Annotated in this window: 102 protein-coding genes, 4 tRNA genes, 1 other RNA gene, 1 pseudogene and 1 other annotated feature (1 of these 109 only partly in view); of the genes and pseudogenes, 36 read left to right on the top strand and 72 right to left on the bottom strand. The window is 60.6% G+C overall.

The genetic code is table 11. The features are described 5' to 3' along the window. Window positions 1–78: 78 nt before the first annotated feature. From raiA to pheA, 3 genes are all read left to right on the top strand, one after another. On the top strand, window positions 79–420 hold the full coding sequence (gene raiA, locus D7I37_RS11335) for a ribosome-associated translation inhibitor RaiA (protein ID WP_061795067.1): 342 nt from the start codon (window positions 79–81) through the stop codon (window positions 418–420). 120 nt (window positions 421–540) lie between these two features. Continuing rightward, window positions 541–667 (top strand) — a sequence feature (Phe leader region). After that, window positions 542–589 (top strand): pheA operon leader peptide PheL, encoded by a 48-nt coding sequence (gene pheL / locus D7I37_RS11330; protein ID WP_103946649.1) that lies wholly within the window; start codon window positions 542–544, stop codon window positions 587–589. It overlaps the preceding feature by 48 nt. Before the next feature lie 42 nt (window positions 668–709). Beyond that, a complete protein-coding gene (gene pheA / locus D7I37_RS11325) occupies window positions 710–1,867 on the top strand; it encodes a bifunctional chorismate mutase/prephenate dehydratase (protein ID WP_061795066.1) in 1,158 nt (385 codons plus the stop codon). 40 nt (window positions 1,868–1,907) lie between these two features. On the opposite strand, the gene tyrA is transcribed toward pheA, so the two are convergent. Beyond that, window positions 1,908–3,029, bottom strand: a complete 1,122-nt coding sequence (tyrA, locus tag D7I37_RS11320; RefSeq protein WP_095095824.1) for a bifunctional chorismate mutase/prephenate dehydrogenase — start codon at window positions 3,027–3,029, stop codon at window positions 1,908–1,910. Between the two features lie 6 nt (window positions 3,030–3,035). Then, a complete protein-coding gene (locus D7I37_RS11315; protein ID WP_061795064.1) occupies window positions 3,036–4,109 on the bottom strand; it encodes a 3-deoxy-7-phosphoheptulonate synthase in 1,074 nt (357 codons plus the stop codon). A gap of 520 nt (window positions 4,110–4,629) precedes the next feature. On the opposite strand from D7I37_RS11315, the gene D7I37_RS11310 reads away from it, so the two are divergent. The 4 genes from D7I37_RS11310 to D7I37_RS11295 all read left to right on the top strand — a co-directional run bounded on the left by D7I37_RS11310 (window position 4,630) and on the right by D7I37_RS11295 (window position 6,665). Next, entirely contained in the window at window positions 4,630–5,394 is a 765-nt protein-coding gene (locus D7I37_RS11310; protein WP_165283093.1) for a YdiY family protein, read from the top strand. Between the two features lie 261 nt (window positions 5,395–5,655). Next, window positions 5,656–5,877: an HP1 family phage holin gene (locus D7I37_RS11305; RefSeq protein ID WP_061795062.1), complete on the top strand. Its 222-nt coding sequence runs from the start codon at window positions 5,656–5,658 to the stop codon at window positions 5,875–5,877. Further along, entirely contained in the window at window positions 5,861–6,376 is a 516-nt protein-coding gene (locus D7I37_RS11300) for a lysozyme (RefSeq protein WP_129543687.1), read from the top strand. Before D7I37_RS11305 ends, D7I37_RS11300 begins: the two co-directional genes overlap by 17 nt. Before the next feature lie 70 nt (window positions 6,377–6,446). Next, the gene (locus D7I37_RS11295; RefSeq protein ID WP_061795060.1) at window positions 6,447–6,665 is read left to right on the top strand and encodes a DNA-binding transcriptional regulator; all 219 of its coding nucleotides are present in this window, start codon (window positions 6,447–6,449) and stop codon (window positions 6,663–6,665) included. A 128-nt stretch (window positions 6,666–6,793) separates the two neighbouring features. Here the strand turns inward: D7I37_RS11295 and rplS are convergent, their stop codons facing one another. The 5 genes from rplS to ffh all read right to left on the bottom strand — a co-directional run bounded on the left by rplS (window position 6,794) and on the right by ffh (window position 10,411). Further along, window positions 6,794–7,150, bottom strand: coding sequence for a 50S ribosomal protein L19 (gene rplS / locus D7I37_RS11290; protein ID WP_061795059.1), 357 nt, complete (start codon window positions 7,148–7,150; stop codon window positions 6,794–6,796). Between the two features lie 49 nt (window positions 7,151–7,199). Next, entirely contained in the window at window positions 7,200–7,967 is a 768-nt protein-coding gene (trmD, locus tag D7I37_RS11285; protein WP_061795058.1) for a tRNA (guanosine(37)-N1)-methyltransferase TrmD, read from the bottom strand. A 52-nt stretch (window positions 7,968–8,019) separates the two neighbouring features. Further along, window positions 8,020–8,568, bottom strand: a complete 549-nt coding sequence (gene rimM, locus D7I37_RS11280) for a ribosome maturation factor RimM (protein WP_061795057.1) — start codon at window positions 8,566–8,568, stop codon at window positions 8,020–8,022. A gap of 18 nt (window positions 8,569–8,586) precedes the next feature. After that, window positions 8,587–8,835, bottom strand: a complete 249-nt coding sequence (rpsP, locus tag D7I37_RS11275) for a 30S ribosomal protein S16 (RefSeq protein WP_004932501.1) — start codon at window positions 8,833–8,835, stop codon at window positions 8,587–8,589. A 214-nt stretch (window positions 8,836–9,049) separates the two neighbouring features. Continuing rightward, complete coding sequence (ffh, locus tag D7I37_RS11270) at window positions 9,050–10,411, bottom strand: signal recognition particle protein (RefSeq protein WP_061795055.1); 1,362 nt, start codon at window positions 10,409–10,411, stop codon at window positions 9,050–9,052. A gap of 169 nt (window positions 10,412–10,580) precedes the next feature. Between ffh and D7I37_RS11265 the strand changes: the two genes are divergently transcribed. Further along, a complete protein-coding gene (locus D7I37_RS11265) occupies window positions 10,581–11,372 on the top strand; it encodes an inner membrane protein YpjD (protein WP_061795054.1) in 792 nt (263 codons plus the stop codon). Between the two features lie 42 nt (window positions 11,373–11,414). Then, a complete protein-coding gene (locus D7I37_RS11260) occupies window positions 11,415–12,704 on the top strand; it encodes an HlyC/CorC family transporter (RefSeq protein ID WP_061795053.1) in 1,290 nt (429 codons plus the stop codon). A gap of 67 nt (window positions 12,705–12,771) precedes the next feature. On the opposite strand, the gene luxS is transcribed toward D7I37_RS11260, so the two are convergent. The 14 genes from luxS to pncC all read right to left on the bottom strand — a co-directional run bounded on the left by luxS (window position 12,772) and on the right by pncC (window position 22,719). After that, a complete protein-coding gene (luxS, locus tag D7I37_RS11255) occupies window positions 12,772–13,287 on the bottom strand; it encodes an S-ribosylhomocysteine lyase (RefSeq protein WP_037424812.1) in 516 nt (171 codons plus the stop codon). Between the two features lie 166 nt (window positions 13,288–13,453). Continuing rightward, window positions 13,454–15,016, bottom strand: coding sequence for a glutamate--cysteine ligase (gshA, locus tag D7I37_RS11250; protein WP_061795052.1), 1,563 nt, complete (start codon window positions 15,014–15,016; stop codon window positions 13,454–13,456). Window positions 15,017–15,098: 82 nt separating this feature from the next. After that, the gene (locus tag D7I37_RS11245) at window positions 15,099–15,527 is read right to left on the bottom strand and encodes a YqaA family protein (protein ID WP_061795051.1); all 429 of its coding nucleotides are present in this window, start codon (window positions 15,525–15,527) and stop codon (window positions 15,099–15,101) included. Further along, window positions 15,524–16,090 carry a fructose-1-phosphate/6-phosphogluconate phosphatase gene (gene yqaB, locus D7I37_RS11240; RefSeq protein ID WP_061795050.1) on the bottom strand — a complete coding sequence of 189 codons (567 nt, stop codon included), beginning with the start codon at window positions 16,088–16,090 and terminating at the stop codon, window positions 15,524–15,526. The genes D7I37_RS11245 and yqaB overlap by 4 nt, the downstream gene beginning before the upstream one ends. A gap of 160 nt (window positions 16,091–16,250) precedes the next feature. After that, window positions 16,251–16,370: non-coding RNA, RtT sRNA (locus D7I37_RS11235), on the bottom strand. 28 nt (window positions 16,371–16,398) lie between these two features. Continuing rightward, window positions 16,399–16,475 (bottom strand) — tRNA-Arg (locus tag D7I37_RS11230). 192 nt (window positions 16,476–16,667) lie between these two features. Beyond that, window positions 16,668–16,744 (bottom strand) — tRNA-Arg (locus D7I37_RS11225). A 61-nt stretch (window positions 16,745–16,805) separates the two neighbouring features. Then, a tRNA-Arg gene (locus tag D7I37_RS11220) sits at window positions 16,806–16,882 on the bottom strand. Between the two features lie 3 nt (window positions 16,883–16,885). Further along, window positions 16,886–16,978 (bottom strand) — tRNA-Ser (locus tag D7I37_RS11215). Window positions 16,979–17,288: 310 nt separating this feature from the next. Continuing rightward, complete coding sequence (gene csrA / locus D7I37_RS11210; protein ID WP_004091602.1) at window positions 17,289–17,474, bottom strand: carbon storage regulator CsrA; 186 nt, start codon at window positions 17,472–17,474, stop codon at window positions 17,289–17,291. Between the two features lie 252 nt (window positions 17,475–17,726). Next, window positions 17,727–20,354: an alanine--tRNA ligase gene (gene alaS / locus D7I37_RS11205; protein WP_129543686.1), complete on the bottom strand. Its 2,628-nt coding sequence runs from the start codon at window positions 20,352–20,354 to the stop codon at window positions 17,727–17,729. Window positions 20,355–20,487: 133 nt separating this feature from the next. Then, window positions 20,488–20,994 (bottom strand): recombination regulator RecX, encoded by a 507-nt coding sequence (gene recX / locus D7I37_RS11200; RefSeq protein ID WP_061795079.1) that lies wholly within the window; start codon window positions 20,992–20,994, stop codon window positions 20,488–20,490. 59 nt (window positions 20,995–21,053) lie between these two features. Then, window positions 21,054–22,118: a recombinase RecA gene (gene recA, locus D7I37_RS11195; protein WP_061795048.1), complete on the bottom strand. Its 1,065-nt coding sequence runs from the start codon at window positions 22,116–22,118 to the stop codon at window positions 21,054–21,056. Window positions 22,119–22,230: 112 nt separating this feature from the next. Further along, window positions 22,231–22,719, bottom strand: a complete 489-nt coding sequence (gene pncC, locus D7I37_RS11190; protein ID WP_095095814.1) for a nicotinamide-nucleotide amidase — start codon at window positions 22,717–22,719, stop codon at window positions 22,231–22,233. A 245-nt stretch (window positions 22,720–22,964) separates the two neighbouring features. Here pncC and D7I37_RS11185 point away from each other — a divergent pair, with 245 nt between their 5' ends. Then, window positions 22,965–24,350: an MFS transporter gene (locus tag D7I37_RS11185; RefSeq protein ID WP_061795046.1), complete on the top strand. Its 1,386-nt coding sequence runs from the start codon at window positions 22,965–22,967 to the stop codon at window positions 24,348–24,350. Between the two features lie 6 nt (window positions 24,351–24,356). On the opposite strand, the gene chbG is transcribed toward D7I37_RS11185, so the two are convergent. The 12 genes from chbG to D7I37_RS11125 all read right to left on the bottom strand — a co-directional run bounded on the left by chbG (window position 24,357) and on the right by D7I37_RS11125 (window position 37,994). Then, window positions 24,357–25,118 carry a chitin disaccharide deacetylase gene (gene chbG, locus D7I37_RS11180; RefSeq protein ID WP_129543685.1) on the bottom strand — a complete coding sequence of 254 codons (762 nt, stop codon included), beginning with the start codon at window positions 25,116–25,118 and terminating at the stop codon, window positions 24,357–24,359. 151 nt (window positions 25,119–25,269) lie between these two features. Beyond that, window positions 25,270–26,118 (bottom strand): transcriptional regulator ChbR, encoded by an 849-nt coding sequence (gene chbR / locus D7I37_RS11175; RefSeq protein WP_061795044.1) that lies wholly within the window; start codon window positions 26,116–26,118, stop codon window positions 25,270–25,272. Between the two features lie 15 nt (window positions 26,119–26,133). Further along, window positions 26,134–27,519: a glycoside hydrolase family 1 protein gene (locus D7I37_RS11170; protein ID WP_061795043.1), complete on the bottom strand. Its 1,386-nt coding sequence runs from the start codon at window positions 27,517–27,519 to the stop codon at window positions 26,134–26,136. A 45-nt stretch (window positions 27,520–27,564) separates the two neighbouring features. Beyond that, entirely contained in the window at window positions 27,565–28,926 is a 1,362-nt protein-coding gene (chbC, locus tag D7I37_RS11165; protein ID WP_129543684.1) for a PTS N,N'-diacetylchitobiose transporter subunit IIC, read from the bottom strand. Between the two features lie 10 nt (window positions 28,927–28,936). Then, window positions 28,937–29,254, bottom strand: coding sequence for a PTS sugar transporter subunit IIB (locus D7I37_RS11160; protein ID WP_004932561.1), 318 nt, complete (start codon window positions 29,252–29,254; stop codon window positions 28,937–28,939). 601 nt (window positions 29,255–29,855) lie between these two features. Next, a complete protein-coding gene (locus tag D7I37_RS11155) occupies window positions 29,856–30,179 on the bottom strand; it encodes a hypothetical protein (RefSeq protein WP_061795041.1) in 324 nt (107 codons plus the stop codon). A gap of 11 nt (window positions 30,180–30,190) precedes the next feature. Then, window positions 30,191–32,500: a type VI secretion system Vgr family protein gene (locus D7I37_RS11150; protein WP_061795040.1), complete on the bottom strand. Its 2,310-nt coding sequence runs from the start codon at window positions 32,498–32,500 to the stop codon at window positions 30,191–30,193. A gap of 42 nt (window positions 32,501–32,542) precedes the next feature. Beyond that, window positions 32,543–32,935 (bottom strand): DUF4150 domain-containing protein, encoded by a 393-nt coding sequence (locus D7I37_RS11145; RefSeq protein ID WP_061795039.1) that lies wholly within the window; start codon window positions 32,933–32,935, stop codon window positions 32,543–32,545. Window positions 32,936–32,945: 10 nt separating this feature from the next. Then, on the bottom strand, window positions 32,946–33,551 hold the full coding sequence (locus D7I37_RS11140; RefSeq protein WP_129543683.1) for a DUF3540 domain-containing protein: 606 nt from the start codon (window positions 33,549–33,551) through the stop codon (window positions 32,946–32,948). Window positions 33,552–33,562: 11 nt separating this feature from the next. Further along, window positions 33,563–34,633, bottom strand: a complete 1,071-nt coding sequence (locus D7I37_RS11135) for a pentapeptide repeat-containing protein (protein WP_061795037.1) — start codon at window positions 34,631–34,633, stop codon at window positions 33,563–33,565. Further along, the gene (locus D7I37_RS11130; protein ID WP_061795036.1) at window positions 34,630–37,164 is read right to left on the bottom strand and encodes a DUF2169 domain-containing protein; all 2,535 of its coding nucleotides are present in this window, start codon (window positions 37,162–37,164) and stop codon (window positions 34,630–34,632) included. The genes D7I37_RS11135 and D7I37_RS11130 overlap by 4 nt, the downstream gene beginning before the upstream one ends. A 548-nt stretch (window positions 37,165–37,712) precedes the next feature. Continuing rightward, the gene (locus D7I37_RS11125) at window positions 37,713–37,994 is read right to left on the bottom strand and encodes a hypothetical protein (RefSeq protein WP_129543682.1); all 282 of its coding nucleotides are present in this window, start codon (window positions 37,992–37,994) and stop codon (window positions 37,713–37,715) included. Window positions 37,995–38,091: 97 nt separating this feature from the next. Between D7I37_RS11125 and mutS the strand changes: the two genes are divergently transcribed. After that, on the top strand, window positions 38,092–40,653 hold the full coding sequence (gene mutS, locus D7I37_RS11120; RefSeq protein ID WP_129543681.1) for a DNA mismatch repair protein MutS: 2,562 nt from the start codon (window positions 38,092–38,094) through the stop codon (window positions 40,651–40,653). Between the two features lie 77 nt (window positions 40,654–40,730). Here the strand turns inward: mutS and rpoS are convergent, their stop codons facing one another. The 8 genes from rpoS to ftsB form a co-directional block, all read right to left on the bottom strand. Beyond that, window positions 40,731–41,729 (bottom strand): RNA polymerase sigma factor RpoS, encoded by a 999-nt coding sequence (gene rpoS / locus D7I37_RS11115; RefSeq protein WP_061795034.1) that lies wholly within the window; start codon window positions 41,727–41,729, stop codon window positions 40,731–40,733. A gap of 53 nt (window positions 41,730–41,782) precedes the next feature. Further along, window positions 41,783–42,775, bottom strand: coding sequence for a murein hydrolase activator NlpD (nlpD, locus tag D7I37_RS11110; RefSeq protein WP_061795033.1), 993 nt, complete (start codon window positions 42,773–42,775; stop codon window positions 41,783–41,785). Window positions 42,776–43,101: 326 nt separating this feature from the next. Beyond that, window positions 43,102–43,728: a protein-L-isoaspartate(D-aspartate) O-methyltransferase gene (locus D7I37_RS11105; protein WP_061795032.1), complete on the bottom strand. Its 627-nt coding sequence runs from the start codon at window positions 43,726–43,728 to the stop codon at window positions 43,102–43,104. Beyond that, a complete protein-coding gene (gene surE, locus D7I37_RS11100) occupies window positions 43,722–44,483 on the bottom strand; it encodes a 5'/3'-nucleotidase SurE (RefSeq protein WP_061795031.1) in 762 nt (253 codons plus the stop codon). Before surE ends, D7I37_RS11105 begins: the two co-directional genes overlap by 7 nt. After that, window positions 44,464–45,510 (bottom strand): tRNA pseudouridine(13) synthase TruD, encoded by a 1,047-nt coding sequence (truD, locus tag D7I37_RS11095; RefSeq protein ID WP_095095795.1) that lies wholly within the window; start codon window positions 45,508–45,510, stop codon window positions 44,464–44,466. Before truD ends, surE begins: the two co-directional genes overlap by 20 nt. Window positions 45,511–45,514: 4 nt before the next feature. After that, window positions 45,515–45,988: a 2-C-methyl-D-erythritol 2,4-cyclodiphosphate synthase gene (gene ispF, locus D7I37_RS11090; RefSeq protein ID WP_061795029.1), complete on the bottom strand. Its 474-nt coding sequence runs from the start codon at window positions 45,986–45,988 to the stop codon at window positions 45,515–45,517. Between the two features lie 10 nt (window positions 45,989–45,998). Next, on the bottom strand, window positions 45,999–46,706 hold the full coding sequence (gene ispD / locus D7I37_RS11085) for a 2-C-methyl-D-erythritol 4-phosphate cytidylyltransferase (protein WP_061795028.1): 708 nt from the start codon (window positions 46,704–46,706) through the stop codon (window positions 45,999–46,001). Between the two features lie 3 nt (window positions 46,707–46,709). Beyond that, a complete protein-coding gene (gene ftsB, locus D7I37_RS11080) occupies window positions 46,710–47,030 on the bottom strand; it encodes a cell division protein FtsB (RefSeq protein ID WP_061795078.1) in 321 nt (106 codons plus the stop codon). A 402-nt stretch (window positions 47,031–47,432) separates the two neighbouring features. Between ftsB and D7I37_RS11075 the strand changes: the two genes are divergently transcribed. The 3 genes from D7I37_RS11075 to D7I37_RS11065 all read left to right on the top strand — a co-directional run bounded on the left by D7I37_RS11075 (window position 47,433) and on the right by D7I37_RS11065 (window position 49,730). After that, window positions 47,433–48,203 carry a basic amino acid ABC transporter substrate-binding protein gene (locus tag D7I37_RS11075; RefSeq protein WP_061795027.1) on the top strand — a complete coding sequence of 257 codons (771 nt, stop codon included), beginning with the start codon at window positions 47,433–47,435 and terminating at the stop codon, window positions 48,201–48,203. A gap of 101 nt (window positions 48,204–48,304) precedes the next feature. Further along, entirely contained in the window at window positions 48,305–49,024 is a 720-nt protein-coding gene (locus D7I37_RS11070; protein ID WP_061795077.1) for an amino acid ABC transporter permease, read from the top strand. Then, window positions 49,008–49,730, top strand: a complete 723-nt coding sequence (locus tag D7I37_RS11065; RefSeq protein ID WP_061795026.1) for an amino acid ABC transporter ATP-binding protein — start codon at window positions 49,008–49,010, stop codon at window positions 49,728–49,730. The genes D7I37_RS11070 and D7I37_RS11065 overlap by 17 nt, the downstream gene beginning before the upstream one ends. A gap of 52 nt (window positions 49,731–49,782) precedes the next feature. Here D7I37_RS11065 and D7I37_RS11060 read toward each other — a convergent pair whose 3' ends face one another. From D7I37_RS11060 to cysG, 5 genes are all read right to left on the bottom strand, one after another. Continuing rightward, window positions 49,783–50,100 (bottom strand): DUF3561 family protein, encoded by a 318-nt coding sequence (locus tag D7I37_RS11060; RefSeq protein WP_061795025.1) that lies wholly within the window; start codon window positions 50,098–50,100, stop codon window positions 49,783–49,785. 84 nt (window positions 50,101–50,184) lie between these two features. Next, window positions 50,185–50,814, bottom strand: a complete 630-nt coding sequence (gene cysC / locus D7I37_RS11055) for an adenylyl-sulfate kinase (protein ID WP_061795024.1) — start codon at window positions 50,812–50,814, stop codon at window positions 50,185–50,187. 1 nt (window position 50,815) lies between these two features. Next, window positions 50,816–52,243, bottom strand: a complete 1,428-nt coding sequence (gene cysN, locus D7I37_RS11050) for a sulfate adenylyltransferase subunit CysN (RefSeq protein ID WP_129543679.1) — start codon at window positions 52,241–52,243, stop codon at window positions 50,816–50,818. Between the two features lie 11 nt (window positions 52,244–52,254). Further along, window positions 52,255–53,163: a sulfate adenylyltransferase subunit CysD gene (cysD, locus tag D7I37_RS11045; protein ID WP_061795022.1), complete on the bottom strand. Its 909-nt coding sequence runs from the start codon at window positions 53,161–53,163 to the stop codon at window positions 52,255–52,257. Window positions 53,164–53,185: 22 nt separating this feature from the next. Next, window positions 53,186–54,616 carry a siroheme synthase CysG gene (gene cysG / locus D7I37_RS11040; RefSeq protein WP_061795021.1) on the bottom strand — a complete coding sequence of 477 codons (1,431 nt, stop codon included), beginning with the start codon at window positions 54,614–54,616 and terminating at the stop codon, window positions 53,186–53,188. A gap of 261 nt (window positions 54,617–54,877) precedes the next feature. On the opposite strand from cysG, the gene D7I37_RS11035 reads away from it, so the two are divergent. Beyond that, complete coding sequence (locus D7I37_RS11035) at window positions 54,878–55,951, top strand: aminopeptidase (RefSeq protein WP_061795020.1); 1,074 nt, start codon at window positions 54,878–54,880, stop codon at window positions 55,949–55,951. Between the two features lie 150 nt (window positions 55,952–56,101). Here D7I37_RS11035 and cysH read toward each other — a convergent pair whose 3' ends face one another. From cysH to cysJ, 3 genes are all read right to left on the bottom strand, one after another. Further along, window positions 56,102–56,836: a phosphoadenosine phosphosulfate reductase gene (gene cysH, locus D7I37_RS11030; protein ID WP_061795019.1), complete on the bottom strand. Its 735-nt coding sequence runs from the start codon at window positions 56,834–56,836 to the stop codon at window positions 56,102–56,104. Window positions 56,837–56,901: 65 nt separating this feature from the next. Continuing rightward, complete coding sequence (cysI, locus tag D7I37_RS11025) at window positions 56,902–58,617, bottom strand: assimilatory sulfite reductase (NADPH) hemoprotein subunit (RefSeq protein ID WP_061795018.1); 1,716 nt, start codon at window positions 58,615–58,617, stop codon at window positions 56,902–56,904. Beyond that, window positions 58,617–60,419, bottom strand: coding sequence for an NADPH-dependent assimilatory sulfite reductase flavoprotein subunit (cysJ, locus tag D7I37_RS11020; protein ID WP_129543678.1), 1,803 nt, complete (start codon window positions 60,417–60,419; stop codon window positions 58,617–58,619). Before cysJ ends, cysI begins: the two co-directional genes overlap by 1 nt. A gap of 436 nt (window positions 60,420–60,855) precedes the next feature. Here cysJ and queD point away from each other — a divergent pair, with 436 nt between their 5' ends. Continuing rightward, the gene (gene queD, locus D7I37_RS11015; RefSeq protein ID WP_129543677.1) at window positions 60,856–61,215 is read left to right on the top strand and encodes a 6-carboxytetrahydropterin synthase QueD; all 360 of its coding nucleotides are present in this window, start codon (window positions 60,856–60,858) and stop codon (window positions 61,213–61,215) included. 63 nt (window positions 61,216–61,278) lie between these two features. Here queD and queE read toward each other — a convergent pair whose 3' ends face one another. Beyond that, a complete protein-coding gene (gene queE, locus D7I37_RS11010; RefSeq protein ID WP_061795016.1) occupies window positions 61,279–61,950 on the bottom strand; it encodes a 7-carboxy-7-deazaguanine synthase QueE in 672 nt (223 codons plus the stop codon). A gap of 324 nt (window positions 61,951–62,274) precedes the next feature. Here queE and D7I37_RS11005 point away from each other — a divergent pair. The 8 genes and pseudogenes from D7I37_RS11005 (at window position 62,275) to hutH (D7I37_RS10970) (ending at window position 73,047) form a co-directional block, all read left to right on the top strand. Continuing rightward, window positions 62,275–63,610: pseudogene (locus D7I37_RS11005) on the top strand (MFS transporter). Between the two features lie 386 nt (window positions 63,611–63,996). Next, window positions 63,997–65,688, top strand: a complete 1,692-nt coding sequence (hutU, locus tag D7I37_RS11000; protein WP_129543676.1) for a urocanate hydratase — start codon at window positions 63,997–63,999, stop codon at window positions 65,686–65,688. Next, window positions 65,685–67,220, top strand: coding sequence for a histidine ammonia-lyase (gene hutH / locus D7I37_RS10995; RefSeq protein ID WP_061795013.1), 1,536 nt, complete (start codon window positions 65,685–65,687; stop codon window positions 67,218–67,220). The genes hutU and hutH (D7I37_RS10995) overlap by 4 nt, the downstream gene beginning before the upstream one ends. A gap of 102 nt (window positions 67,221–67,322) precedes the next feature. Continuing rightward, window positions 67,323–68,717, top strand: a complete 1,395-nt coding sequence (locus D7I37_RS10990; RefSeq protein ID WP_129543675.1) for an amino acid permease — start codon at window positions 67,323–67,325, stop codon at window positions 68,715–68,717. Window positions 68,718–68,770: 53 nt separating this feature from the next. After that, entirely contained in the window at window positions 68,771–69,736 is a 966-nt protein-coding gene (locus tag D7I37_RS10985; RefSeq protein ID WP_061795011.1) for an ABC transporter substrate-binding protein, read from the top strand. A 68-nt stretch (window positions 69,737–69,804) separates the two neighbouring features. After that, complete coding sequence (locus tag D7I37_RS10980; RefSeq protein ID WP_129543674.1) at window positions 69,805–70,650, top strand: proline/glycine betaine ABC transporter permease; 846 nt, start codon at window positions 69,805–69,807, stop codon at window positions 70,648–70,650. Window positions 70,651–70,655: 5 nt separating this feature from the next. Continuing rightward, window positions 70,656–71,513, top strand: coding sequence for a glycine betaine/L-proline ABC transporter ATP-binding protein (locus tag D7I37_RS10975; protein WP_129543673.1), 858 nt, complete (start codon window positions 70,656–70,658; stop codon window positions 71,511–71,513). Between the two features lie 10 nt (window positions 71,514–71,523). Beyond that, a complete protein-coding gene (gene hutH / locus D7I37_RS10970; protein WP_061795008.1) occupies window positions 71,524–73,047 on the top strand; it encodes a histidine ammonia-lyase in 1,524 nt (507 codons plus the stop codon). 34 nt (window positions 73,048–73,081) lie between these two features. Here the strand turns inward: hutH (D7I37_RS10970) and D7I37_RS10965 are convergent, their stop codons facing one another. The 8 genes from D7I37_RS10965 to rlmD form a co-directional block, all read right to left on the bottom strand. Then, entirely contained in the window at window positions 73,082–74,275 is a 1,194-nt protein-coding gene (locus tag D7I37_RS10965; RefSeq protein ID WP_061795007.1) for a methionine gamma-lyase, read from the bottom strand. Window positions 74,276–74,311: 36 nt separating this feature from the next. Next, window positions 74,312–74,695, bottom strand: a complete 384-nt coding sequence (locus D7I37_RS10960; RefSeq protein ID WP_061795006.1) for a hypothetical protein — start codon at window positions 74,693–74,695, stop codon at window positions 74,312–74,314. Further along, complete coding sequence (locus D7I37_RS10955) at window positions 74,692–75,882, bottom strand: FAD/NAD(P)-binding oxidoreductase (RefSeq protein ID WP_061795005.1); 1,191 nt, start codon at window positions 75,880–75,882, stop codon at window positions 74,692–74,694. Before D7I37_RS10955 ends, D7I37_RS10960 begins: the two co-directional genes overlap by 4 nt. A gap of 311 nt (window positions 75,883–76,193) precedes the next feature. Next, window positions 76,194–77,489: a phosphopyruvate hydratase gene (gene eno, locus D7I37_RS10950; protein WP_061795004.1), complete on the bottom strand. Its 1,296-nt coding sequence runs from the start codon at window positions 77,487–77,489 to the stop codon at window positions 76,194–76,196. Between the two features lie 81 nt (window positions 77,490–77,570). After that, the gene (gene pyrG, locus D7I37_RS10945) at window positions 77,571–79,208 is read right to left on the bottom strand and encodes a glutamine hydrolyzing CTP synthase (RefSeq protein ID WP_061795003.1); all 1,638 of its coding nucleotides are present in this window, start codon (window positions 79,206–79,208) and stop codon (window positions 77,571–77,573) included. A 367-nt stretch (window positions 79,209–79,575) separates the two neighbouring features. Beyond that, complete coding sequence (gene mazG / locus D7I37_RS10940) at window positions 79,576–80,370, bottom strand: nucleoside triphosphate pyrophosphohydrolase (RefSeq protein WP_095095779.1); 795 nt, start codon at window positions 80,368–80,370, stop codon at window positions 79,576–79,578. Between the two features lie 102 nt (window positions 80,371–80,472). Then, window positions 80,473–82,704: a GTP diphosphokinase gene (relA, locus tag D7I37_RS10935; RefSeq protein ID WP_061795001.1), complete on the bottom strand. Its 2,232-nt coding sequence runs from the start codon at window positions 82,702–82,704 to the stop codon at window positions 80,473–80,475. Window positions 82,705–82,716: 12 nt separating this feature from the next. After that, a complete protein-coding gene (rlmD, locus tag D7I37_RS10930; RefSeq protein ID WP_061795000.1) occupies window positions 82,717–84,063 on the bottom strand; it encodes a 23S rRNA (uracil(1939)-C(5))-methyltransferase RlmD in 1,347 nt (448 codons plus the stop codon). A 66-nt stretch (window positions 84,064–84,129) separates the two neighbouring features. On the opposite strand from rlmD, the gene barA reads away from it, so the two are divergent. Beyond that, window positions 84,130–86,895, top strand: coding sequence for a two-component sensor histidine kinase BarA (gene barA, locus D7I37_RS10925; RefSeq protein ID WP_129543672.1), 2,766 nt, complete (start codon window positions 84,130–84,132; stop codon window positions 86,893–86,895). Window positions 86,896–86,907: 12 nt separating this feature from the next. On the opposite strand, the gene D7I37_RS10920 is transcribed toward barA, so the two are convergent. The 6 genes from D7I37_RS10920 to D7I37_RS10895 form a co-directional block, all read right to left on the bottom strand. Beyond that, window positions 86,908–88,047 carry a glycerate kinase gene (locus tag D7I37_RS10920; RefSeq protein ID WP_061794998.1) on the bottom strand — a complete coding sequence of 380 codons (1,140 nt, stop codon included), beginning with the start codon at window positions 88,045–88,047 and terminating at the stop codon, window positions 86,908–86,910. A 64-nt stretch (window positions 88,048–88,111) separates the two neighbouring features. Beyond that, a complete protein-coding gene (gene garR / locus D7I37_RS10915) occupies window positions 88,112–89,002 on the bottom strand; it encodes a 2-hydroxy-3-oxopropionate reductase (RefSeq protein WP_061794997.1) in 891 nt (296 codons plus the stop codon). Window positions 89,003–89,032: 30 nt separating this feature from the next. Further along, window positions 89,033–89,803 (bottom strand): 2-dehydro-3-deoxyglucarate aldolase, encoded by a 771-nt coding sequence (garL, locus tag D7I37_RS10910; protein ID WP_129543671.1) that lies wholly within the window; start codon window positions 89,801–89,803, stop codon window positions 89,033–89,035. A gap of 42 nt (window positions 89,804–89,845) precedes the next feature. Beyond that, the gene (gene gudD / locus D7I37_RS10905) at window positions 89,846–91,186 is read right to left on the bottom strand and encodes a glucarate dehydratase (RefSeq protein ID WP_129543670.1); all 1,341 of its coding nucleotides are present in this window, start codon (window positions 91,184–91,186) and stop codon (window positions 89,846–89,848) included. Between the two features lie 20 nt (window positions 91,187–91,206). After that, entirely contained in the window at window positions 91,207–92,544 is a 1,338-nt protein-coding gene (locus D7I37_RS10900; protein WP_095095775.1) for an enolase C-terminal domain-like protein, read from the bottom strand. 10 nt (window positions 92,545–92,554) lie between these two features. Next, complete coding sequence (locus D7I37_RS10895; RefSeq protein ID WP_061794993.1) at window positions 92,555–93,901, bottom strand: MFS transporter; 1,347 nt, start codon at window positions 93,899–93,901, stop codon at window positions 92,555–92,557. A gap of 473 nt (window positions 93,902–94,374) precedes the next feature. On the opposite strand from D7I37_RS10895, the gene garD reads away from it, so the two are divergent. Beyond that, a complete protein-coding gene (gene garD / locus D7I37_RS10890; RefSeq protein ID WP_095095773.1) occupies window positions 94,375–95,940 on the top strand; it encodes a galactarate dehydratase in 1,566 nt (521 codons plus the stop codon). Window positions 95,941–95,945: 5 nt separating this feature from the next. Here garD and D7I37_RS10885 read toward each other — a convergent pair whose 3' ends face one another. The 3 genes from D7I37_RS10885 to dgt form a co-directional block, all read right to left on the bottom strand. Then, window positions 95,946–97,103 (bottom strand): CdaR family transcriptional regulator, encoded by a 1,158-nt coding sequence (locus D7I37_RS10885; RefSeq protein ID WP_061795076.1) that lies wholly within the window; start codon window positions 97,101–97,103, stop codon window positions 95,946–95,948. Window positions 97,104–97,284: 181 nt separating this feature from the next. Continuing rightward, window positions 97,285–98,721, bottom strand: a complete 1,437-nt coding sequence (gene degP, locus D7I37_RS10880) for a serine endoprotease DegP (RefSeq protein ID WP_129543669.1) — start codon at window positions 98,719–98,721, stop codon at window positions 97,285–97,287. 179 nt (window positions 98,722–98,900) lie between these two features. After that, window positions 98,901–100,418, bottom strand: a complete 1,518-nt coding sequence (dgt, locus tag D7I37_RS10875) for a dGTPase (protein WP_061794990.1) — start codon at window positions 100,416–100,418, stop codon at window positions 98,901–98,903. Window positions 100,419–100,547: 129 nt separating this feature from the next. On the opposite strand from dgt, the gene mtnN reads away from it, so the two are divergent. The 3 genes from mtnN to D7I37_RS10860 are packed head-to-tail and all read left to right on the top strand — an operon-like array spanning window position 100,548 to window position 102,671. Continuing rightward, window positions 100,548–101,249 carry a 5'-methylthioadenosine/S-adenosylhomocysteine nucleosidase gene (mtnN, locus tag D7I37_RS10870; RefSeq protein ID WP_061794989.1) on the top strand — a complete coding sequence of 234 codons (702 nt, stop codon included), beginning with the start codon at window positions 100,548–100,550 and terminating at the stop codon, window positions 101,247–101,249. Between the two features lie 46 nt (window positions 101,250–101,295). Next, the gene (btuF, locus tag D7I37_RS10865; RefSeq protein WP_231922146.1) at window positions 101,296–102,057 is read left to right on the top strand and encodes a vitamin B12 ABC transporter substrate-binding protein BtuF; all 762 of its coding nucleotides are present in this window, start codon (window positions 101,296–101,298) and stop codon (window positions 102,055–102,057) included. Further along, the gene (locus D7I37_RS10860) at window positions 102,057–102,671 is read left to right on the top strand and encodes a TRIC cation channel family protein (RefSeq protein ID WP_129543668.1); all 615 of its coding nucleotides are present in this window, start codon (window positions 102,057–102,059) and stop codon (window positions 102,669–102,671) included. Before btuF ends, D7I37_RS10860 begins: the two co-directional genes overlap by 1 nt. Window positions 102,672–102,730: 59 nt before the next feature. On the opposite strand, the gene erpA is transcribed toward D7I37_RS10860, so the two are convergent. Both erpA and clcA read right to left on the bottom strand, forming a co-directional pair. After that, window positions 102,731–103,075, bottom strand: coding sequence for an iron-sulfur cluster insertion protein ErpA (gene erpA / locus D7I37_RS10855; protein WP_095095769.1), 345 nt, complete (start codon window positions 103,073–103,075; stop codon window positions 102,731–102,733). Window positions 103,076–103,164: 89 nt separating this feature from the next. Beyond that, on the bottom strand, window positions 103,165–104,601 hold the full coding sequence (gene clcA / locus D7I37_RS10850) for a H(+)/Cl(-) exchange transporter ClcA (RefSeq protein ID WP_129543667.1): 1,437 nt from the start codon (window positions 104,599–104,601) through the stop codon (window positions 103,165–103,167). A 179-nt stretch (window positions 104,602–104,780) separates the two neighbouring features. Between clcA and hemL the strand changes: the two genes are divergently transcribed. After that, window positions 104,781–106,070, top strand: a complete 1,290-nt coding sequence (hemL, locus tag D7I37_RS10845) for a glutamate-1-semialdehyde 2,1-aminomutase (protein WP_061794984.1) — start codon at window positions 104,781–104,783, stop codon at window positions 106,068–106,070. Between the two features lie 58 nt (window positions 106,071–106,128). Here the strand turns inward: hemL and ampE are convergent, their stop codons facing one another. Both ampE and ampD read right to left on the bottom strand, forming a co-directional pair. Then, entirely contained in the window at window positions 106,129–106,983 is an 855-nt protein-coding gene (gene ampE / locus D7I37_RS10840; protein ID WP_061794983.1) for a beta-lactamase regulator AmpE, read from the bottom strand. Beyond that, complete coding sequence (gene ampD / locus D7I37_RS10835; protein ID WP_129543666.1) at window positions 106,983–107,579, bottom strand: 1,6-anhydro-N-acetylmuramyl-L-alanine amidase AmpD; 597 nt, start codon at window positions 107,577–107,579, stop codon at window positions 106,983–106,985. Before ampD ends, ampE begins: the two co-directional genes overlap by 1 nt. Before the next feature lie 84 nt (window positions 107,580–107,663). Here ampD and nadC point away from each other — a divergent pair, with 84 nt between their 5' ends. From nadC to hofC, 4 genes are all read left to right on the top strand, one after another. After that, window positions 107,664–108,554: a carboxylating nicotinate-nucleotide diphosphorylase gene (nadC, locus tag D7I37_RS10830; RefSeq protein WP_061794981.1), complete on the top strand. Its 891-nt coding sequence runs from the start codon at window positions 107,664–107,666 to the stop codon at window positions 108,552–108,554. 191 nt (window positions 108,555–108,745) lie between these two features. After that, complete coding sequence (ppdD, locus tag D7I37_RS10825; RefSeq protein WP_129543665.1) at window positions 108,746–109,183, top strand: prepilin peptidase-dependent pilin; 438 nt, start codon at window positions 108,746–108,748, stop codon at window positions 109,181–109,183. A 5-nt stretch (window positions 109,184–109,188) separates the two neighbouring features. Beyond that, complete coding sequence (gene gspE, locus D7I37_RS10820) at window positions 109,189–110,637, top strand: type II secretion system protein GspE (protein WP_095095763.1); 1,449 nt, start codon at window positions 109,189–109,191, stop codon at window positions 110,635–110,637. Continuing rightward, a complete protein-coding gene (gene hofC / locus D7I37_RS10815; RefSeq protein ID WP_061794978.1) occupies window positions 110,634–111,833 on the top strand; it encodes a protein transport protein HofC in 1,200 nt (399 codons plus the stop codon). Before gspE ends, hofC begins: the two co-directional genes overlap by 4 nt. Before the next feature lie 49 nt (window positions 111,834–111,882). Here the strand turns inward: hofC and D7I37_RS10810 are convergent, their stop codons facing one another. After that, entirely contained in the window at window positions 111,883–112,926 is a 1,044-nt protein-coding gene (locus D7I37_RS10810) for a GMP reductase (protein WP_129543664.1), read from the bottom strand. A 428-nt stretch (window positions 112,927–113,354) separates the two neighbouring features. Between D7I37_RS10810 and coaE the strand changes: the two genes are divergently transcribed. Beyond that, window positions 113,355–113,969, top strand: coding sequence for a dephospho-CoA kinase (gene coaE / locus D7I37_RS10805; RefSeq protein WP_061794976.1), 615 nt, complete (start codon window positions 113,355–113,357; stop codon window positions 113,967–113,969). Window positions 113,970–113,974: 5 nt separating this feature from the next. After that, window positions 113,975–114,640: the 5' portion of a cell division protein ZapD gene (zapD, locus tag D7I37_RS10800; RefSeq protein WP_061794975.1), read on the top strand. 87 nt of this gene lie beyond the right edge of the window; 666 of the gene's 753 nt are visible here — the first part of the coding sequence; the start codon lies at window positions 113,975–113,977; its stop codon lies off the right edge, out of view.

Genomic DNA, 114,640 nt, shown 5'->3' with positions numbered 1-114,640 from the left:
GTGATTTTCATCACGCATTTAAGCAAAAAGCGGGGTATGCTGGATTCACCAAGACGGAAAGACAGAGAGGTAAGTTATATGACATTGAACATTACCAGCAAACAAATGGATATCACTCCCGCAATCCGTAGTCACGTCGAAGACCGTCTCACCAAACTGGATAAATGGCAGGCTCAGCTAATCAACCCGCATATCGTTTTATCCAAAGAACCTAAAGGGTTTGTGGCCGACGCCACCATCACCACACCTAACGGCCCGCTGGTCGCCAGCGCCAAACATGACGACATGTATACCGCCGTTAACGAACTGATCGCCAAGCTGGAGCGTCAGTTGAACAAGGTGCAGCACAAGGGCGAAGCGCGCCGCGCCGCCGCCAGCGTGAAAGACATCGTTCCGGAAGTGGAGCCGGAAGAGGAATAACCGTTTAACGGCTGTTTCGCATCAAACGCGCCTGAGGGCGCGTTTTTTGTCTGGTTTTCTGTTGACGAGCCAAAGGCCAGCGGTTACTTTAAAACCTGTTCGCACCGACTCTGGATGAAACATGACACGCACACCGTTCTTCTTCGCATTCTTTTTTACCTTCCCCTGATTGGGAGGCGTTTCGTCGTGTGATAAAGAATGCGAAGACGAACAGCAAAGCCTCCTGGAAACAGGGGGCTTTTTTTATGGCTATTTTACAACGTATAAGAACAGAAGGCGGAAGCTGATTATGACTGACAACCCGTTACTGGTGCTGCGCGAGCGCATCAGCGCCCTGGACCTGAAGCTGCTGGCCCTGCTGGCGGAGCGCCGTGAGCTGGCGGTGGAAGTGGGCAAGACCAAGCTGCACTCTCACCGGCCGATCCGCGATAAAGAGCGCGAACGCGACCTGCTGGATGCGCTGATCGCCGCCGCCAAACCCTACGATCTCGACGGCTTCTACGTCACCCGCCTGTTCCAGCTGATCATCGAAGACTCGGTGCTGACCCAACAGGCGTTGTTGCAGCATCAGTTAAACCCCGTCAGCCAACACTCGGCCCGCATCGCCTTCCTCGGGCCAAAAGGCTCCTATTCGCACCTGGCGGCGCGCCAATACGCCGCTCGCCACTTCGATCAGCTGATTGAGTGCGGCTGCCAGAAGTTTCAGGATATCTTCGCCCAGGTGGAAACCGGCCAGGCGGATTACGCTATCCTGCCGATCGAAAACACCAGTTCGGGGTCGATTAACGACGTCTACGATTTGCTGCAGCACACCAGCCTGTCGATCGTCGGCGAACTGACCAACCCTATCGACCACTGCGTACTGGTGGCCGGCGACAGCACCCTGGAGCAGATCGAAACCGTTTACAGCCACCCGCAACCCTTCCAGCAATGCAGTCAGTTCATCAACCGTTTCCCGCATTGGAAAATCGTCTACACCGAAAGTACCGCCGACGCGATGGAGAAAATCGCCAAGCTGAATTCACCGAAGGTGGCGGCCCTGGGCAGCGAAGCCGGCGGCGCGCTGTACGGCCTGCAGGTGCTGGAGCATAACCTGGCCAATCAGCAACAGAACATCACCCGCTTTATCGTGCTGGCGCGCAAGGCGATTGAGGTTTCCGAACAGGTCCCGGCCAAAACCACGCTGATCATGGCCACCGGCCAGCAGTCTGGCGCATTGGTCGAAGCGCTGCTGGTGCTGCGCGACAACGGCATCATCATGACCAAGCTGGAGTCGCGCCCAATCAACGGCAATCCGTGGGAAGAGATGTTTTATATCGATGTGCAGGCCAACCTGCGTTCTGAGTCGATGCAAAAAGCGCTGCGGGACTTGGCGCCGATCACCCGTTCGCTGAAGGTGCTGGGCTGCTACCCGAGCGACACCGTGGTACCGGTCAACCCGTCCTGAATGCCATGAATAAGGGTTCGGCATGCCGAACCCTGTTGTCTTACTGCCGGCTGTCGTTGGCCTGCCGCAACAGCGTGCGGCTCTCCACCAGGAAGCGCTGGGCGTAGTCGCCGAACCAGTGCTCCACTTTCTGGAAGCTCTCGATAAACGCCTGTTTATCGCCGTGCTCCAGCAGCTGTATCGCTTCGCCGAAACGCTGGTAGTAGCGTTTGATCAGCGCGATATTTTCTTCGGAAGACATGATGATGTCGGCGTACAGCTGCGGATCCTGCGCAAACAGCCGGCCGACCATCGCCAGCTCCAGTCGATAGATAGGTGAAGACAGCGCCAGCAGCTGTTCCAGCTGAACGTTCTCCTCCGCCAGATGCAGGCCGTAGGCAAAGGTCGCGAAATGGCGCAGCGCCTGAATAAAGGCCATATTCTGGTCGTGCTCCACCGCGCTGATGCGGTGCAGGCGCGCGCCCCAAACCTGCAGCTGCTCCAGCAGCCACTGATAGGCTTCCGGCTGGCGCCCATCGCAATAGACCACCACCTGCTTGGCCACGCTGCCCACGTCCGGGCCGAACATCGGGTGCAAACCGACCACCGGGCCGCCGTGCGCCGCCAACATCGCATTCAGCGGGCGGTTTTTTACCGACGCCAGATCGACCAGGATACAGTCGTCCGGCAGCGGCGGCAGGCGGCTAATCACCTGCTCGGTCACGTGGATCGGCACGCTGACGATCACCATGCCGGCATCCGCCAGCAAGCGTTCCGCCTGCGGCCAGTCTTCCCGATCCAATACCCTGACCTGATAGCCCGACAGCGTCAGCAGGCGGTTGAACAACCGCCCCATTTGCCCGTCGCCGCCGATAATGACGATGGGGCGCAGTTCAGGATTCAGGGTTTTAAAGCCTTTGTCGTTCTCACTGACGTAAGACTCGCGCATCACGCGGCGCAACACGTCTTCGATCAGATCCGGCGGCACGCCAAGGTTTTCCGCCTCTTTACGGCGTGAGGCCAGCATCGCCGCCTCGCGTTCCGGCACATAAACCGGCAGTCCGTGGCGGCTTTTCACCTCACCCACTTCCGCCACCAGATGCAGGCGTTTCGCCAGCAGATCCAGCAGCGCCTTGTCTACCTCGTCGATTTGATCGCGCAACGCGGTCAGTTCAGCCACCATAACTCACTACTCTCCAGTGCGGGCCGTCAGCGCAGCGCCGAGTTCCTGATGCATATGGCGCAGCAGGGTCTCCGTGCTCTCCCAGTTGATGCAGGCGTCGGTAACGGAAACGCCGTAACGCATGTCCGCACGCGGCTGCTCGGAAGACTGGTTGCCTTCATGCAGGTGGCTTTCCAGCATGATGCCGGTGATCGAACGGTTGCCCGCTTTGATCTGCTCAACCACGGACTCGGCAACCGCCGGCTGACGGCGATAATCTTTATTCGAGTTGCCATGGCTGCAATCTATCATCAAGGACGGATGGAGTCCCGCATCCAGCATCTGTTTTTCGCAGGCCGCAACGTGTTCAGCGCTGTAGTTTGGCGTCTTGCCGCCGCGCAGGATCACGTGGCCGTCCGGGTTGCCCTGGGTCTGCAACAGGCACACCTGCCCCGCCTGGTTGATACCGACGAAACGGTGCGGCATGGCGGCGGCGCGCATGGCGTTGATGGCGGTGCCCAGACTGCCGTCGGTGCCGTTTTTGAAACCGACTGGCATCGACAGGCCCGAGGCCATCTCGCGGTGCGTCTGCGATTCAGTGGTGCGCGCGCCAATGGCCGACCAGCTGAACAGATCGCCGAGGTATTGCGGGCTGTTGGGATCCAGGGCTTCGGTCGCCAACGGCAGGCCCATGCCCACCAGGTCCAGCAGCAGGCGACGCGCGATGTGCAAACCGGCCTCAACGTCAAACGAACCATCCATGTAAGGATCGTTGATCAAGCCTTTCCAGCCGACAGTGGTTCTGGGTTTTTCAAAATAGACGCGCATAACGATATACAGCCGATCGCTCAATTCAGCCGCCAGGGTTTTCAAATGACGGGCGTAATCCAGCGCCGCATCCGGATCGTGGATGGAACAGGGCCCGCACACCACCAGCAGGCGGTGATCGCGCCCCTGCAGAATATCGGCGATGGTTTTGCGCGCGGAGGCGATTTCATTTTCATCGTCGGCGCTGAGCGGGAACTGGTTCTTCAGCTCTTCCGGCGTGATTAAAACCTGTTCGGCACTGATGTGTACGTTATTGAGCGCGTCTTTTTGCATGATGCTATTCCTGTCGTTTGCCGTTATGCGTTGAAATGGAACATTGAGCGTTTCAGGACTCTACCTTACCATGCGATGTAAAGTTTTCAATCCGATATGCGTAAATAAAAAATTACCCTCTTGATTGCGCAGGCTAAAACCTCGTTTCATGCAGAGGAGAAATTAAATCAATTTATTGATATTAAACAAAATAAACCCTTACCTCCGCCCAAGACACCCTCTCCTTGCCGTTTTGATCCTTGCGGGTAATCGCACTCAACTCCGTAAACTAAATTGTACAATAAATTTTACATCGCCGCCCTCCCCACAGAGAATGCCAGCCGGCCGCAATGTCCGGAATAACACTCAGGGCACTCAGCATGATATGCCGCGGGAAGCGATTAATTAAGTAGAAGAAAAGTGAATAAGTAAGGTGATGAAATTAAAAACTTAAGCTAATGGAGGCTATTTTTGTCCCAGAGGCGAATCGATATAATGTGACCGTCATCACCTATAACCACCCCTAACAACTGGATCCAAAATGCTCTCTTTACGCGCTCGTCGCGCTATTCCGCTGTATATTTGCTGCTTAACGACCATCACCAGTGTTTCAGCCTTTGCCGACAATACGCTTTTCACCGCGATGGACGATCCGGCCACCGCCAAGAAGCCGTTTGAAGGCAACGTTCAAGCGGGTTACAACGCCCAGTCCGGCAACTCGCAAAGCTCTACCTTGCTGGCCAACACCAACATGACCTGGTTCAACAGCGACGCGGCGTACAGCCTGTGGGGGGCGGCCAACAACACCACCTCCTCCAACGTGCGCTCATCCGAAAAATACCAGGCCGGCGGCCGTACCCGCTACAACCTGACCGACCGCAACTATCTGTTTGGCCAGGCCAGCTGGCTGAGCGATCGCTTCAACGGTTACGATTCACGCTCCACGCTGACCGGCGGTTACGGTCGCCAGATCCTCAACGGGCCGCTCAGCGATCTGCGGGTGGAATTGGGTCCCGGCGTGCGTCATGACGAATACCATGGCGGCGGCCGCGCCACCAAAGCGCTGGCCTACGGCGCGGCCAACTATTCCTATCAGCTGACCGACAACACCAAGTTTATCCAGGGCGTCTCCGCGCTGGCGAACGAAGAAACCACGCTGAACTCGGAAAGCGCCCTGAACGTGGCGATTAACGATAAATTCTCGCTGCGCGTGGCCTACACCGTGACCTACAACAGCAAACCGCCGGCCTCGGCGCCAAAGAACACCGATACCACCACCTCGGTAACGCTGGTCTACGACCTGTAGGCCCCCTTCCTCGCCTTTTCTGTAAGCCCATCATAGATGGGCTTTTTTTATGCCCCAGTCGACCAATTGTACAATTTGCTAAAAATATTCATCGCGCTATTGACGACTTTAGCAAATAGCTTAATACTGTATGTATATACAGTAATTATTGCACGGGATCGGAGCATGAAAAATTCAAATATCACAGGACCTGCAGCTCCGTACCTTATCGATGCCGCGCGCCAGGATCCGGCGCAGGGCAGAGAAGAGCGAGGATAAGCCATGGAGAAGATCACCTCATTTATCACCTATGCCATGGCGTTGTTTCTCGCCTGGCTGGGCAAGCTTTCACCCCAGGATATCGCCTTTCTGGTAGGCGCAGCGGTAGGTATCGGCACCTTCCTGGTGAACTGGTATTACCGGCGCAAAAGCCTGCAGGTATTGAAGGCCATCGAGCGCGACGCGGCATCACGGGGGAGGATCTACGATGAGTGCAATCGCTAAACGCTGCAGCATCGCCGCCGTGCTGGCGATAGCCATGCTGCTGCCGCAGGCCGCAGAGCTGAAAACCTCAGAGGCCGGCCTCAGGCTGATCGCCGATCTGGAAGGATGCCAGCTTTCGCCCTATCAGTGCAGCGCCGGCATATGGACTCAGGGCATAAGCCATACCGCCGGCGTGGTGCCGGGTGCCATCATCAATGAACATCGAGCCGCGGCGGACTTAGTGGCTGACGTTCGGCGCACCGAGCGCGGTATGGCCGCCTGCCTGCCGCCGGATCTCCCGCAGGAGACCTATGATGCGATTATCGCCTTTGCCTTCAACGTCGGCGTCAAAGCCGCCTGCGGCTCTACGCTGGTTTACTTTCTTCGGCAACATCAATGGCGGCAAGCCTGCGACCAGTTGCCACGCTGGGTTTATGTCAAGGGCAAGACCAACAAGGGACTGGAGCGACGACGTGCAACGGAACGCGCACTGTGCCTGAAAGGCATCGAGGCCACATGACGATGAACGCAGCGTTTCACTTCGGCCCATGCCAAGCCAACTTTCACTTACTTTGTTCAAGGGGGTTTTTATGATGCACTGTCCACTCTGCGGTAACGTGGCCCATACTCGCTCCAGCCGCTACCTGAGCGAATCGACCAAGGAACGCTATCATCAATGCCAGAACATTAACTGCAGCTGCACTTTCGCCACGCACGAGTCCGTCGCGCGGGTGATAGTCAAACCGGGGGACATCATTCCGGCGCAGCCGCACCCGGAGAAAAGCAAGCAGCGCGCCGCGGCGCTGTAAGCGAAAAGAGCCTGCGCCAGCGGGCTTTTTTATGCCCATCGCCAGATGGCCCTCTGGGTTTCAGTGCATAAAAAAAGGGGTTGGCGTAATGCCAACCCCTTCATAGCTATTAACTTTTGGATGCAGCGTTAGCCTACGCGGTTCAGGCGCTCTTTGATACGAGCAGCCTTACCAGTACGCTCACGCAGGTAGTACAGTTTGGCTTTACGAACGGCACCACGACGTTTAACAGTAATGCTGTCGATTACTGGGGAGTGAGTCTGGAATACGCGCTCAACACCTTCGCCGTTGGAAATCTTACGAACAGTGAATGCAGAGTGCAGACCGCGGTTACGGATAGCGATAACCACGCCCTCGAATGCCTGCAGACGTTTTTTGCTGCCTTCAACGACCCATACCTTAACTTCCAGGGAATCACCTGGACGGAATGCAGGTACGTCTTGCTTCATCTGCTCTTGTTCGAGTTGCTTAATAATGTTGCTCATAATATGTCTCTTACCCTAGGTAAACTGATTATATCGGTCTCGTCTGATGTCAGACGTTCCCTTCATAGTCCTGTTGCCTGGCCTGATGTTCCCGTTGGAACTCAGCCAGCAACACCGCTTGCTCGTCAGTCAGAGCTAGGCTTTCTAGAAGTTCAGGTCTTCTAAGCCAGGTACGGCCCAGCGACTGCTTTAAGCGCCAGCGACGTATCTCGGCATGGTTGCCCGACAGCAGAACCGGCGGAACCTCCATCCCTTCCAACACCTCGGGGCGGGTATAGTGCGGGCAGTCCAGCAATCCGTCGGCGAAAGAATCTTCTTCCGCTGAGGCCTGATGGCCCAGCACACCCGGTATGAATCGGGCGACTGAATCAATCAGGGTCATCGCCGGCAGTTCCCCGCCGCTGAGAACGTAATCGCCGATTGACCATTCTTCGTCAATTTCGGTTTGGATCACGCGCTCGTCTATCCCTTCGTAGCGACCGCACACCAGAATCATCTTCTGATGGGTCGCCAGTTCGCACACGCCGGTTTGATCCAGCTTGCGCCCCTGAGGTGACAGATAAATCACCTTTGCTCCCTCGCCTGCCGCTGCTTTCGCTGCATGAATGGCTTCCCGCAAGGGTTGCACCATCATCAGCATTCCCGGGCCGCCGCCGTATGGGCGATCGTCCACGGTACGATGCCGGTCGTAGGTGAAGTCACGCGGACTCCAACACTGCACGCTCAGCAGGCCATTTTTTACTGCCCGGCCCGTCACTCCGTAATCGGTGATTGCGCGGAACATCTCGGGAAACAGGCTTACAATACCAATGAACACAAGCCAATCCCCATACTGTTATTCCACTTGCTTCGACCGTCTGATCCGGAGATCAAAAACCAGGATCCCAATCTGCTTCGATAACTCGAGCAGCGAGATCGACTTTCTTGATAACCTGCCCATGAAGAAACGGAATCAACCGCTCCTTCATGCCGAACGCATCTTTCAGGTTCGCTTTCACAACCATCACATCGTTCGAACCGGTTTCCATCATATCGACGACTTTACCCAGTTCGTAGCCGGTGGTGGTGACTACCTGGCAGCCCATCAGGTCTTTCCAGTAGTAATCATCACCCTCCAGCGGAGGAAGTTGCTCAGAATCCACCATAATCTCGCGATTAGTCAGCAGATTCGCCGCGTCCCGATCGTCAATGCCTTTGACCTTGATGATCAGATCCTGACTGTGGCGCTTCCAGTCTTCCAACTCGACAAGCTGCCACTGACCCGCCTGCTGGATAAACCAGGGCTGATAGTCAAAAATGCTTTCGGCGTTCTCGGTGGATGAAAACACTCTGAGCCAACCACGAATGCCGTAAGTAGACCCCATTTTACCGAGTACGATCGGCTGCTTAGGTGCTACCGGTTTGAGTTGCTTGCTCATTGCCACCACCGCGACAGATTAAGCTGCTTTCTTGGCGTCTTTGATCAGCGCGTGAACGCGATCAGAAACGGTTGCACCCAGACCGACCCAATGTTCGATGCGGTCCAGGTCCAGACGCAGTGCTTCAGCCTGACCAGATGCGATCGGGTTGAAGAAGCCTACGCGCTCGATGAAACGACCATCACGAGCGTTGCGGCTGTCGGTCACTACTACTTGATAGAACGGACGCTTTTTAGCGCCGCCACGTGCCAAACGAATTGTTACCATAACATCCTCTTTAGTTAATAAAACAGCCGGGCCCCATTGAGGGACGGGGCCCGGTTGCAATATAAAAAGCCCGAAAATTTTACTCATTTTGGCGCAAAAAGCAATCTAAAGCGTAGATCGCGACGGACAACTTTTGCAGCCAGTCAAATTTCGGGCGGTTTTCACCGCGAACGGCAAATGCTGAACGCGCTCGCACTCAGGGTGCGTGCGCCTGTCAGCGGCCCGGGAAGCCCGGCGGCATCATACCCTTCATGCCGCGCATCATCTTCGCCATACCGCCTTTTTTCATCTTCTTCATCATGCGTTGCATTTCGTCAAACTGCTTCAGCAAGCGGTTGACGTCCTGCACCTGCATGCCGGAACCCATCGCGATGCGGCGCTTGCGCGACCCCTTGATGATTTCCGGCTTGGCGCGCTCTTTCAGCGTCATCGAGTTGATGATGGCCTCCATGCGCACCAGTACCTTATCGTCCATCTGCGACTTCACGTTGTCAGGCAGTTGGCCCGCGCCGGGCAGCTTGCTCAACATGCTGGCCATGCCGCCCATGTTGCGCATCTGCTTCAGCTGCTCGAGGAAGTCGGTCAGGTCGAAACCGTCGCCCTTCTTCAGCTTGTTGGCCAGTTTCTCCGCCTGCTCGCGGTCGACTTTGCTTTCGATATCTTCAATCAGCGACAGCACGTCGCCCATGCCCAGGATGCGCGATGCCACGCGGTCCGGGTGGAACGGCTCCAGCGCGTCGGTCTTCTCGCCCACGCCGAGGAACTTGATCGGCTTGCCGGTGATGTGGCGGATGGACAGCGCGGCGCCGCCGCGCGCGTCGCCGTCGACCTTGGTCAGCACCACGCCGGTCAGCGGCAGCGCTTCGTTAAAGGCTTTTGCGGTATTGGCGGCGTCCTGGCCGGTCATGGCGTCGACCACAAACAGGGTTTCCACCGGCTTGATCGCCGCGTGCACCTGCTTGATCTCGTCCATCATCGCTTCGTCAACGTGCAGGCGGCCGGCGGTATCGACGATCAGCACGTCGTAGAACTTCAGCCTGGCCTGCTGCAGCGCGCGGTTGACGATGTCGATCGGCTTTTCTTTGACGTCAGACGGGAAGAAATCGATGCCGACGCCTTCCGCCAGCGTCTCCAGCTGGCGGATCGCCGCCGGGCGGTAAACGTCCGCCGACACCACCAACACTTTTTTCTTCTGTTTTTCTTTCAGGAACTTGCCGAGCTTCGCCACGCTGGTGGTTTTACCGGCGCCCTGCAGGCCCGCCATCAGCACCACCGCCGGCGGCTGGGCCGCCAGGTTCAGCTCGGTGTTCACTTCGCCCATCGCGGCAATCAGCTCGCTCTTGACGATTTTGACGAATTCCTGCCCCGGCGTCAGGCTCTTGTTGACTTCATGGCCAACCGCGCTTTCTTTGACGCGGTTGATGAAGTCGCGAACCACCGGCAGCGCAACGTCCGCTTCCAGCAACGCCATGCGCACTTCACGCAGGGTTTCCTTGATATTCTCTTCGGTCAGCCGCCCACGGCCGCTGATATTGCGCAGGGTGCGCGACAATCGATCGGTTAAATTTTCAAACATCGTCTCATGCTCAACGTGTAATGACAGGCCGCACTGGCGACACAATTGCGGCGATTATAACACGAAGCGGCGCGGATCTCTGCCTCAGCGTTGGAGATCGGTTGGAGTGGGGCGCGCACAACGCTATACTGACCATCCAATTAACCACGCCGAAGCAAAATTAAACGCTATGCCAGTTTTCTCCATTGTCGCTTTGATGGCCTACCTGCTCAGCCTTGGACTGATCATTCCCAGCTTGTTGCGGAAGAACAGCGCATACCGTCGGCTTGCCCTCGTCTCGGCGGTGGTGGCGCTGATCTGCCACGCCATCGCGCTGCAGCAGCGCATCTTTGACGTCAGCGCCGGGCAGAACCTCAGCCTGCTGAATATCGGCTCGATCGTCAGCCTGATTATCTGCTCGGTAATGACCTTCGTCGCTTCCCGCGATCGCGGCTGGTTCCTGCTGCCGATCGTCTACAGCTTCGCGATGATCAACCTGGCGTTCGCCAGCTTCATGCCCGGTGAGTTCATCACCCACCTGGAGGCCAGCCCGGAGCTGATGGTGCATATCGGCCTGGCGCTGTTCTCCTACGCCACGCTGATTATCGCCGCGCTGTATGCGCTGCAGCTGGCCTGGCTGGATTACCTGTTGAAAAACAAAAGGCTCACCTTCAGCGCCGATATGCCGCCGCTGATGAGCATCGAGCGCAAAATGTTTCACATCACCCAGATCGGCGTGGTGCTGCTGACGCTCACCCTGTGCACCGGTCTGCTGTATATGGATAACCTGTTCAGCAAAGAGAACGTGCACAAAGCCGTGCTGTCGATCATGGCGTGGTTCGTGTATATCGTGTTGCTGTGGGGCCATTATCATGAAGGCTGGCGCGGTCGCCGCGTTGTCTGGTTCAGCTTGGTGGGTGCCTTCCTGCTGACGCTCGCCTACTTCGGCAGCCGTCTGATTCAGCAGGTGATGGTGCGCTAAGCCGCCTCAGGCTATCTTTTCCCTCATATAAGGAATACCGCGTTGGAGCACGTGTCGACAGGGACCCTGATCGTTATCCTGGTGGTGATGATTGTGGTTTCCGCATACTTCTCTGCCTCCGAAACCGGCATGATGACGCTCAACCGTTATCGGCTGCGCCACTTGTCCAAGCAGGGCAACCGCTCTGCCCGCCGGGTGGAAAAGCTGCTGCAGAAGCCGGACCGCCTGATCGGCCTGGTGCTGATCGGCAACAACCTGGTGAATATTCTCGCTTCCGCGCTGGCGACCATCGTCGGCATGCGGCTATATGGCGATCTCGGCGTGGCGATCGCCACCGGCGTGCTGACCTTCGCCGTGCTGCTGTTCGCCGAGGTGCTGCCTAAAACCTTCGCCGCGCTGTACCCCGAACGCATCGCCTTCCCGAGCAGTATGCTGCTGGCGCCGCTGCAAAAGGTGATGTTCCCGCTGGTCTGGCTGCTGAACGGCATCACCAGCCTGGTGCTGCGGCTGTTTGGCATCCGCACCAACGTGCGCATCAGCGACGCCGTCAGCAAGGATGAGCTGCGCACCATCGTGAAGGAATCGCAGTCGCAGATTTCACGCCGCAATCAGGACATGCTGATTTCGGTGCTGGATCTGGAGAAGGTGACGGTCGACGACATCATGGTGCCGCGCAACGAGATCGTCGGCATCGACGTCAACGACGACTGGAAATCGATCATGCGCCAGCTCACCCACTCGCCGCATGGCCGCATCGTGCTGTACCGCAGCTCGCTGGACGACGCCATCGGCATGCTGCGGGTGCGCGAGGCCTACCGCCTGATGACCGAGAAAAAAGAGTTCAACAAAGAGAACCTGCTGCGCGCCGCCGACGAAATCTATTTCGTGCCGGAAGGTACGCCGCTCAACGTGCAGCTGGTGAAGTTCCAGCGCAACAAGGAGAAGGTCGGCATCGTGGTCGACGAGTACGGCGATATTCAGGGGCTGGTGACGGTGGAAGACATCCTCGAAGAGATCGTCGGCGACTTCACCACCTCGATGTCACCGACGCTGGCGGAAGAGGTCAACCCGCAGAGCGACGGTTCGGTGTTGATCGACGGCACCGCCAACGTGCGCGAACTGAACAAGGCGTTCAACTGGACCCTGCCGGCCATCGAGGCGCGCACCATCAACGGCATGTTGCTGGAGGAGCTGGAGGAGATCCCGCAGGTCGGCACCCGGGTGCGCGTCGGCCATTACGAGGTGGAGATCCTCGACGTGCAGGACAATATGATCAAACAGGTGCGGGTGACGCCGATCAAGTCGCTGCAGTCCAGCGTAGAAAGCCACTGACCGGCAGCCGGAAAGAAAAAAGACGCGATGTTCGCGTCTTTTTTTATCGCTGCGTTACGGCGCCGGACTAGATGTGCAGTTCCTGCAGTTTTTCTTTCGGCAGCGCCAGCTCTTCGTTGTGGTTCACCACCACGTCGTGATCGAGGATGTGCTTGGCGATTTCCTGCGCCTCTTCCAGCGAGTGCATATGGTAAGTGCCGCACTGGAATTCATTCAGCTCAGGAATTTTGCGCTGGTCGGTCACCTTCAATACGTCGCCCATCGCCGCTTTCCAGGCATCGGCCACGCGCTGCTCTTCCGGCACGCCGATCAGGCTCATATAGAAGCCGGTGCGGCAGCCCATCGGGGAGATATCGATAATCTCAACGCCCTGACCATTCAGGTGGTCACGCATAAAGCCGGCAAACAGGTGTTCCAGCGTATGAATGCCGCGCTCAGGCATCACTTCCAGGTTCGGCCGGCAGAAGCGCAGATCGAACACGGTGATGGTATCGCCATGAGGAGTTTTCATGGTTTTCGCGACGCGGACAGCCGGGGCTGCCATGCGGGTATGGTCTACGGTAAAGCTATCCAGCAGTGGCATTTCGTTACCTCCTCGTAAAAGGGTATTTATTTCGAAACTTTTTTATCTAACCAGGAAACCTTTTCCAACCCAGCGAGTCTGAGTATGTGAAAGACGCGCATTTGTTATCATCATCCCTGTCATCAGAGATGCATATTTGGCCACATTGATGTGGCCTTTTCTTTATTCAGCTCCCGCCGTTTTGTTTCAGGAACTCTTCAAAGCTTAGCGTATCCGCCGCTTCTATGTTGCGCTGGCGCTGCCATGAGGCTTCCTGCTCCTTGGCCAACGCGGCTTCATCCAGAATTTCCAGCGGCTCTTCGATCAGCATCTTGCGATACTGCTCCGCCAACGCCAGGCCGACTCTGCCGGTGCCCTCTTCCTTCATTGCCCGCAGAATGCGCGCCGAGAAGGTCAGCTCCGGATCGTCAAACGCGGCGACCAGCTCATCGCAAACCTGCTGGTATTGACGGTTGCCCGCCTCGCCATCCAACACTTCCGCCACGCGGCGCAGGTCGTCAAACAGCGCCTTGCCCACTTTCTCCAGCGGCTCGCGGCTGTCGTCGCAGCCGATGCCGATGGTCTGGCCCGGTTTGCGTCCTTCCAGGATCACCCGATTCCAGTTTTTCCGCGTGCACAGCAGTTCATCGCTGTTCATCTCCGGCGCATCCGCCAACACGCACCACACCAGGAACAGGTCCAGGAAGCGCGCCTGCACCGCATCCACGCCGATTGGCGAGAATGGGTTGATGTCCAGCGAGCGAACTTCGATATACTCGATGCCGCCGCGCAGCAGCGCATCTGACGGCGTCTCGCCGCTTTCGGTCACGCGCTTCGGCCGGATCGGCGCATACAGCTCGTTTTCAATCTGCAGCACGTTGCTGTTCAGCTGCAGGTAACGATCGCCATCCTTCACGCCCAGCCTGGCGAACTCTTCGGAAGGCGTCACTATCGCCCGCTTCAGACCCGCCACATAGCTGTGCAGATCGTTGAAGGTGATGCCCAGGTTGCTCTGCGACTTGTTGGTATAGCCGAGATCGCTCAGGCGCAGCGAGGTGGCGTACGGCAGGTAACACATGCCCTGCTCGGTGCGTTCGAACGGCAAATCGGTCTCGCGCCCTTTCAGGAACGAAGAACAGATCGCCGGCGAAGCGCCGAACAGATAGGGGATCACCCAGCCAAAGCGGTAATAGTTGCGGATCAGGCGGAAATAGCCCGCGGAGATCTGTTCTTTGCCGCTCTCAGCGTCTTTCACGCCCGCCCACGCCTGCCAGAATTCCAGCGGCAGCGAGAAGTTGTAATGCACGCCGGAAATGGTCTGCATCAGCGCGCCATAGCGGTTCTTCAAGCCTTCGCGATACAGCGTTTTCATGCGGCCGATATTCGACGCGCCGAACTGTGCCAGCTCGATGTCCTGCTCGGCCTCGATAAAACACGGCATGCTGAGCGGCCACATGCGCTCATCACCCAAATTGCGCGCCACATAACGGTGGATATCGCGCAGGAACGTCAGCAGGTGATCGAGGTTGTCGTCAACCGGCGTAATGAACTCTAACAGCGCTTCGGCAAAGTCTGTGGTGATCCAATGGTGCGTTAATGCCGCCCCCAATTTTTCCGGATGTCCGGTTGTCGCCAGCGTGCCGTCTGGGGTCACTCGCAGCGTTTCGCGCTCGATGCCGCGACGGATGCCTTTTAATGCCTGGGGGTGGGCTTCCAACCAAGAAAGCGCCTGTGATACGTCCGGGATCAAATTGACCTCCCGCTTCTAAAAACAATAACTCGTAAGCATACTGAATCCGCACCCGAGAGAATATTGAGTTATATTCACTTGGTTAATGCCACCAGGCGATACCCTGTACCGTTATCATAGCCAAAACGATGTAACGCAGCGCCTTTCCGATACACAGAAACAGCGCGACAGAGCCCCATGGCATGCGCAACCAACCTGCCAACACGCACAACAAATCGCCCACTACCGGTACCCAGCTGAGCAACAGCGCAGCCGGGCCAAAGCGTTGCAGCCACCCGAGCGCCGTTTCCAGCCCCCGCTGCGGTTTCAACGCCGGTAACAGGCGCCCGATAATGACATTGGTCAATCCGCCGAGAGTGTTGCCCAACGTCGCGGCCAGCACCAACACTTCCGGTGAGACGCGGCTGTTGGCCAGCAAAGCGACCAAAACAACTTCTGAATTTCCCGGCAGCAGCGTCGCACTGAGGAAGCTGCTGCCGAATAACGACAGTACGGCTAGCGTACTACTCACAGCGTACGAACGTCTACCACGGCCATATTGGCGCTTTTCGCCGCCTGAATGCCGAAGTCGGCGTCTTCAAACACCACGCATTTTTCCGGCGGCACGCCGATCAATTCAGCGCAGCGCAGGAAGGTGTCAGGTTCAGGCTTATGGCGCTGAACGTCGTCGGCGCCGACGATCGCATCGAAACAGTGAAGCAGGCCCAGATGGCGCAGCAGCGTTTCCGCCATGCGGTGCTCGCTGCCGGTGCCGACCGCCATTGGGCGGCGGCCGTGATAGGCTTTGACCACCTCGATCAACGGCAATGGACGCACGCTGTCCAGCAGCATCGCCTCCACCGCGCGCGTTTTTTCTGCGGCCAGGTGATGGGGATCGAGATCGGCCTCATGGCTGGCGATAATCGCCTGAGCGATGCGCCAGGTTGGGGAGCCGCTCAGCGCCACCATCGCCGCCTCATCAAACGTCATACCGTAACGAGACAGCACCTCATGCCACGCTTTGCGGTGCGTGGGTTCGGTGTCCAGGATGGTGCCGTCCATGTCGAAAATAAGACCCTGATAGCGGTCGTACATCGTTACTCCATGATCGTGAGGAAAGAAAACTACTTTAGCGTAAAGCCGCAGGGTTGTCGCTGACTGCGTAATGGCGGAATGTGCTGCGCTTCGCGGGGGAAGAATAGGCGGTGGCGGGAACCGAAAAGCGAAAAACCCGCCGAAGCGGGTTTTTCTTAGATGGTGCATCCAGGAGGATGATTCGGCTGCGCCTCTCCCTGCGGGCCGTTGCTGACGCAACGTTGTCTCGCTACGCTCGGCTCGAACCTCCTACCGCTCTCCTCGCGGTCGGAAAAGCGAAAAACCCGCCGAAGCGGGTTTTTCTTAGATGGTGCATCCAGGAGGATTCGAACCTCCGACCGCTCGGTTCGTAGCCGAGTACTCTATCCAGCTGAGCTATGGATGCAGTCTATTTGTTACAGCGAACAGTTTCATTCCATGAAACATCACTTGAAAGAATGGTGCATCCAGGAGGATTACTCAGCGTAACCGCTTCGCCCTTCGGGCCGTTGCCGAAGCAACGTTGTCCTCCTTTGAGCTATCTTTCAGCTCGCATTTATCTGTAAGCCGAAACTTGCTGATAAACGCGTTTTAAGAATGGTGCATCCAGGAGGATTCGAACCTCCGACCGCTCGGTTCGTAGCCGAGTACTCTATCCAGCTGAGCTATGGATGCACAGGAATTCTTTTTTGATACCGTATGGTACGTTGTTGCTACCCCACCATACTGCAAAATATGGTGCATCCAGGAGGATTCGAACCTCCGACCGCTCGGTTCGTAGCCGAGTACTCTATCCAGCTGAGCTATGGATGCAAATGGCGGTGAGGCGGGGATTCGAACCCCGGATGCAGCTTTTGACCGCATACTCCCTTAGCAGGGGAGCGCCTTCAGCCTCTCGGCCACCTCACCATACGCTTCTTTCGAATTGTGCCTAACTCGCTTTAGATAAGCTCATCGGCACTGCGTGGCGCACATATTACTTTCTCCGACTTGTAAGTCAAACAATTTTTCCCAACTCATGCGTGTTTGCACAATTCACACCCAACATGAGCGATTTCACGGCAAAAAGGGTGTTTTATCAACAGGCAACCGCAGGGGTACCGCAAGCAAAGCGCAAAACAAAGGGGAAAAAATAATGGGAAGAAAAGCGGGAAAGCGGCGGGATGGGCGCAAAAAAGCGCAGTAGCGTCTCGCCAAGCAACGAGACGCTGCTTCGAAATCAGTAAGTCGTCTGTTGAGACTTCTCTGCCTGAATGCGTTGATAGATTTCTTCGCGGTGCACCGACACCTCTTTGGGGGCATTCACACCAATACGCACCTGGTTGCCTTTCACCCCTAGCACTGTGACCGTGACCTCATCGCCAATCATGAGGGTTTCACCAACTCGACGAGTCAGAATTAACATTCTTTGCTCCTTGAAAGATTAAAAGAGTCGGGTCTCTCAGTTTCCCCGTCATTATCCATCATATGTTGTGAAAACGTAAGCCGTGTAAGCCACAATAAGTGTAAGCAGACTTGGTCTCACCTCAGATAATGATAAGTTTAGCCGACCTGAAAAACTTTGTTCCCGCAATTGTAACTACATTGTGTTAGCACAGTATGAAAACGCCATAATCAACAAAGAGTTATGGCGTTTACGCGTGCTATTTATTTATATTCACAGCTTCGAGGCCACCCAGGCTTCTACGCTGTTCAACGCCGCTGGCAGGGCGCTGACATCCGTTCCCCCCGCCTGCGCCATATCAGGGCGCCCACCGCCCTTGCCGCCCACCTGCTGCGCTACGCTGCCGATCAGCTCACCGGCTTTCACCCGGTCAGTCAGATCCTTGGTCACGCCGGCAATCAGGCTAACCTTATCATCAGCGGTGGTCGCCAGCACGATAATGGCCGAACCCAGCTGATTTTTCAGGTCATCTACCATGGTGCGCAGCATTTTCGCCTCAACGTTATCCAGCTGGCTGACCAACAGCTTCACGCCGTTAACCACTTTAGCCTGGCTGGACAAGGACGCGCTTTCCTGCGCCGCCTGTTGATCTTTCAGCTGCTGCAGCTCTTTCTCCAGCACGCGGGTGCGATCCAGCACCGCGCGCACTTTGTCGGTCAGGTTGCTGCTGTCGCCTTTTACCAGCTGCGCAACGTCCTGTAACAGATCGTTTTGCTGATGCAGCGTGGCGATGGCGCCTTCACCGGTCACCGCTTCGATACGGCGAATGCCCGCCGCCGTACCGGATTCGGTCAAGATGCGGAACAGGCCGATATCCCCGGTGCGGCCGGCATGGGTGCCGCCGCACAGCTCGGTGGAAAAATCGCCCATGGTCAGCACGCGCACGTTGTCGTCGTACTTCTCGCCGAACAACGCCATTGCGCCTTTCTCTTTGGCGTCATCCAGCGCCATTACCTCGGTTTGCACCGGCAGGTTGCGACGCACCTGCCGGTTCACCAGGTCTTCTACCGCGCGAATTTGTTCCGGCTTCATCGCCTCGAAGTGCGAGAAATCGAAACGCAGATACTTGTCGTTAACCAGCGAGCCTTTTTGCGCCACGTGGTCGCCCAGCGTCTGGCGCAGCGCGGCGTGCAGCAAGTGGGTCGCCGAGTGGTTCAGGCGAATGCGGTTGCGGCGCGCGGTATCGATCTGCGCATCGACGCGATCTTTCACCTTCAGCGAGCCCTGCGACAGCTTGCCCTGGTGGCCGATAGCCTGGCCGTATTTCTGGGTGTCGCTCACCACAAAGTCAGCGCCGGCGGCTTTCAGCACGCCCTTATCGCCCACCTGGCCGCCGGATTCGCCATAGAATGGCGTCTCGTCCAGCACCACCACCGCCTCTTCGCCGGCGTTGATCTGCTCCACCGGCTGGCCGTCGCGGAACAGCGCGATCACCGTCGCCTGCTGCTCTTCATGATCGTAGCCGCTAAACTGGCTGCTGCCGTCCACGCGGATCATGCTGTTGTAGTCTGCGCCAAAGCCGCTGGACTCACGCGCACGGCGGCGCTGCGCTTCCATCGCCTGCTCGAAGCCGGCTTCGTCGACCTTCAGGCCGCGCTCGCGGCACACGTCGGCGGTCAGATCGACCGGGAAGCCGAAGGTGTCGTACAGGCGGAAGGCGGTTTCGCCGTCCAGGGTATCCCCCTGCAGCTTGGTCAGCTCTTCGTCCAGCAGCGCCAGACCGCGTTCCAGCGTACGGGCAAACTGCTCTTCTTCGGTTTTCAGCACCTGCTCCACCAGCGACTGCTGGCGCTTCAGTTCGTCGGCCGCCGGGCCCATCACTTCGATCAACGGCGCCACCAGCTTGTAGAAGAAGGTGTCTTTCGCGCCCAGCATGTTGCCGTGGCGGATAGCGCGCCGAATGATGCGGCGCAGCACATAGCCGCGGTTTTCGTTCGACGGGATCACGCCGTCCGACACCAGGAAGGCGCAGGAGCGGATATGGTCGGCGATAACGCGCAGGGATTTGTTGTCCAGATCGGTAGCGCCGGTCACTTTCGCCACGGCGGCGATCAGCGTGCGGAACAGGTCGATTTCATAGTTGGAGTTCACGTGTTGCAGCACCGCGGCGATACGCTCCAGGCCCATGCCGGTATCTACCGAAGGCTTCGGCAGCGGCAACATGGTGCCGTCGGACTGACGGTTGAACTGCATGAAGACAATGTTCCAGATCTCAATGTAACGATCGCCGTCTTCTTCCGCGCTGCCCGGAGGGCCGCCCCAGATGTGGTCGCCGTGATCGTAGAAAATCTCGGTGCACGGGCCGCATGGGCCGGTGTCGCCCATCTGCCAGAAGTTGTCGGAGGCAAAGGCCGCGCCTTTGTTGTCGCCGATGCGGATAATGCGCTCGGCCGGCACGCCAATCTGCTTCTGCCAGATGTCGAAGGCTTCGTCATCGGTTTCATAGACGGTGACCCACAGCTTCTCTTTCGGCAGGTTGAACCAGTTTTCCCCGGTCAGCAGCTCCCACGCATAGCTGATGGCGTCGTGTTTGAAATAGTCGCCGAAGCTGAAGTTGCCCAGCATTTCGAAGAAGGTGTGGTGACGTGCGGTATAACCGACGTTCTCCAGATCGTTATGCTTGCCGCCGGCGCGCACGCAGCGCTGCGAGGTAGTGGCTCGGGAATAGGCTCGCTTGTCCAGCCCCAGGAAAACATCTTTAAATTGGTTCATGCCGGCATTGGTAAACAGCAATGTCGGATCATTGTTAGGCACCAGGGAGCTGCTTGCTACAACCTGGTGGCCCTTACTATGAAAGAAATCGAGAAACGCTTGACGGATCTCAGCGGTGCTCTTGCTCATAATTTTCCCGGAAAGGCTAGAATAACGACACATGAACCAGCGGCGCGACATCCTGACGATGGCGGCTAGCTCACGAACAAAAAGTGGGGATAAGATAAATTTTCTTCAGAGGGAAGTAAAACCCCGTGTGCGCTCATTGCGCAAAATCACGGTAAATTGACTGAATTTCTTCCTGGAAGAAGCCGCGATAGAGCAGATAGCGCTGCACTTTGGCTTTCTCTTTCCAGTCGGTCGGCAGCGCGTCGCCAAATTTTCGCTGCGCCACCTGTTTCGCCTGTTCGCACCAGTCGATATCGCATTCCGCCAACGCCGCCTGCACCCGTTCTTTGTCCACGCCTTTCTGCATCAGTTCGGAGCGGATGCGCTGTGCGCCGTATCCTTTACGGCTGCGGCTGCCAATATAGCTGCGGGCAAAGCGCGGGTCATCCAGCCAGTTATGCTGGTAGCAGTAAGCGATAACCTGTTCGATAACGGCGGGGTCGACAGGTTCTTCCGCTACGGGGATGGAGGCATTCGGCGTTTTTCCGCCAAATCTGGCTTTCGCCATAAACGGCTGCGCCGCAAGCTTGCGGCGCAGTTCAGCTTCACTATGATCGCGTTGCGACAGCAGGCGCATGGCGCGGCTTAGCAAGTCATTCATCATTCGAACCTGATTATAGGATGCGTGCGCCCACGCAGGGGGCGCACCATCGTCAGCGATTAAAACTGCTCGCTGGTTTCCGCTTCGTCATCACCGAAGTCTTCATCGGCGGCGGCAACCAGTTCGCCGGTGTTATGCAGCAGCAGATCGCGCAGCTTTTTGTCCAGCTCGGCGGCGATGGCCGGGTTTTCTTTCAGGAAGTTGCAGGCGTTCGCCTTGCCCTGCCCGATTTTCTCGCCGTTGTAGCTGTACCAGGCGCCGGCTTTTTCGATCATCTTGTGCTTCACGCCCAGGTCGACCAGTTCACCGCGGCTGTTGATGCCTTCGCCATACATGATTTGGAATTCGGCCTGTTTGAACGGCGCGGCGATTTTGTTTTTCACCACTTTAACGCGGGTTTCGCTGCCCACCACTTCGTCGCCTTCCTTGATAGCGCCGATACGGCGGATATCCAGGCGAACGGAAGCATAGAATTTCAGGGCGTTACCGCCGGTGGTGGTTTCCGGGTTACCGAACATCACGCCGATCTTCATGCGGATCTGGTTGATGAAAATCAGCAGGGTATTGGCGTTTTTCAGGTTGCCGGCCAGCTTGCGCATCGCCTGACTCATCATACGCGCCGCCAGGCCCATGTGGGAGTCGCCGATTTCACCTTCGATTTCCGCCTTCGGCGTCAGCGCCGCTACGGAGTCGACGATGATGACGTCGACCGCGCCGGAGCGGGTCAGCGCATCGCAAATTTCCAGCGCCTGCTCGCCGGTGTCCGGCTGGGAACACAGCAGGTTGTCGATGTCGACGCCCAGCTTTTTCGCGTAGATAGGATCCAGCGCGTGCTCGGCGTCGATGAACGCACAGGTTTTGCCTTCGCGCTGAGCGGCGGCGATAACCTGCAGGGTCAGGGTCGTTTTACCGGAGGATTCCGGGCCATAGATCTCGACGATGCGGCCCATCGGCAGGCCGCCGGCGCCCAGTGCGATATCGAGTGACAGTGAGCCGGTGGAGATCGTTTCCACGTCCATGGAACGGTCTTCACCCAGACGCATGATGGAGCCTTTGCCGAACTGTTTCTCAATTTGGCCCAGTGCCGCAGCTAACGCCTTTTGCTTGTTCTCATCAATAGCCATTTTTGCTCCTTCGTTTCGCAATGCCGGTGTTACCCCACACTGCCACTGAATGTATGTTGTGCAGGAAATGTCACTAATTATACTGTATGGTCATACAGTATCAAGACTAATTTTACAAAAATTCCTCAATGGCGGTCTGCAGCGCGAAAATCGTCGCCTGAAGCCGCACCGCATCGCGATCGCCGGCAAACTGCATCTTGCGCGCCAGCACCCGGCCGGCACCGTCGGCGAAGCCGAACCACACCGTGCCCACCGGCTTTTCCGCGCTGCCGCCTTCCGGGCCGGCAATGCCGCTCACCGAAAGCGCCAGATCGGCCTTCGCCGCATGCAGCGCCCCCACCGCCATCTCGCGCACCACGGCTTCGCTGACCGCGCCGTGGGCCGTCAACGTCGCTTCCGCCACCCCCAGCAAATCGTGCTTGGCCGCATTGCTGTAGGTGACGAAACCGCGATCGAAATAAGCGGAGCTGCCGGCGATGTCGGTGATGGCCTTGGCGATGCCGCCGCCGGTGCAGGATTCCGCGCAGGTGATCCAGCGGCCGTCGGCCTTCAATTTTTCCCCCGCCAGCACGCTGAGTTGACGCAGTTGGCTTTCACTCATGACCCCTCCTTCGCGAATCAGGTATATGCGCCCGATAGTAGCATTTATCAAGCCGGCCTGAAGAACCGCCGTCAGAAATGCGCGGCGCCTCGCGGGCGATGCGGTTTTAAGCGCCTGACCAAACTGCTAGTATCAGGGAAAGCGTTCCGCAAGGGAGGGGGCGCGTCAACACAGGGAATATCACGGAGGCTGCGCGCCGGCGGCGGCGGCCTCGAGGCGCATCAGACCGAGATTAGGATGATAGAGTGAAAAAAACGTTAGGCGTATTCTTTCCGTTGTACACCACCACCCTGCTGTTGCTGCTGGGTTCCGGCTTGCTCACCACCTACGTTTCGCTGCGCCTGACCTCTATCCACGTCAGCGGCGCTCTGATCGGCGCCATCATCGCCGCCAACTACATCGGTTTGGTGATCGGCGGCAAGGTCGGCCATTTCCTGATCGCCCGCGTCGGGCATATCCGCGCTTACGTCGCCTGCGCCGGCATCATTACCGCCGCCGTGCTGGGCCACGGCCTGACGGACTATATTCCTGTCTGGGTGGTGCTGCGCCTGATTATCGGCCTGTGCATGATGTGCCAGTTTATGGTGCTGGAAAGCTGGCTGAACGACCAGTCGGAGTCCGACCAGCGCGGCCTGGTGTTCGGCTTCTACATGGCGGCCACCTACCTCGGCATGTCGCTGGGCCAGGTAGTCCTGATGCTGCAGAGCAACCTGGGCATCACCACCCTGCTGGTGATCGCGCTGTGCTTCGCCCTGTGCCTGGTGCCCATCGCCCTCACCACCCGCACCAACGCCCGCCACATGTCGCCGGCGCCGATGGAGCTGCGCTACTTTGTCGGCGCCATTCCCAAGGTGCTGGCCACCACGCTGGTGATCGGCATGGTGGTGGGGTCGTTTTACGGTCTGGCGCCGGTTTACGCCAGCCTGCAAACGCTGACCACCCAGCAGACCGGCCTGTTTATGGCGATTTCGATTTTTGCCGGGCTGGTGGCGCAGTTCCCGCTCAGCTGGCTGTCGGACCGCTATAACCGCACCTTGCTGATGCGCATCAACGCCATTTTGCTGATCGTGGCGGCGCTGCCGCTGGCGCTGGTGCCGCATATCGATTTCCCGGTGTTGCTGGCGGTGGGCTTTGTCGTCAGCATGCTGCAATTCACGCTCTATCCGCTGGTGGTGGCGCTGGCCAACGACCTGATCGAACCGGAGCGCCGCGTCTCGCTGGCCGCCTGTTTGCTGATGGCGTTCGGCGTCGGCGCCAGCATCGGGCCGCTGGCGGTGGGCGCGCTGATCCAGCCGCTGGGCGGCAATATTCTGTATGCGTTCTTCGCGTTGTGCGGGGTGCTGCTGGTGACCTTCAGCCGCACGGTCAAGGAAGACGAATCGCAGTTTGTGCAGGATGCGCCGGTGCCGCATATTCCGCTGCCGGACAGCCTGACCAGTTCGCCGCTGTCGCCGGCGCTTAACCCGACCTTCGATGAGCAGATCATCCACGACACCATGCCGCCGCCGGAGGCCGCGCCCGATCCGGAAGAACCCCCGGCGCCTGAAGAAGCGGAAAGCGCCGAATTGCCGCCTCAGGGCGCCGATCCCGATGACGATACCGGTCTGAAAAAGGCGCACGCCATGCTGTAAGCCGCGTCACAGATCCCGGAAAGAACCCAGGCGATAACCGCGTTCGGCGATCGCCTGTTTCAGCGTCGGCGAGGTCAGTACGTCCACCTCGGCGAGCCGCGGATAACAATACTTGCTCGCCAGTATCGTGCGGTCGAGAAATGCCGGATGGCACATCATTTCTACCGAATCCGCGCCCTGTTGATCGGCGCGCGCCAGCGCCTGCAGGAACAGCGCCTCGGAGATGGCTTCGCCATAGAAACCGGAATCGAAGGCGGCGGTGCTGCGCGGATAACGCAGCGGAATGCCGCGCTGCCGCGCCTCCTCGCGCCCGATGCGCAAAGGAAGCGCCCTGGCCTCGGCAAACGCCTCCACCAGCGGATAAATTTGCGGCAGCATGTGCGCATGGTGGTGGCTGTCGATATGCGTCGGCGGTTTGCCGAACAGCGCGATAAACCGCTCGAACTGGCACTGCAGCTCCAGCCGAATTTCCTCCAACGCCAGCGGGCCCGCTTCGGCTTTGGCCCACAGCCATTTGCCCAGTTCGCCCCGCTCGTTGACCAGCGAGGCCATGGCGCTCAGCGGGCGGCCGTGGGTCAACACGAAATGCAGGCCGATCGGCAACGCCGGATATTGCCGGCTGAGCGCCGCCGCATGCTCCGCGCCCTCCCCATTCACCATCGCGGTGGTCGAAGAAACAACCCCGTAGTGAAACGCCTCGATAACGCCATAGTTTTGGCCCTTGCTCAGACCAAAATCATCGGCATTCACTATCAGCAATTTTTCCATTTAGCTACCCGTTTAACCCATTTTCGGCATGGGAATGCCGTCCGTCAGACGCGGCATTCCCCTTGGTTTAGGCACAGCGACTTATTGCATCAGGCGAAGGGCGGCCTGAAGCTGTGCGGCGTGTCGGCGTTAATGCTGATCGGGAGCGGCCCTAAATAGGGCCGTAGAACTTTTTTCGGTAATTGCCCGGGGTCACGTCGGTGAGCCGTTTAAAGTTTTTAATGAACAGGCTCACGTCGCCGTAGCCGGAGTCGAAAGCGATGTCGGACACCGAAGCGTTGGTGACCTCAAGCTGCGTTTTGGCGAAGTTGATGCGGATTTCATTAATCACCTGCATCGGCGTCTTATGGTAATAACGGCGCATCGCGCGAGTCAGATATTCCTGCGTTTTCCCCGACAGTTCGACCATATTCAGCAACGCCTTTTCGCCAAACATCGTTTTATCGTGCATGCCCGTCAGGGTGTTTTTCAGCCACTGGGGGATCGCCTCCCCTTCGTCGGACTCTTCCTTGTAGTGACGGATGCGGCTGATGACATAAAAGGTCAGGGTTTCCAGAAATTCGGCGAAGTCATCCTCGCGAAACTGCGGCGAGCCGACCACCGACTCGATGTAGGCCAAAAACTCGCTCCTCAGGCTATAGGCCTGCGACGCGACGAAGCAACGCGGCAGCTGCTGCAGATAATGCTCTTCGAAGAAGGCCTTGCTGACCGCCACGTTGAAGATTTTCGCCGCGCCGAACTCATAAAAGCTCTGATGATGCGAACCTATCGGAATGAAGACGAAGTCCCCGCGCTCCAGCAGCACCCGCTTGCCGTTGATCTCCTGGTAGCATTTGCCGCTCAGGACGATGGTGAACTCGTAGTAATCATGCTGGTGCAGCCCAGTGGCGCTCTCCACCTTGTTATAGATAAACAGATGAAAGTCTTTGCAGTTGAAAAAATCCTGCTCGCGAATCAGCTTCACGTCGTTCGCATTCAGCGAAACCAGGTTATCAGACACAGCGTGCGCTCCCCGTTAATCAAAACCGTTTTGCCTGGCCGTCTCGGCGAACCAGTAACCGCTCTTTTTGATGGTGCGCCGCTGGCTCGCCAGCTCCAGCCGCACCAGCCCATAGCGATTCTTGTAGGCGTTCAGCCAGGACCAGCAATCGATAAAGGTCCATAAATGGTAGCCTTTGCAGTTCGAACCTTCTTGCAACGCCCGGTGCAGCCATTGCAAATGATCGCGGATGAAATCGATGCGATAATCGTCCGCCACCCGGCCATCGGCGCCGATGAAGGCCTCTTCCCCCTCGACCCCCATGCCGTTCTCCGAAATATAACAGGGCACATTGCCGTAGTTCTCTTTCAAATCCATCAGAATGTCGTACAGCCCCTTTTCATAAATTTCCCAGCCGCGGTGCGGGTTGATTTTGCGGCCCGGCATCTCGTAGTAACTGAACAGATCTTCCGGCAGCGCGACCGGATCCTCAGGCCGATAGCCCTCTTTCGCCATGACCCTGCGCGGCTGATAGTAATTGACGCCCAGCAGATCCACCGTGCCGGCGGCGATCAGCTGCGCGTCCTGCGGTTGGCAGTGCGGCAGCAGCCCGTGCCGTTCCAGCAGTGCCAGCAGCGCCGCCGGATAGCGCCCTTTGGTAACCGGATCGAGGAAGCTTTTGTTGAGCAGCAGATCGGCATGGTGCGCGGCCTGCCGATCTTCCTTCGAGTCCGAGCGCGGGTAGGTCGGGCTCAGGTTCAGAATAATCCCGATCGTCCCCGGCAGCCCCAGCGCCCGGTAATGGCTGACCGCCAGCGCGTGCGCCAGCAGGCTGTGGTAAGCCACCGTCACCGCCCGTTTGAAATCCACCACGCAGGGATAGTGCAGGTCGTTGAGGTAACCGGCTTCAACCGGCACGATCGGTTCGTTGAAGGTAAACCAGTGAGTCACCCGATCGCCGAACAGGCGGAAACAGATCCCGGCATAGCGGCCATAGGCCTCGACCACCTCCCGGCTTTCCCAACCGCCTCGTTGCTGCATGCACCAGGGCATATCGAAATGATAGAGGTTGATAAAGGGAGCAATGCCCTGCGCCAGCAGGCCGTCGATCAGCTGATTGTAAAAAGCCACCGCCTGCGGATTTACCTCGCCGTCGCCGTCCGGGATCAGTCGGGACCAGGAGAGGGAGGTTCTGAAGCTGTTGTGGCCCAGGGTTTTCAACAAACCGATGTCGTCGCGGAAACGATCATAAAAAGTCGAGGTTTCGGCGGGCCCCACCCGGCGATGAAATCGCTCGGGAGCTGTCTCGTACCAGTAGTCGAAGACGTTGCGGCTCTTGCCGCCCCGTGCGGCCGCGCCTTCAGACTGCGGCGCGGAAGTGGCGCTTCCCCACCAAAAATCATCGGCAAATTGATAATTCATCCACGCATCCTCAAGCGGGGCGGCAGCGTCGCCCCGCGCTGACAGTTAGAATTTCAGCGCCCTGGCGATGTCTTCTTCGCTTTCGGTCGCCTCATCGATCTGGCTCTGCGCCTTGTTGGAGATCATCACGAACGGCAGGTAAATCACGGTGGCCACCGCCAGGTTGAAGAAGCTCAGCAACATGGCGACGATGCTGCCGTTGGTGTTGAAGAACGCGCCAAGCCCGACCGGCATGGTCCAGGGAGCGATATTGGTGATCGGCGGGATCAGCCCGGTGTAGTACGCCAGCGTGGTGATGATGGTCAATACCGGCTGCACCAGAATGAACGGGATAAACATCACCGGGTTCATGATCACCGGCAGGCCGAACAGAATGGGTTCGTTGATCTGGAAGATGCCCGACGGCGTAGCCAGCTTGGCCACCTGGCGATAGTCTTCCCGGCGCGAGGCGATGAAGATGGCGATGATCAGCCCCAGCGTCGAACCGATGCCGCCCAGATAAATATAGGAATCGACGAACGGCTTGGCCCACATGTGGAACTCTTTGCCGGCGGCCACCGCGGCCTCGACCGAACCGTACTTGTTGTACAGCTCGACGTTTTCCAGCGCGAACGGCGTCATGATGCCGCTGTCCAGCGCCGCCAGCGCCATCGAGCCGTGCACCCCGAAGAACCACAGCAGCGAGGAGAACATCACGTACACCCAGCCCACCACGCTGCCCATCTTCGCCAGCGGCGCCGAGATGCTGTCCATGATGATCTGGTGGAAGTTGGTGCCCCACAGCTGCAGGCAGTAGGCGATCACCCCCATAATGGAGAGGATGACAAAGCCGGGGATCAGCGCCGAGAACGAGCGCGAGACCGAGGCCGGCACGCTGTCCGGCAAGCTGATCACCCAGTTGCGCCGCACGATAAAGGTGAACATCTCGGCGACCGCCAGGCCGATCACCATACCGGAGATAATGTTGGCGCCGCCCAGCCAGTTGGCGCCGACCGCATAGGCTTCACCCACGCTGAACGGCGTCACGGTCATGAAAGCCGCCACCGCCAGCAGCGCGGCCGCCAGCGGATCGACCTTGCGCTCTTCCGCCAGCGCCATGCCGATAAAGAACGGCGTCATCAGCGACATAATGCCCAGCGTACCGTTGTAGACGCTGCCGCCGATGCTCTTCAGCCCGTTCAGCGTTTCAATGGTGGAAGCGTCGAGGCGCACCCCCAACGAAAAGAAGAAGGAGCCTTCGCCAAAACTCAGAAACACGTTGTTGATCAACACGAACATCGCGCCGGTCAGCGTCAGCGGCATCAAGCGGATAAAGCCGTTTTTGATGGCGTTGACGTGGGGCTGCTTGCCGATTTTGACGGCAAAAGGCAGTATCACCTTCTCAAGCGAGGCAATTAAGGTATTCACGGCGGCCCCCTTACTGGTTGGCTTTCTTGATGGCGGCAACCGCCGCCTTCAGCACGCCCAGGCCATCGACCTTGCCGTACAGAAGAGGATCAATCACTTCAACGGGCTTGTTCGGCAACTGTTTTTGCACTTCCGGCAACGTATAGGCTATCTGCGGCCCCAGCAGGATTAAATCCGCCTCAACCCCTTTTTCCGCGGCCAGCGCCTCCGGATAGGCGGCGATGATCACCGGCACTTCGTATTTCTCGGCCTGCGCTTTCATTTTTGAAACCAGCAGGGAAGTGGACATACCGGCAGAACAAAACAGATAGATTTTTTTCTTTTCCATACCAAGCACCTCAAGATAATCAAAAAAACCCCATGTCATTTGTATGCCAGATGCAATCACGATTGCCTCACGCACATTCCTTATGAAATTTCCGTTACGTTGCCCTGGTTACCGCCAGTATACGGAGGCGCGGCAGCGGACCGGTAAGCCATCGGCCACTGGAATCGTCTATCCTTGACCTGCCGGATTGACCCTCTTCACAATTCACATAAAAAAATAGTGTGACCCAGCTCTCAAATGCCCTATTAAAATCAAAAACAATCAACAGAAATAGAGAAATTACAATTATAAACAACACGTTAAAAACACATAGTATATTTATGGGTTAAATGCGCTTGATACGCGGCCATCAGCCAAGGAATGTTTAACAATAGTGCGCCCTTGATTAGGCGATGTCATCGCGAGCGGCGAATGCGCCCAGAAGGAAAGAGGCCGATGCGGGGGACGATTTCAAGCGGATCGCCTGCGGGGTGGCGGCGCGCGGCGCCGATATGAAAACGGCTCTCCGCCGATCGCCGGGCTGACCGGGAACCTGCAAAGAGCCGTTATGGCGGGGCAAAATGCGGCGTTATCCCGTTACCCGGGGAGCCTCGCCTTATTCTTATTTATCAAACACAAACTGGATATGATCATCGTCCAGGTACTTGATATCCACCTCGCAGCCTTTCTGCACCTTCGAGGAGTAAAAGGCGGGGATGGTCTCTTTGCCTTCAACCTGCTTGGTGACGCCGTTTTCATGCCATGACAGCCGGTATTTTATGTTGGTGGTGCCGTTATCATTGGCGCTGAGGTAGCGAACCTCCTCCACCCGCGCCTGCACGTCCCGCCCCTGCGACTGGATCTTATGGTCGCGTTGGAAAAGATAGGCAATATAGGCGATGGCGCCGGCAAAAAGAATAATGGAAATAATGATCGCAAACTTCATCGATGCGTCCCTCACATAAACATTGTCATACCATAGACCGATGCCATCATTTGTCCATACTGCGCCAGAGCGCTGGCAAATGACGCCCGCCCTTCGCTGGTTGCAAGATCAAAGGCCGTTTTATCGAACTTCATATTGGTCAAGCCTATTTTCCCTCCAGCCGTTACGCTCATCGAAAATCCTTCCGTAACGACTTTCGCCGCGGTGAAATCAAAAGAAAACATCGAAGCGGTCTCTTTGTGATCTTTGTATTCAAAAGCATGCGGCGTCTTGATGCTCACCTTTTCCGCACTGTCGATGGTGATCATTTTCGGCGAGGTGATAGATACGCCACCTTTGACCTTCTGGGTCCAGGTGCCCTGAATATCAGTATCCACGTTCTTGGTCACGGTTTGAGTCAGGTTTCCCTGAAGTTCGTCTTTGACGTCCTGGGTGACGACATTATGACGATTCCCGTCCACTTTGTCATAGCGATCCCCGGTGAGGAAAGCATCCATCCCGGCGCCATATTTGCGGGTCACCTTTTCCGAAACGTGGTGTTCCTCTTCTCCGATCGTCTCGGCGTAGCGTTTTCCCTTCACCTTCACCGTTTCCCCGCCGCTGGTAATATCCGATGTTCGCCCGTTGGTGATGGTGACCTTCTCGCCGTCTTTAAAGGTCTTGGTTTCCGGCTTGTCGACCGTGGTGGTGCGCGTGCCGTGGAACAGGAAGGTGGCGTTGCCGAACACCTCATCCTTCTGCTCTTTTTGGATCGTAGTGGTGCGGTTGCCGTCCACCGCCACCGTTTTATCGTTCTCCACCGAGATATTCATGTCTTTTTCGGCGTGCAGCTGCACCATCTCCGAGCCGGCTTTATCTTCAAAGAACAGATGGCTGGAATTGTCGCTGTGGCCGTCTTTGGAGCGCGTCATAAAGCCCATCATGGTCGCGCCGGCCGGCAGCGTCCACGGCGGCATGCTGGCTTCGTTGTACACCCGGCCGGTGACCATCGGGCGATCCGGGTCGCCGTTGATGAAGTCGATCACCACCTCATCCCCGACGCGCGGGATCTGCACGCCGCCAAAGCCCTGCCCGGCCCAGGCGCTGGAAACGCGCACCCAGCTGGAGCTGGTTTCATCGCCTTTCGCCAAGCGATCCCAATGGAACTTCACCTTCACCCGGCCGTATTTATCGGTCCAGATGGATTCCCCCTGCGGCCCCACCACCCGCGCGGTCTGCGGGCCGTGGGTGCGCGGCCATGGCGTGCGCTGCGCGGAACGGAACGGCGTGCTGGCCGGGATCACCACGAAATCGATGCGGTGCACGGCATCTTCTCCGCCGCTGGCGTAGCTGTTCTCCTGCAGCGCGTAGCGCGCGCTCAGGACCAGGTATTCCCCGCCGTCGCTGACAAACGGCGGATTGAGCAGCGTAAAGGTGCAGCCCGGCACGATGCCCAGCGCGGTGGCGGTGGCGTCGATGCGTTGATGCTCCGCCTGCCACTCCTCCTGGCGCACCCGAGCGTAAAATTCGCCGTGGCTGTGCTCCACAAAGTGCCCGGGCCAGTCGTAGTAATCAATCTGGCCCGGCGAGGGGGAGGTCGGATTCTGCCGCGCCTGGAACAGCCAGGCGTTAGGCTTGCGGAAATCATAGTCGTCGATGCTGTAGATCCCCGGCGTCACCCGCTCGGATATCGCCCACTGGCCGATCCCCTCTTCACCGGTGCTGCCGCCGGAAGGGGTGGCGTGGTAAGGGATGCCTTCATAACCGCTGAACGGCTGATGCTGCTGGGGCCCGTCATACAGCACCAGCGTATGTTGATCCGCCTGGTGGCGGAAGAAGAAGTAGATCCCCTCCAGCTCCATCAGGCGCGAAATAAAGTCGTAGCTGCTCTCCTGGTATTGCACGCAATATTCCCAGCTGCGATAGCTGCCGGTGAGCTTGCTCTCCAGCTGCACGCCGTACTCGCCAAGCACCGTTTTCAAGATGTCCGGCACGCTCTGGTTCTGGAAAATGCGCTGGTTGCGGTCCCGCTTCAGCGGCCACAGATCCGACTCCATGGTCAGCGTATAAACCGCGTAGCGCTCGCCGTTAATGTCGGCGCTGTGCACGTTGACCGAGGTGATTTTACCGTTGAGATGGCGCGGGGCGGCCAACAATCCCTGGGTGGGGATCGTCAGGGTAATCGGCTGCCCCAGCATGGCCCGCCGATCGAGACGGGCGTCGGTGCTGAGCAGCGTCACGCTCAGCTCGAACGAGCGCGATACCGCCTCCGTTCCCTCCAGCTTCCAGAATTTCAGTGTTCCCTCGCCCGCCGGCGTGGTTACCGTGATACGGTTTAACATGGCTTCTCCCCCGAACTAAGATTGCATTATGTCGTGCGCCGCTCAGGGAGCCAGCATCAGGACTTTGAACTGGCTGGGCACCGCGCGCATCCCCAGGGTATTGGTTGAATTCTGCAGGCTGACGCTGGTCAGGCGCGTCGCCGGCGTGCCCTTCACCAGCACGGTAAAGGCGCCGGTGAGATGGCGTGACGGCCCCATCACCGTGCCCGAGGCCACCCCCGTGGCGACGCCCGGGTTATCCCCGTTGGTCAGCGGCGTCACCGTGGCCATGTTATGCGCGGGCATGCCCATAAACAGAATATTCAGCGCATTCGGCACCGCCGTTGGCCCAAGCGCGATATCCGGATAGGGTATCGGGGTTGGCGTCGGCATCGGCGTCAGGCAAACATCGGGAAACGCCAAATCCATGCCCATCAGTTGACAGTTGGCAAACATCGCGGCCTCCTCAGCCCATATGGATCTGTTCGGCGTCCACTTTCGTAATCGCCTTCGACGTGATAACGGTATTTTGCGCATGCAGGCGGGCATAGTCTTCCGCCTTCATATCCAGCTGGCCGGCGCGGACCTGTTCAGTCTGGCGCGTGGTGCGCAACAGGTTGTGGCTCACCTGAGTGATGGTCTGCCACACCGACTCCGCCTGTTTGCCCACAATGCGCGACAGGCTCACCCAGGCGGAAAGCTTGTCGCCGCTGTACTGCATTTCGCCGATGTGGCAATCGCCCTGGCCGGCGCTGACGCGCAGGGCTGCACTGCTGAGGCTGAGTTCGCCGTCGCTGCGAATGTGCAGGTCCCCCGGCACGCTCAACTCCGCCGCTTCCGGGTTGGCGCGCTCCAGCACCGCCAGCAGCCATACCTGATGATCGACGCCGGCGATCAACACGCGATCGCCCGGCTGCGGCGCGATAACGCAGCTGGCGGCGCGTTGACAATGCCAGCCGCGCCCTTCGCTCTCCACGCTCAGGCTGCCGTTGGCAAAGCAGTGAGTGACAATCCCTGCGCTCTGTAACGGCGGCGCCGCGCTCTGCGTCAACTGGTGATGGATATTGTTCATCTTCTCTCTCCTTAACGGCGACTCTGATGCTGAATGCTCCAGGCCTCGGCGGCCAGCAGCTCTTCATCGTATTCAAGGATGCCCCGACGGTCGGAAAACTGGGCGCCCTCCTGCTGCGCCCGGTGGAACCGGGTGCGGGAAAATGTAGCGCTGCGGAAATCGGCCCGGCGCAGGTCGGCGCCGGAAAAGTCGCTGTAGGTCAGGTCGCTCATGGCAAAGCTGCCGCCCGCCGCCCTCACCTGCTGCAAAATGCTCTGGAACAGGCGGCTGCGGCTAAAATCAGCCTGCTCTAACGTGGCGCCGATAAACAATGCCTGATCGAACAGGCTGCCCTGGCAGCTGGCGCCGGTGAGGTCCGCGCTCATAAACAGCGCCTGGCTGGCGTTGACCTTGCGCAGCTGGGCTTTTTTCAGCGAAGCGCCCTTGAAATTGCACTGCGTCAGCTGCGCCCCGTTGAAGTTCACCTCATCAAGCTGGTTGTCGGTGAACTGACAGCCGCTGAAGCGCTGCTGGGCATAGTTCTTGCCGCGCTGATCGCAGTTAAAAAACACCGCCCGGTCGAATTGGCTGCGCTCCAACCGGGTGGCGCGCAGATCGATATTGAAAAAGGTGGTCAGCAGGCAGCTGCACTGATCCAGCAGCGCCGCATCCAACGGGCACTCAAAGAAGGTGGTGCGTTCCAGCGTGGACTGGCTGAAGCGGCTGCCCTGCAGCGGGCTGCGCATGAATTGCGTGGCGTCGAGCTTGCTGCGGGAAAAATCGCCGTCGCCAAGCTCGCACCGATTAAAGATGCACTGCGCCATCAGGCTGTCGCCGGCGCCGATCGCCGACATGTCGCAGTCGTTGAACACGCTCTGCTGCAGCTGCGCGCCGCTCAGGGTCGCGCCCTGCAGTTGGCACTCATTGAACACCGTTTCATGCAGATTGGCCGCCCGCAGGTTCGCGCCGTTCAACGACACCTCCTGAAAGATGCCGCCGGAGAGGTCGCACCCTTGCAGATCGAGGCCGTCGAGATCGCACCCGGCGATCATCTCGCCGCTTTTGATTTTCTGCTGCAGCTGCGCCGCGCGCGGGGCCGTCATACCAGATCTCCATCGCGTTTCGGCAGCGTTTTCACCCGCTGGGTGAAGGCGTTATCCAGCCGCGTCTGCGTATTGGTGAAGGATTGCGACAGATCGGCGCGGAACAGGTTGGCGTGGCTAAAATCGGCGCCGCCAAGCAGGGACTTCTGCATCAGCGCGCCCATCAGGTTGGCGCCGGTCAAATTGGCCTGCCGAAAATCGGTGCGCACAAACAGGCTGCCGACCAGATTGGCGCGGGTGAAGTTCGCCCGCTGGCAGTCGGCTTCGCTGAGGTCGCTGTTTTCCAGCTTCGCCAAGGTAAAATTCGCGCCGCTCAATAACGCCTGCCGCAGGTTGCTCTCTTTTAACGTCGCCTCGCTAAAATCCGCACCGCTCAGGTCGCTGCCCATCACGGCGGCGCAGGTCAGCAGCGTGGCGCCGTTAAACCGAGCCTGCGGCAGCCGGCTTTCCACCCAATTGCAGCTCTCCAGCCGCGCGCCGTTGAAGATTGCGGCGGGCAATTCACACTGATTGAATACCGTTTTATGCAGCCGGGCCGCGCTGAAGTCGAGCCGCGGCAACGTCAACTCCATGAAGATGCAGCCTTCCAGCTCCGCGCCCTGGAACCGGCAGTGGCTAATGCCCACCTGCCGCAACAACAGCGTTTTCAACGTGGCGCTGCTGAAATCGCACGCGTCGAACAGCGCGTCTTCCAGCTGGGTTTCGGTCAGGTTGGCGCCGCTGAAATCGCTCTGCCGGCACTGCGCCAGCGCCAGGCTGGCTTTGGTCAGGTTGCACTCGCGCAGCGAAGCGTCGCGCAAATCGGCGCGCGCCAGCACCGCCTCGCTGAAGTCGGCGCCGTCCAGCCGGCAGCCGCGGAGATCGGCGTTTTCCAACAACGTTTTACGGAAGTTGGCGCCGCTAAAATCCATGCCGGAGAGATCCGCGCCGGTGAAATCCAGCTCGCTGAAATCGCCCCCCTTCGCCATCGCGCTCGCGGCGCGCTGGCGAATGATCTGCGCGATATCGCCGGTCATGCGTATCGCCGGCGGCTGGTGCTGAACCGCCATCAGATACAGGTTATGCAGCGACTCGCGGCTTTGCGCCAGCTTCTTGGCCGTCATGCCGTCCGCGTGCCGATGCAACATCTCCTGCATGCGATGCATCGACTCCGGCCCGCGCGGGCGAGAGTCTGCCATGGCGCCCTGTCGGGCTTCCACTTCGGCCCGACGCGCTTCGGCCTGCGCCTGCATCTCTTCGGCCTGACGCTCCATTCGCTCGATAAACTCCGGCAGCTCGTCCAGGCTCGGCATGCTCTGCGGGAGCGTGCCCGCCAGCAGGTCATCAACGTCCGTGCCGTTTTCTTCAAGCCGCGCGCGATGCTGCTCGCGCAGTTGATCGACCCGATTTTGCATATTGTTGCGCATCGGGCTTTCGTTATGCTGAATGTCGCTGTCAATCCAGGGGCCGATAGCCTCTTCCGGCACCAGATCCTTTTCCCGGAAGGCGAACAGCGCCCCTTTCTCTTTATCCAGGCGCTGCGCCAGCACTTTCCGATAATGGTTAACCGAGCGCCCGGCGCCGTTTTTTTCCAACGCCGGCATCAGCTGCAGCACGTCCGCCGCATCATCTTCATTGATGCGGCAATGGCCCTGCCAAATCAGCATCATCTGTTCCAGATGCGGGAAAAACCAGACGGTGGTGGCGCGCAGCGCTATCTCCTCAAACAGCGTCTCGTCGCCGCGTTGACGATTGATAAAGCAGCGCGCCCGCCACGGCGGCAGCTTGCCCGTCTGCAGCGGTTTCTCCGGGTGCATGTTCCAGATGCGCCACTCGGCTTCGGGCGGCAGCGAATCCTGTTCGGGCCACCATTGATCCGGGCTGGCGGCATTGAATACGCGCCAGTCGGCGTCGCGGGCAAGGCCGGGAAAGTCGTTCTTCAGCCAGTCGGCATCGTAGGCTTTGCCCATGCGTTTAAAGCGGCGCGGCCAGGCGATGTCCAGCGGTCCGAAGCTCGCCGGATCCGGCTGTTGGCGCGGGGAGGCGATGCGCGCCTGCGGCGCTTCTATATTCGGCAGGCGGCGATATGCCACGCCGTCATGCTGTTCTTCAAGGGTGCCGATGCCGTGCGGGTTCTCTTCGTGGCCCGGGCCGCCAAAAGCGCGGCTCCAGTCAAGGCGCATCGCCTCGAAATTACGTGGGGGGGTAGGATGAGAACCGGACCAGAAGCGATCGCCGAAGGCCAACAGGGTTTTGCCGAGCTGCTCCACCTCGATGCGCACCGCGCAGGCGTTTTTTTCGCTCTGGTGGCGCGTATATGCATTGCCCGTCGCCAGGAACTCCGCCCGCGCTTTGGGCACCGCCAGATCAATCACGCCGCCGCTGGTTTGCAGCTCCGCCGCGGCCAGCTGCCACAGCTCAACTTCCGGGCGCAGCTGCGGAGAGGCGCCCATATCCAGCAGCGCTATCACCGAAACGCCAAGATGGTTCTTACCCTGCAAGCGTAAAGGTCGATTCAATACGCTCAGACGCAGGGGCTTGATAAGCTTCATGTAATGCGTCCTTTGGCAAACCGTTGATAAGTACATGACTGTGTGCATAAACATACTTTCTGCTGTGTGTTTTTCAGCAATATGCCTATAAAAAAATCAATCAGTTACAACAGTATCGCCGGCGCGCACCGCGCATCCATTTAGCCTGTTTAATCACAACCAACCGAATGAATTGACACAATCCTCTATGTATTCAACCAAGTATGCATGCGCTTAATGAAGCTTTGATGATTCGCCCAATCCGCTGCGCCTGGCCTAAAAACGGGATTTTGATGTGTAGCCATGGTTGGTATTCTATCCGCCCCGTTACGTTTCTCTGCTCCGCGCTACCGAACAAGATCTGCCCGTCGGATCGCCCTGAGCCGGTGAAACATATCAATTGCCCTAACCTTTCCTTGTATAAAAATCATTCGTCAGTGAGACTACAAGAGAAATAAAATGGTTACCAGCAGAAATTAAAGCGGCGCCGCCCCGAGCTTTCTCCCCAATTCGTCTCTGTGATCCGCATCACCTTCAGCGCTGGCCGATGGGCTTTCCGCCGGGTTGTATTACGCTTCCTTCTGGTTGCCCCCCGGGCAGAATTGCGGCGCGCATCGCGTGCCTGGCGAATACTGAAAAAATCGGACGCATCGCTCGCCGCCGATCTGATAACCTCGGCAGAACGTTTTCCTGATGATGACGCTTGCGGACTCGGCATCACTGAACGCCGCCACCGCAACCGACGGATGAATCGCTGCGGTTGTCGGTGATAAGATACGGTTTTCTGTCTGAATTGAATCGGTGGAGCGCCTGTTGAGGGCCATCGGCCGATTGAGCGCATTTTCATGCATTCGCCCACAGGCGGGCCACCCTAAGCGGATCCCTTTTGCAGGGGGCCGGCGGGGCCGCCTGAGTACACAAAAGACTTATAGAACGAGTAAAATCAATATGAAAGAGTCTATTGACAAGGATTTCACCAGCCACACGCCGATGATGCAGCAGTACCTGCGCCTCAAGGCGCAGCACCCCGAAATCCTGCTGTTTTACCGCATGGGCGACTTCTACGAGCTGTTTTATGACGACGCCAAACGCGCGTCCCAACTGCTGGATATCTCGTTGACCAAGCGCGGCGCCTCGGCGGGTGAACCGATACCGATGGCCGGCGTGCCCCATCATGCGGTGGAAAACTACCTGGCCAAGCTGGTGCAGCTCGGCGAATCCGTCGCCCTCTGCGAACAGATCGGCGATCCGGCCACCAGCAAGGGGCCGGTCGAACGCAAGGTGGTGCGCATCGTCACCCCCGGCACCATTACCGATGAAGCGCTGCTGCAGGAGCGCCAGGACAATCTGCTGGCGGCGATCTGGCAGGATGCGCGCGGCTTCGGCTACGCCACGCTGGACGTCAGCTCCGGCCGCTTCCGCGTCGCCGAGCCGCAGGATGTTGAAACCATGGCCGCCGAGCTGCAGCGCACCAACCCGGCCGAACTGCTCTATCCGGAAACCTTCGAACAGATGGCGCTGATCGAACAGCGCCACGGCCTGCGCCGCCGGCCGCTGTGGGAGTTTGAGCTCGAGACCGCGCGCCAGCAGCTCAACCTGCAGTTCGGCACCCGCGATCTGACCGGGTTCGGCGTAGAGCAATCGCATCAGGCGCTGCGCGCCGCCGGCTGCCTGCTGCAGTACGTCAAGGATACCCAACGCACCTCGCTGCCGCATATTCGCGGCATCACCATGGAACGGCAGCAGGACGGCATCATCATGGACGCCGCCACCCGCCGCAACCTGGAACTCACCCAAAGCCTGTCCGGCGGCAGTGAAAATACCCTGGCGGCGATCCTCGACCGCACCGTAACGCCGATGGGCAGCCGCATGCTGAAACGCTGGCTGCACATGCCGACCCGCGATATCAAGGTGCTGAACGATCGCCAGCAGGCGATAGGCGCGCTGCAGGATCTGTATGGCGACCTGCAGCCTTCGCTGCGCCAGGTGGGCGATCAGGAACGCATTCTGGCGCGCCTGGCGTTGCGCACCGCTCGCCCGCGCGATCTGGCGCGCATGCGCCACGCCTTCCAGCAGTTGCCGGACATAAGGCAGCTGCTGCAAAACGTGCAAACGCCGCACGTGCAGCATTTGCTGTCTCAGGTCGGCCAATTTGACGAGCTGCTGGATCTGCTGGAGCGCGCGGTGGTCGAAGCCCCGCCGGTGCTGGTACGTGACGGCGGCGTCATCGCCCCAGGCTACAACAGCGAGCTGGACGAATGGCGCGCGCTGGCGGACGGCGCCAGCGACTATCTGGATCGGCTGGAAATCCGCGAACGCGAAAAGCTGGGGCTGGATACCCTGAAGGTCGGCTTCAACGGCGTGCACGGCTACTATATTCAGGTCAGCCGCGGCCAGAGCCATCTGGTGCCGATTCACTACGTTCGCCGCCAAACGCTGAAAAACGCCGAGCGTTATATTATTCCCGAGCTGAAAGAGTATGAAGACAAGGTTCTGACCTCCAAAGGCAAAGCGCTGGCGATCGAAAAAGGCCTGTACGACGAGCTGTTTGATCTGCTGCTGCCGCACCTGGCGGAGCTGCAGCAAAGCGCCGCCGCCCTGGCCGAACTGGACGTGCTGGCCAACCTGGCCGAGCGCGCCGACACCCTGAATTACGCCTGTCCGACCATGAGCGAGCAGCCGGGCATCCGCATCGCCGAAGGCCGCCACCCGGTGGTGGAACAGGTGCTGAGCGAACCCTTCATCTCCAACCCGCTGTCGCTGTCGCCGCAGCGCCGCATGCTGATCATCACCGGCCCAAACATGGGCGGCAAGAGCACCTATATGCGCCAAACGGCCTTGATTGTGCTGATGGCGCACATCGGCAGCTACGTGCCGGCCGCCAAGGCCAGCATCGGCCCGGTAGACCGCATCTTTACCCGCGTCGGCGCGGCGGACGACCTGGCCTCCGGCCGCTCCACCTTTATGGTGGAAATGACCGAGACCGCCAATATCCTGCACAACGCCACCGAGCACAGCCTGGTGTTGATGGACGAAATCGGCCGCGGCACCTCCACCTACGACGGTTTGTCGCTGGCCTGGGCCTGCGCTGAAAACCTGGCCAGCCGCATCAAGGCCATGACGCTGTTCGCCACCCACTACTTCGAGCTGACCACCCTGCCGGAGAAAATGGAAGGCGTGGTCAACGTGCATCTGGATGCGTTGGAGCACGGCGACACCATCGCCTTTATGCACAGCGTCCAGGACGGCGCGGCGAGCAAAAGCTATGGCCTGGCGGTCGCCGCGCTGGCCGGCGTGCCGCGCGACGTGATCAAACGCGCGCGCCAAAAGCTGCGGGAATTGGAGTCGCTCTCCAATCACACCGCCGCCGGCACCGTCGACGCGACCCAGATGACGCTGCTGAATGAGGAAACTTCACCGGCGGTAGAAGCGCTGGAGACGCTGGATCCGGACTCCCTGTCGCCGCGTCAGGCGCTGGAATGGATCTATCGGCTGAAGAACATGCTGTAGCGGGCCGTGAATGTCAGGCATAAAAAAACGGTGAGCAATGCTCACCGTTTTTATTTGATGCGGTCAAATCGCCGACGTTACTCGCGGAACAGCGCCTCGATGCTCAGGCCCTGCATCTGCAGAATTTCGCGCAGGCGGCGCAAACCTTCTACCTGAATCTGACGGACGCGTTCACGCGTCAGGCCTATCTCCCGGCCCACGTCTTCCAACGTCGCCGCTTCGTAGCCCAACAGGCCGAAACGGCGCGCCAACACTTCACGCTGCTTGGCGTTCAGTTCAAACAGCCACTTGACGATGCTTTGTTTCATATCATCGTCTTGCGTGGTGTCTTCAGGCCCGTTGTCTTTCTCGTCGGCCAGAATATCCAGCAGCGCTTTCTCAGAATCGCCGCCCAGCGGGGTGTCGACCGAGGTAATGCGCTCATTCAGGCGCAACATGCGGCTGACGTCATCAACCGGCTTGTCGAGTTGCTCGGCAATCTCTTCAGCGCTCGGTTCATGATCCAGTTTGTGAGAAAGCTCGCGCGCGGTGCGCAGATAGACATTCAGTTCTTTGACGATATGGATCGGCAATCGAATGGTACGGGTTTGATTCATAATCGCCCGTTCAATCGTCTGGCGGATCCACCAGGTTGCGTAGGTGGAGAAACGGAAACCGCGTTCCGGGTCAAACTTTTCCACTGCGCGGATCAGGCCGAGGTTGCCCTCTTCAATCAGATCCAGCAGCGCCAGGCCGCGGTTGCTGTAGCGGCGGGCGATTTTCACCACCAGCCGCAGGTTGCTTTCGATCATGCGGCGGCGGGACGGCACGTCACCGCGCAGAGCACGCCGCGCAAAATAGACTTCTTCTTCTGCGGTAAGCAGGGGCGAATAACCGATCTCACCCAGATAGAGCTGCGTCGCATCCAATACGCGTTGGGTAACGCCTTGAGACAACAGCTCTTCTTCCGCTAAATCATTCTCGCTGGTCTCTTCTTCTACCAGCGCTTTTTCGTCGAACGACTCAGCTTCAGTTCCATTCTCGTCGAAGTCCGCATCATCATGTAACTCGTTAACTTTCAGCGTATTTTGGCTCATAAGCTGCTCCTACCCGTGATACCGCGAGCAGAATACAGCGTATTCTGCCCAATCTATCGCTGCGGAAGATAACGCAGCGGGTTTACGGATTTCCCCTTGTAACGAATTTCAAAATGCAAACGTACTGAACTGGTTCCGGTGCTACCCATGGTGGCTATTTTTTGACCCGCCTTCACTTCTTGTTGTTCCCGGACCAGCATTGTGTCGTTGTGAGCGTAGGCGCTCAGGTAATCATCATTGTGTTTGATGATGATTAGATTACCGTAACCCCGTAAGGCGTTGCCTGCATACACTACGCGGCCATCGGCGGTAGCGAAGATAGACTGCCCACGGGAACCGGCGATATCGACCCCCTTGTTCCCACCTTCTGATGAGGAAAAGTTATCGATAATCTTGCCGTCAGTCGGCCATCTCCAGGCACTTACCGGAGCGCTGTTGCTGACGGTGCTGCTCACTGGCGGAGCCGCTGCCGGGGCGGTAACAGGCGCTGCCGCGGTCCCAACCGCTGCGGTTCCTGCTGCAGGTAACATCTTACCTACATTCTGTTTACCCGAATTATCAGAATACGCGTTAGTTGATGGAGAATCAACCGTTGCCGTTTGTATCTGGGTGCTGGACGGCGGCTGAGGAACGCCCCCTTTGGTGGCGTCGGTTGCCGCCAGCATGCCGCCGTTTCCATTGGCAGACCCATTACCAAGTTGAATGCTTTGGCCAACATTCAGGCTGTAAGGCTCGGGAATATTGTTGCGCTGCGCCAGATCGCGGAAATCATTGCCGGTGATCCAGGCGATGTAAAACAGCGTGTCGCCGCGTTTTACCGTATAGGTGTTGCCGTTATAGCTCCCTTTGGGGATCGACTCGTAACTGCGGTTGTAGACGATGCGGCCCTCAGGGCTGCCCTGCTGCGCGCCGGCATTGCCGGATGCAGCGGCCCCACCGCCACCGCCCACGCTACTGATAGGGGCTGATGTCGACGCATCATTCGTACAACCCGCCAACCACAAACTTACCATCGTACACACCGCAACCCGGCGTAAAGTAATCATTGGGCTTCCCGTGCTCATGCTTCCCCCATGACAGCAATATCAGCGATATATCCAAAATTCCCTTTACATCGTAGCTGAGCTTTTACCGCTCTCTCAGTTTCCGCGATGAAAAGGCGCCCCCGGCCGATCCCTGAACGCCAGGTAATCTCCCGCCGGAGCATCAAAACAGCGCGCCAATGCTAACCACATTAGCGCTGCCGCACCATAAGACAACTACGCAGAAAGGCAATTGTATTGAAAATTAGTCTTATTGAAACAATAAAACCTTATCCAGACGTTATGAAAGTGCAACAGATTTCACGGCCGGCTGAAAAATCAGACAATCGCTAGGCCAGTTCGCCTTTCACCAGCGGCACAAAACGCACCGCCTCGACGGCGTCGATGGCGAACTCATGGCCATGGCGCTGGATGCGTTTGAGAGTTTGGGCCTGTTCGCCCACCGGCAACACCAGTATGCCGCCGTCGTCCAACTGCTCCATCAGCGCCTGCGGAATTTCCGGCGGCGCGGCGGTGACGATAATCGCATCGAACGGACCGCGCGACGCCCAACCCTGCCAGCCATCGCCGTGACGAGTGGAAACGTTATGCAGATCGAGCTGTTTCAGCCGGCGTTTGGCCTGCCATTGCAGGCCCTTGATGCGTTCGACGGAGCAAACGTGCTGAACCAGGTGCGCCAGAATGGCGGTTTGATAGCCGGAGCCGGTGCCGATCTCCAACACCCTTGAGGTAGGCGTCAGGTTCAACAGCTCGGTCATGCGCGCCACCATATAAGGCTGGGAAATGGTTTGGCCCGAGCCAATTGGCAGCGCGGTGTTTTCATAGGCCTTGTGATCGAGCGCCTCGTCAACAAAGCGCTCGCGCGGCACCGCCTCGATCGCCTGCAGCAATCGCTCGTCCCGGATCCCCTGCTGACGCAGCTGCGTCAGCAATGTTTGCATGCGCTTGTTCACCATTCCCCGCTAACCTCTGCTTTGGTTAACCACGTTTGTACCACTTCCTGGGCGGCGTAGGCGGTCAAATCCACCTGCAGCGGCGTGATCGCCACATAGCCCTGCTCCACCGCCGCAAAGTCAGTATCCGGCCCGGCATCAAACTTATCACCCGGCGGCCCGATCCAATAGAGATTTTGCCCGCGCGGATCCTGCTGACAAAAAACCTTGTCGGCCGGATGCCGGCTGCCGCAGCGGGTCACCCGCAGGCCCTTGATCTGATCCAGCGGTAAATCCGGCACGTTGATATTCAGGATTTTTCCGGTGCGCAGCGGTTCGCGCTGCAACGCTCGCAGTATGCGGCAGGTAACCACGGCCGCGGTCGCGTAGTGCTGGTGGCCGTTCAGCGACACCGCCAGCGCGGGCAGGCCAAGGTGGCGGCCCTCCATGGCGGCCGCCACGGTGCCGGAATAGATCACGTCATCGCCAAGGTTCGGCCCGGCGTTGATGCCGGCCACCACGATATCCGGCGCCGGGCGCATCAGCGCGTTGACGCCCAGATATACGCAGTCGGTCGGCGTTCCCTGCTGCACCGCAATGTCGCCGTTGGCCAGCGTCAGGGTGCGCAGCGGCGACTCCAGCGTCAGCGCATTGGAGGAGCCGCTGCGATTGCGATCCGGCGCCACCACTTGCACCTCGGCAAACTCCCGCAGCGCCGCCGCCAGCACCTGAATGCCCGGGGCGGTAACGCCGTCATCGTTACTCAGCAATATCCGCATCACTGTTATCCTGCTGCATGATTTCGCGAACGACGCTGGTGGCGAAGCTGCCTGCCGGCAACCAGAAGCGCAGTTCAACGGTGACATCATCCCACCAGTTCCACAGCATATTTTGCGGCTGCAACAGCAGGGCCCGACGAGCGGGTTCAACGCGCTCGCGCTTTAAAAGCGTAAGCAATTCCGGCTGCTCCGCCAAGCATTGTTGTTCAAATTTCAACGCTTCCCCGGCGGTGCCCGGTTCGCCGTCCCCCGGCAACGGGGCGGTGACGTTCAGCTCGCCGGCATCCAGGCGCAGCTGCAACCCGTCCAGTTCTTCCGCCTTGGCGACGAACCAGCTGCCGCGGCCGCTGAGCTGCAGGGCATCGCCCTCCAGCACGGTGCGCTGCAGGCCGTCGGCCAAACGCCGGCTGGCCGTCTGATTGAACAACGCGCTGCGGCTGGCGGAGAGGTAGAAGCTGCGCTTGCTGCGCTCCTTGACGCGGATCTCGTCATTCGCCCAGCGGCGAGCCATCACCAGGTTATTGCCGCCGCGGCCGAAACGCTGGCTGCCGAAGTAGTTAGGCACGCCGTTGGCGGCGATCGCCTGCAAGCGCCGCTCAACGTCATCGCGGTCGGAGATCTGGCGCAGCACCAGGGTAAAGGCATTGCCCTTCAGCGTGCCGATGCGCATTTTGCGCAGGTGGCGGGCACAGGACAGTACCTCGCAGCCTTCCAGCGCAAACTGTGAGAAATCAGGCGTTTCCTTGCCCGGCAGGTGCAGGCAGAACCACTGTTCGGTCACCGCGTGGCGATCTTTCAGCCCCGCATAGCTGACGGAACGGGCATGGATGCCGGCGAAGCGCGCCAGATAATCGGCCACGAACTGGGTGTTGCAGCCGTTTTTGCGGATGTTCACCAGCACGTGTTCGCCTTCGCCGTCCGGCGCAAAGCCCAGGTCTTCCACCACCACGAAGTCTTCCGGATCCGCTTTCAGCACCCCGGTACTCTGCGGCCGGCCGTGCAGCCAGGTCAGGTTAGCCATATCCATGCGCTTATTCCTTGATCAGCAAGGCAACCGCTTCGCAGGCAATGCCCTCGCCGCGCCCGGTGAAACCGAGCTGTTCGGTGGTGGTGGCCTTGACGTTAACGTCGTCCATATGGCACTGCAGGTCTTCCGCCAGGAAAATGCGCATCTGCGGAATGTGCGGCGCCATCTTCGGCGCCTGCGCGATAAGGGTGATGTCCAGGTTACCCAGGCGGTAGCCCTTGGCGCGGATGCGTTTCCAGGCTTCACGCAGCAGTTCGCGGCTGTCGGCGCCCTTGAATGCGGGATCGGTATCCGGGAACAGCTTGCCGATGTCCCCCAGCGCCGCGGCGCCCAGCAGGGCATCGGTCGCCGCATGCAAAGCGACGTCGCCGTCGGAGTGGGCCAGCAAACCTTTTTCATAAGGGATGCGAACGCCACCGATCACCAGCGGCCCTTCGCCGCCGAATTTATGTACGTCAAAACCGTGACCGATACGCATGATGCGCTCCTTAATTGTCCAACTGAGTCAAATAGAACGCCGCCAGCGCCAGATCTTCCGGCCGCGTCACTTTAATATTGTCTGCACGCCCATTCACCAACAGCGGATGATAACCGCAGTGTTCCAGCGCCGAGGCCTCGTCGGTGACGCTCGCGCCTTCGTCCAGCGCGCGCTGCAGGCATTGCTTGAGCAACGCCAGCGGGAACAGCTGCGGCGTCAGCGCATGCCACAGATCCTGGCGCTCGACGGTGTGGGAAATGGCGTTTTGGCCGGGTTCGGCGCGCTTCATGGTATCGCGCACCGGCGCGGCGAGAATGCCGCCGACCTTGCTGTGTTCAGTGATCGCCAGCAGGCGCTCGAGATCGTCGGCATGCAGGCAGGGGCGCGCGGCGTCATGCACCAGCACCCACTCCGCGTCGCCGGCCAGCCGCAGCCCGGCCATCACCGAGTCGGCGCGCTGCCGGCCGCCGATAGCCACGCTCACCCGGGGATCCTGAGCGATAGGCAGTTGGGCGAACTGGTCGTCGTCGGGGCCAATGGCCACAATCACCCGCTGAATGCGCGGATGGCGCAGCAACGCATGGATAGCGTGTTCAAGAATGCTGTGCCGGCCGATGGTGAGATACTGCTTCGGACAATCGGCCTGCATGCGGCTGCCGACACCGGCAGCGGGCAGGACGGCAATCACCGATGGAAAGGTTCCTGCGGAGTGATTCATGCGTTACTTTTGTACGTTATTTTGCGAGGAGGACGCCGCGTTGCGTCTGGATTGGTCGGGAACCAGACGATAGAAAGTCTCACCGGGCTTGATCATGCCCAGTTCATTACGCGCACGTTCTTCGATCGCTTCCTGACCACCGTTCAAATCATCGATTTCGGCAAACAGCTGATCGTTACGCGCTTTCAATTTGGCATTGTTGCCCTGTTGGACCGCAACGTCTTCATTGACCCGCACGTAATCGTGAATACCATTTTTGCCCAGCCACAGTGAATACTGTAACCAACCGAGCAATGCCAGCAATAGCAGCGTAAGTTTTCCCATCTCCGCCCCCTGAAAAACCGACCAATCATCCCACAACTTTTCGTTGGACTCCACACCGAGAGCGGCTTTTCAGCGCCAAATTCAGAATACGGATGAGTATTTCCTGAGTTTATAACCTAAATCCGCCGCGAAAGCGGCAAAAAAAGCCACTTTAGCCGCAGAAAATCCACCGGCCGCCGATAAAGCCTCTCGCTGCCCAAACCGGGTTATGCAGTAATAAAAACTGGGCCTGCGCCATTTCGTCGGCGCTTGCGCCGCCCTTGCAACAAAACTGCATATTTAACACTTTTAAAAAGTAAATCATCATGCAGTGGTTGTATTTTCATGCATTGAAGCTTATTTTTATGCATTCATAGTGCATAAATAAATCCAATATATAACCTTTCATTATCGGGGATCGCGATGTTAAAACCTTTAGTTCTGATTGGCGCCTGCCTGGCCGCCACCCTGTCCGCGTCGGTTCTGGCGGCTGAACCCACCTACGTTGTCGGCTCCGGCGGCACCTATCGCCCGTTCGAATTTGAAAACAGCCAAAAACAGCTGGAAGGTTTCGATATCGACATCATCAAAGCGGTGGCCAAGGCCGAAAACTTCCAGGTCAAGCTGGTCAATACCCCCTGGGAAGGCATCTTCGCCACCTTGAACTCCGGCGATCGCGACATCATTATTTCCGGCATCACCATCACCGACAAACGCAAGCAAATGGTCGATTTCTCCGCGCCTTACTTCCCGGCGGAACAGGCGATCGTGGTGCCGAAGGATTCCAGGGTGGATTCCATCGCCGCGCTGAAAGCGCTGAAGGTCGGCGTGGTGAATTCCAGCACCGGCGACATCGTGGTTTCCGACACGCTGGGCAAAAACAGCACCGCCATCAAACGCTTCGACAATACGCCGCTGATGCTGCAAGAGCTGTATGAAGACGGCATCGGCGCCGCGGTCGGCGACGTCGGCGTAGCCAAGTTCTACATCAAGACCCACCCGGAAAAAGAATTCAAACTGGTGTCCGACGCCAAGTTCGAACGCCAGTATTTCGGCATCGCCGTCGCCAAAGGCAACGACGAACTGCGCGGCAAAATCAACGCCGGCCTGAAGAAAATCGTCGCCGACGGCACCTACGCCAAAATCTACCAAACCTGGTTCGACAGCAACGTACCGACGCTGCCGGCTGAATAATCGATCGGCGCTCGTCTGCGCAGCAGGCCCCAACACTCTTAAATAAGGATCAGACCTTGAATTTCCGCTGGGAGATCATCCAGGAATACGCCCCGCTGTTTATGGAAGGCGCCTGGATGACCATCAAATGCACCATTATCTGCGTGCTGCTGGGCACCACCTGGGGGTTGATCCTCGGGCTGGGCCGCCTGGCGCAGGCGCCGCACGGCATCTGGAAACCCATCCTGCACTACGGCGTTCAGTGGCCGGTGCGCATCTACATCAGCGCCTTTCGCGGTACGCCGCTGTTCGTGCAAATCATGGTGGTGCACTTCGCGCTGGTGCCGCTGTTTATCAACCCGCGTGACGGCCTGCTGGTGACCGGCGGCCTGATGAGCACCGATTTCGCCCGCGCGCTGCGTTCCGACTACGGCGCGTTCCTGTCCTGCGTGGTGGCGATTACGCTCAACGCCGGGGCTTACGTTTCGGAGATCTTCCGCGCCGGCATACAGTCGATCGATCGCGGCCAGATGGAGGCCTCCCGCTCGCTGGGCATGAGCTACGGCAAAACCATGCGTCAGGTGATCCTGCCGCAGGCTTTCCGCCGCATGCTGCCGCCGCTGGGCAATAACGCCATCGCCATCGTCAAGGATTCGTCACTGGCTTCCGCCATCGGCCTGGCCGACCTGGCCTACGCCGCCCGCACCGTTTCCGGGGCCTACGCCACCTATTGGGAGCCCTACCTGACCATTTCGCTGGTCTACTGGGTCATCACCTTCCTGCTCTCGCTGATGGTGCAACACATGGAAAAGAGGTTCGGCAAAAGTGATTCGCGTACATAACCTGCAAAAGCAATTCGGTGAAAGCCACGTGCTGCGCGGCATCTCCTGCGAGATAGCCCCGAATGAAGTGGTCTGCATCATCGGCCCATCCGGCTCGGGAAAGAGCACCTTCCTGCGCTGCATCAACGCGCTGGAGACGCTGTCCGGCGGCGAGATCGACGTGAACGGCTTCGCCATTCACCAGCAGAAAACCGATCTGAACAAAATGCGCGAAAGCGTCGGCATGGTGTTTCAGCGCTTTAACCTGTTCCCGCATATGACGGTGCTGGAAAACATCATCATGGCGCCGATGGGCGTGAAAAAGCTGCCGCGCGCGGCGGCCATCGAGCGGGCCGAACGGCTGTTGCGCAAGGTCGGGCTGCTGGACAAGATCGACGCCTATCCCAACAGCCTGTCCGGCGGGCAGCAACAGCGGGTGGCCATCGCCCGCGCGCTGGCGATGGAGCCGAAGATCATGCTGTTCGATGAACCGACCTCGGCGCTCGATCCAGAACTGGTGGGGGAAGTGCTGGCGGTGATGAAATCGCTGGCCCACGAGGGCATGACCATGGTGGTGGTAACGCACGAGATGGCTTTCGCCCGTGAAGTGGCGGATCGGGTGCTGTTTATCGATCAGGGGATCATTCAGGAAGAAGGCACGCCGCAGCAGATTTTCGGCCATCCGGCCAACCCGCGCACCCAGGCGTTTCTAAGCAAAGTTTTGTAACTTTCAGCACCGCTTTGCAATCCCTCGGGCGCCGCCAACGGCGCCCGCTCTCTCACCAGCCGGTCAGGAAACTGAACACCAGCCAGAACAGGCACAGCACGACGGCGCCGGTCAGCAACAGCGTCAGGATCAGCCGGCCGCGCAGCAGCATGCTGAGCGTGATGCCGATCAGCACCGAAACCGGCATCAGCGCCAGGAAGAACGGCCAGGTATAAAGCAGGAAAAACAGGGTATTGGAGCCGTAGACCAGAAACGGCACGGCGAACGCCAGCCAGTAGAAAACAAAGCCGCAGACGCCGCCCAGGAAAGAATAAGAGGGTTCCTCTTTCTCCCGGTTTGAGTCAATCAAGATAGGCGTGACATTTTGCATAGTAATCCCTGGTTATTCGGCGCGCTCTGCGGCGGGCTTAGCGTAAAAAGCGTATGGCGCAGAACGCCACACGCTTTTTTGAATTCAGGGTTTGATAATAGCCTGACCACGCAACACGTCTAACAATTGCGCAATCAAATTTGTTACCAATTGTTGGCCATCCAGGTGAATATCAGGCCGCTGCGGCGCCTCGTAAACCGCGTCAATGCCGGTGAAGTTTCGCAGCTCGCCGGCGCGCGCTTTTTTGTACAATCCCTTCGGATCGCGCGCCTCACAGATCGCCAGCGGCGTGTCGACATACACCTCGATAAAGCGATCGGCATCGAGCATTTCACGCACCATCTGCCGTTCGGCGCGGTGCGGCGAAATGAATGCGGTCAGCACCACCAGCCCGGCGTCGACCATCAGCTTGGCCACTTCCCCGACCCGGCGGATATTCTCGCGGCGATCGTCGTCGGAGAAGCCCAGATCGCGGCACAGGCCGTGGCGCACGTTATCGCCGTCCAGCAGATAGGTGCTGACCCCCAGCCCGTGCAGCGCCTGTTCCAATGCGCCGGCGACGGTGGATTTGCCCGAGCCGGACAGCCCGGTAAACCACAGCACCACCCCTTTATGGCCGTTGCGCGCCTCGCGATCCGCCCGCGCTACCGCGTGCGGATGCCAAACCACGTTTTCGTCCTCCGGCCCGGTCGGCCGCAGTTCGACAGCGGCCACCTTATTTGCCCCCGAGCAGATCACGCGCGCCCCAATGCGGGAAGTGCTTGCGCACCAGCGCGTTCAGTTCCAGCTCGAAGGCGCTGAATTCGCCGGCCTGCGCCTGCGCATCCTGCAGCGTTTCGCGGATCAAACCGGCGCCGACCGTTACGTTGCTCAGGCGATCGATAAATATCAGCCCGCCGGTGTCGTGGTTGCTCTGATAGCTGTCCAGCACCAGCGGCTCGTCGAAGGTCAGCTCCACCAGGCCAATGCCGTTCAGCGGCAGCGTATCCGCCTGATGCTGCGCCAGCGAGTTGATCTCCACCTGGTGGCGAATGCCTTCCACCCGCGCGCGGGTTTTCTTGCCGGCCACCTTGATGTCGTAACTCTGGCCCGGCAGCAGCGGCTGCTCGGCCATCCACACTACGTCCACCAGCGCGCTTTGCGCCGCCTTCAGGGTTTCGCCGGCGTCGACCAGCAGATCGCCGCGGCTGATGTCCACTTCATCCTGCAGCACCAGCGTGATGGCTTCGCCCGGCACCGCCTGTTGCAGATCGCCGTCGAAGGTAACGATGCGCGCCACGGTAGATTCCACGCCGGAAGGCAGCACCTTCACGCGCTGCCCCACCCGCACCTCGCCGGCGGACAGCGTACCGGCATAGCCGCGGAAATCCAGATTGGGGCGATTGACGTACTGCACCGGGAAGCGCAGCGGCTGGGTTTCCCGCTCGCTGATCACGTCCACGCTCTCCAGCACTTCCAGCAGCGTCGGGCCGCTGTACCACGGCATGTGCGCGCTTTCGCTCGCCACGTTGTCGCCGTCCAGCGCCGACAGCGGCACGAACTTGATGTCCAGATCGGTCGGCAGCTGCTGTGCGAAGCTCAGGTAGTCCTGCTTGAACTGCTCGAACACCGATTCCCGATAGTCCGCCAGGTCCATTTTGTTCACCGCCACCACCAGATGACGAATGCCCAACAGGGTGGCGATAAAACTGTGGCGGCGGGTCTGATCCAGCACGCCTTTGCGCGCGTCGATCAACAGGATCGCCAGATCGCAGGTGGAGGCGCCGGTGGCCATGTTGCGGGTGTACTGCTCATGCCCCGGGGTATCGGCGATGATAAATTTGCGTTTTTCGGTCGAGAAATAGCGATAGGCCACGTCGATGGTGATGCCCTGCTCGCGCTCGGCCTGCAGGCCGTCCACCAGCAGCGCCAGATCGAGCTTTTCGCCCTGGGTGCCGATGCGCTTGCTGTCGCTGTGCAGCGTAGACAGCTGATCTTCGTAGATCTGGCGGGTATCGTGCAACAGACGCCCGATCAGGGTGCTCTTGCCGTCGTCGACGCTGCCGCAGGTCAGGAAGCGCAGCAGGCTTTTATGTTGCTGCGCATGCAGGTAAGACTCGACGCCGCCCTGTGCAGCGATTTGTTGTGCGATTGCGTTGTTCATCCGGCGGCTCCTTAGAAATACCCTTGACGCTTCTTCAGCTCCATCGAGCCGGACTGATCGCGGTCGATCATCCGTCCCTGGCGCTCACTGGTGGTGGACACCAGCATCTCTTCGATGATCTCCGGCAGCGTTTGCGCCGCCGAATCCACCGCGCCGGTCAGCGGCCAGCAGCCCAGGGTGCGGAAACGCACCATGCGCTGGCTGACAACCTCGCCCGGCTGCAGATCGATGCGATCGTCGTCCACCATCAGCAGCATGCCGTCGCGCTCCACCACCGGGCGCGGTTTCGCCAGGTACAGCGGCACGATGTCGATCTTCTCCAGGAAGATGTACTGCCAGATATCCAGCTCGGTCCAGTTCGACAGCGGGAAGACGCGGATGCTCTCGCCCTTGTTGATCTGGCCGTTGTAGTTGTGCCACAGCTCCGGGCGCTGGTTTTTCGGATCCCAGCGGTGGAAGCGATCGCGGAAGGAATAGATGCGCTCCTTGGCGCGCGACTTCTCTTCGTCGCGGCGAGCGCCGCCGAACGCGGCATCGAAGCCGTATTTGTTCAGCGCCTGTTTCAGGCCTTCGGTTTTCATGATGTCGGTATGCTTGGCGCTGCCGTGCACGAACGGGTTGATGCCCATCGCCACCCCTTCCGGGTTTTTGTGCACCAACAGCTCAAAGCCGTATTCTTTCGCGGTACGGTCGCGGAACTCGTACATTTCGCGGAATTTCCAGCCGGTGTCCACGTGCAGCAGCGGAAACGGCAGCGTGCCGGGGAAGAACGCCTTGCGCGCCAGGTGCAGCATCACCGAGGAATCCTTGCCGATGGAATACAGCATCACCGGGTTGCCGAATTCAGCGGCGACTTCACGGATGATATGGATACTCTCCGCCTCCAATTGCCGCAAATGAGTGAGTCGTTTTTCGTCCATAACAGATCCTTAAAAGCCTTGCCTAAGCCAAATTCACGACGGCCGGGCGCGTTGCCCCTTCCGCCTGCGGTTGATGCCCGAACCAGGCGATTTGATGGTGCAGTTCCACCACTTCGCCGATCACCAGCAGCGCCGGCAGCGGCGCGCCCTGGGCCAATTCTTCGAGTTGCTGCAGCGTGCCGGTCTGCACGAGCTGATCGGCGCGGGTACCGCGGCTGATCACCGCCACCGGCGTAGAGGCCGCGCGGCCGTGGGCAATCAGCCGCTGGCTGATGTCCGCCGCCTTCATGGTGCCCATGTAAATGGCCAGCGTTTGCCGCGCCCGGGCCAAATCGGCCCAGTCCAGGCCATCGCCGTCGGGGCGGCAGTGGCCGGTGATGAAGGTCACGCTCTGCGCATGGTCGCGGTGCGTCAGCGGGATGCCGGCGTAGGCGGTCGCCCCGGCGGCGGCGGTAACGCCCGGCACCACCTGGAAAGGAATGCCCGCCGCGGCCGCCACCTGCAGCTCTTCGCCGCCGCGGCCGAAGATGAACGGGTCACCGCCCTTGAGGCGCACGACCCGCTTGCCCTGCTGCGCCAGTTCCACCAGCAGCCGGTTGGTCTCTTCCTGAATAACCGAGTGCGCGCCGGCGCGTTTGCCCACGCAGATGCGTTCGGCGTCGCGGCGCACCAGATCGAGGATCTCGTCGCTGACCAAATGGTCATACAGCACCACGTCCGCCTGCTGCATCACCTGCAGCCCGCGCAGGGTCAGCAGGCCCACGTCGCCCGGCCCGGCGCCCACCAGCGCTATCTCGCCCTGCAGGCCTTCGCCGCCTTGAGCGAAGCGCCGTAAATCCTGTTCCAGCTGTTGTTCCGCCTGCGCCGGCTGGCCATTCGCCACCAGCGTAGAAAAGCGGCCGCCAAAGGTTTTTTCCCAGAAGCGGCGGCGCTCGCCGATCGACGTCAGCCGCCGTTTGACCTGGCCGCGCCAGCGGCCGGCGAGCTGCGCCATCTGGCCCAGGCTGGCGGGCAGCAGCGCCTCCAGCTTTTCGCGCAGCATGCGCGCCAGCACCGGCGCCTGGCCGCCGGAAGAGACGGCGACCACCAGCGGTGAACGATCGATAATCGACGGGAAGATAAACGAGCAGCGCGGCTGATCGTCCACCACGTTGGCCAACACCCGCCGTTGGTCCGCTTCGGCGAACACCTTGGCGTTCAGGGCGCTGTCATCGGTCGCGGCGATCACCAGGAACACTTCGTCCAGCTGGCCGGGCTCAAAAGCCGTCCCCAGCCAGAGCACCCGGCCCTGCTGACGTTGTTGTTCAAGTTCCGGTGAGAGCGACTGCGCAACTATCCGTATTTCAGCCCCGGCGCGCTGCAGCAGATCGACTTTGCGCGCAGCCACTTCACCGCCGCCAACGACCAGCACCGGGCGTTGTTTCAGGTCGGCAAATATTGGTAGATAGTCCACAACAGCCTTTTCATATAACAGAAAGATAGTGTGACTATACGGGCTGAGATTTAGCCTCTGAAATGACGAAAAGGAATGACTAGTTACTTTATGGAATATAGGCCGCAGCACAGGGGTTAAGCGGTGATTACCCGGGCGAAAGATTGCGCGTTCGCGCCAAAATTAGGAGCCGGAGAAATTGTGTAATCCCGCGCGGCGTCTCATACTGGACACCGCAGAAAAATAATCGGCACCGCCGATATCAGAGAAGGATTTTCCGGTATGTTTTCCCGTTCTTACCTGAAGACCAGCCTGCTGGCCCTCGCCCTTAGCGGCGTCTTCAGCGTTTCAGCCGCCGCACAGCCTGTAAAAGACGCCCCAATCGGCAAATTCGCCGCCGACCAGATTCGCCATATCGCCACCTACTTCCCCGGCCGCATGGCGGGCAGCCCGGCCGAGTTGCTCACCGCCGACTACCTGAAGCAGCAGTTCAGCAAAATGGGCTATCAGAGCGATATCCGCAGCTTCAACACCCGCTATCTCTACAGCAGCAAAGACGGCAAGAAGAACTGGAACAACGTCACCGCCAGTTCGGTGATCGCCGCCAGAAACGGCGACCGCCCCAAACAGATTGTGATCGTCGCCCATTTCGACACCTATACCCCGCAGAGCGACGCCGATCTGGACAATAACCTCGGCGGCCTGACGCTGCAGGGGGTCGATGACAACGCCTCCGGCATCGGCGTGATGCTGGAGCTGGCGGAACGCCTGAAAAACATCCCCACCGCTTACGGCCTGCGCTTTGTCGCCACCAGCGCCGAAGAGCTCGGTTCGCAGGGCGCGCTGAATTACCTGCAGCGCATGAGCGTGGAAGAGAAACAGAATACCCTGCTGGTGATTAACCTCGACAGCCTGATTACCGGCGATCGCCTGTACTTCAACGCCGGCCGCAACACGCCGCCGCAGATGGCGAAGCAGAGCCGCGATCGCGCGCTGGACATCGCCCACCGTTACGGCATTGCCGCCGCCGTCAATCCGGGCAGCAAACGGCACCCGAAAGGCACCGGCTGCTGTTCCGATCAGGAGGTGTTCGATACCGCCGGCATTCCGGTGCTGTCGGTGGAAGCCACCAACTGGTCGCTGGGCGACAAGGACGGCTACCAGCAGCGCGCCGTCAGCCCGCATTTCCCGCAGGGCGTAACCTGGCACCGGCCGCAGTACGACAACCTGCAGTATCTCGAACGCTACCTGCCGGGGCGCATCGATAAACGCAGCCGCGAGAGCGTGCAGATCCTGCTGCCGCTGATCAAGGAACTGGCGCAGGCCCATCCGCCGAAAGCGCCAAAGAAAAAGTGATCCTCAGGGGATAAAATTCAGTACGAATCGTTCTCCGCCGCCGGGGCGAGCCGCCATCCCCGCCAGGGTATCGGTGCCGCGCCGTGGCGGCATATGCGGTTAAATTGCCCAAGGCCCAGCGTCTGCCGGGCCTGAAATAATTTACCGCATTCAGCCTTCGTGCAGGCCGCACTCGCGCTTCAGGCCGAAGAAGCGGGTCTCTTCCTCACTCATGCCCGGTTCCCATTTCTGGGTGGTGTGGGTATCGCCGACCGACAGGTAGCCCTGCTCCCACAGCGGGTGATAGCTCAGGCCGTGCTCGGTCAGGTACTGGTAAATCTTGCGGTTGTCCCAGTCGATGATCGGCAGGATCTTGAATACCCCGCGCTGCACCGCCAGCACCGGCAGGTTAGCGCGGCTGCCGGACTGCTCGCGCCGCAGGCCGGCGAACCAGGTCTGCGCGCCCAGCGTTTCCAGCGCGCGGTTCATCGGCTCAACCTTGTTGATCTGATTGTATTTTTCTATGCCCTCAACGCCCTGCTCCCACAGCTTGCCGTAGCGCGCTTCCTGCCAGGCCGGCGAGTGCTCGGCGCGGAACACCTGCAGATTCAGCTTCAGCTTGTCGGCCAACTGGTCGATAAACTGATAGGTTTCCGGGAACAGATAGCCGGTATCGGTGAGGATCACCGGAATATCCGGCCGGATGCGGGTGACCAAGTGCAGGCACACCGCCGCTTGAATGCCAAAGCTGGAAGAGAGCACAAACTCGCCCGGAAGGTGTTCCAGCGCCCACGCTACCCGCTGCTCGGCGGAAAGGGTTTCCAGCTGACCGTTGACGACCGCCAATGCCAGCGCCTGCCCGGATTTAGGCAGCGCATTCAGCGCCGCCAGATCGAATTCAGCCATGTTGCCTGCCTCCTGATGCTTGTACGCTATAGGGTATGCGGCCCCCTGCCGGGGGCCGCATACCCTCAGTCCCAGAAATCCTGCGCCGAATCCACCACCGGCCGTACGATGCCGGCGCGGATGGTGAAGTCGCCAAAGCCTTCGCCGGCGTGGCGCTCTTGCGCCCAACGGCCCACCAGCTGGTCGATCTCCCGCAGGATTTCTTCTTCGTTGATATTTTCGCGATACATGCGCGGAATGCGCGTGCCTTCGCGGTTGCCGCCCAGATGCAGGTTATAGCGGCCGACCGCCTTGCCTACCAGCCCAAGCTCCGCCAACAGCGCGCGGCCGCAGCCGTTCGGGCAGCCGGTAATGCGCAGTACGATATGCTCGTCACCCACCCCATGCTGATGCAGGATCCCTTCCACCCTGGTGACGAACTCCGGCAGGAAGCGTTCGGCTTCGGCCATCGCCAGCGGGCAGGTCGGGAACGATACGCAGGCCATAGAATTCTTGCGTTGATCGCTGACGCCGTCGTCGATCAGCCCGTGATCGCGCGCCAGCGCTTCGATCTTTGCCTTCTCGCTTTCCGGCACGCCGGCGATAATCAGGTTCTGGTTGGCGGTCAGCCGGAAATCGCCCCGGTGGATCTTGGCTATCTCAGCCACGCCGGTTTTCAGCGGGCGGCCCGGATAATCCAGCAACCGGCCGTTCTCGATAAACAGCGTCAGGTGCCAGTGGTTGTCGATGCCCTTGACCCAGCCGATGCGATCGCCGCGGCCGGTGAATTCGTACGGGCGGATCGGTTCAAAGGTAATGCCGGCCCGTTTTTCCACTTCGGCGCGGAAAACATCCACCCCGACCCGTTCCAGGGTGTATTTGGTCTTGGCGTTTTTACGGTCGGTGCGGTTGCCCCAGTCGCGCTGGGTGGTCACCACCGCCTCCGCCACCGCCAGCGTATGCTCCAGCGGAATGTAGCCAAACTCGCTGGCCTTGCGCGCATAGGTCTTCTTGTTGCCGTGTTCGATCGACAGCCCGCCGCCCACCAGCAGGTTGAAGCCCACCAGCTTGCCGTTTTTGGCGATCGCCACGAAGTTCATGTCGTTGGCGTGCAGATCCACGTCGTTCTGCGGCGGGATCACCACCGTGGTCTTGAACTTGCGCGGCAGATAGGTGGCGCCGAGGATCGGCTCCTCATCGGTCGTCGCCACCTTTTCCTGATCCAGCCACACCTCGGCATAGGCGCGGGTGCGCGGCAACAGGTGCTCGGAGATCTTCTTGGCCCATTCGTAGGCTTCCTGATGCAGCTCGGACTCCACCGGGTTGGAAGTGCACAGCACGTTGCGGTTGACGTCGTTGGCGGTCGCCAGCGCGTCGAGCCCCAGCCGGTTCAGCAATTGATGCACCGGCTTGACGTTGCCCTTCAGAATGCCGTGAAACTGGAAGGTCTGACGGTTGGTGATGCGAATGCTGCCGTACAGCGTGCTTTCCTGCGCGAATTTGTCGATGCCCAGCCACTGCTGCGGGCTGATGATGCCGCCCGGCAAACGGCAGCGCAGCATCATCGCATGGCGCGGCTCCAGCTTCTGCTCGGCGCGTTCGGCGCGAATGTCGCGATCGTCCTGCTGATACATGCCGTGAAAGCGGATCAGCAGGAAATTGTCGCCGTTGAAGCCGCCGGTCAGGCCGTCATTCAAGTCTTCGGCGATGGTGCCGCGCAGGAAGTTGCTTTCCTTCTTCATGCGTTCGGCGTCGGCCAGTTTGCCTTCGACCACCAGAGGCCCCGGGTGTTTATCACTCATCAGTAAACATCTCGCTGATAACGGCGCTCGAGGCGCAGCTCACTTAAAAATTCGTCCGCCAGCTCGGTATCCATGCCACCGTGCTCGGCCACCAGTTCCAGTAATGTGTTTTCCACGTCTTTCGCCATGCGGTTGGCATCGCCGCAGACGTAAATGTGCGCGCCTTCCTGGATCCAGCGCCACACTTCCGCGCCCTGTTCGCGCAGTTTGTCTTGTACGTAGACTTTATGTTGCTGATCGCGTGACCAGGCCAGATCGATGCGGGTCAGCAGGCCGTCTTTCACATAGCGCTGCCATTCGACCTGATACAGGAAATCTTCGGTAAAGTGCGGATTGCCGAAGAACAGCCAGTTTTTGCCGCCCGCGCCTTCGGCGTCGCGCTGCTGCATAAAGGCGCGAAACGGCGCAATGCCGGTGCCCGGGCCTATCATGATCACCGGCGCATCCGGGTTGGCCGGCAAACGGAAGTTGTCGTTATGCTCGATAAACACCCGCACGTCGCCGTCCTCTTCCAGGCGATCCGCCAGGAAGCTCGAGGCGCCGCCGGCGCGGGCGCGGCCGTCGATGTCGTAGCGCACCACGCCAACGGTGATATGCACTTCGTTTTCGGTCTCGGCCTGCGAAGAGGCGATGGAATACAGGCGCGGCGTCAGCGGGCGCAGCAGGCCAATCAGCTGCTCGGCGTTGAGATCGGCCGGCGCCTGGCGCACCATGTCGACGATCGGCGTATTGTGCGCGTAACGCTGCAGCGCGGCTTTGTCCGCCAGCAGGCCGATAAGCTGCTCGTCGCGCGACAACGCGGCGTATTTATCGACGATCGGCGTGGTGTTCTGCGTCAGCTCGAAGTGGCTGCGCAGCGCTTCCGCCAGCGGCAGGGTCTTGCCCTCCACCTCAACCGGTTCGTCGCCTTTCAGCCACAGCAGCTGCACCAGTTCATCCACCAGCGCCGGATCGTTGTCGAACCACACCCCCAGCGCGTCGCCCGGCCGGTAGCGCAGGCCGGAGTCGCCGAGGTCGATTTCGATATGGCGCACGTCCTTATCCGAGCCGCGGCCGGTGATTTTTTGCTTCACCGCCAGTTGGGCGGTCAGCGGCTGTTCCTTGCTGTACGGGCTGCTGTCGAGCAGATCGACCGCCCCGCTGGCAAGCTGGCCCGGGGCGGCGTTTTCCGCCGGCGCGCGCACCTTCAGCACCTCCACCACCTGCTTGCGCCAGGCGGCGGCCAGTTCTTGATACTCCACATCGGCGTCGACCCGCTCCACCAGGCGTTCGGCGCCCAGCTCGGCCAGCTTGCCGTCAAAGTCTTTGCCCGACTGGCAAAAGTTCTCATAAGAGGTGTCGCCCAGCCCGAATACCGCGAAGGCGGTGTCGTTGAGCTTCGGCGCTTTTTTCGAGAACAGGAATTTATGCAGCGCGACCGCTTCTTCCGCCGGCTCGCCTTCCCCCTGGGTGGAGGCGACGATCACCAGCAGGCGCTCTTGCGCGATCTGCTTGAATTTGTAGTCGCCGGCGTTGACCAGCGTGGCGCTCAGCTTGGCGGCCAGCAGGTCGTCACGCAGCTGTTCCGCCAGGCGGCGCGCATTGCCGGTCTGCGAAGCGGAAATGATGGTGATGCCGGCGGCGGCAGCGGGGGCGGCAGGCGCACTGGCTACGGCTCCAGGCTGTTGATTAACCATTCCCCAAAAATAGCCTGACAGCCACGCCAGCTGCGTCGGGGAATATTCACCGATCGCCGCCTGCAGGCGCGCCAGCTGTTCGGGCGTCAGCGGGAGCAAAGATGTTGGAGGAGCCTGAGTCGTCATTGCAGTACTTGTTTCCTATACTTGGCGCCTATCCGGAGTGGCGCTCGCCAGTGTCAGTCGCTGTCTCTTCGTTCAGTCGGAGGTCCTGAAAAGATCAGGAGAGTTTGTAAGGTTACCGAGCAGAATAGCAACGAATAAATAAGGGATAGCAATAATTAATAACCAAAATGACTAAGCTGTTTTTCTGGTAAGGCATAACGCTTAAAGCGTTAAACAATGTTTTTCATCCCGCTGAAATATAACCTGTTTTTTTTGCCGTTTTTGAATGAATCGCATTTACAGCTCATTACCCCAGCCGATAGGTCCCTGTGCGACCAAACAAAAAAAGTGTTAACCGGGCAGGTTGCCGCCGGCGGTAGACCAAAGCGGTATAAATGGCAAGCAGGCGCGCTTTCCGGTACTATGCGGCGGTTTTTGAGTCAATGAGGCCGTAATAATGGCAACCACGCTGTTTAAAGATTTTCAGTTTGAAGCCGCACACCGTTTGCCGCACGTGCCGGAGGGCCATAAATGCGGCCGTCTGCATGGGCATTCGTTTATGGTGCGTCTGGAAGTAACCGGTGAAGTGGACGCCCACACCGGTTGGGTGATGGATTTCGCCGAGCTTAAGGCCGTGTTCTCGCCAATTTGGGAGCGCCTGGATCACCATTATCTGAACGATATTCCAGGATTGGAAAATCCCACCAGCGAAGTGCTCGCCGCCTGGATCTGGCAGCGGCTCAAACCTCAGTTGCCGGAACTGACTGCGGTGATGGTGAAAGAGACCTGTACCGCCGGATGCGTATATAAAGGTTGATCCCCTTCATCTTTCAAGCTGCAGCGTTGTTGGCTGCAGTTTGAAAGCTTTTGACTCAGGCAACTAAGCAATATTCAAATATTTGTGGGTTTGCATCGACAGGCGCCAGTTGCGCGCGATGCAGGTCTCGATGCACAGGCGGGTCGCCTCTTCCTTCTGGCTGATCGGCTGCAGCGCGATAATGCGCGCCTTGTCATCCTGCAGCGTCGCCAACAGCGCGTCCAGCGCCTCGATATCCCGTTCACGCGCCACCGGATGCTTCACTTCGTCGGCGCGCTGCAGCGCCTGATCCAGCACCTTCATACCGCCGCGCATATTCACCTTGGGTGAAACCGTCACCCAGGTTTTGGCCGAACAGCGGATCTCGTGGGTGCCGCTGGTTTCGATCTGGCAACCGTAGCCCTGCTGCTCGAACAGCTCGGTCAGCGGCGTCAAATCGTAGATGCACGGCTCGCCGCCGGTGATTACCACGTGGCGCGCGGTATAGCCCTGTTGGCGCATCACCGCCAGCAGCTGCTCGGCGCTGGCGCTGCCCCAGGCGTCGCTCTCTGCGGTTTTGACCAGGATCCGCTGCATGTCGACTTCCCGATTGGCTTCCTTTTCCCAGGTATGCTTGGTGTCGCACCAGCTGCACCCTACCGGGCAGCCCTGCAGGCGGATAAAAATGGCCGGTACGCCGGTGAAAAAGCCTTCGCCCTGCAAGGTTTGGAACATCTCATTAATCGGGTACTGCATCGGTTTCTCAATCTGGAAAGGTAAAACGCGATTATCGCAGATTCCGGCCCGGCGACCAAATGGCCAAAATTGTATTAAATTTTATCCCAGCCCCCGGCGCCAGCATATCTCACCGGCTATAAGGCTCATTTAATTGGCTTTCTGAAGCTGCGCCGTTGATCCGCGATGCAACCTGCTCCGTCAAAAACAACACTCAGGTAACAAATAAGATAAATATATTTGACATAAAGCGGCGAGACGCAGATGTATATACAAGCAAACACAAGCCGGGCGACAGTTCCGGCAACGTCTCCATCACCACTACATCTGCGTTTAGAGGGTGCCATGACTCATTCCAGCGAGTTGAATATTCAACAGGCTATCGACGACAGCAAGTTTTCGCTGTTCCACTGGACCTTGATCATTCTCGGGTTCCTGATCCTCGCCATCGACGGTTTCGACACCGCCGCCATGGGGTATATCGCCCCCTCGGTCGCCAAAGACTGGGGATCGTCAAACAGGATCTGGGGCCGGTGCTGAGCGCCGCGCTGCTCGGCCTGTCGCTCGGCGCGCTGGTCGCCGGGCCAATCTCGGATCGCATCGGCCGCAAACGGGTGCTGGTATTCTCCTGCCTGTTCTTCGGCCTGTCGAGCCTGGCCACCGCCTACGCCGGATCGCTCAACAGCCTGACGCTGTGGCGCTTTCTCACCGGCCTGGGGCTGGGCGCGGCGATGCCTAACGCCATCACGCTGATCTCGGAATATGCGCCGCAGCGCTGCCGTTCGCTGGCGATCAACACCATGTACTGCGGCTTCCCGCTGGGCGCGGCCGGCGGCGGCGCCATTTCATCCTGGCTGATCCCGGCCTACGGCTGGCACAGCGTGCTGCTGCTGGGGCGATTGCGCCGCTGGTGCTGACCGTGCTGCTGATCCTGTTCCTGCCGGAGTCGGTCAAATACATGGTCAACCGCGGCCAGGACGCGATGAAAATCAAACGCATCGCCCAACGGTTCGTCAGCCGCAACCTCGACAGCGTGACCCGTTTCTCTCTGTATGAGGAAAAGCTGGCGCAGTCGAAGACCAGCGTCGGCCTGCTGTTTACCCGCCCCTACCTGCTCGGCACGCTGATGCTGTGGCTCACCTATTTTATGGGACTGGTGATCTACTACGTGCTGCTGAGCTGGATGCCGATCCTGATGCAGGGGTTGGGCTATCAGCTGGAACAATCGGCGATCCTCACTTCGCTGTTCACCTTCGGCGGCACGCTGGGCATTCTGGTGGCCGGCTGGCTGATGGACCGCTGGAATGCGCATAAGGTGGTATCGAGCGGCTTCGTCATCACCGCTCTGCTGATTGTGGCGATGGCCACCGAGGACAGCCATATCGTGCTGTTGGGCGCCTTCATCTTCCTGATGGGCATCACCATGAACGGCGCCCAGTCCGGCCTGCAAACCCTGGCGGCCACCTTCTATCCCACTCACAGCCGCGCCACCGGCATCGCCTGGATGCAGGGCATCGGCCGCTTCGGCGGCGTCGCCGGCACCATGATGGGCGCGCAGTTGCTGGCCATGCAGTGGGAGGTGCAAAGCATCCTGATGTTCCTGTGCGTTCCGGCGCTGATCGCCGCCATGGCGACGGTGTTCAAAATGACCCGCAGAGCGGTGCTGCAACCGGCCACCTGATCCCTCGCAACCCCGCAAAAGCCCGCCCCCGGCGGGCTTTTGGCTTTCCGGCGATAGGATTTATTTATCGCTGACGGCCAACTGTAACCAGCATGTAAAAATATTGTGATTTGACGCTCAAAAATGACTCAATTTTAATTCATTTTTGTTGAATAGCTCACTGTTCTCCCGCGTGCGGCTAATGACGCCGGCGACACAAACCAATTCAATTTATTGATAAATAAAACAAATAATTTTCTCTTATGCCATTTCCAATCGCAACTGGTCAGTGTTGCATATGCTTGTACATACAAGTATATGTTAATAAAACCCTACGCATTGTTATGCCGTGGTGATTACCCCACCGCGTCATGGGATCTGCACCGATACTGTTTGAGGAAAACGCTGTGACTACAAATAACAAAGTTCGCAATGTCGATGTACGCGCGCCACGCGGCACACAATTAAATGCAAAAAGCTGGCTGACCGAAGCGCCGTTACGCATGCTGATGAACAACCTCGATCCGGAAGTGGCGGAAAACCCGCATGAGCTGGTGGTGTACGGCGGCATCGGCCGCGCCGCGCGCGACTGGGACTGCTACGACAAAATCGTCGCAACCCTGAAAACGCTGGAAGACGACGAAACCCTGCTGGTGCAGTCCGGCAAGCCGGTCGGCGTGTTCAAAACCCACAGCAATGCGCCGCGCGTGCTGATCGCCAACTCCAACCTGGTGCCGCACTGGGCCACCTGGGAACACTTTAACGAGCTCGACGCCAAAGGTCTGGCGATGTATGGCCAGATGACCGCCGGCAGCTGGATCTACATCGGCAGCCAGGGCATCGTGCAGGGCACTTACGAAACCTTCGTCGAAGCGGGCCGCCAACATTACGACGGCAGCCTGCAGGGCCGCTGGGTGCTGACCGCCGGTCTGGGCGGCATGGGCGGCGCGCAGCCGCTGGCCGCGACCCTGGCCGGCGCCTGTTCGCTGAACATCGAATGCCAGCAAAGCCGCATCGATTTCCGTTTGAAAACCCGCTACGTCGATGAGCAGGCCACAGATCTGGACGACGCGCTGGCCCGCATCAAGCGTTACACCGCCGAAGGCAAAGCCATCTCTATCGCGCTGTGCGGCAACGCGGCGGAAATTCTGCCGGAGCTGGTGCGCCGCGGCGTGCGCCCGGACATGGTCACCGACCAGACCAGCGCCCACGACCCGTTGAACGGCTACCTGCCGAACGGCTGGAGCTGGGAAGAATACCGCCAGCGCGCCCAGACCGAGCCCGCCAAAGTGGTCACCGCCGCCAAGCAATCGATGGCCGAACACGTGAAAGCCATGCTGGCGTTCCAGCAGATGGGCGTGCCCACCTTCGACTACGGCAACAACATCCGCCAGATGGCGAAAGAAATGGGCGTCGACAACGCCTTCGATTTCCCGGGCTTCGTGCCGGCCTATATCCGTCCGCTGTTCTGCCGCGGCATCGGGCCGTTCCGCTGGGCCGCGCTGTCCGGCGACCCGCAGGACATCTACAAAACCGACGCCATGGTCAAAGAACTGATCCCGGACGACGAACACCTGCACCGCTGGCTGGACATGGCGCGCGAGCGCATCAGCTTCCAGGGCCTGCCGGCGCGCATCTGCTGGGTTGGCCTGGGCCAACGCGCCAAGCTGGGCCTGGCGTTCAACGAAATGGTACGCCGCGGCGAGCTGTCGGCGCCGATCGTCATCGGCCGCGACCACCTCGACTCCGGCTCGGTCTCCAGCCCTAACCGCGAAACCGAATCGATGAAAGACGGCTCCGACGCGGTATCCGACTGGCCGCTGCTCAACGCCCTGCTGAACACCGCCAGCGGCGCGACCTGGGTTTCTCTGCACCACGGCGGCGGCGTCGGCATGGGCTTCTCCCAGCACTCCGGCATGGTGATCGTCTGCGACGGCACCGATGAAGCCGCCGAGCGCATCGCCCGCGTACTGCATAACGACCCGGCCACCGGCGTAATGCGCCATGCCGATGCCGGCTACGACATCGCCATCGACTGCGCCCGCGAGCAAGGCCTGAACCTGCCGATGGTCGCCGCCACTCAAGGAGGCAAAGCATGAAAGCGCTGACTATCCGCCCTGGGCAATTGACGCTGGCGCAGCTGCGCGACGTGTATCGGCATCCGGTCACCCTGCAGCTGGACGACAACGCCTACGCCGCCATTCAGCAAAGCGTCGCCTGCGTGGAACGCATTGTGGAGGAAAACCGCACCACCTACGGCATCAACACCGGCTTTGGCCTGCTGGCCTCCACCCGCATTGCGCGGGAAGATCTGGAGAACCTGCAGCGTTCGATCGTGCTGTCTCACGCCGCCGGCGTGGGCGCACCGACCGACGACAGCCTGGTTCGCCTGATCATGGTGTTGAAGATCAACAGCCTGTCCCGCGGCTTCTCCGGCATTCGTCTGGAGGTGATCCAGGCGCTGATCGCACTGGTCAACGCCGAAGTGTACCCGCACATTCCGCTGAAGGGCTCGGTGGGCGCCTCCGGCGACCTGGCGCCGCTGGCGCACATGAGCCTGCTGCTGCTGGGCGAAGGCAAGGCGCGCCATCAGGGCGAATGGCTGCCGGCGACCGAAGCGCTGGCCAAGGCGGGCCTGAAACCGCTGACGCTGGCGGCGAAGGAAGGCCTGGCGTTGCTGAACGGCACCCAGGTTTCTACCGCCTTCGCCCTGCGCGGCCTGTTCGACGCGGAAGACCTGTACGCCGCCGCCACCGTGACGGGCAGCCTGACGGTGGAAGCGGCGCTGGGTTCGCGCAGCCCGTTCGATGCGCGTATCCACGAGGTGCGCGGCCAACGCGGCCAAATCGACGCCGCCGTCGCCTATCGCCATCTGCTCGGCGAGCGCAGCGAGGTGTCCGATTCGCACCGCAACTGTGAAAAAGTGCAGGACCCCTACTCCCTGCGCTGTCAGCCGCAGGTGATGGGCGCCTGCCTGACGCAAATTCGCCAGGCCGGCGAAGTGCTGGAGACCGAAGCCAACGCGGTATCCGATAACCCGCTGGTGTTCGCCGAACAGGGCGACGTGCTGTCCGGCGGCAACTTCCACGCCGAGCCGGTGGCGATGGCCGCCGACAACCTGGCGCTGGCGTTTGCCGAAATCGGCTCGCTGTCCGAACGCCGCATCTCGCTGATGATGGACAAACACATGTCGCAGCTGCCGCCGTTCCTGGTGGAAAACGGCGGGGTGAACTCCGGCTTTATGATAGCCCAGGTTACCGCCGCGGCGCTGGCCAGTGAAAACAAGGCCCTGTCGCACCCGTCCAGCGTTGACAGCATCCCGACCTCCGCCAACCAGGAAGACCACGTTTCCATGGCGCCGGCCGCCGGGCGCCGCCTGTGGGAAATGGCCGACAACGTGCGCGGCATTCTGGCGGTCGAATGGCTGGCCGCCTGTCAGGGCCTGGATTTCCGCACCGGCCTGAAAACCACCGCAGGGCTGGAGCAGGCGCGCCGTTTGTTGCGCGAGCATGTCAGTTTCTACGACAAGGATCGTTTCTTCGCCCCCGACATTGAAGTCGCCAGCCAGCTGCTGGCGGCCGGTCACCTGACATCGCTGCTGCCTGCGGCGCTGCTGCCTAGCCTGGCGTAACCACAAAATCTGACCACGCAGTTTGTTCTGTCCCCACCGGGTGCGTTCCACCCGGTGCGGGCAGCGCGTGCCTGTTCGGCAAAAAACTCAACGGGAAGCAACATGCGTAACGACACGACACAACTCAGACGCGGACTAAACGCGCGGCACATCCGCTTTATGGCCCTCGGCTCGGCGATCGGCACCGGCCTGTTTTACGGCTCCGCCGGCGCCATTCAGCTGGCCGGCCCGGCGGTGCTGCTGGCCTATCTGGTGGGCGGCGCGGCGGTGTTCATGGTGATGCGCGCGCTGGGTGAAATGGCGGTGCATCAACCGGTTTCCGGTTCGTTCGGCCACTACGCCAGCCACTATCTCGGCCCACTGGCCGGCTTCCTCACCGGCTGGACCTACACCTTCGAAATGGTGATCGTCGCACTGGCGGACGTCACCGCCTTCGGCATCTATATGGGGCTGTGGTTCCCGGACGTCGCCCAGTGGGTGTGGGTGCTCAGCATCATCATGTTTATCGGCGCGCTCAATCTGTGCAGCGTCAAGGTATTCGGCGAGATGGAGTTCTGGCTGTCGCTGATCAAGGTCGCCGCCATCGTCGCCATGATCGTCGGCGGCGCGGCGGTGATGCTGTTCGGCTTCGGCCAAACGCAGCACGCCACCGGCATCAGCAACCTGTGGCAACACGGCGGCTTTATGCCTAACGGCATCGGCGGCGTGATCGCCTCGCTGGCGGTGGTGATGTTCGCCTTCGGCGGCATTGAGATTATCGGCATTACCGCCAGCGAGGCGAAAGACCCGGCCAAGGTGCTGCCGAAGGCGATCAACGCCGTGCCGGTACGCATCCTGCTGTTTTACGTGCTGACGCTGCTGGTGCTGATGGCGATTTATCCGTGGAACAGCATCGGCCAGAACGGCAGCCCGTTCGTCGAGATCTTCAGCAACCTCGGCATCAGCTCCGCCGCCAACGTGCTGAACGTGGTGGTGATCACCGCCGCCATTTCGGCCATCAACAGCGATATCTTCGGCGCCGGCCGCATGATGTACGGCATGGCGCAGGATGGTCAGGCGCCGAGAAGCTTCTCCAGACTGACCGCCAACGGCGTGCCCTGGATGACGGTGCTGGTGATGTCGGTCGCCCTGCTGCTGGGGGTGATCCTCAATTACCTGATCCCGAAACAGGTATTTATGATCATCGCCTCTATCGCCACCTTCGCCACCGTCTGGGTATGGCTGATGATCCTGCTGTCGCAGATAGCCATGCGCCGCACCCTGTCGCCGCAGGAGGTCAGCCAGCTGAGCTTCCCGGTGCCCTGGTGGCCGGTAGCGCCCGCCTTGGCGACGGCGTTCATGCTGTTCGTCATCGGCCTGCTCGGCTACTTCGAGGAAAGCCGCATCGCCCTGTACGTCGGGCTGGTGTGGGTCGCCTTCCTCACCCTGGCTTACTGGCTGTGGGTGCGCAAAAAAGGCGGGGGTTCACCCGTCGCCGCCACGCCGCAAAGCTATTAAAAACCATGAGCCCGCCGTTCCCGGGCTCTTTGTCATTAACGCGGAGTATCACTATGCAAACACGACACAAAATATGGCTACCGTTAATCGCGCTGGGCCTGATGACCGGCAGCCTCTCGGCCCGCGCAGCAGGCTGGTGCGAATCCGGCAAGCCGGTAAAATTCGCCGGCCTGAACTGGGAAAGCGGCATGCTGCTGACCGACGTCATGCAGTACGTGCTGCAAAAAGGCTATGACTGTAAAACCGATTCGCTGCCCGGCAACTCCATCACCATGGAACAGGCGATCGGCACCAACGATATTCAGGTGTTCGCCGAAGAGTGGATCGGCCGCAGCGAAGTGTGGAACAAGGCCGAGAAAGCCGGCAAGGCGGTCAGCGTCGGCGCCCCGATCGTCGGCGCGGTGGAAGGCTGGTACGTGCCGCGCTACGTGATCGAAGGCGACGCCAAGCGCAAGCTGAAGCCGCTGGCGCCGGATCTGAAAAGCATCCCGGACCTGGCCAAATACGCGCAGGTGTTCCGCGATCAGGAAGAACCGGAAAAAGGCCGTTTCTACAACTGCCCGGCCGGCTGGACCTGCGAGCTGGACAACACCGCCATCCTGAAAAAATTCAAGCTGGACGACAAGTTCACCAACTTCCGCCCCGGCACCGGCCCGGCGCTGGATACCGCCATCCTCTCCAGCTACCGCCGCGGCGAGCCCATCCTGTTCTATTACTGGTCGCCGACCCCGATCATGGGCCAGCTCGATCTGGTGAAGCTGGAAGAGCCGGGCGTGGACAAAAACATTCACATCAAGGTCGGCCTTTCCAGCGTGTTTAACCAGCAGGCGCCGGAGTTGGTGCAGGTGTTGGCGAAAGTGAACCTGCCGCTCGATCTGGTTAACCAGAATCTGGCGCGCATGAGCAAGGAACGCATCAGCTCGCAGAAGCTGGCGCTGGAGTTCTTCAAACAGCACCCGGACATCTGGAAACAGTGGGTGAGCGAAGACGCGGCGAAAAAAATTCAGGCTTCCTTGTAGGCATTCTCAGCTTTCAGTAAACACGCTCCCGGCGCCTGCATGGCCCGGGCCGGACAGGGGAAAAATTTATGTTTCCAGAACGCTTTACCTTCTCCATCGCCGATTGGATCAACGGCTGGGTCGATGTGCTGGTCACCCACTATGGCGATATGTTCCGCAAGATCTCCGACACCCTGCTGTGGGCGGTGATCCATCTTGAAAGCCTGCTGCGCGCCACCCCCTGGTGGCTGATGCTGGCGGTGGTCGGGCTGCTGGCCTGGCACGCCACCCGCCGCTGGCTGCCGACGCTGGTGATTGTCGGCCTGCTGCTGCTGGTCGGTACCGCCGGCATGTGGGACAAGCTGATGCAAACCCTGGTGCTGGTGCTGGTGGCCACGCTGCTGGCAGTGATTATCGGCATTCCTCTGGGCGTGCTGGCGGCGCGCAACGACCGGGTGCGGGCGGTGATGATGCCGCTGATGGACGTGATGCAAACCATGCCGAGCTTCGTGTACCTGATCCCGGTGCTGATGCTGTTCGGCCTGGGCAAGGTGCCGGCGATCCTGGCGACGGTGATCTACGCCACGCCGCCGCTGATCCGCCTGACCGACCTGGGGATCCGCCAGGTCGACAAGGAAGTGATGGAGTCGGTCACCGCCTTCGGCGCCAATCGCTGGCAGAAACTGTTCGGCGTGCAGCTGCCGCTGGCGCTGCCGAGCATCATGGCCGGCATCAACCAAACCACCATGATGTCGCTGTCGATGGTGGTGGTGGCTTCGATGATCGGCGCGCGCGGCCTGGGCGAAGACGTGCTGGTGGGCATCCAGACGCTGAACGTCGGGCTGGGGCTGGAGGCCGGCCTGGCGATCGTCATTCTGGCCGTGGTTATTGACCGTATCACTCAGGCCTATGGCCGCTCCGCCGTTGCGAGGTAATCCCAATGAACAAAATCGAAATCCAAAACGTTTACAAGATTTTCGGCCACAAAACGGCGGCGGCGCTGGCGATGAGCCGGCAGGGCAAAACCAAGCAGGAAGTGCAGGCGGCCACCGATTGCGTGGTCGGGGTGCACGATCTGTCGATGTCGATCGCCGCCGGCGAGATCTTCGTGATCATGGGGCTGTCCGGATCCGGCAAGTCTACGCTGGTGCGCCACTTCAACCGATTGATCGACCCCACCAGCGGCCAGATCCTGGTGGACGGCGAAGATATCCTGCGCTACGACGAGAAGCAGCTTGAGCACTTCCGCCGCCACAAGATCAGCATGGTGTTCCAGAGCTTCGGCCTGCTGCCGCACAAAACGGTGCTGGACAACGTCGGCTACGGCCTGAAGGTGCGCGGCGAAGCCAAAGAGGTCTATCAGGAACGGGCGCGCCACTGGATCGACACCGTCGGGCTGAAAGGCTATGAGAAATCCTATCCGCATCAGCTGTCCGGCGGCATGCGCCAGCGCGTCGGCCTGGCGCGCGCGCTGGCGACCGACACCGACATCATTCTGCTGGACGAAGCCTTCAGCGCGCTCGATCCGCTGATCCGCGCCGAAATGCAGGATCAGCTGCTGGCGCTGCAAAAAGAGCTGCATAAAACGCTGGTGTTCATCACCCACGATCTGGACGAGGCGGTGCGCATCGGCAACCGGATCGCGATCCTGAAAGACGGCAAGCTGATCCAGGTCGGCACCCCGCAGGAGATCCTTAACAATCCGGCGGATGAATACGTTAACCGCTTCGTGCAGCGCCGTCTGGCGCTGGATGAAAACATGCAGAAGCCGCGCCCGACTATCATGGCCAGCGCCTGAGGAGAACCTGATGAATTACCCTTCTTCCGTTACCCTCGACAGCCAGCCGCTGTGCTGGCGGGACGTCGTGGCGGTAGCGCGTTATGGCGCGCCGCTCAGCCTGTCTGACGCCGCCTGGGCGCGCATCGACAACGCCCAGGCGATCGTGCAAAAGATCGTCGCCAGCGAGCGGCGCGCCTACGGCGTCAATACCGGCCTGGGCGCGCTGTGCAATCAGGCGCTGCACGGCGAGCAGCTGGCGCAGCTGTCGCGCAATACGCTGATGAGCCACGCCTGCGGCGTCGGCGCGCCGCTGAGCGACGAACAAACGCGCGCCATTATCTGCTGCGCCATCGTCAACTACAGCCACGGCAAATCCGGCATCCAGCGCCCGCTGGTGGCGATGCTGTTGGGGTTGCTCAACCGCGGCATCACGCCGCAGGTGCCGGCGCAGGGCTCGGTCGGCTATCTGACCCATATGGCGCACGTCGGCGTCGCCCTGCTCGGCCTGGGCGAGGTCAGTTACCGCGGCCGGCTGGTGAGCGCCGCGCAGGCGCTGGCGGCCGAGGGGCTGGAATTGCCGCCGCTGGGCGCCAAAGACGGGCTGTGCCTGGTCAACGGCACCCCCTGCATGACCGGGCTGAGCTGCCTGGCGCTGGCCGATGCGACCCGGCTGAGCCGCTGGGCCGACGTGCTGGGCGCCATGAGCTTTGAAGCGCTGCGCGGGCAGATCGCCGCCTTCGACGCGGAGATCCTGGCGCTGAAGCCGCACCCCGGCATGCAGGCGGTGGGCGAGAACCTGCGTGCGCTGCTGAACGGCAGCGAAGCGATCGCCGCCAGCGAGGGCATCCGCACCCAGGATGCGCTGAGCATTCGTTCGATCCCGCAGGTGCATGGCGCCTGCCGCGACCAAATCGCCCATGCCGAGCGGCAAATTGACACCGAGCTGAACGGCACCAGCGACAATCCGCTGTTGCTCGGCACGCCGGATGACTTCCGGGTGATGTCGCAGGCCAACCCGCACGGCGAGTCGGTGGCGATGGCCGCCGATCTGCTGGCGATCGCCATCGCCGAGCTGGGCGGCATCGCCGAACGGCGCATCGATCGGTTGATCAATCCGCTGGTCAGCGGCCTGCCGGCGTTTCTGGTCAGCGAGCCGGGGGTCAACTCCGGCATGATGATCGCCCAGTACGTTTCGGCCGCGCTGTGCGCCGAAAACCGTCAGCTGGCCCAGCCCTGCGTGGTGGATAACTACGTCACCTCGGCGCTGCAGGAAGACCATCTGAGCATGGGCACCGGCGCGGCGCTGCGGCTGCGGCGTGCGCTGGATAACTGCAACCAGATATTGGCGATCGAATATCTGCTGGCGGCGCAGGCTTTCGAATTTTTGCAGCCGCAACGTTTTGGCGAGGGCACCGGGCGCGCCTGGCGACAGCTGCGACAAAAGGTGGCGCCTTATCATCAGGATCGCTGGCTGGCGCCCGATATCGCCGCCGCCGCCGCGCTGCTGCGCGACGAGGCGGTTCTGGCGGATATCGCTCCCGCCCTGCGTTAACCCCCTCCCCGCCGTCGGCCGTCGGCGGGGTGGCTTACTCGGCGCGCTCCAGCGCCTGCTGGATATCCGCCTGCAGATCCTCAAACGCCTCCAGCCCGGCGGACAGCCGAATCAGCCCGTCGCTGATATGGTGGCGCCGCCGCTCTTCGGCGCTGTAGGCCGAGTGGGTCATGCTGGCCGGGTGCTGCGCCAGGCTTTCGCAATCCCCCAGGCTGACCGCCCGCAGTATCAGCCGCAGCGCGTTGAGGAAGCGGATGCCCGCCGCCATGCCGCCCTTAAGCTCGAACGCCAGCATGCCGCCGGGGCGCGCCATTTGCCGCTGCGCCAGGGCGTGCTGCGGGAAGGTGGCCAGGCCGGGATAGTCGACCCGCGCCACCGCCGGATGCCGCGCCAGCCTCTCCGCCAGCCGCTGGGCGTTGTCGCAGTGGCGCTCCATGCGCAGCGGCAGCGTCTTCAGGCCGCGCAGCAACAGCGCCGCATCCTGCGCCGACAGCACCGCGCCGTTCATGTCCTTCAGCCCCACCAGCCGGATATCCTGCGCCAGAGCCTGGGTGGTCACCGCCAAACCGGCCAGCAGATCGCCGTGGCCGCCGAGGTATTTGGTGGCCGAGTGCACCACGATGTCGGCGCCCAGCGTCAATGGCCGTTGCAAATACGGCGTGCAGTAGGTGTTATCCACCAGCAACAGCGCCTGTTGACGGTGGGTAATCTCCGCCACCGCGGCGATATCGATCAGCCGCATATTGGGGTTGGCCGGCGTCTCGCAGTACACCAGCCGGGTACGCGGCCCGATCGCCGCCGCCAGCCGCTCCGGCCGGGTCAGGTCGACATGGGTTATTTTCACGCCGTAGCGCGCCAGGCCCTGATGAAAATAGCTGAAGGTGCAGCCATAAATGGTTTCATCGACGATCAGCTCGTCGCCCGGGCTGAGCAAGGTCCAGCAGCAGGCGGTGATCGCCCCCATGCCGGAGGAAAACGCCACCGCCGCCTCCCCGTCTTCCAGATTGGCGATGCGCTGTTCCAGCAGGTTCAGCGTCGGGTTGGCGATGCGCGAATAGAAATAGCCCGGTTCGGTGCCGGCAAAGCAGGCGCCGCCGTATTCCGCCGTGGGGAAGGTGAAGGTGGAACTCATATACACCGGCGGGCACAGCGCGCCCTGATGCTGCTGGGGATCGTAGCCGTGGTGAATCGCACGGGTGGCGAAGGCGTGGCCAAAAGTGGCAGACATAACAACTCCTTACCTGAGTGAGTAAAGCCAATTCGATTACTCGTCGGCGGCATCCGGCGGCAGTGCGCCGTTGCGCGTGCGCTGGCCGATGATTTGCAGGGTGCGCAGCACCAGCATCAGGCCCAGCAGGGTATCCGGCTGCCGCAGCAGGGCGTACAGCGCGCGAAAGTTGGCGGCCTGCGGGTTCAGCTGCAGTTCGCCGTGCGCCATCTTCAACGCCGTGCCGCCCTCCCACCCCAGCGTCACCAGCCCTTCAAACACGCCGGCCAGCTTTTCCACCAGCGCGTTGTCGGCGATATCCACCAGGTCCGACAACAGCGACAGCAGATCGACCACGTTGTCCAACCTGCCGCCGGCCAGCAGCGGCTGCAGCTTGTCCAGCAGCGCCGCCAGCGGTTCGTGTTCCGCGTTATCGCTCATATCAGCCCCCTCACCGTGGCCCAATAAAGGCCGCGGTTAAAACCGTTGCGCAGCATGCCGCCCGCCTTGGTGGCCGGCGTCGGCAGCACGTCGTGACGATAGTCGTACACCAGCGGCATGCCGGCGTGCAGCCCCATCTGCGCAATCGCCTGCACTTTGCCGTCGTAATGACTGACGGTGCGCCCCAGCCGCATTTCCGCCACGATATTGTCGGCGATCACCGGCGCCTGATTGTGGCAGGAACCGCCGGCCTTGCTGACCGGCAGATCCACGGTATCGCCGATCACGTAAACCCCCTGCTGGCCGTACACCTGCAGCGTCTGGTGGTCGGTCGGCAGCCAGCCCTCGCCGTTTTGCAACTCGCTCAGCCCGGTATTGCGCACCGCTTCGACCGCGCGGATCGGCGGCGTCGCCATCAGGATGTCGAACGGCTGCTCCTCGCCTTCGGCGGAGTAAGCGATTTTCCGCTGTTCATCCACCCGGCTGAGGGTAAAGCCGCGCTGGTGGCGAATATCGCGCGCGGCGAAAATGGCCGGCAACGCTTCGCCGGTCGGGCGCTGCAGGAACAGGCAATTGCGCAGCAGTTGGGAGATGGTCGGGTAGGTGTAAACAATTTCCACCGCTTTGCGTACCCCGCGCCGCCGCAGGTAATCATCCAGCATCAGGGTGGTTTCGATCGGCGCGATGCCGCACTGATGCGGTACGTTGGGGGTTTCAGGGAAGGAGACGGTGATGAAGATGCGGCCTTTCTCGATGGTCGCCAGCCGCTGCGCCAACCGGCGCGCGGCCTGATATTGGTAAAAATGGTCGCCCGCTTGCGCCAGCCCCTCGATGCGTTCCGGCCAGGGCACGCAGCCGGTGGCGAACACCAGAAAATCATAGGAATAACTTTTTCCGCTGCGGGTGGTAATAAGGCGCTGTTGGAGATCGAAAGCCTCGGCCCTGTCGACAACGAATTTTATTTCCGGCCGCAGCAAACTTTGCTGGGAGCGCATTAATTCCTGTTTGAAAAACGCGTTGAACGCCACATACATAAACGCCGGCTTATAATAATGCACCGGCGAATCCGAAAGCATTAATAACTCGACTTTATTATTCAATATTTCCCGATGCAGCTTGGCGGCCAACAAATTGGCTAATATGGTGCCCCCGGTTCCGCCACCGACTATCACAATTCTTTTTCGCATCAAGCCCTCACCCAACCGGCCGCTGAACCGGCAGTTTCAAAGCACTACGCTTAAGGGAATGGTTCGGCAGGACGACGGGTAATAACGCTGCCTCATTGGCAGTCTAGTAACTAAAAGATATAAATCAAATAAAATCGGAATATAAAAACAAGAATATGATTATAACAATGAAATTATCGGGTTAAATCGGCAAAGATAAAACACGATGAAAATATAAATAACTTATTATTTATAACATAAGGTTTATTTTTTTTGTCGCATAAAAAAACCCGCCGCGGCGGGTTTTCATTCAGCAACCGCTCAGCGGTTATTTACTGACCTTTAACTTCTTTCAGGCCGTTGAACGGCGCACGGTCGCCCAGCGCTTCTTCGATGCGAATCAGCTGGTTGTATTTGGCAACGCGGTCAGAACGGCTCATGGAACCGGTTTTGATCTGGCCAGCCGCAGTACCTACCGCCAGGTCGGCGATGGTAGCGTCTTCGGTTTCACCTGAACGGTGAGAGATCACCGCGGTGTAGCCGGCGTCTTTCGCCATCTTGATAGCCGCCAGAGTTTCGGTCAGGGAACCGATCTGGTTGAACTTGATCAGGATGGAGTTGGCGATGCCTTTCTCGATGCCTTCTTTCAGGATCTTGGTGTTGGTCACGAACAGATCGTCGCCAACCAGCTGGATTTTGTCGCCCAGCACTTTGGTCTGGTAAGCGAAACCGTCCCAGTCAGATTCGTCCAGGCCGTCTTCGATGGATACGATTGGGTACTGTTTGGTCAGCTCTTCCAGGAAGTGGGTGAACTCTTCGGAAGTGAAGGCTTTGTTGCCTTCGCCGGCCAGCACGTATTTACCGTCTTTGTAGAATTCGGAAGCCGCACAGTCCATCGCCAGGGTCACGTCTTTGCCCAGCTCGTAGCCCGCCGCTTTTACCGCTTCGGCGATAACAGCCAGCGCTTCGGCGTTGGAGCCCAGGTTTGGCGCGTAGCCGCCTTCGTCGCCTACTGCGGTGTTCAAGCCTTTGGCTTTCAGCACTTTCGCCAGGTGATGGAACACTTCGGAACCGATGCGCACCGCTTCTTTCAGGGTTTTCGCGCCAACCGGCTGGATCATGAATTCCTGAATGTCGACGTTGTTGTCGGCGTGCTCGCCGCCGTTGATGATGTTCATCATCGGCAGTGGCATAGAGAATTTGCCCGGAGTGCCGTTCAGTTCAGCGATGTGCTCATACAGCGGCATGCCCTTGGAAGCGGCGGCAGCTTTAGCGGCAGCCAGGGAAACCGCCAGGATGGCGTTAGCGCCGAATTGGGATTTGTTCTCGGTGCCGTCCAGCTCGATCATGATCTTGTCGATGTTCGCCTGGTCTTTGGCATCTTTACCCAGTACTGCCTGTGCGATCGGACCGTTTACTGCGGCAACGGCTTTCAGTACGCCTTTACCCAGGAAACGAGACTTGTCACCGTCACGCAGTTCCAGTGCTTCACGGGAACCGGTGGAAGCACCTGACGGCGCAGCAGCCAGACCGACGAAACCGCCTTCCAGATGAACTTCGGCTTCTACAGTCGGGTTACCACGGGAGTCGATGATTTCACGACCGATGACTTTAACGATTTTGGACATTAGGTTTTCCTCAGTACAAGTTAAACTAAAACTCCAGACAAACAGCGCACCGTTCTCACCGTGCGCCGCCCACCAAATATTTTATTTCACCTGGCGCTTCTGATGCTCACCGGCGGCCTTCACAAAGCCGGCGAACAACGGATGCCCATCACGCGGCGTTGAAGTAAATTCCGGGTGGAACTGACAGGCCACAAACCACGGGTGATTCGGCAGTTCAATGATCTCAACCAGCTTGTTGTCGGCGGAACGGCCGGCTACGCGCAGCCCGGCGGCTTCGATCTGCTTCAACAGCATGTTGTTAACTTCGTAACGGTGACGATGGCGCTCAACAATGGTCGGTTCGCCGTACAGCTGGCGCACCAGGCTATTGTCGGTCAGATGGCATTGTTGGCCACCGACGCGCATCGTGCCACCCAAATCGCTTTCTTCGGTGCGCACTTCGACGTTGCCGTCTTCGTCGCGCCATTCGGTGATCAACGCCACCACCGGGTACTTACAGTCTGGCATAAACTCGGTCGAGTTGGCGTTTTCCATGCCGGCAACGTTGCGAGCGAACTCCATCAACGCCACCTGCATGCCCAGGCAGATGCCCAGGTAAGGGATGTTGTTCTCGCGCGCATAGCGTGCGGTCATCACCTTGCCTTCTACGCCGCGGTAGCCGAAGCCGCCAGGGATCAGGATCGCGTCCAGCCCTTTCAGCACTTCCACGCCGCGGGTTTCCACATCCTGCGAGTCGATCAGCTTGATGTTCACGGTCAGACGGTTTTTCAACCCGCCGTGCTTCAGCGCTTCGATCACCGACTTGTAGGCGTCCGGCAGTTCGACGTATTTGCCGACCATGCCGATAGTCACTTCGCCGCCCGGGTTGGCTTCTTCGTAAATCACCTGTTCCCATTCGGCCAGGTTGGCTTCTGGCGCGTTCAGGCTGAATCGTTTACAAATATAATCGTCCAGCCCCTGAGATTTCAATAGGCCTGGGATTTTATAAATGGAATCAACATCTTTCAGAGAGATAACCGCCTTTTCCGGCACGTTGCAGAAAAGTGCGATTTTCGCGCGTTCGTTAGCAGGAACTGCGCGATCGGAACGGCAGATCAGCACGTCCGGCTGAATACCAATCGAAAGCAGTTCTTTTACGGAATGCTGAGTCGGTTTGGTTTTCACTTCACCGGCAGCCGCCATGTAAGGCACCAGCGTCAGGTGCATGTACAGGGTGTGTTCGCGGCCCACTTCCACCGCCATCTGGCGAATGGCTTCGAGGAACGGCAGCGATTCGATATCGCCGACGGTGCCGCCGATTTCCACCAGCACCACATCGTGGCCTTCGCCGCCTTCCAGGATGCGCTCTTTGATAGCATTGGTGATGTGCGGGATAACCTGTACGGTAGCGCCCAGATAGTCGCCGCGGCGTTCTTTACGCAGAACGTCGGAGTAGATGCGACCGGTGGTGAAGTTGTTGCGACGCGACATTTTGGTGCGAATGAAGCGCTCGTAGTGACCCAAATCCAGATCGGTTTCTGCGCCGTCTTCGGTGACGAAAACTTCCCCATGCTGAATCGGGCTCATGGTGCCCGGATCCACGTTGATGTACGGGTCCAGTTTCATGATGGTAACGTTGAGGCCACGGGCTTCAAGAATAGCCGCCAGAGAGGCTGCGGCAATGCCTTTACCCAGAGAGGATACGACCCCGCCGGTCACAAAAATATAATTAGTTGTCATGCTGAACCTGAGAGTTTAGGTTTAAAGACGATGGAAGAACCAAGACGGGAAAGTAGTATACCCGAACCTCTCTTGACCTACAAACGATCGTTTTGCTGTCCATCATCTCTGCCACCATCGGGTGTTCATCAGGGTTTAATCCAGCGGCGCCTCCCCAACCCTCTTTTAAAAACAAAGGGTTAACAGAGAAAGTTTTAATTTACCGCCCCTCTTTGACGATAAAACGCCTTAGATTTCAGTTTGTTGGCATTTCCCTGCCGCCAAATCACACTTCAGCTTGGCATGACCTCAAGCTTAACCGTTTCAGCTTGATTGAACCTTGTCGCCGATCAACATTGCGACACTGATAGGACAACGCCCGCGCGGATTAGTTTTCCCGACGTTTCACCTGCTGCCAGGCCGCTTCCATTTGCTCCAGCGTAGCGTCCTCCATCCGCAGCCCGCCCCGCGTGACGATCTCTTCCACCTGGCGGAAGCGGCGCTCAAACTTGCGGTTGGCGGCCTGCAGCGCGTTTTCGGCCTTGTGGCCGAGGTGGCGCGACAGGTTCACCGTGGCGAACAGCAGATCGCCAATCTCTTCCTCCAGTTTCTGCTCGTCGACCACCGCCTGTTGCGCCTCGTGCATCACTTCGTCGATCTCTTCGTACACCTTGTCCAGCACCGGGCCCAGCGTATGCCAGTCGAAGCCCACCGCGGCGCAGCGCTTTTGTATTTTATGCGCCTTCATCAGCGCCGGCAGCGCCTGCGGGATATCGTCCAGCGCCGAATGCAGCGCTTTCTCGGCGCGTTCGCCGGCCTTCAGCCGCTCCCAGCGCGCCGCTACGGCCTCGCTGTCTGCGGCATCGGCGTCGCCGAAGATATGCGGGTGACGCCGCTCCAGCTTGTCGCTGATGGCGTTGCACACCTCATCGAAATCGAACAGCCCCTGCTCCTGCCCCATCTGGGCGTAAAACACCACCTGGAACAGCAGGTCGCCCAGCTCATCGCGCAGGTCGGCATAGTCCCGGCGCTCGATGGCGTCCAGCACTTCGTAGGTTTCTTCCAGCGTGTAGGGCGCGATGGTGGCGAAGGTCTGCTTGCGATCCCACGGGCAACCGTTCTGCGGGTCGCGCAGCGTTTTCATGATGTTCAGCAGGCGCTGCAGCGGAGTGGATTGGGTCATAAAAAATCTCTGAGAAAAAGGGGGGCGCACTAGCCCGTTCGCCGGAACTCATGGATTTCGAGCCGCATCCGATATCGACGCGGCTCGAAAGACGCAGGGGATTTAGCTGCCGTGCAGGCGCTTGGCGTCTATCACGTCCGGCAGCTGATTCAGCTTCGCCAGCACCCGGCCCAGCACCTGCTGGTTGTAGATTTCGATATCCATATCGATGGTGGCCAACTGCTTTTTGGTGTCGCTCCGGCTGGCGACGCCCAGCACGTTGACCTTTTCGTTGGCCAAAATGGTGGTGATGTCGCGCAGCAGGCCGCTGCGATCGTTGGCCATCACCCGCACCACCAGCGAGTAACCGCTGGAATAGCTTTCGCCCCACACCGCATCGACGATGCGCTCCGGCGCATGCGACTGCAAATCGACCAGCTGATCGCAATCGGCGCGGTGGATCGAGATGCCGCGGCCCTGGGTGATAAAACCGATGATGTCGTCGCCGGGGATCGGCTGGCAGCAGCGGGCGATGTGGTGCATCAGGTTGCCCACCCCTTCCACCACCACCCGGCCGTTGTCCTTGCTGCGGGTCGGCGGCGGCGCTTTCTGCTGTACCAGCTGGCGCAGCGCTTCGCGATCCTGCTCTTCGGCGCTCGGTTTGTTGAACTTGCCCTGCAGGAAGTTCACCATCTGGTTGAGGCGAATGTCCCCGCCGCCGATCGCCGCCAGCACTTCATCCAGCGAATTCATGTTGTAGCGCGGGATCAGCAGTTTTTCGGCCTCTTTCAGGCTGATGCCCAGATGCTCCAGTTCGCTGTCCAGCATCTGGCGGCCGGCCAGGATATTCTTGTCGCGATCCTGCTTGCGGAACCAGTTGTGGATCTTCGATCGCCCGCGGCTGGTGGTGACGTAGCCCAGGTTCGGGTTCAGCCAGTCGCGGCTCGGGTTCGGCTGTTTCTGGGTGATGATTTCAATCTGATCGCCCATCCGCAATTGATAGGTGAACGGCACGATGCGCCCGCCAATCTTGGCGCCGATGCAGCGGTGGCCGACGTCGCTGTGGATATGGTAGGCAAAGTCGAGCGGCGTGGAGCCGGCCGGCAGATCCACCACGTCGCCTTTCGGCGTAAACACGTAGACCCGATCGTCGAACACCTGGCTGCGCACTTCGTCGAGCATCTCGCCGGAGTCCGCCATCTCTTCCTGCCAGGCGATCAGCTTGCGCAACCAGGCGATGCGTTCCTCGTAACCGGAACGCACGGTCGCCACCGCGCCCTCTTTGTACTTCCAGTGCGCGGCCACGCCCAGCTCGGCGTCTTCGTGCATCTGGCGAGTGCGGATCTGAATTTCCAGCGTTTTGCCGCGCGGGCCCAGCACCACGGTATGAATCGACTGATAGCCGTTCGGTTTCGGGTTGGCGACGTAGTCGTCGAACTCGTCCGGCAGATGGCGGAAGTGGGTATGCACGATCCCCAGCGCCGCATAGCAATCCTGCAGGCGTTCGACCACCACGCGCACCGCGCGCACGTCAAACAGCTCGTCGAAGGCCAGGTGCTTTTTCTGCATCTTGCGCCAGATGCTGTAAATGTGTTTTGGTCGGCCGTAGATTTCGGCCTTGACGCTTTCAGCGGCCATCGCGCCGCGCAGCGAGGCGACGAAGTCGTCGATAAACTGCTCGCGATCGATGCGGCGCTCGTGCAGCAGTTTGGCGATGCGCTTGTATTCTTCCGGGTGCAGATAACGGAAGCAGAAATCCTCCAGCTCCCATTTCAGCTGCCCGATGCCGAGGCGGTTGGCCAGCGGCGCATAGATGTTGGAACACTCTTTGGCCGCCAGCACGCGCTCGTCTTCCGGCGCGTCCTTCACCTCCCGCAGGTGGGCGATGCGCTCCGCCAGCTTGATGACCACGCAGCGGAAGTCCTCCACCATCGCCAACAGCATGCGCCGCACGTTGTCGACCTGCTCGGAGGCCATCGAGTCGTTTTGGGTGGCTTTCAGTTGGCGGATGGCGTCCATATCGCGCACGCCGTGCACCAGGTAGGTGATGCCCTTGCCGAACTCCTCGGTCAGGACCTCTTCCTGCACGATGCCGGCATCCACCAGCGGGAACAGCAGCGCGGCGCGCATGCTGTCGTTGTCCATGCTCAGGGTGGAGAGGATCTCGACCATTTCGAGGCCGCGCCACAGCAACAGCGGCGCGTTGGGATGGTTCTGGGTCTGCTGCTCACAATAACGCCAGGTTGCGGCTAATCGCTCACATGACTGCGGGTTAGGTAGCCCCAAGCTGGCGATCCACTCATCGAGAGCGAATTCACCCGCCGTATTCAGATGTGCACTTCTTACCGCAACCATAACCTCTCCCTACTATGCAGCGACCTCTGGCGCAGTGTCGTTGATAAACAGCGCCATTGACTCAAGATGCCCCGTGTGCGGAAACATATCCAGCATCCGCACGCGCGCAAGACGATAACCGGCGTCCAGCAACACTTTGCTGTCGCGTGCCAGCGTGGTGGGGTTACAGGAAACGTAAACCACCCGCCCTGGCGCCAGTTTTACAATGTGTGACATCACTCCAGCCGCACCGGCACGGGCAGGATCCAGCATCACTTTATCAAATCCTTGTGCTGCCCAAGGTTGCCGCGCAACGTCCTCCTCCAGGTTCTCGTGGAAGAAGGAGGCATTATTCAGCATATTCTTATGTGCATTATATTGCCCATTCGCCACCAGCGTGGCAACACCTTCTATGCCCACCGCCGCCGCGGCGCGCCGCGCCAGCGGCAGGGTAAAGTTGCCCATGCCGCAGAACAGGTCCAATACCCGATCATTGGGCTGAACCTCGAGCCATTCAAGGGCCTGCGCCACCATTTGCTGATTTACCGCGTCATTGACCTGAATGAAGTCCCGCGGGCTGAAGTCTAAGCGTAGCCCGTCGACCTGATAATACGGCGTTTCACCGCACAGTTTTTCCAGCCGATCGCTGTCCGGCGCCAAATAAATGGTTACGCTTTTTTGCTGCGCAAACGCCAGCAGCGCCTGGCGATCCTCCTCCTTCAGCGCGTCGAGATGACGCAGCACCAGCACCGGCCCGTTGTCCGCCAACACCAGCTCGGCGTGGCCCAGACGCCGCACGGCCTGCAACCCGCTCAGGCAATCGCGCAGCGGCGCCAGCAGCTGTTCCAGTTCGGGACGCAGCACCGGGCAATGGCTCACCGGCACCAGCTCGCTGGAGGCCGCCTGGCGAAAGCCCATCGCCAGCCGCTGCAGCTTCGGCTGCCAGGCCAGGCCCAGGCGGGCGCGGCGGCGATAGCCGTATTGCGGCCCGGCGATCACCGGCTCCTGCGGCGGCGTAACGCCGGTTTCGCGGGCGATCATGCGCACCAGCGCCGCCGCTTTGCTCTGCTGCTGCAGCGCCTCATCCGCATGCTGCTGCTGGCAACCGCCGCAAACGCCAAAGTGCGGGCAGCGCGGTTCAACCCGCTGCGGGCTGCGGGTCAGCAGACGCTTCAGCTTGCCCTTGGCGAACTGACGCTTGTCTTCCGTCAGCTGAATTTCCGCCTGTTCGCCGGGCAACACGCCCGCCACGAACACCGCCTTGCCGTTGTGGCGCGCCACGCCCTGGCCGAAGGGATCGAGGTCGCTGACCGTCACGGTCAATATTTGTAAGCTCTGCCGGGTCGTCACGCGGCGTTTGGGAGAGTAGAATTGCGCCATATTTGTCGATTGTGTGCTGGTTCATTAAGCTAGTGTCAGCCGTCAATTCTCCCACATTGGAATCCCATGACCAAATACAGCCTGCGTGCGCGCATGATGATCCTGATTCTGGCCCCGACCCTGCTGATTGGTTTGCTGCTCAGCACCTTCTTCGTGGTGCACCGCTACAACGAGCTGCAGGAGCAATTGGTGGACGCCGGCGCCAGCATCATCGAGCCGCTGGCGGTGGCCAGCGAGTACGGCATGACGTTCCGCAGCCGCGAATCGGTCAGGCAGTTGGTCAGCCTGTTGCACCGCCGCCATTCGGACATCGTGCGTTCGATTACGGTGTTCGATGCGCAGAATAACCTGTTTGTCACGTCCAATTATCATCACAACTTCGCCCAGTTGCAGCTGCCGAAAGGTGTGCCATTCCCCACCGATCTGATGCTGACCCGGCGCGGCGATTCGCTGATCCTGCGCACGCCGATCCTGTCGGAAAGCCAATATCCGGACGAAACCGCCGACGGCGGCAGCCATCCGGACAACAACCTGGGCTATGTGGCTATCGAGCTGGATCTGCAGTCGGTGCGGCTGCAGCAGTACAAAGAGGTGTTCGTCTCCACCCTGTTGCTGCTGCTGTGCATGTGCATCGCCATCCTGTTCGCCTACCGCCTGATGCGCGACGTGACCGGCCCGATCCGCAATATGGTGAATACCGTCGACCGCATCCGCCGCGGCCAGCTCGACAGCCGCGTCGAAGGTTTCATGCTCGGCGAATTGCATATGCTGAAGAACGGCATCAACTCGATGGCGATGTCGCTCACCGCCTACCACGAAGAGATGCAGCAGAATATCGATCAGGCTACCTCCGATCTGCGTGAAACGCTGGAACAGATGGAGATCCAGAACGTCGAGCTGGATCTGGCGAAAAAACGCGCCCAGGAAGCGGCGCGCATCAAATCCGAATTCCTGGCCAACATGTCGCACGAACTGCGCACCCCGCTGAACGGCGTTATCGGCTTTACCCGTCAAATGCTGAAAACCGACCTGAGCGTCACCCAGGCCGACTATCTGCAAACCATCGAACGCTCGGCCAATAATTTGCTGACCATCATCAACGACGTGCTGGACTTCTCCAAGCTGGAAGCCGGCAAGCTGGTGCTGGAGCACATCCCCTTCTCGCTGCGCGAAACGCTGGATGAGGTGATCGTGCTGCTGGCCCCCAGCGCCCACGATAAAGGGTTGGAACTGACGCTGGACGTGCACAACGACGTGCCGGAACAGGTGATCGGCGACTCGCTGCGCCTGCAGCAGATCATCACCAACCTGCTGGGCAACGCGGTCAAGTTTACCGAGACCGGCAACATCGACATCCGCGTCGAGCTGCGCAAACAGCTGGAGCGTCGGGTGGAGCTTGAAGTGCAGATCCACGATACCGGCATCGGCATTTCCGAGCGCCAGCAGTCGCAGCTGTTCCAGGCGTTCCGTCAGGCCGACGCCAGCATTTCCCGCCGCCACGGCGGCACCGGCCTCGGGCTGGTGATCACCCAAAAGCTGGTGAAGGAAATGGGCGGCGATATCTGCTTCCACAGCCAGCTGAACCGCGGTTCGACCTTCTGGTTCCATATCCAGCTCGACCTGAACGAGAGCATGCTGTCGCTGCCGCCAAGCCTGCCGGACCTGCGCGGCAAGACGCTGGCCTATATCGAATCCAACCCGACCGCGGCGCAGGCGACGCTCAACATGCTCAGCATCACCCCGCTGGTGATCACCCACTCGCCGACGCTGGCCCAGCTGCCGCAAAGCGAATACGACTTCCTGCTGGTCGGCGTGCCGATCCCATTCCGCACCAATATGGCGCAGCATGAGGACAAGCTGCTGGCCGCGCTGAAGGTCGCCGGCCGGGTGATCCTGGCGCTGCCGTGCCAGTCGCAAATCAACGCCGAACGGCTGAAACAGCTGGGCGCGCTCGGCTGCCTGATCAAACCCATCACCAGCAACCGTCTGTTCCCGCTGCTGCGGATGGAGGCGCCGCTGCGCCTCAGCGCGCAGCCGGAGCGTAAACGCCTGCCGCTGACGGTGATGGCGGTCGACGACAACCCGGCCAACCTGAAGCTGATCGGCACGCTGCTGGCGGAACAGGTGGAGAAAACCCTGCTGTGCGAAAGCGGCGAAGAGGCGCTGGAGCTGGCGCGCGACAACGTGCTGGACCTGATCCTGATGGATATTCAGATGCCGAAGATCGACGGCATTCGCACCAGCGAACTGATTCGCCAGCTGCCGCACCACAATTCGACGCCGATCGTCGCCGTTACCGCCCATGCGGTCAGCGGCGAGCGTGAACATCTGCTGCAGGCCGGCATGGACGATTACCTGGCCAAACCGATCGACGAAGCGATGCTGACCCGGGTGCTGTCGCGCTACCACAGCGGCGAGCCGCCGGCCGCGCCGCGGCAGGCCGGTGAGCCCCCCCTGTCGCTCGACTGGCCGCTGGCGCTGCGCCAGGCGGCCAACAAGCAGGATCTGGCGCGCGATCTGCTGCAAATGCTGCTCGACTTCCTGCCGCAGGTTCGCGAGCGGGTGCAGGTGCTGCTCGACGGCCAGCCGGACGACGACATCCTCGACCTGATCCACAAGCTGCACGGCAGCTGCAGCTACAGCGGCGTACCGCGCCTGAAGCAGCTGTGCTTCTACCTTGAGCAACAGCTGCGCCTGGGCGTCGGCCACGACCAGCTGGAGCCGGAGTGGCTGGAGCTATTGGATGAAATAGAGCTGGTTAGCCAGGCGGCGCGCGCCCATTTGGGCAACGACGCCACGGCCCGAGCGGGAAATATCGCCCCGCGGGATTGAGGGGCGTAACGATTAAGGCCGCTGCGCCAGCAGCAAGGTGGCGGCGATATTGCGCGCGGTCATGCGCACATTGTCTGCGGCATTGGCCAGCGCCTCCTCCAGCGTGCAGATGCTGTAAAGCACGCTGAAAACCGCGTCCAGCCCATGCTGATGCACCACGCCGACGTCGGCCGTCAGGCTGCCGGCAATGCCGATCACCGGTTTATGATGGCGCCTGGCGACGCGCGCCACGCCGATCGGCACCTTGCCGTTGACGCTCTGACTGTCGATGCGCCCCTCGCCGGTGATCACCAGCGTGGCGTCGCGCACCAACGCATCCAGGCCCAGCGCTTCGGTGACTATCTCGATGCCCGGCCGCAGCTCGGCGTGGCAAAACGCCAGCAGCGCCGCCCCCATGCCGCCGGCCGCCCCGGCGCCGGGCACTTCGCCGACCTCGATATGCATATCCCGCGCTATCGCCCGGGCGTAATGCCGCAGCCCGCGATCGAGCTGCTCCACCATCTGCGGCGTCGCCCCCTTTTGCGGGCCGAAAATCGCCGAGGCGCCCTGCCGGCCGGTTAACGGGTTGGTCACGTCGCAAGCCACTTCGAACCGGCACTGCGCGATGCGCGCATCCAACCCGCTGAGGTCGATGGCGGCGAGCTGCTCCAGGCAGCCGCCGCCAAACCCTATCGCGTTGCCGTCTTTATCCAGCAGCCTGGCCCCCAGCGCCTGCACCATTCCGGCGCCGCCGTCATTGGTGGCGCTGCCGCCGATGCCGATGATGCAGTGCTTTACCCCACGATCCAGCGCCGCGCGGATCAGCTCGCCGGTGCCGTAAGAGGTGGTGTTCAGCGGGTTGCGCTTGCGCCCCGGCACCAATGCCAAACCGCTGGCGGCGGCCATTTCGATGAAGGCGCTCCGCTCGTCGCCGGACAGGCCGAAAAAGGCCCGCACCCTTTCGCCCAGGGGACCGGTGACCTCAACGTCCACCTTGCGCCCGCCGGTGGCGGTCACCATCGCCTCCACGGTGCCTTCGCCGCCGTCGGCGAGCGGCAATTTGATGTATTCGGCATCGGGAAAGATTTCGCGAAACCCCGCTTCAATCTGGGTCGCGACCTCCAGGGCCGACAAACTTTCTTTATATGAATCCGGCGCGATCACTATTTTCATAAACTGCCCGCTTCCTCAACTGCCCAGTTCCTTGACGACAACGCTCGGCGGCATCGACGCTCCGTCAACGCTGACGCGCCACTTCCACCCGCGCCAACCGCTCGTAATAGCGGGCCAGCGCGCTGTGATCCGCCGCCCCCAGCCCATCGGCCTGCAGCGCCTGCATCATTTCCATCACCGCGCCGGTCAGCGGCAGCGGCGCGCCGATTTCCCGCGAGGTGTCCAGGGCATTGGCCAAATCCTTGATGTGCAATTCAATGCGGAAACCCGGTTTAAAATTGCGGTCCATCACCAGCGGCGCTTTGGCGTCCAACACCGTGCTGCCCGCCAGTCCGCCGCGAATCGCCTGATACACCAGATCCGGCTCCACCCCGGCCTTGGTCGCCAGCACCAGCGCCTCGGACATGGCGGCGATATTCAGCGCCACGATCACCTGGTTCGCCAGCTTGGTGACGTTGCCGGCGCCGATCTCCCCGGTGTGCACCACCGAGCCGGCCATCGCTTTCATCACCTCAAAACAGCGGTCGAACACCGCCCGGTCGCCGCCGACCATCACCGACAGCGTCGCGTCTATCGCTTTGGGTTCGCCCCCGCTGACCGGCGCATCCAGCATGGCTATCTGTTTTTCCGCCAGCGCGGCGCTGATTTCCCGGCTGGCGAGCGGCGCGATCGAGCTCATGTCGATCAGCACCAAGCCGGGTTTGCCGCCTTCGATGATGCCGTTTTCCCCCAGCGCCACCTGCCGCACCTGCGGCGAGTTGGGCAGCATGGTGATCAGAATATCGCTCTGCGCCGCCACCGCCTTGGGCGTATCCGCCGCGGTTGCGCCCAGCGCCGCCAGCTCGGCGGTGGTGTCCGCATGATGGTTGAGCACCACCAGCGAATAGCCGGCCTTCAGCAGGTTTTTGCTCATCGGTTTGCCCATGATGCCCAGGCCAATAAATCCAATTTTCATTCGGTTACCTCATTTTCCATCAGCAATAGGTTATTTTTTAAAGCGATCGCACAGCGCCTGGGTGGCGCCGCGCAAGACGCCGAGATCGCTGCCGACCGCGACAAAGCGCGCGCCCCATTCCAGATAGCGACGCGCATCGGCTTCGGCCGGCGCCAAAATGCCGCTCGGTTTGCCGTGCGCCGCCGCTCGCTCCAGGATATGGCGAATGGCCGCTTGCACCTGCGGATGATTCGGCTGGCCGAGATAGCCGAGCGCCGCGGAAAGGTCGCCCGGGCCGACAAAAATGCCGTCGACGCCCTCCACCGCAGCGATCTCGTCCAGATTGGTCACCCCCGCCTGGCTTTCGATCTGCACCAACACGCTGATGTTGTCGTTGATGGCGGCGAAGTAATCCGGCACCGTGCCGTAACCGTTGCTGCGATGCGAAACGGACACGCCGCGGATGCCCGCCGGCGGATAGCGAGTCGACGCCACCGCCGATCGCGCCTGCTCCGCGGTCTCGACGAACGGGATCAGGAAATTGTCGAAACCGATATCCAGCAGGCGTTTGATGATCACCGGCTCATTGCACGGCGGGCGCACCACCGCCGCGCTGTCGCTGTCCTTCAGCGCCATCAGCTGCGGTATGAATGTGGCGACGTCGTTGGGCGCATGCTCGCCGTCCAGCACCAGCCAGTCGAACCCGGCCAACCCCAGCACTTCGGTGGTTATCGGGCTGCCCAGCGCCGACCAGCAGCCGATCAGGGTTTCTCCCTGCAGCAACGAACGGCGAAAGCGATTGGGAAGCAGGCGACTTTTCATGGCGTATCCTTGTAGTTGAGCGTGAAATAGGGGTTGGCGGCGCTAGCGCACCAGGCACGGACGTTTGGCGTCGAAGGCCCAGTCAGTGACCAGGTACTGCATGCCCTGGGCGTCGTTGCGCGCGCCCAGCCCATGCGTCTTGTAGAGTTCGTGAGCCTTCATCAGCCGATCGCGGTCCAACTCAATCCCCAACCCCGGTTTTTTCGGCACCTCAACCCGCCCGCCGATAATCTGCAGCGGCTCATGCGTCAGGCGCTGGTTGCCTTCCTGCCAGATCCAGTGGGTATCGATAGCGGTGATGCGCCCCGGCGCGGCGGCGGCGACGTGGGTGAACATCGCCAGGGAAATGTCGAAGTGGTTGTTGGAATGCGATCCCCAGGTCAGGCCGAACTCGTGGCACATCTGCGCCACCCGCACCGACCCCTGCAGGGTCCAGAAATGCGGGTCGGCCAGCGGGATATCCACCGCCTGCAGCTGCAGCGTATGCCCCATCTGCCGCCAGTCGGTGGCGATCATGTTAGTGGCGGTCGGCAACCCGGTGGCGCGGCGGAACTCCGCCATCACCTCGCGGCCGGAGAAGCCCTGCTCGGCGCCGCACGGATCCTCGGCATAGGCCAGCACGTTGCGCAGCTGTTTGCCGAGGGAAATCGCCTCGTTCAGCGACCAGGCGCCGTTCGGATCCAGCGTAATGCGCGCCTGCGGGAAACGCTCCGCCAGCGCGCTCACCGCTTCGGCTTCCTCACTGCCGGCCAGCACGCCGCCCTTGAGCTTGAAGTCGTTGAAGCCGTATTTTTCATACGCCGCCTCCGCCAGCCGCACTACCGCCGCCGGCGTCAGCGCCTCTTCATGCCGCAGCCGATACCAGTCGCAGCGCTGATCCGGCTGGCTCTGATAAGGCAGCGGCGTTTTATTGCGATCGCCGAGATAAAACAGGTAGCCGAGCATTTCCACCGAATCGCGCTGCTGGCCGTCGCCCAGCAGCGCCGCGACCGGCACCTCGAGCAACTGGCCGAGCAGATCCAGCATCGCCGCCTCGATGCCGGTAACCACATGGATGGTGGTGCGCAGATCGAAGGTCTGCTGGCCGCGCCCGCCGGCGTCGCGTTCGGCGAAGCGGCTGCGCACCGCCGCCATTACGTTCTTGTATTCGCCCAGGGTTTTCCCCACCACCCAGGGCCGGGCGTCTTCCAGCGTGCGGCGGATGTTTTCGCCGCCCGGTACTTCCCCGACGCCGGTATGGCCGGCGTTGTCCTGCAGGATCACGATGTTGCGGGTAAAAAACGGCGCATGCGCGCCGCTCAGGTTCAACAGCATGCTGTCATGGCCGGCGACCGGCACCACCTGCATGGCGGTAATTTTGGCTGCGCTACTGAGTGTGGTCATCAGGGTCTCCTCGAGAAAAATCAGCGGCCAAAGGCCGGGCGTTTACGATCAAACTGCCATCCTGGCACCAGATACTGCATGGCGGCCGCGTCGTTGCGCGCGCCGGAAGGCAGTTGCTGATGCAGGCGGTGCGCCTGTTCCAGCGCGTTCCAGTCCAGCTCCACCCCCAGGCCGGGACGATCCGGCACCGCGATGCGCCCATTGACTATCTGCAGCGGATTGTGGGTCAGGTGCTGCCCTTCCTGCCAAATCCAGTGGGTATCGATGGCGGTGGGTTTGCCCGGCGCGGCGGCGCCGACGTGGGTGAACATCGCCAGGGAAATGTCGAAGTGATTGTTGGAATGGCAGCCCCAGGTCAGCCCCCAGTCATCGCACAGCTGGGCGACGCGCACCGCGCCGTGCATGGTCCAGAAATGCGGATCCGCCAGCGGAATGTCCACCGCCTGCAGCATTACCGCATGGCTCATCTCGCGCCAGTTGGTGGCGATCATGTTGGTGGCGACCGGCAGCCCGGTGGCGCGGCGAAACTCCGCCATCACCTCGCGGCCGGAAAAGCCCCGTTCGGCGCCGCACGGATCCTCGGCGTAGCTGAGGATGCCGCGCATGTCCTTGCACAGTGCGATCGCCTCGTCCAGCAGCCAGGCGCCGTTGGGATCGACGGTAATGCGCGCATCGGGAAAGTTTTTCGCCAGCGCGCAAACCGCGTCGATCTCCCGTTCGCCCGGCAGCACGCCGCCCTTCAGCTTGAAATCCCGGAAGCCGTAGCGATCTTGCGCCGCCGCGGCCAGCTCGACGATCGCCGCCGTGTCCATCGCCTGCTGGTGTCGCAGGTGATACCAGGGATGGCGCCCCCGCTCACCGGGTTGGTACGGCAAGTCGGTTTTTTGCCGATCGCCGATATAGAACAGGTAACCCAGCACCTCAACCTCGTCCCGCTGGCGGCCCGGCCCGAGCAGTTCCGCAACCGGCACGCCGAGGAACTGCCCCATCAGATCAAGCAGCGCCGCCTCCAGCGCCGCCACCGCGTTGACCCGCAGCTCAAAGGTCCAGGCGCCCTGGCCAAAGGCGTCGAAATCGGCTGATTGATTGCCGCAGTGAATATCGTGCACCAGCCGGTTCATGCGAGCCAGCTGCTGGCCGATCACCCGCGGCGCGGCGTCCGCCAGCGTGCGGTAAATCACCTCGCCGCCGGGCGCTTCGCCCACGCCGGTATGCCCGGCGCTGTCGGTCAGCACCAGAATGTTGCGGGTAAAACAGGCCCCGTGCGCGCCGCCGATGTTCAACAGCATGCTGTCGTGGCCGGCGACCGGAATGACGCGCATATCGGTAATGATCGGCGTGCTTTGCGTGTTGCTCATGATGCTTTCCTTAACTCCGCAGCGGTTTCAGTTCGATACGTTTGATTTCGCCGACGATGAACAGATAGCTCACCACCGCCAGCAGCGCGTGAATGCCGACAAACACCAGTGCGCCGTTAAACGATCCCGTGGTGCCGATGATGTAACCGATGGCGATCGGCGTGACGATGCCGGAGATATTGCCGAACATATTGAACAGCCCGCCGCTCAGGCCGCTGATTTCCTTCGGCGCGGTGTCCGCCATCACCGCCCAGCCGAGCGCCCCGATGCCCTTGCCGAAGAACGCCAGCGCCATGATGCCGACCACCATCCATTCGGCGCTGACGTAGTTGCAGAACACCATCGACATCGACAGCAGCATGCCGAGAACGATCGGCGTCTTGCGGGCGAAGGTCAGCGACTGGGTGCGGCGCATCAGATAATCGGAGATCACGCCGCCCAGCACGCCGCCGAGGAAACCGCAGATGGCCGGCACCGAGGCCACCATCCCGGCCTTGAGGATCGACATGCCGCGCGCCTGCACCAGATACACCGGAAACCAGGTGATGAAGAAGTAGGTCAGCGCATTGATGCAGTACTGGCCGATATAAACCCCGACCATCATGCGCGATCGCAGCAGCTGCTTGATCTGATGCCACTTCTCGCCTTTGGCCTGGCGCTTTTTCAGCTGCGGTTGATCCATGTTGATCAGCGCGCCGCCGGCTTCGATATAGTCCAGCTCGGCCTGGTTGATGCCCGGATGATCCTGGGGATCGTGCAGCACCTTCAGCCAGATGAAGCTGAGCACAATCCCCAGCCCGCCCATAAAGAAGAACACGTGCGACCAACCGACGGCGTGCGTCAGCCACCCCATGATCGGCGCGAAGATCACCGTGGCGAAGTACTGCGCCGAGTTGAATATCGATACCGCGGTGCCGCGCTCATGCGCCGGAAACCAGGCGGCGACGATGCGGCTGTTGCCGGGGAAAGACGGCGCCTCGGCCAGCCCCACCAGGAAACGCAGCGCGAACAGCGCCGCCACGATGCCGAAGCCGCTGAAGATATCCACAAAGCCCTGCAGCAGGGTGAACAGCGACCAGATGAAGATGCTCCAGAAATAGACCCGTTTCGAACCGAAGCGGTCCAGCAGCCAGCCGCCGGGGATCTGCCCGATGACATAGGCCCATGAGAAAGCCGAGAAGATGTAGCCCATGCCCACCGGATCCAGACCGATATCCTTGGCCATGGCGGATCCGGCTATCGACAGGGTGGCGCGATCGCCGTAGTTGAACGAGGTCACGATGAACAGCATCACCACGATCCAGTATCGGGTGTGGGTTCTCTTGATCGAACTCGCTGCGGAGCTGATTGTCGACATTGTGTTCTCCTGAATGATAGCGGCTTGCTATATTCATCCTGAACTACGGATAGAGTTAATATCTCAGAATGAAATCGATTGAATTAAATTGCGGCCAACATTGAGCGGTGCGGTTAATACCTCAGCGGCAATGTTTATATCCAATGAATTTCACTACGTAGAAAAGTATATTCGCCCCGACTGGCGAGCTCATCGGGCAATATGCCAAGGATAACGACAATATCTTCGGCAATTTATGGCATCTGCCCAAGGGAATGGCGGCTGGCTCACGAAAAGCCGCCGCAGCGCCCCGTAACGTGAGCGGCCTCACAATCGGCTGGTCCGATGCCAAATAATTCGCCGCCAACGCACGCCAATCCCGGTCATTTGCATAATGCCGCGCGCCAACGCCGCGCTTATACTGATTAATGAGCAAACGTGCCGGTTATTATTTACAGCGCCCACCAAGAATAATCAGACCCAGGATAATGAGCATGTCTGAAATTAATAACAACGATGAAACACCGCTTTATATAAAAGTCCATGAGGACGATAACGTCGCCATCGTCGTCAATAACAATGGGCTCGCCAAAGGCGCCCGGTTCCCCTGCGGATTGCAGCTGCTGGAACATGTGCCTCAGGGCCATAAGGTGGCGCTGCGCGATATTCCCGCAGGCGGCGATATTGTCCGCTACGGCGAAATCATCGGCCATGCGCTGCGCGCCATTGCACGCGGCTGCTGGATAGACGAGTCGCTGGTGTCGTTGCCCGCGGCGCCGGAGCTGCATCGCCTGCCGCTGGCCAATAAGGTGCCCGCCGCGCTGCCGGCGCTGGAAGGCTATAGCTTCGACGGCTACCGCAACGCCGATGGCAGCGTCGGCACCCGTAACCTGCTGGGGATCACCACCAGCGTGCACTGCGTCGCCGGCGTCGTCGATTATGCGGTGAAGATCATCGAACGCGACCTGCTGCCGCGCTATCCGCAGGTGGACGGCGTCGTCGCCCTCAACCACCTCTATGGCTGTGGCGTGGCGATCAACGCCCCGGCGGCGGCGGTGCCGATCCGCACCCTTCACAATCTGGCGCTCAATCCCAACTTCGGCGGCGAAGTGATGATTGTCGGGCTGGGGTGCGAAAAGCTGCAGCCGGAACGGCTGCTGCAGGGCACGCCCGACGTTCAGGCCATTTCGCTCGACGAACAGCGCATCGTGCGCCTGCAGGATGAAAAACATGTGGGTTTCAAATCGATGATCGACGACATCCTGAGGGAAGCCGAACGCCATCTGCAGCGCCTGAACGCTCGCCGCCGCCAACGCTGCCCGGCCTCTGAGCTGGTGGTCGGCATGCAGTGCGGCGGCAGCGACGCCTTTTCCGGCGTCACCGCCAACCCGGCGGTGGGCTACGCCGCCGATCTGCTGGTGCGCTGCGGCGCGACCGTGATGTTCTCGGAGGTCACCGAAGTGCGCGACGCGGTGCATCTGTTGACCCCCAGGGTGGCGGATGAACAGGTTGGCAAGCGCTTGCTGGAGGAGATGGCCTGGTACGACGCCTATCTCGAAGCCGGGCAAAGCGATCGCAGCGCCAACCCCTCGCCCGGCAACAAGAAGGGCGGATTGGCCAACGTGGTGGAAAAGGCGCTGGGCTCCATCGCCAAGTCCGGCAGCAGCGCCATCGTCGAGGTACTGTCGCCCGGCCAGCGCCCCAGCAAACGCGGGCTGATTTTCGCCGCTACCCCCGCCAGCGACTTCGTCTGCGGCACGCAGCAGCTGGCCTCCGGCATGACGCTGCAGGTGTTCACCACCGGCCGCGGCACCCCCTACGGCCTGGCGGCGGTGCCGGTGATCAAGATGGCGACCCGCAACGCGCTGGCGGAGCGGTGGTACGATCTGATGGACATCAATGCCGGCACTATCGCCAGCGGCGAAGCCACCATCGAGCAGGTCGGCTGGCAGCTGTTTGAACTGATGCTGGATATCGCCAGCGGGCGCAAGCAAACCTGGTCGGATCAATGGGGGCTGCACAATGCGCTGGCGGTGTTCAACCCGGCGCCGGTGACCTGAAGCGCTCAGGCATCGGCATCCAACTGCAGGCTGATGTACAACAACAGCCGATCGTCGAAGCTGGCCAGGTTGAGCCGGGTCAGCTCCGCGATGCGATTGAGGCGATACTCCAGCGTATTGCGATGAATATACAGCGCCTTGGCGGTCGCCGTCGGCTGTACGTTATGCAGGAACCAGGCGGCCAGCGTACGCAACAGCAGGCCGTTGCCGTCCATCGACTTGAGCCGCGCCAGCGGGCGCGTCAGCTCATCCGCCTGCCAGCCGCCGCGCAGGCTGTCCAGCAGCACCGGCAACATCAGATCCTGATAGTAGTAGGTGCGCTGTTCCGGCATGCGCTGCTTGCCGACCGCCAGCGTGGTGCGCGCGGTGCGGTAAGAACGGGCGATGCTGCCCGGGCCGGTAAAGTAGTTGCCCAGCGCGATGCGCACCCGCAGCCGGCTGCTTTCATTCATTCTCGACAGCAGATTGTCGACCCGCCGTCGATGCTCTTCGGCCTCCCAGCGCCCATGGCCGTTGAGCGCCGGTTTCAGCACCACCATTTCGCTCAGCGAAACGATGGCGATTAAGTTGTCGCGCTCCGGCATGGTCAGCAGCGTTTGCAACTGCTGCAGCTCGGCCATGGCGCTGTCGACGCCCAGCTGGCCGCTGTCGACCTCCACCACCGCCGCCACCCGCGGTTGGTTCGGATCGATGCCCAAACGCTGCGCCCACTCCATCAACGCCGGCGAGAGTTCGTCGGTGCGGATCAGATTCAGCACCAACTCTTCGCGCAGCCGGCTGTCCTGCGCCAGCATATGCAGCAACCGCGCCTGTTCCAGCATCATTTCGGCGGTCATGCACACCAGTTCGCCATATTGGCGCAGCTGGCCCGGATTGCCGGTCAGGCCAATGACGCCAACGATGCGCCCGCCGATGCGCAGCGGCAGATTCACGCCGGGACGCACGCCGTGCAGATGCCGCGCCACCCCTTCGTCGATATCCACGACCCGCGCCTGCGACAGCACCAGCAGCGCCCCTTCATGCAGCTCCCCCACCCGTTCACGATCGCCACTGCCGATAATCTTGCCGCGCGCATCCATCACGTTGACGTTGCTGCCGATGATTTTCATGGTGCGCGCGACGATTTCCTGCGCCAGTTTGCCATCGAGATGGTATTCCGACATGCCTATCTCCTGCCCGGAAAAGTGCCAAACGCCCAGCATAGCGACGGCGATCGTCGGGCACATTGTGCAGTTGCCCAAAGCTGGGCGGCAGCCGCTGGAGTTGTGGCGAGGTTCACAGTTTCGCTTTTATGGCATGAAAAAGGCACGCCGAAGCGTGCCTTGCGTTGCCTGCCGGGGGCGATTACTGCATCAGCAGATACAGCTGGCTGTCGCCGCGCTGGATATTCAGCGCCAGCACCGACGGTTTGCTGTCGAGGATTTTGCGCAGTTCGCCCAGATTTTGGATCGGCTGCTGGTTCACGCCCAGGATCACATCGCCTTTTTTCAGGCCGATGCGCGCAGCGGCGCTGCCGGCCTTGACGTTGTCCACCTTGACGCCTTTCTGCGCGCCGAGCTGGGTATTGCTCAACTCGGCCCCTTCGATGCCGGTATAGATATTGCCGGACTCCACCTGAGTCTGGGCGCTCTGCTCCAGCGTCACGTCGACGGTCAGCGGTTTGCCGTCGCGGATGATGCCCAGCGACATCTTGCTGCCGACCGACTGGGTGCCGATCTCCGCCCGGAACGAGGCGAAGCTGGAAATGGCCTTGCCGTTCATGGTGACGATCACGTCGCCGGCCTTGATGCCCGCCTTGGCGGCGGAAGATTTCGGCATCACCTGGCTGACGAACGCCCCGCGCTGCGCGTCGACCTTCATCGCCTTGGCCAGCTCGGAGTTCAGCTCGGTGCCCATAATGCCCAGTTCACCGCGTTTCACCTGACCATACTCGACCATCTGCGCGGTCAGGTTTTTCACCATGTTGCTCGGGATGGCGAAACCGATGCCGATATTGCCGCCGTCCGGCGCCAGGATCGCGGTGTTGATGCCGATCAGCTCGCCGTTCAGGTTGACCAGCGCGCCGCCGGAGTTGCCGCGGTTAATCGCCGCGTCGGTCTGAATGAAGTTCTCGTAGTTTTCGATATTCAACCCGCTGCGGCCCAGCGCGGAAACGATGCCCGAGGTGGCGGTTTCACCCAGCCCATACGGGTTGCCGATCGCCACGGTGTAATCGCCGACGCGCAGCCGATCGGAATCCGCCATCTTGATGGCCGTCAGATTCTTGAAGTCTTTCAGTTGGATCAGGGCGATGTCGGAACGCGGATCCTTGCCGATCACCTTGGCGTCGAAGCGGCGCCCGTCGCTCAGCTGCACCTGGATTTTATTGGCGTTGTCCACCACGTGGTTGTTGGTCACCACATAGCCTTTAGCCGCATCGATCACCACCCCGGCGCCCAGCGCCTGGAATTTTTGCTGCGTGCCCTGCGGCTGCCCGTCCGGGCCGGTCTGCCCGCCCTGACACATCGGCGAGCCCTGGAACGGCGAACCGTCCTGGCAGAACGGCGAGTCTTCCCCGAAGAACTGCTGGAACTGCTGCGGCATTCTCGGCGTATTGACCGTGGTGCTGCCTTCGACGTTGATGCTCACTACGGAAGGCATCACCTTTTCCAGCATCGGCGCCAGGCTCGGCAACTGCTGGGTGCTGGAAGAGGCGGTTTCGGCGGCGTTGGCCGTCACCGGGCCCATCGCCATGCCGATACTGAATGCCAGTGCGCTCAGAACTAATGCGGTTTTTTTCATCTGTGTGTCTCTTATAAAGTCGTGCAGAAAAGTATTACGGTCTTGTGCATAGTCAGAGTTAATTAATACACTGAAGTTCCGGCGCAGATTATGGGTAATAGTAAACAAATATTGTCTGTCTTTACAAAACTCGAGACAGACAACCGTTTGGAATCGCTGGTAATTATTGAATGTATGAATTATTCCGCCGCCATTAATCTGCGGTATTCATCGTAAGCATAAAGGTCCGTCATTCCGCTGATGTAATCCTGCAATAAACGCGCGCGGAAATAATATTCTCTGATCGCCTGCTGGTCCTGCGACAAATGCTGCAGCCCTTCAACCGCTTCGACATACGCCAGCCGGTGCTTGGTGGAAAGCTTGTGGAACAGCCGCGTTTCAATCGGGTAGGCGCGGTGGCTGTCTTCCTGCACCAGCTGGGTAAAATCGCCCAGCGGCATCGCCAGCAGCGGGCTGTAAATGTCCAGCAGGCCGCTGATCACCCGATACCCCTGCAGCTCGAGCTGCTCCACCTCCGGGTGGTTGAATACGTGCTTGAACGCCACATTCTTGAATATTTTCAGCAGTTGGTAGGCCGGGCTGGAGTCTTCCAGCAGCGCCTGATTGAAGTGGCCCTGGTACACCGCGTCCAGGTTGTCGATAAAGCGCTGCGCCGCGTGCGGCACCAGCCGCGCTACGGTAAATACCCGCAGATACATGAAGAACTGATCTTCCGCGCTGCGCCGCGCGCCGCCCTTATCGATTTTACGGAAGGCGCTGGCGACGGTTTTATCGAATAGATCCCCCGGCGCAATGTCGCCCCACTCTTGAATAAGATGCTGATACAGCTGCTCGACGGTGAAAATATTTTTTTCCACCGCGTCTTCGAGATCGGCAATGCAATAAGAAATATCGTCGGCGGCCTCCATAATATAGGTCAGCGGGAAACGATCGAATTCGCCCATATGCAGTTCGCGCCGCAGCCGATCGACGAAGGCTTCCTCCGCCAGATAATAACCGGGCTTTTTCATCAGGTAGCTGCGGCCGGCCGGGATCTCGCTCGCCCAATAGGCCGGGCGGGTATATTTCAGGATGCAGCCCACCTGGGCATAGGTCAGATTGAGCTTCAGCAGGGTATAGACCATGCGGATCGCCTGAGCGTTGCCTTCAAAATGGCTCAGGTCCTGACGGATGCGGCTGCGCAGCCGATTAAGATCGCTCTCTCCTTCGTGCAGGCGCAGCACCGCGACCTGACAGCGATCGTGGCTGCCCGGCTCGCTGCCGCAGCTGGCGGGATCGAGCCGCTGGGCGAACCAGTCGTTGATCGCCGACTCGCCGAAGTGGCCGAACGGCGGATTGCCGATGTCATGCATCAGGCAGGCCATTTCTACGATGCTTTCGAAGGGCGCGAGCAACCGGGCCAGGCCGAGCTCGTCGATGCGCCCATCCTGCTTGAAGCGGTTGAGGATCTCTTTGGCGATATGCCGCCCCACCTGCTGCACCTCCATCGAGTGCGTCAGGCGGCTGCGCACCGCCGCGTTGCGTTCCAGCGGAAACACCTGGGTTTTCTGCTGCAGACGGCGGATCGCCGCCGAGTTGACGATGCGCCCGCGATCGCTCTCGAACTGCCGCACGATGTCGTACTCTTCCTCGGCCTCGATCGGTTTGCTGAATGGCCGCTGGAAGCTGATTTTTTGTTTGAAGTCGATCCCGGACATCTGTTTCTCCGCGGTTGCGCCCAGCCCCCGTGATAACAATTCCCGACGGCGGATGCAACGGATTATCTCTCTCTGACAGCCATGATAGACTATGGCGCAATTCCCACACCCCAACAGCGAGTGTTATTTATGAAAGTAGGCATCATCGGCGCCATGGAGCAGGAAGTCACCCTGCTGCGCGATCAAATAGAAAACCGTCAGACCATTCAACGTGCGGGCTGTGAAATCTATACCGGCCAGATCGGCGGCGTTGAGGTTGCGCTGCTGAAGTCCGGCATCGGCAAAGTCTCCGCGGCGATGGGCACCACCCTGCTGCTGGAACATTGCCAGCCGGACCTGGTGATCAATACCGGCTCCGCCGGCGGCCTGGCCAGCACCTTGAAAGTGGGCGACATCGTGGTCTCCGAAGAGGTGCGTTACCACGACGCCGACGTGACCGCCTTCGGCTATGAGCCGGGCCAGATGGCCGGCTGCCCGGCGGCTTTCGTGGCGGACGACGCGCTGATCGCCCTGGCGGAAAGCTGCATCAAACAGTTGGATCTGAACGCGGTGCGCGGCCTGATCTGCAGCGGCGACGCCTTCATCAATGGCGCGGAACCGCTGGCGCGCATTCGCGCCACCTTCCCGCGCGTTGCGGCGGTTGAAATGGAAGCCGCGGCGATCGGCCACGTCTGCCACCTGTTCGGCACGCCGTTCGTGGTGGTGCGCGCCATCTCCGACGTCGCCGACAGCGAATCGCACATGAGCTTTGACGAGTTCCTCTCCGTGGCCGCCAAGCAGTCCACGCTGATGGTCAACGCCATGCTGCAGACCCTGGCCAAGCGCGGTTGATGTGAAGCCGGGCTGCATTCTCCTGCCGTGGCTGCTGGCGCTGTGGATGGCGCTGCCCGCAGCCGCCGCCCAACGCGTAGTCAGCCTGGCGCCGAACGCCACCGAACTCGCCTATGCCGCCGGCATGGGCGAGACGCTGTTGGCGGCCAGCGCCTTTTCCGATTATCCGCCGGAGGCCGGCAGGCTCGAGCAGGTGGCCTCCTGGCAGGGCATCAACCTCGAGCGGGTGCTGGCGCTGAAACCGGATCTGATCCTGGCGTGGCGCGGCGGCAACCCGCAGCGGGTGCTGGATCAGCTCGCCTCGTTCGGCATTCCGATCTTTTACGCGGACGCCGGCAATATCGACGAGATCGCCCGCTCGCTGGACAGCCTGGCCCAATACAGCCCGCATCCGCAGCAGGCGCATCAGGCGGCGGACGCCATCCGTCGGCAAATCGCCGATCTGAAACAAAAATACGCCCACAACCCGCCGCGCCGCGTGCTGCTGCAGTTCGGCACCCAGCCGCTGTTCACCAGCTCCGGCGCCACCCTGCAAAGCCAGGTGCTGTCGCTGTGCGGCGCAGAAAATATCTTTGCCGAGAGCCGCATGCCCTGGCCGCAGATCAGCCGCGAACAGGTGCTGGCGCGCCGCCCGCAGGCCATCGTCATCACCGGCGGCGAAGCGCAGATCGCCAGCGTAAAAGCCTTCTGGGCGCCGCAGCTGCAGGTGCCGGTGATCGCGCTGAACGAGGACTGGTTCAACCGCGGCGGACCGCGCATCGTGCTGGCGGCGCAGCAGCTGTGCCGCCAACTGGCGGAGATGCCTTAATGCTGGTGTTCTGGCTGGATATTCTCGGCACCGCGGTATTCGCCATTTCCGGCGTGCTGCTGGCCGGCAAACTGCGTATGGATCCGTTCGGCGTGCTGGTGCTGGGGGTAGTGACCGCGGTCGGCGGCGGCACCATCCGCGATATGGCGCTGGCCAACGGCCCGGTGTTTTGGGTCAGGGATCCTACCGATCTGGTGGTGGCGATGATCACCTGCGTGCTGACGCTGCTGCTGGTGCGCCAGCCACGCCGCCTGCCCAAGTGGATCCTGCCGGTGCTGGACGCCGTCGGCCTGGCGGTGTTCGTCGGCATCGGGGTCAACAAGGCTTTCGCCGCCGGCACCGGCCCGCTGGTGGCTATCTGCATGGGGGTGATCACCGGCGTGGGCGGCGGCATTATCCGCGACGTGCTGGCTCGCGAGATCCCGATGATCCTGCGCACCGAGATTTACGCCACCGCCTGCATCATCGGCGGCATCGCGCACGCCACCGCGTTTCACACCTTCGGCATGCCGCTGCAACAGGCGATGATGCTGGGCATGGCCATCACCCTGGCCATCCGGCTGGCGGCCATCCGCTGGCACCTCAAGCTGCCCGCGTTCATTCTCGAACGCTAAGGGCATAAAAAAACCCGCGAGCCGGAGCGGCTGGCGGGCTGATCATGCGGCGAGGGGCTTCAGATGCTGAACGAAGAGCCGCAGCCGCAGGTGGTTTTGGCGTTGGGGTTGGTCACCACGAAGCGCGAACCTTCCAGGCCCTCGGTGTAGTCCACCGAACCGCCCACCAGATACTGCAGGCTCATCGGATCGACCACCAGCGCCACGCCTTGCTTCTCGATGGTCATGTCGCCATCGTTGACCTTATCGTCAAAAGTGAAGCCGTACTGGAATCCGCTGCAGCCGCCACCGGTAATGTAAACCCGCAACTTCAGGTTCGGATTTTCTTCGTCAGCAATCAGGAATTTAACCTTGCTTGCCGCTGCCTCGGTAAATTGCAGGGGCAGTGCTGTTTCATCACTCATACTCTTTACTCCCAACATTGTTCAGCATCAGAACGCTACAATGGCAGCCTGATTAATATTAACGATTATCCGATACCTGAGTGTTGCGTTCAAGTATTCACCGCATTTGTTGTATTTTCTTTACCTGTTTTCTCCGCCGCTTCGCGCTCCCGCAGCGCCTCCTGCTTTTGCAACGTACGGGCCAATATGGAGGAATACAACGGCTTACCGCCCAGGAACTGCGCCACCAGCGTGGCGCCGAGGCAGGTAATGATCATCGGCAGGATCAGCTGATAATTGTCGGTCATTTCCAGCACCAGCACGATGCCGGTCAACGGCGCGCGCACCGTGGCGGCGAACAGCGCCCCCATGCCGGCGATGGCGAAGGTGCCCGCCTCCAGGCCGTACTGCGGAAACAGATGCGCGCCCGCCAGGCCAAAGGCGGTGCCGAACAGCGTGCCCAGCGCCAGCATCGGCGCAAAAATGCCGCCCGGCGCGCCGGAGCCGAAACACAGCAACGTGGTGAACACCCGGGTAATGAAAATGAACATCAGCATGCCGACGCTGTAATTGCCCGCCGCGGCGATCGGGATCAGTCCGAAACCGCCGCCCGCCGCCTCCGGCTGGATCAGCCCCAGGATGCCGCAGACGCCGCCGAGCAGCCCGCCCATCAGCAGCACGTTGCGCATTTTGCCGCCGTGCAGACGCGCGAACATGTCCTGGGTGCGGAAAATCAGCGCGTTGAACATCACGCCCACCGCGCCGAATATCGCCCCCAGCACCAGATACAGCCACAGGGTGTTAATCGGCGCCGAAGAGAGCCTGCCGACCGCGATCACCGAGCCCTCGCCGTTAAACAGCTGAAACACCACGCTCGACATGATCACGCCGATGAACACCGCTTTAATCGAGATCAGGTTGTAGCGGAACTGCGGGCGCATCTCTTCGATAATGAACAGAATGCCCGCCAGCGGCGCGTTGAACGCGGCGGACAGGCCGGCGGCTGCGCCGGTGGCCAGCAGCGAATGGCGCGCCTCGGCGCCGCGCATGCGGAAAATGTCCAGCACCATGCGGCCGACGTTGCCGCCCATCTGCACCGTAGGCCCTTCCCGCCCCAGCACCATACCCGCCCCCAGCGTGCCCATGCCGCCGATAAACTTCACCGGGATCACCCGCCACCAGCGCACCGGCCGCAGCTCTTCCAGCGCGCCTTCGATTTCCGGAATGCCCGAGCCGCCGGCTTCGGGCGCATAGCGCCGCACCAGGTAATAGCCCAGCGCCGCCAGCGCGGCCGACAAAATAAACGCCAGCGGCCACACCAGTATCCAATAATCGGCCACCTGAACCAGCGCGCTCAGCCGCTGTTGCTGCACCCACTCCACCGCTTTGTCGAAGGCCACGCCGAGCAGGCCGGCCAGCGTGCCCACCAGCGCGGCCATGATCAATACCGCGACCGGCGTCTTGTCGCGGCGGATAAACTGGCGCACCGCATCGCTGCGCTTCAGGCGCGGCGCCGCCGCTGAAGGCTGTTGCTGCTTTTCAGTCATAACGGGTTATTCATTCGCGTGATCAAAGGTAATACAAATAGGTAAGACGGCTATTCTACCTTACCCCCATTCCGGCCGCCGCTGTTAATAGGTATCTGACTGTGATCGTTTCATAACGCGCCGCACTCCTCTAGAATAGCGCGGGTCAAATCATTCAAAGAGAATCCAGGAGCCGATTTATGAGCTTACACAGCAAGTCCGAAAGTCTGTATGCCCAGGCGCAACAGTTGATCCCCGGCGGGGTTAACTCTCCGGTGCGTGCATTCACCGGCGTCGGCGGTGTGCCGCTGTTTATCGAGCGGGCAGACGGGGCTTACCTGTTCGACGCCGACGGCAAGGCCTACATCGATTACGTAGGCTCCTGGGGACCGATGGTGCTGGGGCACAACCACCCGGCGATCCGCGACGCGGTGATCGAAGCGGCGCAGCGCGGGCTGAGCTTCGGCGCGCCGACCGAAATGGAAGTCAAAATGGCGCAGCTGGTGACCGAGCTGGTGCCGACCATGGATATGGTGCGCATGGTGAACTCGGGCACCGAGGCCACCATGAGCGCTATCCGCCTGGCGCGCGGCTACACCAACCGCGACAAGATCATCAAGTTCGAAGGCTGCTACCACGGCCACGCCGATTGCCTGCTGGTGAAAGCCGGCTCCGGCGCGCTGACCCTCGGCCAGCCGAACTCGCCGGGCGTGCCGGCGGACTTCGCCAAGCACACCCTGACCTGCACCTATAACGATCTGGACTCGGTGCGCACGGCGTTCGAGCAGTACCCTTCGGAGATCGCCTGCATCATCGTCGAGCCGGTGGCCGGCAACATGAACTGCGTGCCGCCGCTGCCGGAATTCCTGCCGGGCCTGCGCGCGCTGTGCGACAAATACGGCGCGTTGCTGATTATCGACGAAGTGATGACCGGCTTCCGCGTGGCGCTGGCCGGCGCGCAGTCTTATTATGGCGTTGAGCCGGATCTGACCTGCCTGGGCAAAATCATCGGCGGCGGCATGCCGGTAGGCGCCTTTGGCGGCCGCCGCGAGGTGATGGAAGCGCTGGCGCCGACCGGCCCGGTTTATCAGGCGGGCACCCTGTCCGGCAACCCGATCGCCATGGCTGCGGGCTACGCCTGCCTGACCGAAGTGTCGCAGGCGGGCGTTCACCAAACGCTGACCGAACTGACCGAAATGCTGGCGGAAGGCCTGCTGCACGCGGCGAAAGAAGAGAACATCCCGCTGGTGGTGAACAACGTCGGCGGCATGTTCGGCCTGTTCTTCACCGACGCGCCGGCGGTCACCTGCTACCAGGACGTCATGCGGTGCGACGTGGAGCGCTTCAAGCGTTTCTTCCACCTGATGCTGGAAGAAGGGGTCTATCTGGCGCCTTCGGCCTTTGAAGCGGGCTTTATGTCCGTGGCCCACAGCAAGGAAGACATCCAGCGCACTATCGACGCCGCGCGCCGCTGCTTCGCCCGGCTGTAAGCTCCACATCAAAAACAACGGGCGCCGCGGCGCCCGTTTCGTTTGCTGCGATGTCGATTTACAGCAACGTGCCGTAAATGGTCAGCACCGCCACCACCACCACGATAATCATCGTCACCTTGCGCGCCAGCGTCACCGCCGCGCGCGGCGTTTGCACCGGATCCGTATGCGGATCGCGCGCCAACGAGAACTGCGCCAGCCGCGTCAACACCTGATACGACGAAGAATGACCATCGCCCAGCGAGGCGAACCAGGCCGGCAGCGCCTTCTCGCCGTGCCCGAACAGCGCATAGGCTACCCCGGCCAAACGCACCGGGATCCAGTCCAGCCAGTTCAGCAGATGATCGATACCCGACTGCGAACGTTCCAGCGGCGTATTGTGCCGCGCCAGCCAGGTTTGATAGGCGCGCAGGAAAGAGTACCCCGCCAGCGCAATCGGCCCGTAAGGCCCGCAAACCACAAACCAGAACAGCGGCGCCAGATAGTAGCGGAAGTTAATCCACAGCAGCGCATTTTGCAGCTCGCGCAGCCGCAGCTCTTCGCTGCAGTCCACCGGCAAACCGTGGATCAGCGCCAGCTCTTCCGCCATCTGATCGCTGGCGTGGGAATCCCCCTGCCGCGCCGCCTTCAGATAGGCGCGATAATGCTTGCGCTTGATGCCGGCGCCGACGCACAGCAGATCGATGACAATCCACAGCAGCAGCGTCACCACGCCGAAGAACAGCCCCTGAGACAGCCACAGTATGCCCCACACCACCACCATAAAGGCCAGGGTCATCGCCAGCGTTTGCGCCAGCGACACCCGGTGCAGACGCTGGAACACCACCTCCAGACGGTGGTCCAACTGCCAGTGCTCACCCAGTTTGAACAGGCGCTCCCATGCCAAAACCAGCAACAGCGTAAACAGCGTCATTAGCGACTCCTCTCCCTTTTCCTTTTCTCAAGCATAGCGTTAGCCGCCCCCTCGCGTTGTTCCAGAGATGCCAGATAGCGATCCCAGTCGAATGCCGGGCCGGGATCGGTTTTGCGGCCGGGGGCGATGTCGCTGTGCCCGGCAATGTGCGCCGCCAGCGACGGGTACTGCCCAATCAACAACGCGCTGACCGCCTGCAGGCCATGATATTGCTGCGGGGTATAGGGCAGCAGATCGGTGCCCTCCAGCTCGATGCCGATGGAGAAGTCATTGCACTTTTCACGCCCCCGATACGCGGAAACGCCGGCGTGCCAGGCGCGCAGATCGAAAGGCACGTACTGAACGATTTCGCCGTCGCGGCGGATCAGGCAGTGCGCCGAAACCCGCAGCTGATGAATAGCGGCGAAATAAGGATGATCCGCGGGATCGAGCGTGCCGGTAAACAGCCGATCGATATAGGGGCCGCCAAATTCGCCGGGCGGCAGGCTGATGTTGTGGATCACCAATAACGAAGGCGGCTCATCGTCCGGGCGCCGATCGCAATGCGGCGAGACCACCCGCGTGACCCCGACAATCCAGCCATTTTCCAACTGCATCAGACACCTCTCTGCGGTGGTACTTGTTCCTGCAACAGAGTAGCATGTTCCCCTACGATCCAACCGTCCATTTCGGAGTTTTCCATGCCGACACGCCGCTACAGTGCCGACAGTCGCCGCACCGAGCTTCTTGAACGAATTGAAAGTGATATCCCCTATGCCGTCGCCCAGGCGCTGCGTGAAGATCTGGGAGGCGCAGTCGACGCCGACCGCGATATTACCGCGCAATTATTACCGGCCGACAAGCAGGCCGAGGCCACCGTCATCACCCGCGAGGCCGGCGTGTTCTGCGGCCAACGCTGGCTGAACGAAGTCTTTATCCAGCTGGGCAATCAGGTAAAGGTGGAATGGTTGGTGGCGGATGGCGAGCGTCTGGCGCCGGATCAGCCGCTGTGCCATCTGCGCGGCCCGGCCCGGCTGTTGCTGACCGGCGAACGCACCGCGCTGAACTTTGTGCAGACGCTGTCCGGCGTGGCGACCGAAGTCAGCCGCTACGTGGCGCTGCTGGAGGGCACCCAAACCCGCCTGCTGGACACCCGTAAAACCCTGCCCGGCCTGCGCACCGCGTTGAAATACGCCGTACTGTGCGGCGGCGGCGGCAATCACCGGCTGGGGCTGTCCGACGCTTTCCTGATCAAGGAAAACCATATCATCGCCTCCGGTTCGATCAAAAATGCGGTGGAGAAGGCCTTCTGGCTGCACGCCGATGTGCCGGTTGAGGTGGAAGTAGAGTCGCTGGACGAACTGCGGCAGGCGCTGGACGCCGGCGCCGACATCGTCATGCTGGACAATTTCAGCGTCGAAATGATGCGCCAGGCGGTGGCCCAGACCCGGGGCCGCGCCCAGCTGGAAGTGTCCGGCAACGTCACCGGCGAAACGCTGCGCACCTTCGCCGAAACCGGCGTGGACTACATTTCGGTCGGCGCGCTGACCAAGCACGTGACCGCCCTCGATCTGTCGATGCGCTTCAAATAATCCTCGCCTTCCCGCCGCGGCGGGAAGGCCCTTTCCCCGCCTGAATTGCGCGCTGCCCCCCAGATTTTTTCATCCCGCTGCAAGCGAAACCGCCTGCGCGGGAAGCGCCCCGAGAAACGCGCCGAAGGCGCTCGAAGCCCGCCTGCAGACCGGTTACCGTCCCCTCCATACCGACATGGAGGAAACGAAAAATGGCAACGCAACGCGGCTTTACCCTGATAGAACTGATGGTGGTGATCGCCATCATCGCGATACTGAGCGCCATCGGCATTCCGGCTTATCAGCGCTACATCCAGAAAGCGGCGATGACCGACATGCTGCAGGCCATGGCACCCTATAAAATGGCCGTGGAGCTGTGCGTGCTGGACGACGGCGCGCCGACCGACTGCAACGCAGGCAGCAAAGGCATCCCCGCCGGCGGGACGTCGCGCTACGTCAGCGCCCTAGAGGTCGGCAAGGGGACGATCTCGCTCACCGGCGCTCAGACGCTGTCGGGGCTGAAGGTGGTGCTGACGCCCACGCAAAATGCCGGCGGCCAAACCCGCTGGACTCGCCTGTGCACCAGCGAGAATGCCAATCTGACTGAGGTGTGCCAGCAGGTATTCCGCTTTGACAACGCTGCGGAGTAACGACGATGAGTGAAACGATCAGCGAAGAAGTGCACGCGCTGTGCCAACGCTACCAGACGCTGGCGCTCAGCGCAGACGCGTCGACCCTGACCATCGCGCTCAGTGAAGACGCGCCGCAGGGGCTGCTGGCGGCGCTGCGTTTCGCCACCGGCAAACGCATCCATCTGGAGCAATGGCCGGCGGCCCGGCTGGAACAGGCGCTGAACCGGCGTCATCTGCAGGCTGAACCCTCGGCGCCGGCAACCGAAAAGCCTGAGGCCGGCGGCGCCTCCCTCGACGACGAGAGCGACGCGCCGGTGGTGCAATTTATCAACCAGACGCTGCGCATGGCCATCCAGCGCCGCGCCTCGGACATTCACTTCGAGCCTTATCAACAACGCTTTCGCGTTCGCTTGCGCATTGACGGCGTGCTGCAGGCCATCGCCTCGCCGCCGTCGGAACTGGCGGCGCGCCTGAGCGCCAGGTTGAAGATCATGGGGCAGCTGGACATTGCCGAGCGCCGGTTGCCGCAGGACGGGCAGCTCAGCCTGTGGCTGGACAACGCCCGCTATTCGATGCGCATCGCCACGCTGCCGACGCTGCACGGCGAAAAAGTGGTGTTGCGCATCCTGCAAACCGAGCGGCAGGAGCTGCCGCTGGATCGCCTGGGCATGAGCCAGGCCGCGCTGGCGCGCTATGCCGCGGCGCTGAGCAGCCCGCAGGGCATGATCCTGGTGACCGGGCCGACCGGCAGCGGCAAAACGGTGACGCTGTACAGCGGGCTGCGCCAATTGAACGACGCGCAGAGCAACCTGTGCAGCGTCGAAGATCCGATCGAAATCCCGCTGTTTGGCGTCAATCAAACCCAGATTAACGTCAAAACCGAACTGAGTTTTTCCCGCGTGCTGCGCGCGCTGCTGCGGCAAGATCCGGACGTCATCATGATCGGCGAGATACGCGATAAGGAAACCGCAGAAATCGCCGTCAAGGCCGCGCAAACCGGCCATCTGGTATTGTCGACGCTGCACACCAACTCCACCGGCGAAACCCTGACGCGCCTGACGCACATGGGCATTCCCGGCTATCTGATCGCCGCCAGCCTGAAGCTGGTGATCGCCCAACGGCTGGTGCGCAAACTGTGCGAGCACTGCCGCTACCCGCATGGCCAGGCGGTGCGTTTCCCGGCGGCGATATGGCCGGAACCGCTGACCGCCTGGCGCGCCGACGGCTGCGAACACTGCTTCGGCGGCTACTATGGCCGCATCGGGGTCTATGAGCTGTTGAGCGTCACGCCGCAAGTGCAGGCCGGCCTGCTGGAGAACGCCTCGCCCGGCCAACTGGCGGACATCGCCCGTGACCAGGGACAGATCACGCTGCTGCAGGCGGGGCTGGCCCAGGTTGCCGCCGGCGTCACCTCGCTGGAAGAGCTGTACCGCGTGGTGGATACGGCGGCAAATGCGCAGGAACGCGCATGAAAGCCCGGCGCCTGTTTCTGTGGCAGGCTATCGATGCCCAGGGAGTGGTCCGTCACGGCGAGCTGATGAGCAGCGCAAAAAGCCGGGTCAGCCGGCAGCTTATCGAGCAGGGGCTGCAACCCTGCCGGATTAAGCACCGCGGGCGCATCGCGCCCGGGCAGTGGCGCGGCGAACCCTTGATTCACTTCACGCGCCAGCTGGCCACGCTGCTGCAGGCCGGCCTGCCGCTGGTCAACGCGTTGCAGTTGCTGGCCGCGGAGCACCCCGCTGCGGCCTGGCGCTGCCTTTTACGGCTGCTGAGCGAACGGGTGCGGCAGGGCCACCCCTTTTCGGAAGCCATCGCCGAACAGCAGGCCGTCTTCCCGCTGATTTACCGCCAGCTGATCGCCATCGGCGAGTTGACCGGCAACCTGGACCGTTGCTGCCTGCAGCTGGCGCAACAGCAGGAGTCTCAACGGAAGCTGCGCAACAAGGTGCTCAAGGCATTGCGCTATCCGCTGTTTATCTGCGCGGTGGCGCTGCTGGTCAGCGTGTTGATGCTGGTGCTGGTGCTGCCGGAATTCGCCGGCGTTTATCAATCCTTCGACGCGCCGCTGCCCTGGTTTACCCAGGGCCTGCTGCATCTTTCTGCCCTGCTGATCGCCGCAGGGCCTTATCTGGCGCTGTTGCTGGGCACTGTGATCTTCGGCTACCGCCGCTGGCTGCACCCGCGGCCCCGCTGGCGACGCCGCGAACAGGCGGCCCAGCTGCGGCTGCCGCTGATCGCCCGCCTGATCGAAGGCAGCGCGTTAAGCCAAATCTTTCGCATTCTGGCCATGACCCAGCAGGCGGGATTGACGCTGGTCGACGGCTTGAACGCCGCGGCAATGGCGGTGGACAACCTGTTTTATCGACAGGCGCTCGAACACGTGCAACGCCAGATTGCCCAAGGGGAAACCTTCCATCATGCGCTGAGCCAACAGCCGCTGTTCCCCGCGCTGTGCCGGCAGCTGGTGCGGGTGGGGGAAGAGTCCGGCTCGCTGGACAGCCTGCTCGACAAGCTGGCGCAGTGGCACGAGCGGCAAACGCTCGAGCTGGCCGATACGCTGGCGCAAACCCTGGAGCCATTGCTGATGTTGGTGGTCGGCGGGATCGTCGGCGCGCTGGTGATTGCCATGTATCTGCCGATCTTTCAGTTGGGAAACGTTTTGGGGTGAGGATAGCGGGCGCAGCAGACTGCGCCCGGCATGCAGCGCGGCGCGCGGGTTACCTGGCGCCGAAGACGCGGTTTTCCTGCTCCGCCACGCGGATGAAGGTGGTGCGCTTGGTCAGCTCCTTCAGGCGCTCTGCACCGACGTAGGTGCAGGCGGAGCGCAGGCCGCCGAGGATATCGCGCACGGTGAATTCAACTTCGCCGCGCAGCGGCAGCTTGACGGTTTTCCCCTCGGCCGCGCGGTATTCGGCCACGCCGCCGACGTGACGCTTCATCGCCGATTCGGAGCTCATGCCGTAGAACAGCATGAATTTCTCGCCGTTCTCTTCCACCACCGTGCCTTCGCACTCGTCGTGGCCGGCCAGCATGCCGCCCAGCATCACGAAGTCGGCGCCGCCGCCGAAGGCCTTGGCCACGTCGCCCGGTACCGAGCAGCCGCCGTCGCTGACGATCTGCCCGCCCAGGCCATGCGCGGCATCGGCGCACTCGATCACCGCAGACAGCTGCGGGTAGCCCACGCCGGTTTTCACCCGGGTGGTGCACACCGAGCCCGGGCCGATGCCCACTTTAACGATGTCGGCGCCGGACAGGATCAGCTCTTCCACCATTTCACCGGTGACCACGTTGCCGGCGCAGATGACGTGATTAGGGCAGGCCTCGCGCGCTTTCTGCAGGAAGGCGACAAAGTGCTCCGAGTAGCCGTTGGCCACGTCGATGCAGATGAACTTCAATGCCGGGGAGAGCGCCAGAATTTGCTTCATCTTGGCGAAATCGGCCTCGGAGGTGCCGGTGGACACCATCACGTGGCGCAGCACCGACTCGGGCGCGCGCTGCACGAAAGCGGCCCATTGCTCGACGCTGTAGTGTTTGTGAACGGCGGTGAGAACGTCGAAGGAAGCCAGGGCCTCCGCCATGCGGAAGGTGCCGACGGTGTCCATGTTGGCGGCGATAACCGGCACGCCGGCCCAGCCGTAGCCAGAATGCTTGAAGGTGAACTGGCGCTCCAGTTCCACTTCAGAACGGCTTTTCAGCGTGGAGCGCTTAGGGCGGATCAGCACATCTTTAAAGCCTAACTTCAAATCTTCTTCAATACGCATGACTAATGATTTCCTGGTTTATGGCGACGGATCGCAGAGAATATTCGAACCTATACCCTATGAATTTCAAGTTGCAGCCAGGCGACCCGATCGCTCATCCCCAGGAGCTTACGTCAGTAAGTGACAGGGGATGGGCCTGCGGCTTGAAGAATGGCGGGTATAGAGTAATGCCAGTTCCAGTGACGCTATCATACGCGCTAATAATCGCCGGACAAGACTGCGAATTCTCGATTATTTACGCTACAATCCGACAAATTTACCTGCGAAACCGCAGTGTGACCTCTCGCTCACTTTCCCTTTTCGGCTGCGCTTTTTATCACCGAATAGCGCAGGCTCTCAGGCAAGCGCCGCCTGCCGACTTGCACTTCTGCGCGATCGCTTTATGATTCCTCTATTATTTTTTTATGAATTCGGGTGCATCTAACAGCATGGCCTATATTGTTGCGTTGACCGGGGGAATAGGCAGCGGCAAGTCGACCGTAGCGGACGCCTTTGCGCGCCACGGCGCAGCCATCGTCGATGCCGATGTGATCGCCCGACAGGTTGTCGAACCGGGCACCCCTGCCCTGGCCGCGATCGCCGAACGTTTTGGTAATGAAATGTTGCTGGCGAACGGTGCGCTGGATCGCGCCGCGCTGCGTCAGCGAATCTTCAGCCAGCCTGATGATAAAAGCTGGCTGAATCAATTGCTGCATCCGTTGATCCACCGGGAAACCCAGCGCCAGCTGGCGCAGGCCGCCAGCCCTTATGCGCTCTGGGTGGTGCCGCTGCTGGTGGAGAATAACCTGCAGGATCGCGCCGATCGGGTACTGGTTGTCGACGTCGACGTCGAAACCCAGTTGGCCAGAACCCTGGCGCGCGACGGCATCAGCCGCCGGCAGGCGCATAGCATTCTTGCCGCACAGGCCACCCGCGAGCAGCGTCTGGCCGTGGCAGATGACATTATTGACAACAGCGGCACCGCTCAGGGGATAGAGCCATTGGTCGCCGCACTGCATCGCCGCTATCTTGAACTGGCGGCATCAGCGACCCAACAGGATTAAACTGCATGAGTGATGTTTCCCCAAGCGTTCTCTTTGAACATCCGCTGAATGAAAAAATGCGCACCTGGCTGCGCATCGAATTTTTACTCCAGCAGCTGCACGGCCAACGCGCCCTGAGCGAAACCGCCATCGCCCTGACCTTCTTCCGCACCCTGTCCGACCTGCTGGACGTGCTGGAGCGCGGCGAAGTGCGCACCGAACTGTTGAAAGAGCTGGAGCGCCAACAACAGAAATTGCTGGCCTGGGCCGATGTGCCGGGTGTCGATATGTCGTTGATCGAACAACTGCGCGGCCAATTGAAAGCGCGCGCGGCGGCGCTGATGTCGGCGCCGCGTCTCGGCCAGGCGCTGCGTGAGGATCGGCTGATCGGCCTGGTGCGCCAGCGGTTGAGCATCCCCGGCGGTTGCTGCAGCTTCGATCTGCCTACGCTGCATATGTGGATGCACGCCCCCCAGCAAGAGCGCGACGCCGACGTCGTGGCATGGCTGCAGACGCTGGAGCCGCTCAATCAGGCGTTGACCATGGTGCTGGATTTGATCCGCCAATCAGGGCCGTTCCGCAATCAAATCAGCCTGAACGGCTTCTTCCAGGATAATGCCGAAGGGGCGGATTTGCTGCGCCTGCGCATCAGCCTGGCACCGCAGCTCTACCCGCAGATTTCCGGTCACAAG

Source organism: Serratia sp. 1D1416 (assembly GCF_003641105.1).
GTDB lineage: Bacteria > Pseudomonadota > Gammaproteobacteria > Enterobacterales > Enterobacteriaceae > Serratia > Serratia ficaria.
The sequence above is the reverse complement of the archived record's forward strand: the minus strand, read 5'-3'. Positions and strand labels throughout refer to the sequence as shown.

What these genes read in the sequence shown, in the direction of transcription:
- raiA (WP_061795067.1), top strand. Translation starts at nt 79, where the DNA reads ATGACATTGAACATTACCAGCAAACAAATGGATATCACTCCCGCAATC.
- pheA (WP_061795066.1), top strand. Translation starts at nt 710, where the DNA reads ATGACTGACAACCCGTTACTGGTGCTGCGCGAGCGCATCAGCGCCCTG.
- tyrA (WP_095095824.1), bottom strand. Translation starts at nt 3,029, where the DNA reads ATGGTGGCTGAACTGACCGCGTTGCGCGATCAAATCGACGAGGTAGAC.
- D7I37_RS11315 (WP_061795064.1), bottom strand. Translation starts at nt 4,109, where the DNA reads ATGCAAAAAGACGCGCTCAATAACGTACACATCAGTGCCGAACAGGTT.
- D7I37_RS11310 (WP_165283093.1), top strand. Translation starts at nt 4,630, where the DNA reads ATGCTCTCTTTACGCGCTCGTCGCGCTATTCCGCTGTATATTTGCTGC.
- D7I37_RS11305 (WP_061795062.1), top strand. Translation starts at nt 5,656, where the DNA reads ATGGAGAAGATCACCTCATTTATCACCTATGCCATGGCGTTGTTTCTC.
- D7I37_RS11300 (WP_129543687.1), top strand. Translation starts at nt 5,861, where the DNA reads ATGAGTGCAATCGCTAAACGCTGCAGCATCGCCGCCGTGCTGGCGATA.
- D7I37_RS11295 (WP_061795060.1), top strand. Translation starts at nt 6,447, where the DNA reads ATGATGCACTGTCCACTCTGCGGTAACGTGGCCCATACTCGCTCCAGC.
- rplS (WP_061795059.1), bottom strand. Translation starts at nt 7,150, where the DNA reads ATGAGCAACATTATTAAGCAACTCGAACAAGAGCAGATGAAGCAAGAC.
- rimM (WP_061795057.1), bottom strand. Translation starts at nt 8,568, where the DNA reads ATGAGCAAGCAACTCAAACCGGTAGCACCTAAGCAGCCGATCGTACTC.
- rpsP (WP_004932501.1), bottom strand. Translation starts at nt 8,835, where the DNA reads ATGGTAACAATTCGTTTGGCACGTGGCGGCGCTAAAAAGCGTCCGTTC.
- ffh (WP_061795055.1), bottom strand. Translation starts at nt 10,411, where the DNA reads ATGTTTGAAAATTTAACCGATCGATTGTCGCGCACCCTGCGCAATATC.
- D7I37_RS11265 (WP_061795054.1), top strand. Translation starts at nt 10,581, where the DNA reads ATGCCAGTTTTCTCCATTGTCGCTTTGATGGCCTACCTGCTCAGCCTT.
- luxS (WP_037424812.1), bottom strand. Translation starts at nt 13,287, where the DNA reads ATGCCACTGCTGGATAGCTTTACCGTAGACCATACCCGCATGGCAGCC.
- yqaB (WP_061795050.1), bottom strand. Translation starts at nt 16,090, where the DNA reads ATGTACGACCGCTATCAGGGTCTTATTTTCGACATGGACGGCACCATC.
- csrA (WP_004091602.1), bottom strand. Translation starts at nt 17,474, where the DNA reads ATGTTAATTCTGACTCGTCGAGTTGGTGAAACCCTCATGATTGGCGAT.
- alaS (WP_129543686.1), bottom strand. Translation starts at nt 20,354, where the DNA reads ATGAGCAAGAGCACCGCTGAGATCCGTCAAGCGTTTCTCGATTTCTTT.
- recX (WP_061795079.1), bottom strand. Translation starts at nt 20,994, where the DNA reads ATGAATGACTTGCTAAGCCGCGCCATGCGCCTGCTGTCGCAACGCGAT.
- recA (WP_061795048.1), bottom strand. Translation starts at nt 22,118, where the DNA reads ATGGCTATTGATGAGAACAAGCAAAAGGCGTTAGCTGCGGCACTGGGC.
- pncC (WP_095095814.1), bottom strand. Translation starts at nt 22,719, where the DNA reads ATGAGTGAAAGCCAACTGCGTCAACTCAGCGTGCTGGCGGGGGAAAAA.
- chbG (WP_129543685.1), bottom strand. Translation starts at nt 25,118, where the DNA reads ATGGAAAAATTGCTGATAGTGAATGCCGATGATTTTGGTCTGAGCAAG.
- D7I37_RS11170 (WP_061795043.1), bottom strand. Translation starts at nt 27,519, where the DNA reads ATGAATTATCAATTTGCCGATGATTTTTGGTGGGGAAGCGCCACTTCC.
- D7I37_RS11160 (WP_004932561.1), bottom strand. Translation starts at nt 29,254, where the DNA reads ATGGAAAAGAAAAAAATCTATCTGTTTTGTTCTGCCGGTATGTCCACT.
- D7I37_RS11155 (WP_061795041.1), bottom strand. Translation starts at nt 30,179, where the DNA reads ATGAAGTTTGCGATCATTATTTCCATTATTCTTTTTGCCGGCGCCATC.
- D7I37_RS11150 (WP_061795040.1), bottom strand. Translation starts at nt 32,500, where the DNA reads ATGTTAAACCGTATCACGGTAACCACGCCGGCGGGCGAGGGAACACTG.
- D7I37_RS11145 (WP_061795039.1), bottom strand. Translation starts at nt 32,935, where the DNA reads ATGTTTGCCAACTGTCAACTGATGGGCATGGATTTGGCGTTTCCCGAT.
- D7I37_RS11140 (WP_129543683.1), bottom strand. Translation starts at nt 33,551, where the DNA reads ATGAACAATATCCATCACCAGTTGACGCAGAGCGCGGCGCCGCCGTTA.
- D7I37_RS11135 (WP_061795037.1), bottom strand. Translation starts at nt 34,633, where the DNA reads ATGACGGCCCCGCGCGCGGCGCAGCTGCAGCAGAAAATCAAAAGCGGC.
- D7I37_RS11130 (WP_061795036.1), bottom strand. Translation starts at nt 37,164, where the DNA reads ATGAAGCTTATCAAGCCCCTGCGTCTGAGCGTATTGAATCGACCTTTA.
- D7I37_RS11125 (WP_129543682.1), bottom strand. Translation starts at nt 37,994, where the DNA reads ATGCATGAAAATGCGCTCAATCGGCCGATGGCCCTCAACAGGCGCTCC.
- mutS (WP_129543681.1), top strand. Translation starts at nt 38,092, where the DNA reads ATGAAAGAGTCTATTGACAAGGATTTCACCAGCCACACGCCGATGATG.
- rpoS (WP_061795034.1), bottom strand. Translation starts at nt 41,729, where the DNA reads ATGAGCCAAAATACGCTGAAAGTTAACGAGTTACATGATGATGCGGAC.
- nlpD (WP_061795033.1), bottom strand. Translation starts at nt 42,775, where the DNA reads ATGATTACTTTACGCCGGGTTGCGGTGTGTACGATGGTAAGTTTGTGG.
- D7I37_RS11105 (WP_061795032.1), bottom strand. Translation starts at nt 43,728, where the DNA reads ATGGTGAACAAGCGCATGCAAACATTGCTGACGCAGCTGCGTCAGCAG.
- surE (WP_061795031.1), bottom strand. Translation starts at nt 44,483, where the DNA reads ATGCGGATATTGCTGAGTAACGATGACGGCGTTACCGCCCCGGGCATT.
- truD (WP_095095795.1), bottom strand. Translation starts at nt 45,510, where the DNA reads ATGGATATGGCTAACCTGACCTGGCTGCACGGCCGGCCGCAGAGTACC.
- ispF (WP_061795029.1), bottom strand. Translation starts at nt 45,988, where the DNA reads ATGCGTATCGGTCACGGTTTTGACGTACATAAATTCGGCGGCGAAGGG.
- ispD (WP_061795028.1), bottom strand. Translation starts at nt 46,706, where the DNA reads ATGAATCACTCCGCAGGAACCTTTCCATCGGTGATTGCCGTCCTGCCC.
- ftsB (WP_061795078.1), bottom strand. Translation starts at nt 47,030, where the DNA reads ATGGGAAAACTTACGCTGCTATTGCTGGCATTGCTCGGTTGGTTACAG.
- D7I37_RS11075 (WP_061795027.1), top strand. Translation starts at nt 47,433, where the DNA reads ATGTTAAAACCTTTAGTTCTGATTGGCGCCTGCCTGGCCGCCACCCTG.
- D7I37_RS11070 (WP_061795077.1), top strand. Translation starts at nt 48,305, where the DNA reads ATGGAAGGCGCCTGGATGACCATCAAATGCACCATTATCTGCGTGCTG.
- D7I37_RS11060 (WP_061795025.1), bottom strand. Translation starts at nt 50,100, where the DNA reads ATGCAAAATGTCACGCCTATCTTGATTGACTCAAACCGGGAGAAAGAG.
- cysN (WP_129543679.1), bottom strand. Translation starts at nt 52,243, where the DNA reads ATGAACAACGCAATCGCACAACAAATCGCTGCACAGGGCGGCGTCGAG.
- cysD (WP_061795022.1), bottom strand. Translation starts at nt 53,163, where the DNA reads ATGGACGAAAAACGACTCACTCATTTGCGGCAATTGGAGGCGGAGAGT.
- D7I37_RS11035 (WP_061795020.1), top strand. Translation starts at nt 54,878, where the DNA reads ATGTTTTCCCGTTCTTACCTGAAGACCAGCCTGCTGGCCCTCGCCCTT.
- cysH (WP_061795019.1), bottom strand. Translation starts at nt 56,836, where the DNA reads ATGGCTGAATTCGATCTGGCGGCGCTGAATGCGCTGCCTAAATCCGGG.
- cysI (WP_061795018.1), bottom strand. Translation starts at nt 58,617, where the DNA reads ATGAGTGATAAACACCCGGGGCCTCTGGTGGTCGAAGGCAAACTGGCC.
- cysJ (WP_129543678.1), bottom strand. Translation starts at nt 60,419, where the DNA reads ATGACGACTCAGGCTCCTCCAACATCTTTGCTCCCGCTGACGCCCGAA.
- queD (WP_129543677.1), top strand. Translation starts at nt 60,856, where the DNA reads ATGGCAACCACGCTGTTTAAAGATTTTCAGTTTGAAGCCGCACACCGT.
- queE (WP_061795016.1), bottom strand. Translation starts at nt 61,950, where the DNA reads ATGCAGTACCCGATTAATGAGATGTTCCAAACCTTGCAGGGCGAAGGC.
- hutH (WP_061795013.1), top strand. Translation starts at nt 65,685, where the DNA reads ATGAAAGCGCTGACTATCCGCCCTGGGCAATTGACGCTGGCGCAGCTG.
- D7I37_RS10990 (WP_129543675.1), top strand. Translation starts at nt 67,323, where the DNA reads ATGCGTAACGACACGACACAACTCAGACGCGGACTAAACGCGCGGCAC.
- D7I37_RS10985 (WP_061795011.1), top strand. Translation starts at nt 68,771, where the DNA reads ATGCAAACACGACACAAAATATGGCTACCGTTAATCGCGCTGGGCCTG.
- D7I37_RS10980 (WP_129543674.1), top strand. Translation starts at nt 69,805, where the DNA reads ATGTTTCCAGAACGCTTTACCTTCTCCATCGCCGATTGGATCAACGGC.
- D7I37_RS10975 (WP_129543673.1), top strand. Translation starts at nt 70,656, where the DNA reads ATGAACAAAATCGAAATCCAAAACGTTTACAAGATTTTCGGCCACAAA.
- hutH (WP_061795008.1), top strand. Translation starts at nt 71,524, where the DNA reads ATGAATTACCCTTCTTCCGTTACCCTCGACAGCCAGCCGCTGTGCTGG.
- D7I37_RS10965 (WP_061795007.1), bottom strand. Translation starts at nt 74,275, where the DNA reads ATGTCTGCCACTTTTGGCCACGCCTTCGCCACCCGTGCGATTCACCAC.
- D7I37_RS10960 (WP_061795006.1), bottom strand. Translation starts at nt 74,695, where the DNA reads ATGAGCGATAACGCGGAACACGAACCGCTGGCGGCGCTGCTGGACAAG.
- D7I37_RS10955 (WP_061795005.1), bottom strand. Translation starts at nt 75,882, where the DNA reads ATGCGAAAAAGAATTGTGATAGTCGGTGGCGGAACCGGGGGCACCATA.
- eno (WP_061795004.1), bottom strand. Translation starts at nt 77,489, where the DNA reads ATGTCCAAAATCGTTAAAGTCATCGGTCGTGAAATCATCGACTCCCGT.
- pyrG (WP_061795003.1), bottom strand. Translation starts at nt 79,208, where the DNA reads ATGACAACTAATTATATTTTTGTGACCGGCGGGGTCGTATCCTCTCTG.
- mazG (WP_095095779.1), bottom strand. Translation starts at nt 80,370, where the DNA reads ATGACCCAATCCACTCCGCTGCAGCGCCTGCTGAACATCATGAAAACG.
- relA (WP_061795001.1), bottom strand. Translation starts at nt 82,704, where the DNA reads ATGGTTGCGGTAAGAAGTGCACATCTGAATACGGCGGGTGAATTCGCT.
- rlmD (WP_061795000.1), bottom strand. Translation starts at nt 84,063, where the DNA reads ATGGCGCAATTCTACTCTCCCAAACGCCGCGTGACGACCCGGCAGAGC.
- barA (WP_129543672.1), top strand. Translation starts at nt 84,130, where the DNA reads ATGACCAAATACAGCCTGCGTGCGCGCATGATGATCCTGATTCTGGCC.
- D7I37_RS10920 (WP_061794998.1), bottom strand. Translation starts at nt 88,047, where the DNA reads ATGAAAATAGTGATCGCGCCGGATTCATATAAAGAAAGTTTGTCGGCC.
- garR (WP_061794997.1), bottom strand. Translation starts at nt 89,002, where the DNA reads ATGAAAATTGGATTTATTGGCCTGGGCATCATGGGCAAACCGATGAGC.
- garL (WP_129543671.1), bottom strand. Translation starts at nt 89,803, where the DNA reads ATGAAAAGTCGCCTGCTTCCCAATCGCTTTCGCCGTTCGTTGCTGCAG.
- gudD (WP_129543670.1), bottom strand. Translation starts at nt 91,186, where the DNA reads ATGACCACACTCAGTAGCGCAGCCAAAATTACCGCCATGCAGGTGGTG.
- D7I37_RS10900 (WP_095095775.1), bottom strand. Translation starts at nt 92,544, where the DNA reads ATGAGCAACACGCAAAGCACGCCGATCATTACCGATATGCGCGTCATT.
- D7I37_RS10895 (WP_061794993.1), bottom strand. Translation starts at nt 93,901, where the DNA reads ATGTCGACAATCAGCTCCGCAGCGAGTTCGATCAAGAGAACCCACACC.
- garD (WP_095095773.1), top strand. Translation starts at nt 94,375, where the DNA reads ATGTCTGAAATTAATAACAACGATGAAACACCGCTTTATATAAAAGTC.
- D7I37_RS10885 (WP_061795076.1), bottom strand. Translation starts at nt 97,103, where the DNA reads ATGTCGGAATACCATCTCGATGGCAAACTGGCGCAGGAAATCGTCGCG.
- degP (WP_129543669.1), bottom strand. Translation starts at nt 98,721, where the DNA reads ATGAAAAAAACCGCATTAGTTCTGAGCGCACTGGCATTCAGTATCGGC.
- dgt (WP_061794990.1), bottom strand. Translation starts at nt 100,418, where the DNA reads ATGTCCGGGATCGACTTCAAACAAAAAATCAGCTTCCAGCGGCCATTC.
- mtnN (WP_061794989.1), top strand. Translation starts at nt 100,548, where the DNA reads ATGAAAGTAGGCATCATCGGCGCCATGGAGCAGGAAGTCACCCTGCTG.
- btuF (WP_231922146.1), top strand. Translation starts at nt 101,296, where the DNA reads ATGGCGCTGCCCGCAGCCGCCGCCCAACGCGTAGTCAGCCTGGCGCCG.
- D7I37_RS10860 (WP_129543668.1), top strand. Translation starts at nt 102,057, where the DNA reads ATGCTGGTGTTCTGGCTGGATATTCTCGGCACCGCGGTATTCGCCATT.
- erpA (WP_095095769.1), bottom strand. Translation starts at nt 103,075, where the DNA reads ATGAGTGATGAAACAGCACTGCCCCTGCAATTTACCGAGGCAGCGGCA.
- clcA (WP_129543667.1), bottom strand. Translation starts at nt 104,601, where the DNA reads ATGACTGAAAAGCAGCAACAGCCTTCAGCGGCGGCGCCGCGCCTGAAG.
- hemL (WP_061794984.1), top strand. Translation starts at nt 104,781, where the DNA reads ATGAGCTTACACAGCAAGTCCGAAAGTCTGTATGCCCAGGCGCAACAG.
- ampE (WP_061794983.1), bottom strand. Translation starts at nt 106,983, where the DNA reads ATGACGCTGTTTACGCTGTTGCTGGTTTTGGCATGGGAGCGCCTGTTC.
- ampD (WP_129543666.1), bottom strand. Translation starts at nt 107,579, where the DNA reads ATGCAGTTGGAAAATGGCTGGATTGTCGGGGTCACGCGGGTGGTCTCG.
- nadC (WP_061794981.1), top strand. Translation starts at nt 107,664, where the DNA reads ATGCCGACACGCCGCTACAGTGCCGACAGTCGCCGCACCGAGCTTCTT.
- ppdD (WP_129543665.1), top strand. Translation starts at nt 108,746, where the DNA reads ATGGCAACGCAACGCGGCTTTACCCTGATAGAACTGATGGTGGTGATC.
- gspE (WP_095095763.1), top strand. Translation starts at nt 109,189, where the DNA reads ATGAGTGAAACGATCAGCGAAGAAGTGCACGCGCTGTGCCAACGCTAC.
- hofC (WP_061794978.1), top strand. Translation starts at nt 110,634, where the DNA reads ATGAAAGCCCGGCGCCTGTTTCTGTGGCAGGCTATCGATGCCCAGGGA.
- D7I37_RS10810 (WP_129543664.1), bottom strand. Translation starts at nt 112,926, where the DNA reads ATGCGTATTGAAGAAGATTTGAAGTTAGGCTTTAAAGATGTGCTGATC.
- coaE (WP_061794976.1), top strand. Translation starts at nt 113,355, where the DNA reads ATGGCCTATATTGTTGCGTTGACCGGGGGAATAGGCAGCGGCAAGTCG.